This is a genomic window from Sphingomonas sp. SAFR-052 (genome assembly GCF_051965015.1).
GTDB lineage: Bacteria > Pseudomonadota > Alphaproteobacteria > Sphingomonadales > Sphingomonadaceae > Sphingomonas.
This window is the reverse complement of sequence record NZ_JBQCMO010000004.1, coordinates 1-115,343: the sequence shown is the minus strand read 5'-3', so window position 1 is coordinate 115,343 and position 115,343 is coordinate 1. Positions and strand designations below refer to the sequence as shown.

Genomic DNA, 115,343 nt, shown 5'->3' with positions numbered 1-115,343 from the left:
ATTCATATTCCTCCATCGCCCGGACCAGTTCGGTGAGGTTCTCCAGCCGCCCGGCGGCTTCGGCGGTCTTTTCCGCCTGATACATGGCGGTATAGCCGCTTTCGTCCAGCAACTGCCGCGCCAGTTCGGCATGCGGCAGGTCGCGGGCCATGTCGCGCCAGCGCGCAAAATCGCCGACCAGACGCCCCAGCGACTTGCGCGCCGCCCCGGTCAATTCGTCGGTGTCGAGGATGCGTGCGGCGGCGGTCATCAGCGACGAACCGGTCGCACGGGCATAGCGGTGGATGGTCTGCACCGCCTTGTCGCCCAGACCCCGTTTGGGCACGTTGACGATCCGTTCGAAGGCGAGATCGTCGGCCGGCTGGTTGACGACGCGCAGATATGCGAGCGCATCGCGGATTTCGGCGCGTTCGTAGAAGCGGAACCCGCCGACGATCCGGTAGGGCATGCCGATACCGATGAAGCGTTCTTCGAACTCGCGCGTCTGATGCTGTGCCCGGACCAGGATCGCACAATCATCAAGGCTCTTGCCGTCACGCTGCGTGCGTTCGATCATCTCACCGACGCGGCGCGCTTCCTCCGGGCCGTCCCAGACGCCGATGACGCGGACCTTTTCGCCGACATCGCATTCGGTCCACAGCGTCTTGCCCAGCCGACCGCCGTTGTGCGCGATCACGCCCGATGCGGCGCCCAGGATATGCGGGGTCGATCGGTAATTCTGTTCGAGCCGGACGATCTTCGCGCCTGGAAAATCACGTTCGAAGCGCAGGATGTTCTCGACCTGCGCGCCGCGCCACGAATAGATCGATTGGTCGTCGTCGCCGACGCAGCACAGGTTGCGACGCTCCTGCGCCAGCAACCGCAGCCACAGATACTGGACGCTGTTGGTGTCCTGATATTCGTCGACCATGATGTAGCGGAAGCGCTGCTGATACTGGGCCAGCACCTCGCGGTTGCTGCGCAGGATCGTCAGCACGTGGAGCAACAGGTCGCCGAAGTCGCAGGCGTTCACCGCCTTTAATCGGTCCTGATATTGCTGGTACAATTCGCCGCCACGGCCGTTGGCGAAACGCTCGCTCTCCCCGGCATCGACGTCCGCGGGGGTCATCCCCTTGTTCTTCCACCCGTCGATCAGCCCGGCGAGGCTGCGTGCGGGCCAGCGTTTCTCGTCGAGATTGGCGGCGAGGATCAGCTGCTTGAGCAGCCGCAACTGGTCGTCGGTATCGAGGATGGTGAAATTGGATTGCAGCCCGACCAGCTCGGCGTGCCGCCGCAGCATCTTGGCCCCGATCGCGTGGAAGGTGCCCAGCCACGGCATCCCCTCCACCAGATCGCCGACCAGCCGCCCGACGCGCTCACGCATTTCGCGCGCGGCCTTGTTGGTGAAGGTCACCGACAGGATTTCGGAAGGATAGGCCTTGCGCGTGTAGAGGAGATGCGCGAGCCGCGCGGTCAGCGCCGCGGTCTTGCCGGTGCCCGCGCCGGCCAGCACCAAGACGGGGCCGTCGGTAGTCAGCACCGCATCGCGCTGCGGTTCGTTCAACCCGCGCAGATAGGGCGGATCGGCAGGGGTGGGGGACAAGGTTGGGACGCTCGACATCGTCGAACAGGTAGGGAACGAAGCGTAAAGCGACAAGCAAGGAAATTGTTTCGGAACCGTCATCGTCCTGCCATCGATGGTTCGCCGCGTTGCAATAAACCCGCTCTATCAGCGCGTTGCCGGTGGACGGCGGCGCCCGATGCGCGGGCGACCGCTGCTGCGACGGGCAACGAATTCGCAGGAGCTATCGTCATGATCATCCGTATCGTCGCCCTTGCGGCGACCGCCTTCGCATGCCTGTCGTCCGTTGCTTATGCCGAAGTGCGCGAGCCCGTTTCGGTCCGCGTATCCTATGCCGGACTGGACCTGACCAGGGCCGAGGACCGCCGCATCCTCGACGCGCGCATCGATCGCGCGTCGCTGAAGGCCTGCCGTTCGAGCGCATTCGGCCTGCGCCGGATCGCCGACGAGAATCGCTGCCGCGCCGAAATGCACCGCGATGGCGAAGTCCGCGTGGCGCAGTTGCAGCCGGTAACGGTCGCCAGCACCCGGTAAGCAAGCGGGTCGCCGCCCCAATGCGGGGCGGCGATACCGATAGTTGCGTGCTGGCCGACGTACAAGAAATCTTCTTGCGCGTCCGCCGCAAATCGGTAGGCGGGGGCATGACTCACCCGCATCCCATGCGCGCCCATCGTCGCATCCTGATCGCCAGCCTGATCGGCACTTCGGTCGAATTCTACGACTTCTATATCTATGCGACCGCCGCGACGCTGGTCTTCGGATCGCTGTTCTTTCCGTCCGAAAGCGCGTCGGCGCAGTTGATGGCGAGCTATCTGTCGATCGGCCTCGCCTTCATCGCCCGACCGCTCGGCGCGGTGGTGTTCGGCCATTTCGGCGACCGGCTCGGCCGCAAGTCGACGCTGGTCGCATCGTTGATGCTGATGGGCGGATCGACCCTGCTGATCGCGTTCCTGCCGACCTATGCCCAGGTCGGCTGGGTCGCGCCGCTGCTGTTGTGCACACTGCGGTTCGCGCAGGGGCTGGGGCTGGGCGGCGAATGGGGCGGGGCGGCGCTGCTCGCGGTCGAGAATGCGCCGCCGGGCTGGCGCGGGCGGTTCGGCATGGTCCCGCAACTGGGCGCCCCGGTCGGGTTCATCGCCGCCAACGGGCTATTCCTGCTGCTCGGGCTGACCCTGTCCGACGCCGATTTCCTCGCCTGGGGCTGGCGCCTGCCGTTCCTGTTCAGCGTCGCGCTGGTCGGGCTGGGCCTGTGGGTCCGGGTGAAGCTGAGCGAAACCCCTGCCTTCGCCAGCGCGCTGGCACACGAAGCGCCGCCCAGCGTCCCGATCGCCGAACTGGCCGGCAGCCATTTGCGCGCGACGCTGGCCGGGACCTTCGGCGTGATCGCCTGTTTCGCGCTCTATTACATCGCCACGACCTTCGTGCTCGGCTATGGCACCACCACGCTCGGCTATTCGCGTGGCGCATTCTTGCAGACGCAGCTGGTCGCGATCCTGTTCATGGCCGCAGGCATCGCGCTCGCCGGCTGGCTGTCCGACCGGTCGACGCCCGCGCGCGTGCTGGCGGGCGGCTGTGTCGGCGTGGTCGTGGCGGGCGGGCTGCTCGGGCCGATGATCGGCGGCGGATCGCTGTTCGTCATCGGCGCGTGGTTGTCGTTCGCACTGCTGATGATGGGCTTCGTCTATGGGCCGCTCGGCGCATGGCTGCCCGCGCTGTTCCCGGCCCGGGTGCGCTATACCGGCGCGTCGATGGGGTTCAATGTCGGCGGCGTCATCGGTGGCGGCCTGACCCCCAGTATCGCCCAGGCGCTGTCGATCGACCACGGCCTTTGGTCGGTCGGCATGGTCCTGGCCGGGGCAGGGGTCGCCAGCCTGATCGGCCTCGCCATCGTGCCGCGTCGGCAGCCGGTGTCAGCGGTTTCGCACCAGGCTTAACGGTTCGGCCTGCACCGGATCGGGCATCGGCAGGATGCGATCGCGCCCAGCACGTTTCGCGGCATAGACCGCACGGTCGGCGCGTTCGAGCAGGCTGTCGATATCGTCGTCGGGCAGCAGCACGGCCAGCCCGCCGCTGACCGTCACCGCGGGCAGATGCGTGGCGATCGCCGGCAGCGTCGCCCGCACCGACTGCGCGCTAAGCCATGCCCCGCGCAGCGTAGTCCGGTCGAGCAGACCGACAAATTCCTCGCCGCCCAGCCGTGCGATCACCGCCGATCGCGGCAGGCGGTCGACCAGCACCCCGGCAAAGGCGCGCAGGACCGCGTCGCCGGTGGCATGGCCATAGCGGTCGTTGACCTGCTTGAAATGGTCGAGATCGAACAGGATCGCCGCTACCGGAAATCCACGCGCGCGCGCTTCGGCGATCATTACCCGCGCCTGGCGGTTGAAACCGCGGCGATTGGCGATCCCGGTCAGCGGATCGGTCTCCGATTCGGCGATCGACTGCCCCATCGCCGCCTGTACCACCAGCAGCAGCGTCACCAGCCCGACCGCGACGACCAGCACGCCACCGACCGATTGCGACAACAACGCATAGCTGCTGGTCGAATGGGCGATCGGGTCCGATCCCGATCCGAAGGCGGCGGCAAAGAACGGCTTGAGCGCGAAATACAGCGTCAGCAGCGCGAGCGTGATCCCCAGCGCCAGCCAAAGCGGATCGCGCCGCTTCCGCACCGCACCGACCGCGATCGCCGCCGCCATCGCCGACCCGGCGATATAGGGCGATTGGAACAGCAATTCGTGCAGCAACTGGTTGTTGGGACCGTTCCATATCGCGGTACGGACCAGCGTCCCGCCGACGACCAGCAGCGTGAACGCCCTCCATGGCCGCCGCCGCCCGGCCATCGACGCCAGCCCGATCAGCAGCATCGCCAGGCTCAGGAGGAAGGATCCGTAGCTCAGGATCATGAAGGGGATCGTGAACGGCGTCGAGCGCACCCCCAGTTCGCTGATCGGCATCAGCCCGCCGAACAGATAAGTTACCGCGAACCAGCTGGCATAGCGCTGTTCGGGGTAGGACAGGCGAATGATCCCAAAGGTTACCGCGAACAATCCCGCCACGACGGCATTCACGATTAAGGCGTAAATCGCGCTGTCCATTCGCCTCGACTCCCCCCGGTGTCCGGCTGCGGCCTATCGAACATTCGCCGCCAAAAGGTTAATCCGTCAGTTTTCCGGTGCCATATCAAGCCGAAGCAGCGTGATCTTCGCCTTGCCATAGACCCGTTCGGCATCGACCGCGAAGCGCGGCAGGTCGATCGCCTCGGCCTTGGCGGTCTCGATGCTGACCCAGGTCGCCGGGCCGATCCAGCCGAGTCGCGCCAGCTTGTCCGCCGCGACCGCACCGGCGCCGCTGCCATAGGGCGGGTCCATCATGACGACGTCGAGCGGGCGGGGCGCCGGCCCCAGCGCCAGCACCGACGTCGCGCGCACATCGCTGCCCGCCGCGTCCAGCTTGGTCAGGTTGGCGCGCAGCGCATCGAGCGCCGCCCGGTCCTGTTCGACGAACAGGCAGGTCGCGGCGCCGCGCGACAGCGCCTCGATCCCCAACGCCCCCGACCCGGCGAACAGATCGGCGACCGCCAGTTCGTCGAAGCTGCCGACCCGGCTGGCCAGCATCGAAAACAGCGCCTCGCGCGTACGGTCGGCGGTCGGGCGTGTCGCGTCCCCCTTCGGCGCGACGATCGGCCGCCCGCGCCACATGCCCGAAATGACCCGCATCAGCGCTTGCCCCCGCCCGGACGGCCACCCTTGGGCTTGCCCTTGGCCGGCCGGTTCGATGGCGCGGCCTTGGCCCAGCCGGTCGGCTTGCGCTTCGGCCGGTCGACGAAGCTCGCCCGGTCGGCATCGGCCGCCTGTTCGCGCGTCATCCGCTTTTCGACCGGACCACGCGGCCCCTCGCTGCGCTCGACGCGCGGCTTGCGGGCGACCCCGTCATAGCCCGGCCGGTCGGCATGCGCGGCGGCGCGGCGGGTGCGGGCATTGTCGGGGCGGTCGCCATAGGCACGCCGGTCGCCAAGGCCCGGTTGCCGCCGTTCGGCCGGCGTCTGCCCCGCCTGCGTCAGCGGATCGAAGCCCTCGCGCCGATCGACCGGCCGTTCGGTGGCATGGGTGCGCGGGCCGACCCGGCGCGCGTCGGGCTTTTGCGGTCGATCGCCGAAGCTGGCACGTTCCGGCCGCGCGCCGAAGCTGCGCCGCTCGCCATCTCCCTGCGGCCGACCCGGACCGTCCTGATCGGGGCGGCGGCCGCTGAAGCCCGAACGCTGTCCGTCGCGCTCGACGCGCGGGCGCCGCTCGTCGAACCGCCCACTCGCCACCGGCTCGGGACGCGGCAGCGGCGTTGCCCGCCGCCACGCCTTCAGCGCCGCCGGATCGGCTCCCTCGGGGGCCGGCTTGCTGGTCGGCTTGTTGCTCAGCGTCTTGCGGAACGCGACCAGTTCGTGCTGCTTGATCTCGTCGACCTCACCCTCGGGCAGGTCCTCGAGATGGAAGGGGCCATAGCGCGTGCGGATCAGGCGCGACACCTTCAGCCCCAGATGTTCGAGGACCCGGCGAACCTCGCGGTTCTTGCCCTCGGTCAGCGTCATCTCGATCCAGGTATTGGTGCCGGTGCGCCGTTCGAGATTGGCGTTGATCGGCCCATAGCGCACGCCCTCGATCTCGATGCCCATCATCAATTCTTCGAGCGTCTGCTGGCTGATCTCGCCATAGGCGCGCGCGCGATAGGTCCGCTCGACCCCGGTCGCGGGCAGTTCCAGACGGCGCTTGAACTCGCCGTCGGTGGTCATCAGCAACAGGCCTTCGGTATTCAGGTCGAGCCGCCCGACCGGGATCAGCCGCGGCACTCCCTTGGGCAGCCGGTCGTAGATCGTCGGACGCCCGGCGCCGTCGCGCTCGGCGGTCAGCGTGCCGGCGGGCTTGTGGAAACGGAACAGCCGGGTCGGCTCGGGTGCCGCGACCGGGGCGCCATCGACGGTCACCCCCTTCAGATTGGGCAGGATCGTCGCCGGCGTTTCGAGGACGACCCCGTCCAGCGAGACGCGTCCGGCGGCGATCATGCGTTCGATGTCGCGGCGCGACGCGACGCCGGCACGCGCCAGCAACTTGGCGATTCGCTGGCCTTCGCGGGGGGAATCGGTCGTGGTTTCGGGTGGGGTAACGATGGTCAGGGTTTCCGTTTGCGGCGATGTGACGAAAGTTTCAGCCGAAGCGGTTCCTTCGTCGCCTTCGCGAGTTTGTGCGTTCGTATAAGCTGTATGCATCCCGGTGGAAAGCGAGTGGGGCAATGTTGTTCGGGCGCAAGAAGCGGCACATCAACCGGATCCTGGTCGTCGAGGACGAGCCGTTGGTCGCGTTCGACACCGAACATTTCCTCGGCGCATCGGGTTTTGAAATCGCGGAGACGGTCGATACCGTAGCCGGCGCGCTGGCCGTGCTCGATTCCGGGCGCGAGCTCGATCTGGTGCTGGTCGACATCAACCTGTCCGACGGCAACGGGCTGGACGTCGCCCGATCGGCGCACGAACGCGGCATGCCCGTGCTGCTGGTCACCGGCGCCTGCCCGCAGGAGGCACAGGTGTTCGCCGCCGGCTGCCTCAGCAAACCCTATCCGCAAAAGGATCTGCTGAGCGCGATCGATGCGATCGACGCGGTGATCGGCGGCGCGAAACTGCCTCGACGGCTGCCCAGCGGCTTCAACCTGTTCCGCACGGCGGCGTAACGCCCGCTACCCTTCCCCATACCGTTCGGTTCGAGTAGTGATCGAGCGAAGTCGAGAGCGCGTATCGAGAACGGGGTGCCGCTGGACAGGCGGTCTCGACGGACGCTTCTCGACTTCGCTCGAAGCTGCTCGAACCGAACGGAAGAGGGTCGGGATTGGAAGTGCGTAGGGAAGAGGGCAGCCCCACCACCTTGCCGCCACCGCCAACCCCTTCTACGGTCCCGCCCCTTCCGGGAGGGATATGCATGACCGAAGCCGCGCCCAAGGGGCTGGCGCTGATCCGTATGGGGCTGGGCAATCGCAAGACGGCGGCGATGTTCGCGTTCGGCCTTGCCGCCGGACTGCCCTTCACGCTGCTGCTCGGCACGCTCAACGCATGGCTGGCCGAGGCGAAGATCAATCTCGCGACCATCGGGCTGTTGTCGTGGATCGGGCTGATCGCGGCGTTCAAGTTCCTGTGGTCGCCGGTCGTCGACCGGCTGCGCCTGCCGCTGCTCGAACGGTTCGGGCGACGCAAATCGTGGCTGCTGCTGTGTCAGGCGGTATTGGTCGCGACCTTCCTGACGCTGTCGGTCAGCGATCCGGCGACCGCGATCGGCTGGTTCGCGCTGGTCGCGGTGATCGGCGCGTTCGCCGCCGCAACGCAGGATACGGTGATCGATGCATGGCGGATCGACGTCGCCGACGACCGCGCGACGCTCGGCATCCTGTCGTCGATCTACCAGCTCGGTTACCGGATCGCGACGCTGATCGGCGGGGCATTGGCGCTGGTGCTGGCCGATGCGATCACCTGGCCGCTGGTCTATGCGGTCATGGGCGTCTTCATGGCCGTGTTGCTGGTCGCGACCTTGTTCGCACCCGACACGCCGCGCCCGCCGGCCGAACGCGCAGTCGGCGGCGCGGTGGGTCCGAGCACGCGCGACAAGCGCACCGGCCTCATCATCGTCGGGCTGTGCTGGGGCTGGGCGATCGTCACGATCGGCGCGTTCATGGTTCGTGTCCTGAACGTCGCCCCCGGCGAAACCCCGCCCAGCGTCGGCGACTTCACCCGGCTGACCGGGCCGTGGATCATTGTCGTCACCGTCGTCGTGCCAGCCCTGGTCGCGGCGTGGCTCAACCGCCAGGCGCAACTGGCGGAATGGCTCGGCTGGGACCGGGAGCGGGCGCCGACGCCCGGCTTCATCGAACACGGCTACCGTGCACTGATCCTGCCGCTGTCCGAACTGGTCGGACGGCTGGGCTTTGGCGCGGTTATCGTGCTCGGGCTGATCCTCAGCTACCGGCTATGCGATTCGATCTGGGGGCCGTTCGCCTATCCATTCTACCTCGAGGAACTGGGGTACACGAACGCCGAAGTCGCCTTTGCGTCCAAGATTTTCGGCGTCGCCATGACCATCGTCGGCGTGTCGCTGGGCGGCATCCTGTTCGCGGTGCTGGGGCGGATGCCGACGCTGCTGATCGGCGCAATCGTCGCGGCGGCCAGCAACCTGCTCTATGCCGATCTGGCGTCGGGATCGCCGGTGATCGACGCGGTGTCGGGCGCGACCGGACTGCTCAACCTCGGCGTCGATGCGCGGATGATGCGGCTGATGGTCGCGATCTCGGGCGAGAATATCGCGGGCGGTTTGGCCGGGGCGGCGTTCGTCGCCTATCTCTCCTCGATCGCCAGCAAGGAACATAGCGCGGTCCAATATGCGCTGCTGTCGTCGCTGACGCTGCTGGTCGGCTCGCTCGGCCGCGCGGGGCTTGGCGAGGCGGTCGAACAGATGGGCTATGCGCCGGTGTTCCGCTTCACAGCTGCTCTGGGGCTCGTGGCAGTGGGGTTCGTTCTGCTCGAATGGGTGCGGTGGAAGCGCGAAGTGAAGAAGGGCTGATACACGTGTCGCCGCGTGAACCCACCCCCTAAACCGGCACCTCGTCATTCGCCGACAGCACGGTCCCCGCAAGATACAGCGACCCCGCGATCAACACCGCCTCCGGCTCCGACCGCGCCAGCAAATCGAGCGCCGCCGCCGGATCGGTCGCGACATCGGCGGTCAGCCCCAGCGCCCGCGCCTGCCGCGCCAGTTCGGCCGGCGGATGGTGCGCATGGCCTGGCACCGGCACCGCAACGACATGGTCGACCACCCCGGCCAGATGCCGCAACACCGCCCCGGCATCCTTGTTGGCCAGCATCCCCAGCACCAGCGCCGACCGTTCGCCACGGCTGATCCGCGGCCAGCCGCACGCCACCTCGATCGCAGCGGATTCGTTGTGCGCCCCGTCCAGCCACACGCCATGGCGCGGATCGATCCGTCCGGTCAGCGGCCCGCCACCCCGGAGTCGCTGCATCCGCGCCGGCCAGCGCGCGGTGGCAGCGGCGGTGCGGATCGCCGCATCCGACACCGCCACCGCCGACTGATGCCGCAGCATCGCCGCCGCCAGCGCCAGATTGTCGCGCTGATGCACACCCGCCAGCGCCGGTTCGGGCAGGTCGAGCGTCCCCATCGCATCGCGATACCGCCCGTCGACCGCATCCCATGCCGACCCCCGAGCGATCAACGTCGCCCCCGCCGCATCGACCGTCGCCTCGACCCGCGCGGCGATCTCGGGTGGATAGGCGAGGGTGACGACCGGCACGCCGGCCTTGGCGATCCCGGCCTTCTCCGCCGCGATCCCGACCAGCGACGATCCCAGAAACGCCTCGTGATCGATGCCCAGCGCGGCAATACCGCAGGCGACCGGCGCGGGAAGGACATTGGTCGCGTCCAGCCGTCCGCCCAAGCCGACCTCGATCACGCACGCATCGGCCGGCGTCCGGGCAAAGGCGAGGAAGGCGGCGGCGGTCGTGATCTCGAAGAAGCTCGCCCCGATCCCGTCGGCGGCATCGAGCACTTCGCCCAGCAACGCCGCCAGCGCCGGATCGTCGATCAGCGTTCCCGCCAGCCGGATGCGTTCGTTGAACCGCACCAGATGCGGGCTGGCGTAGACATGCGCGCGGAGGCCCGCCGCCTCGATCGCCGCGCGCAGATAGGCGCAGGTCGACCCCTTGCCATTGGTCCCGGCGACATGGAACACCGGCGGCAGATGGCGATGCGGATCGCCCAGGCGCGCCAGCAGCCGGGTGATCCGGTCGAGCCCGAGAATGTCGGCGCCGGGCGACAGCAAGGTCAGCCGGTCGAGTTGCGCCTGCACGGCGGGATCGGTCGAAATAGCGAAATCAGGCAACCCAAATCCTCCCCGCTACGCGGGGAGGGGGACCATGCGCAGCATGGTGGAGGGGGGGTAGCCACCTCCACAACGGTTGCGTTTCGCCGCCATCCCCCTCCACCACCGCTACGCGGCGGTCCCCCTCCCCGCGTAGCGGGGAGGAGTTTGAACTTACGCCGCTTCCTTGCGCCCCAGAAACTCGATCAACTGCGCCAGCTCGGCCGGCAAATCGCGCCGATGCGTCACGCGGTCGATCAGCCCATGGTCGCGATAATATTCGGACGTCTGGAAATCGTCGGGCAGCTTCTCGCGGATCGTGCTCTCGATCACGCGCCGCCCGGTGAACGCCAGCGTCGCCTTCGGCTCGGCGATCTGCACGTCGCCCAGCATCGCATAGGCCGCCATCACCCCGCCCGACGTCGGATCGGTCAGCACCACCAGATAGGGCAGGCCGGCATCGTGCAGCATCTCGATCGCGACGGTCGTGCGCGGCATCTGCATCAGGCTGAGGATACCCTCCTGCATCCGCGCGCCGCCGCTCGCCGTAAACACGATGTACGGCACCCCGCGCGCGATCGCCGCCTCGACCCCGGCGATGAACGCCTCGCCAACGAACTGGCCCATCGATCCGCCCATGAACGCGAAATTCTGGACCCCGATCACGCAACCCCGCCCGGCGATCGTGCCATAGGCATTCTGGAATGCATCCTGTTCGCCGGTATCGGTCCGTGCCGCCTTAAGCCGGTCGACATAGCGTTTGCTGTCGCGGAACTTCAGCGGGTCTTCGGCGACCTTGGGATTGGGCAGGATCTCGACGCTGCCGTCATCGAACAGCTGCTGGAACCGCTCCTTCGGCCCGATGCGGCCATGATGGTCGCATTGCGGACAGACGTGCAGATTCTCTTCCCACTCCTTGTTGAAGATCATCTGCCCGCACCCCTTGCACTTGTGCCAGAGGTGATCGGGCGTTTCCTTGCGCGCGACGAAGGGCAGGGCGTTGCGGACGCGGTTGAGCCAGCTCATGCGGGTTCCTTGCTCGCCGTCGCGATCGCAGTGGCGAGGCTTTCGATATAGGATTGGACGGGGGCGGCAGCGCGCTGCCCATGTTGCGCGACGATCTCGACGATCGCCGATCCGACCACGACACCATCGGCGACGCGGGCGATCTTCGCCGCCTGTTCGGGGGTACGCACGCCGAAGCCTACCGCGATCGGCAGGTCGGTCGCGGCTTTCAGCCGGGCGACAGCGTCGTCGATGGACGCTTGTACTGCCTGTTGCTTGCCCGTGATCCCGGCAACAGAGACATAGTAAAGAAAGCCGCCGGCCCCCGCCAGCACGCTCGGCAGCCGCGCAGCATCGGTGGTCGGCGTGGCCAGCCGGATCGCGGCGACGCCGTGCTCGCGCAGTTGCTCACCCAGGCTGTTGTCTTCCTCGGGCGGAATGTCGACGCAGATCACGCCATCGACCCCGGCTGCCGCCGCGGCTTGCGCGAACCAGTCGGCCCCGCGCCGGACCATCGGATTGGCATAGCCCATCAGTACCAGCGGCACGTCCGGGTGGCGCTCACGAAAGCCGGCCGCGATGCGCAGCACGTCGGCGGTCCGCGTCCCGGCCGCCAGCGAGCGGATGTTCGCCGACTGGATCGCCGGACCATCGGCCATCGGGTCGGTGAACGGCATGCCGAGCTCGATCACGTCCGCCCCCCCCGCGACCAGTGCGTCGAGGATGGCAGGCGTGGCTTGCGGGCTGGGATCGCCGGCGGTGACGAAGCACACCAGCGCCGGGCGGCCCTTGCCGAAAGCGGCAGCGAGGCGGGCGGTCAAAGCCCTCTCCCCTTCAGGGGAGAGGGTTGGGAGAGGGGATTGTTCACAACGTCTTCCAACTGTCTCAACACGCCTTCGAGATTATGCATCACATCGGCATTGGTGAATCGCACTACCCGATAGCCGGCTTGCGTCAAATAGGCGGTGCGTTCGGCGTCATACGCTGCGGTGTCGCCGTGGAGATGCCCATCGACCTCGATCACCAGCCTCGGCACGTTACTGGCAAAGTCGGCAATAAACGGCCCGATCACCTTCTGCCGCCGAAACTTGACGCCGCCGAACCGCTCGGCCCGCAACGCGAACCACAGCTTCTGCTCGGCCGGGGTAGGGGCCTTGCGCGCCGCCTTAGCACGTTCCGTCAAACGAGCGTCGCGCACGGCCCCTCTCCCAACCCTCTCCCCTCAAGGGGAGAGGGCTTCTGCTTCAAATATCCACCCCCAGCGCGCTCGCCACCGTAAAGATATCCTTGTCCCCACGCCCACACAGGTTGGCGAGAATGATCTGATCCGACCGCATCGTCTTCGCCCGCCGGGCAACCGCCGCAATCGCATGCGCGGGCTCCAGCGCAGGAATGATCCCCTCGGTCCGGCACAGCATCTGGAACGCGTCCAGCGCATCGACATCGGTCGCGCTGTCATATTCGACGCGCCCGATATCGCGCAGCCACGCATGTTCCGGCCCGATCCCTGGATAGTCGAGCCCGGCCGAGATCGAATGCCCCTCGGCGATCTGCCCGTCCTCGTCCTGCAACAGATAGGTCTTGTTGCCATGCAGGATGCCCGGAAACCCACCCGCAAGCGAAGCGGCATGGTCCTTGTCCAGCCCATGCCCCGCCGCCTCGACACCCAGCATCGCCACGTCCGGATCGTCGAGGAACGGATGGAACAGCCCGATCGCGTTCGACCCGCCCCCGATCGCCGCGACCAGCAGGTCGGGCAGACGGCCGGTCCGCTCCAGCATCTGCGCGCGCGCCTCGCGGCCGATGATGCTCTGAAAATCGCGGACCAGTTCCGGGTACGGATGCGGCCCGGCGGCGGTGCCGATGATGTAGAAGGTGTCGTGGACGTTCGCGACCCAGTCGCGTAAGCCTTCGTTCATCGCATCCGACAGCGTCGCCGCACCGCTGGTCACCGGCCGCACTTCGGCGCCGAGCAGCTTCATGCGGAACACGTTCGGCTGCTGCCGCTCGACGTCCTTGGCACCCATATAGATGACGCAGGGCAAGCCGAAGCGCGCGCAGACGGCGGCGGTCGCCACACCATGCTGACCCGCACCGGTTTCTGCGATGATCCGGGTCTTGCCCATGCGGATCGCCAGCAGGATCTGGCCGATGCAGTTATTGATCTTGTGCGCGCCGGTATGATTCAGTTCGTCGCGCTTGAACCAGACCTGCGCCCCCATGCCCGGTTCGGCCGACGCCCGCAGCGTCTCCGACAGCCGTTCGGCATGATAGAGCGGGCTCGGCCGACCGACATAATGCGTCATCAAATCGTCGAACTGCGCGGCAAAGGCGGGATCGGCCTTCGCCGCCTTATATTCACGGTCGAGGTCGAGGATCAGCGGCATCAGCGTCTCGGCGACATAACGGCCGCCAAAGGCACCGAAATGACCACGATCGTCGGGCTGGGCGCGATAGCTGTTGGGAGCGTTCATGGGGTCGCTCGTTACGCCCGCCGCGCCGCGCTGTCGAGGGAGTCGAGGACCGGCGTTCGACCCTCTCCCCTTGATAGGGGAGAGGGATACCGAAGCTTGCCAGCATGCTGGCTAGCGCAGGTTGGGAGAGGGGAAGAGCGAGCCGAAGGTTCGCGTCGCTGGCGCTGGACACCCGGAACCTTTTTGCCCCACGAAACCGCGCTACCCGGCGTCCGCCACCGCCCGCCCGAACGCGGCGATCCGGGCGGCGTCCTTGACCCCCGGCGCGCTTTCCACGCCCGACGACACGTCGACCAGCGGTGCGCGCGTCGCCCGGATCGCCTCCGCGACGTTGCCGGCGTCGAGTCCGCCCGACAGCGCCCAGGGCAGCGGATGGACGAACCCGTCGAGCAGTCCCCAGTCGAACCGCAGCCCCATGCCCCCGGGCAGCGCCGCGCCCGGCGGGGTCTTGGCATCGTACAGCACCCGGTCGGCGGCTCCGACCAGCTTGCGCGCGGCGTCGAGATCGGCCCGCGTCTTGACTGCGACCGCGCCCCACACTTCCCGGCCGGTCCGCGCCCGGATCGCGGCAATGCGTTCGGGCGCGGTCTTGTGCAACTGGATCGCGTCCAGCCGCGCAGCCGCCATTGCCGCATCGATCAGCGCATCGTCGGGATCGACGAACACGCCGACCTTTGCCACCCGTCCCGGCACCTGCCGCGCCAGCCCCGCCGCCGCATCGAACGCCAGATTGCGGGGGGAGGGGGCGAAGAACACGAACCCGACATGGCTCGCCCCCGCGGACAGCGCGGCGGCCAGCGTATCGGGCGTCGACAGGCCACAGATTTTGATGAGCGTCATGGGTCGCGGCTTAGCGGGCGATCGGCCGTGGCGATAGGCTATGCGTTCCCCCTAATGTCGCGCTGGAGGACCCGCCGCCTTTCCCGTACAGCGCCGCCATGCATTTCGACCTGATCCAGTCGCTCGGCCTGTGCGGCGACGCCGCGACCCCCAATGACGACCGCGCCGGGGTGCGGGCACGCCATGCATGGGTGATCGATGGCGCGACCGATTTGTCGCCGCCGGGACTGGTCGGCGCGCAGGGCGGGGCGGCATGGCTGGCCGCGACCGCCGACGCCGCCTTTGCCATGGTCGAGGGGGCGGACCTTCGCGACACCTGCCACCGCGTGTTCGCCATGGTCGAGGCTGCCTATGTCCGACAACGGCAGCGCGAACCGCAGGGTCCGTGGGAATTGCCGCGGGCGTCCTTCGCTGCGGTCCAGCTGGTCGATGCCGGTCTCGACGTGGCATGGGCGAGCGATTGTTCGATCCTCCACGCCTTTGCCGGTGGCGTCGCGTGGCGGACCCCCGAACCCAGTCGCGCCCGCGAAAGCGCACAGGCGGCGGCACTCGGTCCCGGCACCGGCGCGGTCAAGCTCCGCAGCGCGGCAGTGCTGGACGATCGTCGCGCCGCCCGCGCCCGTTCCGGGCAGCGCGTGCTGGGCATCGACGCCGCCGACAGCGCCGCCGTGATGACCACCGCCCGTTTCGACGTCGCGGTCGGCGACGAACTGCTGCTGATGACCGATGGCTTCGTGGCGCTGGTCGATTCCTATGGCGTGCATGACGCCAACAGCCTGTTCGATGCGGCGCGGACCGGCGGCCTGGCGATGCTCGGTGTACAACTCCGCGCGATCGAACGCGACGACGCCGCCTGCCTGCGCTTCGCCCGGTTCAAGGTCAGCGACGACGCGACCGCCCTGTGGGTGCGCGTCGGCGGCTGATCGATTTCCTACACCAGCGCGCGGTGTCAGGAGTCGGCCAGGCCGATCAGCGGCCCCGCTTTTTGAATAGTCCGATCCTATCCAATCGCTCTCGGCCCGATGCCTGGCGCCAGGAGCCGTACGCCCGGACTTGCAACCTTCCGCCGTCGAAGGTTACACTGCCGCCGTGTCAAGTATCTGTAATATCACGCTTTATAGCAACCGCCGTACCGCCCCGACAGCTCGATCCGTGTCAACTTCGTCAACTTCCACGCGCCGCGGGCAAAGCCCGCGTCGTCGGTCGGCGCTGGGGCGCCGCCGGCCGGACGTGCCTTCGGGCGCGGTGCAGCTTCGCTGCGCCTTGCCCGGCGCGTCTAAAGTGTCGCTTCGATCGCGCGTGCCGCCTGATCGGGATTTTCCGCCTGCGTGATCGGCCGCCCGATCACCAGCACCGACGCCCCGCCGTCCAGCGCCGCTCGCGGGGTTACCACCCGCTTCTGGTCGCCGACCGGACCGTCCGCCGGCCGCACGCCCGGCACCACGAAAAAGCCCTGCGGCCATGCCTTCTTCGCGGCCGCCACTTCGGCGCCCGAACATACGACGCCGTCTATCCCGGCGCTCTTCGCCAGTTCGGTCAGCCGCACCACCTGCTCATGCGGATCGGGGGCGAGGCCGATCGACGACAGGTCGTGCGCGTCGAGGCTGGTCAGCATCGTCACCGCGACCACCTTGGTCCCGACCGGCGCCGCCGCCTTCGCATCCTCCAGCATCGCCTGCCCACCGGCGGCGTGCACGGTCAGGATCGCCGGGTCGAGCGGCCCCAGCGCCTGGATCGCCTTCGCCACCGTGTTCGGAATGTCGTGGAACTTCAGGTCGAGGAAGATCGGCAGCCCCAGATCGGCCATCGTCCGCACGCCCGCCCGGCCATTGGCCATGAAGAATTCGAGGCCGAGCTTCAACCCGCCGACATGGCCGCGGACCGCCTGCGCCAGCGCCTTGGCCCGCTCCAGATCGGGCGTATCGATCGCGACATAGATGGGCGAACGGCTCACAGCGTGGCTCCCGGCGTGGTGGTGGGCATCGGATCGGTCGCGATGGTCGGCGCCACCTCCGCCCGGTGCAGATCGGCCAGCGTCCGGTCGGTCGCCGCGATCCGCTGCCGCAACCGCCAGCGGGTCAGGTGCAGCGCGACGAAGGTCGGCAGGAACCCGGCCAGAAAGGTGACGATCAGCAGCAGCGGCAGGTTCACATCGGCATAGAGCGTGCCCCACAGCTTCAGCGGCACCATCGTCATGTTGTTGAGCGCAAAGGCGACCATCACCCCCACCAGCAATGCCCAGAACAGGGTTTTCAGGAACTGCATCGCTGTGCCGGCCTTCGTCGTTGTCGTCTGCCCTTCCTTACGCCCGTCATAGCGGCTTTTCCAATAGGCGACGGCTCAGCCGATCTCGGCGCGCAGTTCGTCGAACAGCGGTTGGATCGCCTGCAACCGCGGCTGCTCCTCGTCGAGGATGGCGAGGAACGCGGCGCGCTTGTGCCGGGTGATCCAGCCGGGGGGCAGGCGGACCTCGGACGGGAGGGTCGACACGGCGATGTCGATCATCCGCTCGGCGCCGTGCAGCCGCCCCCACAAATAGTCGTTCTCACGGTAGGACCGGCTGAAGAACGCGCCGAAATTGTTGAAACGAATGCCCTTCAGCGTCGCCTCGGCACCGCCCGGGCGGATCGACGGCGCGTCGTCGGGCGCGATCCGGTCGACCCGCACCGGATCGAACTCGTCCAGTCCTTCTCCGCCCAGCAGCGGCAGCGTAGCGATGTCGAAGAACGGAAAGCCGAGATAGGCGAGCAGGATCGGTCGCCGTATCTCGCGCGGGGCGGCGGCCAGCGCCTCCGACATCCGCGCGTCGGTCTGCGCGTCCAGCGTGGTCAGGTCCATCGCCTTCGCCATCGCCGCCAGCAGCGCCGCCGGGTCGGCGCGCTTGTCCTCCGCCAACACCCGCACCTCGGCGAAATGATCGGCATTCTCGCACGCCAGATAGGGCGTCAGGCTGGCGAAGATCGCCTCGCGCACCGGGGCCAGCGCCGCCGCATCCTGTTCCGGTTCCATCGCCGACACCGTCCGCACCAGCAGCCGCAAGCGCCGGATGCGAAAGGCAAGGTCGTGCGCGCGCAGGAAATCGATCGCCTCCGCCGAGGCGCCGTCGCCGTCGAACCGGCCGGCACCGCTCTCCGCCACGATCCGCGCAAATCCTGTCCGCAGCCGCCGGACACGGTCGGGCGAGGGGTCCTCGGCCAGTGTCGCGACCCGTTCGGCCAGCCGGTCGAGCACCTGATCGACCTTCAGCAGGCCGTAGGCGGCATGGCCGTAGCCAGCACGCTTCGCTGCCTGGACCTGCGCCCGCTGTCGCCATCCTACCAGTCGCGCCGGCGTCGGCCAGTCGAGGAACAGGGTATAGCCGAACAGCTGCTCGACCTCCGCCTCCACGCCGCCGCGCAACTGCTCGACGATCGCCAGCATCCGCTCGATCCGTTCGGACCGGCGCTGGATCGCGTCGAGATTGTCGCGGATCGGCTGTTTGCGCGGCAGTTCGGACAGCGCGCCCAATATCGTCTGAAAGAACCCCGGCGGGCCCTTACCACCCGTCCCGATGCCGAACTTGTGGTTGGGCGCGGGGTCCAGGTAGACGAAGCGCCGGTCGATCTGCCGCCGCGCGGGGCGTTCGCGCAGCGCATCGATGGCGGGGGCGAAGGGGGCGTTGGCCAGCACCGATCCGTCGATTAGCGTCGCCTGCTCCGCCATGCCCACCGCCGACTGGCGCGGCAGCACGCGGCGGAGAAACGCATCGCGCCCCGGCCACTCGACCGCCCGATCGGCCAGCGCCGCGTCCAACTCGCCGACCCGGAACGGCGGAAACGCGCCCGGAAAGCTCGACGTCGCCCGCGCCGCGAACACCAGTTCGGCGGCATCGGCCAGCCGGTCGCCGCCATGATCGTGAAAGCCGATGACGAGCCGGTGCTCGGTCTCGACCACTTCCGGCGGCGAATTGAGCCGCAACACTTCGGGATGCCCCGCGAAATCGGTGACGGTCACGAACAGGTCGAGCGGCTGGCCCGGCGGCAACAGCCTTGGCCCCGCGGGTGCCACGGCCATCGCGGCAAAGGCGTCGAGCAGCATGTCGACCATCGCCCGCCCGCCAAACGGCGGCTCGAACCAGCGCGCCCGGACGAACCGGTCGAGCTTGGCGCGCAGTTCGTCGCGCGCGGCGATATCGACGCTCGACGCATCCTCACCCTCGCGGCCCAGCGCCATCCACGCGATCGGCCGCGCCCAGGGCCGCGACAGCGCGCTCGACGGCGCCTGGGCCGGATCGATCAGCGCCTCGATATCCGCCCCGTCGAGCCACAAATCGGTCAGCGGATCGAGCGACTGGCCGGTCGACACCGCCTGCGCCAGGAACACGCCGTTGATTCCGCCGGCACTCGCCCCGGCAACGATATCGACCAGCACGCGCAGCCGGATGCCGCTAAGTGCCGCCAGTTCGGTCAGCATCGCCTGATACACGCCGGCACTGCCCGTCAGCGCCTCGCCCTCGTCCTGCACCGCGCGGCTGGCCCGCGCGATGTGCCAGATTTCCTTGACCAGCCCGTGCATATAGACGGCTAGGCTGATCCCCCCGTAACAGACCAGCGCCAGCCGCAGCTCGCGTTCGTGCAGCGGGGGCGGGGCGTCGCTCATGCCGGGGCGAGCGTCGCCCAGATCGGCAGATGGTCCGACGCCTTGCGCGCCGCCGCGCTGTGATGGACCCCGGCATCGACGATCGTCAGTTCGCTCGACACCATGATCCGGTCGAGCCGCCCGACCGGATGGCGCGCATGGAAGCTGGGGCCAGTATCTGCAAAGCAATGCGTTCGCCCGAAATCACGCAGGCACCCCGACCGCGGCGTCCATTCGTTCAGGTCGCCCATCAACACGCTCGGCAATGGCGGGGTACAGCCATCGACCTCGCTCAAGATCGCATGTGCCTGTTTGCGCCGCCACAGGCCCGACAGGTCGAGATGCATGCCGACCACGCGCAGCGTTACGCCGTTGGTGGTCACGTCGGCGCGCACCGCCCCGCGCGGTTCCAGCGCCGGGATTTCGATCCGCCGCTGCCCGCTGACGCTCGCTTCCTTGCGCACCAGCAGGGCATTGCCGTGCCAGCCCATCGACTTGGCCCGGATCGCCAGCGGCACCGCGACCCATGGGCTATGCTCGTCGAGGAGATGCGCCGGGATCACGCCGGCCCGCTCGCCCAGCCGACGATCGCATTCCTGCAAGGCGATGATGTCGGCATCGATCTCGCGCAGCACCTCCAGCGTCCGCTCGGGCATCCGGCGGCGATCGGTGCCGATCGCCTTGCGCATATTGTAGCTGGCAACTTTTATCATCGCTCGGCACTCAACGTCGGGGTACCGTATTTCGTTTCGCAGCCGTTCAGCGTGGCAGCTGGATCGTCGCGTTCAGCCCGCCGCCGTCGCGATTGGCGAGCGCGATCTCACCGCCCGCATCGCGAACGATCGCGCGGGCCAGCGCCAGCCCCAGCCCGATTCCGCCGGTATCGCGGTTGCGCGAGGTTTCCAGCCGGGTGAACGGATCGAACACCGCCTCCATCTGATCGGCGGGAATGCCAGGACCCCGATCGGCGACGACGATCGCCACCGCCTGCGCACCCGTCTCCACCCGCACCTCGGCGGCCCCGGCATATTTGATCGCATTCTCGATCAGGTTGCGCACCGCCCGCCGCATCAGATTGGGGCGCAGGTGCAGCGGCACGCGCGCCGCCTCGACGAAGTCGACGTCGTGGCCGAGGTCGCGGAAATCCTCGACCACCGCATCGACCAGCGCCGCGACGTCGACATCGGTCGCCGCCTCGCTCGGCCGGCCCAGCCGCGCCAGCGACAGGATATCGTCGAGCGTCGCGTTCATCTCGTCGATCGTTTCCGCCATGCGCGCACGGTCGGTATCGTCCTCGACCGATTCGATCCGGACGCGGAGTGCCGCCAGCGGGGTGCGCAGGTCGTGGCCGATCGCGCCCAGCATCCGGTCCTTTTCATCGACCATCGCATTCACCCGCCGACCCAGATCGATGAAGGCGGAAATGAGCAGCCGCACGTCCTGCGGCCCCGATGGTTCGATCGCGGGCAGGGGGCGGGCCGGATGGAATTCGCGCGCCGCCACCGCCAGCCGCCGCAGCGGCTTGGCGATCCGCCGCCCGATCCACAGCACCGGCAGCAGCACGATGACATAGAGGATGAAGGTCTGCGCCAGCAGCTGCCACAGCAACCCGCGCTCGGCCATCGGCCACGGCGTATGCGATACCAGCCAGCCGCGCCCGGGCAGTTCGACCGCCGCGTCGAGCACCGCGCCCATCCGCCGCAGTCGCTCGGCGCGCGGACCGCCGATACCCCGCTCACGGATCTCGGCCTCGTCGATCGGGCGAATCCGCGCCGCGATCCTGCCGGGCCGGATGCCCGCCTCGGCAAAGCCGCTGCGGATCGCCGCCTCGACATCGTGTTCGGTCTCCCCTTGAAGTGCCGGCGCGCGATCGGTCAGCAAGCGGACGCCGCGCATCCGGTCGCGCACCTGTGCCGGGCGCGGCGCGGTGGTCCGCTCCGCCGCATCGATCAGGCGGGTAACCGCGGGCAGGGTGATCTCGGCGAGACGAAACGCCCGCCGCTCGCGCAGCAGCAAAGCGAAGTTCAGCGCCTGCGCGACGAACAGCGCGACTGCGACCAGCAGCGCGATCTGGCCGGGCAGGCTGGTCGGCCACAACCGCCTCATAGGCGGGTCACCTCCGCCGCCAGCGTATAGCCACCGCCCCAGACGGTCTTGATGATCTCCGGGTTGCGGACGTCGGTCTCGATCTTCTTGCGCAGCCGGCTGACCTGGTTGTCGATCGCCCGGTCGAATGCGGCGGCCTCGCGCCCTTGGGTCAGGTCGAGCAACTGGTCGCGGGTCAGCACCTGGCGCGGGCGCGTCACCAGCGCGTGGAGCAAATTATATTCGCCGGTCGACAGCGGCACCGACACGCCCTCGCGATCGACCAGCGCGCGCTCCCCGGTCTTTAATACCCAGCCGGCAAAGGCGAAGGACCCCGCCTCCGGCGCATGTTGCCGCACCGCGCCGCCCGCGGTCCGTCGCAGCACGACCTTGACCCGCGCCGCCAGCTCGCGCGGAGAGAAGGGCTTCACGACATAATCGTCGGCGCCCATTTCCAGCCCGACGATGCGGTCGGTTTCCTCGGCACGCGCGGTCAGCAGTATGACCGGCGTCTCGCTCGTCTCGCGGATATGGCGGCACAGCGACAGCCCGTCCTCGCCCGGCATCATGATGTCGAGGATGGCGAGGTCGATGGCATAGGCGTTCAGCCGCGCCCGCGCCCCCTCGGCATCGCCCGCCTGGGTCACGCGGAAGCCCTGTTTCGTCAGATATTGGGCAAGCGGTTCGCGGATCGATCGTTCGTCGTCGACCAGCAGCAAATGCGGGATATCGGCCATGTCGGACATGCTAGGCGGACAAGCTCCAGAAAGGAAAGGCCGGACGGCAGGCAGCGTGACCCGCCGTCCGGTCCGGATCAGCCGCCGGTGCGCGGCGCGTGGCGCTGCATCCGCTTCTCGCGCGCCATGAAGCGTTCGGCCGGGTCGATCTGCCCGTCCTTGTTCGCATCCATCCGGTCGAACCGGGCCAGCGCGCGCGCCTGAAACGCGGCGCGGGTGACGGTGCCGCCCTGCGGGGCCCGCCGGCTCATCCGCTGTTCCCGCCACTGGCGGCGTTCGGCGGCATCGACCTTGCCGTCGCGATTTACGTCCTGCCGATCGAACCCGGCAGCGGCCATCGCGCGGAACTCGCCACGGGTGATGACGCCGTCGCGGTTGGCATCGGCACGTTCGAGCATCCGGCCACCGCCGCGACGGCGCGGCCCGTCTTCACCGGCGGAGCCCGCCTGTGCGGTGCGTTCGGCGGCGCTGATCTTGCCGTCGCGATCGGTGTCGAGCGCGTCGAAACGCTGGTCGGCACGCGCCATCGCATCGGCGCGGGTGACGACCCGGTCGGGCCCCGGCGGCGGGGTCTGTGCAGCCAGCGCAACACCGGGCAGGGCGATGGTGGCGAGAGAGGCGGCGACGATCAGCGATCGCATGACGAACCTTTCGGAAAGGGGGAGCACCCCGGTTGTTGATGCTCCCCGTCTATCGCCGACTTGTCCCCGACCTGTGTCGTCCTAAGCGTTAATTGTCGCAGTTTGTCGCAGCAGCTTCAGCGCGCAGCGGGCGTGCCGAACAGGACGCGGCGCTGTTCCTCGCTCATCGGCTGGTTCCCGCTGCTGACCGCCTTGCCCTTCTCATACGCCGTGATGGTCGCCGGCCGCGCGGCGATCGTCTCGAACCAGCGCTTCAGGTTCGGAAAATCCTCGAGCTTCTGCCCCTGCGCCTCGTGCGGCACGATCCATGGATAGGCGGCCATGTCCGCGATCGAATAGTCGCCGGCGACGAATGCCCGGTCGGCCAGCCGCTTGTCGAGTACGCCGTACAGCCGCGCGGTCTCGCGGATATAGCGGTCCTGCGCATAGGGTATCTTCTCGGGCGCATAGATGTTGAAATGATGGTTCTGTCCGGCCATCGGCCCCAAGCCGCCCATCTGCCACATCAGCCACTGGATCGCGTCATATCGTCCCGGCAGGTCGGCGGGCAGGAACCGCCCGGTCTTCTCCGCCAGATACAGCAAGATCGCGCCCGATTCGAACACCGACACCGGCGCGCCACCGCCCGCCGGTTCGTGATCGACGATCGCCGGCATCCGGTTGTTGGGCGCGATCGCTAGGAATTCCGGCCGGAATTGCTCGCCCTTCCCGATATCGACCGGGTGGATGGTATAGGGCAGCCCCGCTTCCTCAAGGAATAGCGTGATCTTGTGGCCGTTGGGTGTCGGCCAGTAGTGCAGATCGATCATGAAGCAGGCTCCGATTGGTTCGCGCCGCAAATGGGGGCGGGGCCGAGGGACGCCAAGGTGGCGCCCAGTCTCACTTCGCGAACAACGCCAGCGGCACGGCGTCGGCCATTGCCTGATATCCCGCCATCGACGGGTGCAGGTGATCGCCCGAATCATACGCGGGCAGCAGCCGGTCGGGCCGTACCGGATCGCGGACGATGCGGTCGAAATCGATCACCGCATCGAAATTTCCCGGCGTGCGGATCCAGGTGTTCACCGCCTGCCGCGACGCCTCCGCCGCAGCATCGGGATGATAATAGTCGTTGCCGATGAACGGCATCACCGTGCCGCCGATCACCTTCAGGCCCTTGGCCCGCGCGCGGGCGACGATCTGCGCATAGCCGGCGATCATCCGGTCAACATGCGCGCGGCGCTCCTCGGCCGTTGCCGGCTTCTCGCGGGCAAGGCCGCCCAGATCGTTGATCCCTTCGAGCAGGATCAGATAGCGTGCGCCCGGCTGGCTCAGCACGTCGCTGTCGAAGCGGGCGAGCGCATTGGGACCGAGGCATTCGACCAGCAGGCAGTTGCCGCCGATGCCATGGTTCAGCACCGCCACGTCGCGCGTCGCGCGGTTCGTTGCCAACCGTCTGGCGAGGCCGTCGGTCCAGCGCTGGTTGCGGCCGTCCTTCACCCCGAACCCGTCGGTGATCGAGTCGCCGAGCGCGACGATCGCGCGCGCCGCCGGTGCCGCATCCACCTCGACACCCGCGATCTGGAACCAGCGCTCAACCGGCACCGCATCGGCAAAGGCCGCATCCGACAACCGGTCACCCTTTGCGATCCAGCTGCGAGTCCGCGCGCCCGGATGACCGGTCTGTTGCTGCGGCAGCTCGGCGAACCGAGTGCTGATCGCCAGATCGGTGAGCGCACTGACCGGCAACGCGACCGGATCGGACCAGTAATCCGCCCCCGCCGGAATCTCGACCATCGCCCTGCCGCCGAAGCTCAGCGGCCGATCGCTGCCTGGCTTGATAGAGGCGGCAGCCGAGCCGGTCGCCAGCGCGACGCTCGCCCCGGCTATGCGCAGCGGCGTCGCCCCGAACCGGTTGGAGAAGCGCACCCGCAGCGCCCGGCCGCCGATCGTCACCCGCACGACCTGCCGCAGTGTCGCGTCGCGCGCTTGCGCATCGGTCAGCACCTGTTCGGCATTCGGCTTGATCGGCGACGTCGTCCAGCCCGCAACCCAGGGCCCCGCCTGTGCCGGCACCGCGATCGTCGCCAGCATGGCAGCAGCGCTCAGCAGGATGCGCATATATTCTCTCCAAAAATATTCGAGCGAATCGTCGTTCTCGGTACCGCTACCACTACCACATCCATCGTGGTGGTTGTTTCCCCCGACGCATATTGATTTGGTCCTGCAAGAAAACTAACTCAGGTGAACGAGTAAATCGTAGCGTATCAATGGCTTGCTATCGATTGCTGGGCATGTCCGGCTAACCTGGATCACATTCGGGAGAACGGAGTATGACGTTGCAGCACCGGGAAGGCGCGAACCAGGCCGACTCCCAACACCCGATGGTATCGTCGGCCGATTTTGCCCGAAAATTCGGACAGCTGCGACAGATGCAAGACGATCAGGCGATCTTCGTCACCCACCACGGTCGGGCCACTCACGTCCTGACGACGGTGCGTCACTATACCGCGCTCAAGGAAGCGAACGGCGCCGACCGGGCCGAGACCATCGCCACGACCAGCCTGCACGAACTAGCCAACTGCCTGAGCATCGGCGTGCTGCTGATCGATTACGACCTGCGCATCGTCGCTGCGAACCGCGTCGCGCATGTCCAGCTCGACTGGCATGATGGCGACCTGATCGGGCGCAAGGTGTTCGACGCGCTGCCGGTGCTGCGCCGGTCGCTGATCGAGACCTATGTATTGCGAGCAGTTGCGAGCAAGGAGCCCTATTCCGCTGAAATACCATCCTTGTTTCGTGAAGGAACCTGGGTCCGTGCGGAGATCCACCCCTTCGCGCAATATGTGACGGTGCTGTTCCACGACATTACCGACGATATGAAGATTCACCGCCTGGCCGACGCGCGCAAGTCGCTGCGCGAGGCGATCGCGGTGCATGACGGTATCGGCTATGTCTGTCTGAACACCCGCGGTCATATCGACCAGGCCGAACCGACCTTTTGCGACATCATCCATCTGCCCGAGGAGCGGTTGCGCCATGTGGCAATGGCCGACCTGATCCCGGTCGGGCAGCGGGTGGCGTTTCGCGAAGCACTCGACCGGGTGCTGACCGGCGAGGGCGCGCGCACGATCGACAGTGCGATCCTGTCGAACGAGGGGCGGGCGGTCCCCGTGCGCATCACCATCGCCGAACTGCGCGGGACCTATGGCAATGAAGGCGCGATCGTCCTGCTGACCCGGCAGTAGCGTTCACCGCACCAGCATCGGCGTGCCGCACCGAACGCCATCGACCCGCACGTCTGCCTCGCCCAAATGCACGCCGGCTAGCGCGCTGACCTGTCCGACGACTTGGTCGAGCGCGGGGGCGGCCAGCGTCAGCGTGTTGCCGAGCGTGGTGGTCAGCAACCCGCCCGACACGCCGATGCCGAGCACGTTGGCGCGGATATCCACGTTGCGCAACAGGCTGCTGGCGATGCCCGCAGCGATGTCGTCGGTTGCGACCGTTTTGACGACATCGCCATCGATCTCGGCGCGGGAGAAACTCACCCGCTGCGCTTGCATGCTACCCAGCTTGATATCGGCGAACCCGGTCAGCGTGGCGAGCGGCAGGGTCACCATCCGCGCCGGCCGCAGCACCGTCGCCTGCTGGAAATTACCGAGCAGCGCCGGGTCGAGATCGGCGATGGCCGCGCGGCCGAGCGACGGTGTCACGTCCAGCCCGACGATGGCATTGGCCGGCCCGCCCACGCACGCGATCGACGCCAGCCGCGCCTCCGCCTCGGCCAGTTCGACATAAACCGGCACCCGCACCGATCCCAGGCTGAGCGGGGCGTTGAGCAGCGCGATATCGATCCACATCCGCATCTGTGCGCTGCGCACGACCGCGCGACCCGCCTGTCCGACCGACAGCCACGGGCTATGCGCCGGGCGCTCGCCGATCTGCAGCCATAGGCGCGTCCGGCCGATGCCGGTAATGCCCAGATCGATATCGCTCTGTATCTGCCGATTGCCGGTCCCGACCTGCAACGCTTCGCGCAGGATCGCATAGGCATCGGCGCGGATGGGTCGCTGCGGATCGGCGGTGGTCCGGTCCGACAGCGGACCCAGGTCGACGATCGATTCCAGCCGGACGCTGCGCCCCGGGAGCTTGGTCGACAGGGTCCGCAGCGTAGCCGCGGTACTGCCGTTCGACGTCGCCCCCGCCATCGCCGCCACCAGTTGCGGCAGGGTGATATCGCTGGTTAGCACCTCGCCGAACGTCGCGGCGCGGACCCCCGCCGCGGTGCGCAGCAGTTCGACGGTCTTGAGCAGGTCGACTTGGCCCGACACCAGCGCATGATAATCCATCACCGACAGCGACAATTCGCTCCCCGCCAATTGCGACAGGAGCGCTCCCGGCAGCCCGCCCTGAACCGATGCCAGCCGCGTCCCGATCGAGAAGGCCGCCAGATCGATCCGCGCCGCCGTCGCCTTCGCCGCGATCGTCACCTGCTGCGTTCCGAACATCTGCGCGAAGAAGGGGTGTAGCTGGCTCTCGACCGTGACCTGCGCGGCGTTGCCGGATGCGGCCCCGGCGACGAAGCGTGCGTCGACCCCGACCGACTGGTCGCGATCGAAGCGGCCGGGGGTCAGCGTGACCAGTCGGGTGCCGTTGTCGGGTGCCAGCGCGATCGCCGCCTGCGCGCGTGTCGTGGCATTGGCCGGGTCGCCCGCCGCTGCCAGTGCCGCGGCGTCCGCCACCCCCTGCAACCGGCGCTTTTCGAGGAACATCGACGCGGTATCGATGCCGATTACGGCAGTGCCGGTCAGCATCGCCATGCCGCCGGCGACGATCATCGCCACATTGCCCTCGCGCCGCCGGGCAAGCGTTCGCAGGCAGCGCATCGCGATCACAGCCCGTTCAACACGACGCTGGCCTGTCGGCGGATCATCGTGCTGCTCGCCGGCAGGATCGGCAGCTTCATCAGTGGGTTGGCCGATCCGTCATAGGCGACGTTCAACGTCAGCCGCCGCCCGTCATCCTCGACCTGCATCCCGACATCGGACTGCGCAATACCGTAATTGCCCGCCAGAACCGATCGCGCCGCGTCGCTCGCCAACGCTGCCCGTTCCGGCGCGTTCAGCCCCGCCAGTGCCGCGCGCGCGCCTTCGTTCGCGCTCTCCTGCACGACATGCGAAATCGCCAGCCAGCACCCGCCGCTCAATATGCCGAACAGGAACATCAGCAGGATCGGCAGCGTCAGCGCCAGTTCGACGACCGCCAGCCCACGACGATCGCCGACGAAGTGCTTACAGGCACGTCGGCCGCCCGTCGATGCGCCGTTACCAGAACCGGAATTCCTAGCCTCGTGATCCATGTTGCAACCTCCGCCCCCGCAACATACCCCGCCTCAGTCAACTGCCAGTTCGTAGCATGATCGTATACCATATGAAAATTATGTAATGATTATAGTGGTTTGGTGAGGAGAATTCGGCGTGATGCAAATCGATTGTGTCGTGGTCGCGTACGAGAAGAAATCCGTACGGCTGGATCGCTGGCACATGTTCGAAAAATCGGATTTTACGCGGGACATCGTAAGTGCTGCCGCCGTAGCATATGGCGCGTGCCGTTGACGGGCCGGCGCATTTGCCCGGCAGTCCGCGGAGGGTCCGGCTTGCCCGAACGGGAGCGACCGGTTACGCGCAACACTGACCCGCGCGCTGCGACGTGCGCTCATCCCAGACGTGAACGAGTATCGAACGTGACTGCTGTCTCTCGCGCGACCGATTCCAGGCTGTGGTGGCTGGGGGACCGGATGGCGGTCCTGGTGCTCGGCCTCATCGCCGGCTTCGTGGTCGGCCTGTCCTTTGCCGGGGGCGGACACATAGCGCTGCCCGACATGCCGGCGCCAACCGCCTCGCCGACGCCGCAGGTCGCGCCCGGCGCTTCCTTGACCGGCAATGACGTGGCAACGCCCGCCCCGCCGCCGCCCGCCACTGCACGAACCGTCGACGGTCCGCTCGACCCACGGGTAATCGACCGGATGCGGCAGGGCGGCGTGTTGCGCGTGGGCGTGTTCGGCGACAGCTTCGGCAACGGTATCTGGGACGCGCTCTACCGGCAACTGCCGAAGGATGACGGCTTCGAAGTTCTGAAGTTCGCCAAGGAAGCCACTGGTTTCACCCGCTATCGCACCCTCGATCTCGAACAGCGCGCGCTGGAGCAGCTACGGCAGCAGCCGGTCGACGCGGTCGTCATCAGCTTCGGCGCGAACGACAATCAGGCGGTGTTTGCCGACGGTCATCTCCATCCGTTGATGAGCGACGGCTGGAAACGGGTGATCGGCGAGCGCATCGACAAGTTCGTGGCGGCGGTCCGCTCGACTGGCGCGGTCGTCTATTGGGTCGGCCTGCCGGTGATGCGCGACCCGCAACTCGATGCCGACATGCAGGCGATGGACGCGTTTTACGAAGACCATATGCGCCGCCTCGGCGTGCCGTTCGTCGACTCGCGGCCGCTGACGCTGGATGCGGAGGGCAAGTACAACGCCTATCTGCCCGACTTGAAGACCGGCAAGCCGGTGCTGCTGCGCACCGGCGACGGGCTGCACATGATCGGGGTCGGCTATCAGCGGCTGACCAACGGCGTCGCCGCCGATCTACGCCGCTATGCCGATCGCGCGCGACAGGCGGCGGGCCGTCCCGCACCAGCGGAAGAGGCGCGCTGATGTCGGCACTGATGGCGATCGCGCTGGCGCAGGCGGCGGCATCGACCTGCTATGGCGCGCTGTGCAATGCCGACCGCATCCGCCCGTTCCTCGAAAAGCTCGCGACCGCGCGCAGCAGCCCGGCGCCGGTCCGCATCCTCCAGATCGGCGACAGCCACACCGCCGGCGACCAGATCACCGGCAGCTGGCGGACGCTGTTGCAGGCGCGCTATGGCCGGGCGGGGCGGGGGACGCTTGCCCCCGGACGCCCCTATGCCGGTTACCTGACCCGCGACGTCACCGCGACCCAGTCGCCGGGGTGGAGCGTCAACGGCATCTTCGGATCGGCCTATCAATCGGCCAGCAGCGTGCGGATGGGCCTCAGCGCCTATAGCCTGACCAGCTACACCCCCGGCGCGGCGGTGACGCTCGGCGCCGATGGCGGCCGGACCTTCGACCGGCTGACCGTCTGTGCGCTCACCGGGCCGGGGGCGGGGACGGTGCAGTTGAGCATCGGCGCGGCGGTGGTCGAATGGCCGCTGGCGGCGCTGGAGACCGGCAGCCGCTGCCGCACGCTCGATGCCGGGGGGGAGGCGTCGATCGCCTCGGCCACGGTCGTGCGTGGTCCGGTGACGCTGACGTCGTGGAGCACCGAACGCAGCCTCGGCGGCGGGGTGATCCTGTCGAACCTCGGCACGGTCGGCGCGCAGTTCACCCATTTCGACCGGACCGACGACCGCGTCGTCGCGACCGAACTCGCTGCCTATCGCCCCGACCTGATCGTCGTCGCGTTCGGCACCAACGAAGCCTTTCGCCCCGGATTTTCCGCCGCCGCCTATGAAGCGACGCTGCGCGCCGACCTGACCCGGTTGCGGCGGCTGGCGCCCGGTGTGCCGATGCTGCTGTTCGGTGCGCCCGACTCCGCGACCCGCACCCCCAGCTTGCAGGCCGGGGAAAGCGGCGCCAGCCTGCCCTGCGCATCCTCGGCGCCGTGGCGCCCGACCGCGGCGCTCGCGTCGGTTCAGGCGATCCAGCGGCGACAGGCGAGGGCGTTCGGTATCGCCTATTGGGACTGGGCACAGGCGATGGGCGGGCGCTGCGTCGCCGATGGCTGGACGCAGGGGACGCCCCCGCGGATGCGCGGCGACCATGTCCATTTCACCAGTACGGGCGGTGCCGAGATCGCCCGGCTGCTGCAGGCCGATATCGACCTTGCCATGACCAGCCTGCTCGCACCGACCGTCCCTCTGCCGACGGTCCGCTAGATGCTGTTCCCCACGCTCAGCTTCGGGCTGTTCTTCCTTGTCGTCTATGCGATCACCTGGTCGCTCGGCCGGTCGAACGAATGGCGCAAGATCGCGCTGCTGCTGGCCAGCTGGTTCTTTTACGGTGCGTGGGATGCGCGGTTCGTCGCGCTGCTGTTCGTCTCGGCCTTCGTCAACTGGGCGCTGGCGGCGGCGATCGTGCGCAGCGACGTGCCGAGGGGGCGGATGCTGGTAACGCTCGGCATCGCCGCGAATCTCGGCGTGCTCGGCTATTTCAAATATGCCGGCTTCTTCCTCGAACAGGTCGCGGCATTGTTGCAGCCGCTGGGCTTCGGCCGCGACCTGCCGTTGCTACAGGTCGTGCTGCCGGTCGGCGTGTCGTTCTTCACCTTCCAAGCGATCTCCTACCTTGTCGATGTCCATCGCCGCCGCCTGCCCGCCGCCAGCCTGCTCGACCTGACGCTGCTCATGTCCTTCTTCCCGCATCTGGTCGCCGGGCCGATCGTGCGCGGGGCGGACCTGTTGCCGCAGTTCCGGCGGGTGCCGACCATCGATCGCGGTACCGCTGCCGCCGCGCTGCTGCTGATTCTGTGGGGCCTGTTCAAGAAGGCGGTGATTGCGTCGCAACTGGCCGGGGCGCTGGTCGATCCGGCATTCTTCGATCCGGCCAGCCGATCGAGCTTCGACCTGCTGATCGGCGCCTATGGCTATGCGGTACAGATCTATTGCGACTTCTCCGCCTACTCGGACATGGCGATCGGGCTGGCGGCGTTGCTCGGCTACACCTTCCCGCGCAATTTCGATCAGCCGTACCGGGCCGCCTCGCTCCAGGATTTCTGGCGGCGCTGGCATATCAGCCTGTCGAGCTGGCTGCGCGACTATCTCTACATTCCCTTGGGCGGCAGTCGGAAGGGGCCGGTGCGCACCTATCTGAACCTGTTCCTGACGATGCTGCTCGGCGGGCTGTGGCATGGTGCCAGCTGGAGCTTCGTGATCTGGGGCGCGCTGCACGGCGGCTGGCTGGCGATCGAGCGTTTCTGGACGTGCCACCGCCCGACCGGCTGGCGAGCGGCTCCGCGCTGGCTCGGCATCCTTGTCACGTTTCACATCGTCGTCCTCGGCTGGATCTTCTTCCGCGCGCAGGGCGAGGGGGAAGCGTTCGCCTATCTCGGACAGCTGTTCGCCGGGGACTGGCGCAACACGCTGGTGACGCCGCTGTCGCTGGGGCTGGTCGCGCTGGGGCTGGCGATCCATGCCATGCCCGTCGGTATCCTGCCCGGCATCGCGACCTGCGTGCGCACCCATGCCGCACCGCTTATCGGGCTGGCGCTGGGCGTGCTGATCCTGATCGTCGACGCGATGCGGCCCGAGGGGGTCGCGCCGTTCATCTATTACCAGTTCTGAGGGTAAGCGCATGATGACGACCGGGGCCGAACAGGGGGAAATCGTCGAGGTCGGATCGCCGGTGCTGGTGCCGGCCGATCCGGTCGACACGGTGCGGCCGTGGCGCTGGATGACCGGCACGATCGCGACGGCGACGCTGTTCCTCAGCGTATTCAACGCGCACGCGATCGGTGCATGGTTCGACGAATTGCCGCCGTCGCCAATCACCGAGCCGCTGCGCGCGCCGATCGCGTCCTGGGTCGCGCTGACCGCCGGGCTGGGCTTCGACGCCCCGCGCGCGGCGGTCCGCAGGCGCTGGGAAGCGGCGCAGGCGGCACGATTTGGTACCGAACGGCCAGGCGAAGACGGCAGCGCGCGCTAGAAACGGCAACGCCCGCGCGAGCCTTGCTCAGCGCGGGCGTTGCGGGACGCGAACCTGCCGACAGTCGGTTCAGCGATAGAAGGTGTGGTCCGCGATCTGGGTGACTCGGGTGCGCTTCGGCATCGACGCCCCGGCCGAATGGAAGAACAGCGCGCCCGGCGCGACTTCTTCGCCCTTGCCGCTCAGCGTGCGCTTGGCGATGTCGACGGCGGTGTCCCAGCGGCCGTTGTTGCGGGGCGGGTCATAGGCATCGACGTTGAAGAACTGGCCGCGCTGCTTGACTACGCCACAGGCACTGTCGGCGAAGCGGCCACTGTTCATGCGGGCGCGGATGACCTGCGCCACGGCGACCTGCCCGCGATGCGGCTGGTTGCCGGCTTCGTGGACCACGACCTTGGCGACGCATTCGACTTCGCGCTTGTCGAGGCTGGCGGTATCGGTGTCGGAAAGGGCCGGTTCGGCCTCGGGAAGGGCCTGCACCACCGGGGCGGGCGCGGCGAAGGTAACGGGAGCGGCGGAACCGAGAGCTGGCGTCGATTGCGGGGCAATCTGTGGTTCGGGATCCGTGTTCATCGCGACATGGGCGCTCGCGACGCCGCTGACTGCGGTCAGGCTCCACAAAACCAATACGGACCAGCGCTTGTTCATTCCCACTCACTGCAATTGCGCAAGGGTGCCCGCCATCGGCCGCAGAAACGCGGACAAATAGAGCGGCCGTCGGGAACCCCCACGTCTCGCCGTCCGTTTTCCGCTGCTTGCAAGCGCGGATCACCGGACCGGCTGAACTCGATCCGGCTCATCGCTTCGGCGCGGCAAACTGTCAACGCAACCGCCGTTCATCGGCGACGAACCGTTCGACACATCCGATCAATCCATGCCCGAAACGACAATTCGGGCGAGTGTTAATCGATTTAAACCATGATCGCCGTCGCCGGATTGTCGCGAATCGCCGCTACGATCGCCGGGTGCCGGTATCAAGGTCGCGATGTGCGCGTTAGGGTGTCGATGATGCTGCCGCCCGCCACCCCACGACCGATGCCGCGCCGGATGCGGCTGGTGCGACTGGGCTGGATCGCGCTTGGCTGGCTGTTCGTCGGATTGGGCGTGATCGGCGCGTTGCTGCCGGTGATGCCGACGACGATTTTCCTGATCCTCGCCGCTGCCTGCTTCGCGCGCGGCTCACCACGGCTGGAGCGCTGGCTGCTCGATCATCCCCGGTTCGGCCCGACGCTCACCGCGTGGCGCCGAGACGGTGCGATCGGGCGCCGGGCCAAGGCGATGGCGTTGAGCGGCATCGCCTTCGGATATGGCATGTTCCTGATCGGTGCCCGGCCGGGGTTGGCGCTGGCCGCGCTGGTGGCGGTGCTGATGTCCGCCTGCGCCGCCTATATCCTCACCCGGCCGGTGCCGTTCGACTGCTGAGGATCAGACCTTGGCGCCCGACGAACCCTGTTCCGCGTACAGCGTCGCATAGCGGCGGGTGACGACCGGCAGCGATTCGTCGATCCACTGCGCCATCGCCTGTTCCTCGCTCAGCGACTGCTGGAGCAGCGGCGTGGCCGATGCGAAGCCGCCATCCTCCGCCATGGTCAGCAGCGACTTGTATGCCGCGATCTCGAAATGTTCGAAGGCATAGTTGGCGAAGCTGTTCTTGACGATTTCGTCGCCCGCGACGCTATGGCCGAGCGCCGCCATCCCGCCCGATAGGCTCAGGCCCAGATCCTTCAGCGTCGATCCGCTGGTGTCGAACCCAGCGAGGATTTCGTCGAGCCGGGCGATCTGGTCGTTGGTCTCGTCGATATGAAGCCGCAGCCGATCCGCGACCTCGGGATAGTTCACGATCCGCTCGACCTGCGGCGTCATGATCGACAGCGCCTGTTTCTCGACCGCGTGGGCATTGGTCAGGCCGGTGACGAATAGTTCGCGAAGGATGTCCTGCTGGATTGCCATGTCGCTAAGCTCCTCGGGCTGGGGTCCGCACGTGGTGCATGCCACGCGTTGCGATCCGACCGGCTGTTCCTGCCGGACCGTCCCCCTGCCAACCGATGAGCCGGCGATTGGTCGCCCTAATCGATCACGTTATTTCAATGACTTGGATCAAGTCCGATGGCATCGTGCTCGTCGTCGAGAGCGCCGATAGGCTTACCTGCAACTCGTCGTTGCGGAACGGCTTGGTGAGCCGCGGGACGTCGGAAACGATCCCTTCCTCCTCGGCATAGCCCGATACGATCAGCACCGGCAGCGTCGGATGGCTGGCCTTCAGCATCCGCGCCAGCTGCGCGCCGCTGATGCCCGGCATCAGATGGTCGGTGACGACGATATCGGGGGTCAGCCCTTCGCGCATCATGCGCAACGCGTCCTCGGCCGATACCGCCTCGACCACACGGTATTGCAGGTCGGTCAGCATGTGCGCGGTGCTCATCCGCACCAGTTCTTCGTCGTCGATCAGCAACACGGTGCCGATCCGCCCCGGCATCGCCAGCGCATCGGGCTGGGGTTCGGCGTCGCAGATCGTCAGCGCGCTGACCGGCAGCCACAGGCTGACCACCGTGCCGTGGCCGGGGATGCTGTCGATCGTCAGCCCGCCACCCAGCTGCGCGGTCAGGCCATGGACCATTGACAGGCCAAGGCCGGTGCCCTTGCCGACGCCCTTGGTTGAAAAGAACGGCTCGATCGCGCGGCGGCGCGTTTCCTCGTCCATGCCGAAGCCACTGTCGCCGACGCTCAGGCGGACATAGTCGCCCGGTGGGATGCCGGCGATATGGGTCGACAACACGCTTTCCTGCCGCGCCGTGATCGTCAACGTGCCGCCGTCGGGCATCGCGTCGCGCGCATTCACCGCTAGGTTGAGGAGCGCCATTTCCAGCTGGTTCAGATCGGCCCGCGCCGGGGGCAGGTCGGCCAGGTCGACGCGCATCGCGATCTTCGGGCCCAGCGTCGATCCGATCAGCCCTGTCATGCTGTCGATCACCCGCGCCACGTCGACCGCGGTCGGTTGCAACGGTTGCCGCCGGGCAAAGGCGAGCAGCCGCTGTACCAGCGTCTTGGCCCGCTCCGCCGATTGCAGCGCGCCGCCGATCAGCCGCCGTTCGCGATCAGTGCCAACCCCCTTGCGCACCAGCATGTCGAGCGAGCCGATGATTGGGGTCAGCAGATTGTTGAAATCATGCGCCACGCCGCCGGTCAGGCTGCCCATCGCCTCCATCTTCTGGCTCTGACGCAATGCGTCGCGCGCCACCTCCAGATCGGCCTCGCGGGCCTTGGCATCGCTCAGGTCGCGACCGACCGCTACGAAATTCCGTCCGTCGGCTTCGGGTGCCACGGTCCATTCGATATGTTTCCAGTCGCCTTCGCGGGTGACGATGCGGTTTTCGAACCGGGTCGGCTGGCGGGTCTGGGCCATGCCGTCGATCGCCGCCAGTGTGTGCGGCTCGTCCTCGGGGTGCATGAAGCTGGCATAGCCGCGCGACAGCAGTTCGGCTTCGCTCCAGCCCAGGATCTTGGTCCATGCCGGGCTGACCGCCGACATCATGCCGGCATAATCGGCGCGCGCCAGCATGTCCTGCGACAGGTTCCACAGCCGGTCGCGCTCGGCGGAGCGGATCGCCACCTGTTCCTCCAGCGTCTCGTTCAGCCGGCGCAGGCCCTCTTCGGCGCGGGCGCGTTCGACCGCGCTCTTCACGCGCTCGCCGACTTCGCGGATCAGGTTCTCCTCGGCCTGCGTCCATGTCCGCGGTGTTCCCGACTGCACGGCGAGTACCCCGACCCGGTCCGTTTCATCGAACAGCAGGACGTCGACGAACGCCGCGACACAGCGTTCGGCCAGTCCCGCCCGGGTCTCTTCGTTCAAATCCATGTTGTTGGGGATGTCGCCGCATACTACCGGCTGCCCGCTGCGATAGGCCGCTAGCAGGCCGGGGCCGAAGGCGGCGAGCGAATGGACGCCGGCGATGGAGGGGACTCCGCGACAATGATCGCGTTCGACGACCATCATACCTTCATTGCTGATCTCGGCGTAAAATACCCGTGACGCGCCCAGCCATTCGGCGATACGTTCGGACGCTACGGTCGTGATCTCCGCCCGCGTCGTCAGCGGACGCAGTGCATCGGACAGCGACAGCAGGAACTGGCTGTGCCGCACGCTCGCGAACCGTTCGGTCGTATCGGCGAGGATGCAAATGACGCCCGCCGGCACGCCGTCCTCGTCGAGCACCGGCGAATAGTCGAGGTCCATCCACACCTGTTCGGGGCGGCCGCTGCGTGCCAGCGTCAGTTCCTGATCGCGGTAGCGCAGCGTGCCCCCGGCCAGGACCACCTGCATCACATGGTCGTTGAACGCGGCGACCTCCGGCCATCCCTGGCGGACGTTCGATCCGAGCAGGTGCGGGTGGCGGGCATCGGCAAACACCGAATAGGCGTCGTTGTAGAGCATGACGCCCTCCGCGCCCCACAACAGCACGATCGGCACCGGCGAGCGAAGCGCGAGCGCCAACGCCGTGCGCAAGCTCTGCGGCCAGTGCTCGATCGGCCCGAGCGGAGTCTGTGTCCAATCGTGCCGGGCGATCATGGCGGCACAATCGCCGCCTCCGGCAAGGAAGCCTGGCACGGTGTACGGGGTTGGCGCCGACAAAACGGTGATATGCGACATGCGAATGATTATATCCCGACCCGGGCGCGACCCAGCGGATGCATGGGGGAGGCGGCCTAGAATGAGAATGTTCTTATCACGAATATGATCCGGGTTAAATTCTCATTCAAAGGTTTTAGGCGCGCCGCATCGCAATGCGGGACAGTCGTCGTTCCGGGGCCGCAACATGGGTTGTTATCATATCGGATTTGCGCGTAATCCGCTGATTCGGAAAAGGAGCGTACGTGCAACAGGAACTGCCAAGGTCGCTCGTCGAGTATCTACGGCAATCGCGTGTAGCGTTGGCGCTGGCCTCCGCGCATGACGACAATCACCTGCTGCTGGTGAACGACCCGTTTTCGGCGCTGACCGGCTATACCGCGGAGGACGTGGTCGGCCGCAACTGTCGCCTATTGCAGCGCGAAGCACCGAACGTGCAGCCGCGCGCCCGGCTGCGCGAATTCCTGGCCCAGCCCGAACAGACCAATGTCCGAACGCCGATCGTCAATTTCCGCAAGGACGGCACGCCCTTCGTCAACCTGCTGTATATGTCGCGGCTGCGCGCGATCGGCGGGCAGGTCGACTATATCTTCGCCTCGCAATTCGATGTCAGCCGTTCGCAGCCCGAGATGCTGGCGGACTATGACGGACAGCTGCGCGCGACGCTCGGCCGGCTGGTCCCGATCGCGGGCGATGCCGGGATCGTCGTCGAAGGTACGCTTCTGACGATCGCCAACAGTGCCGCGATCGTGGCACAGGCAAAGATGATGCTCGCCGATCTGGAGTCTGCCCCCGGTGCATGATGTGACGACGTCGCGGAGCAACGCAGCGCCGCAGACGGCTGCGGTGCCGATCGTCGGCATCGGCGCCTCGGCCGGCGGGCTGGAGGCGCTGCGCGAGATGCTTGCCCCGGCGACGCTGCCGACCGGCCTCGCCTTCGTCGTGGTTCAACATCTCGATCCCAATCACGAAAGCATGCTGGCCCAGCTCCTCGACCGCAACACCGTGCTGGAAGTGCTGCAAAGCGCCGGCGGCGAGCGGATCGAGGCCGACACCGTTTATATCATCCCGCCCGGGCGCGGACTGGCGGTGCGCGACGGGGTGCTCGAGCTGACGGAGTTCCAGCAGCCGCGGGGCCTGCGCCGTCCGATCGACGATTTCTTCCTGTCGCTGGCCAGCGACCAGCAATCGAACGCCGCCTGCGTCATCCTGTCGGGCACCGGCGCCGACGGCACCACCGGGCTGCGCGCGATCAAGGAGAATGGCGGGGTTTGCGTCGCACAACAGCCTGAAAGCGCGCGCTATGACGGCATGCCACTGTCAGCGGTCGGCACTGGCATGACTGATTTCGTGCGGCCGCCGGGCGAGATCCTCGAATGCCTGCAAGGCTTCTTCGAACGCCGACGCACCGATCCGGACGAGCATGAGGCCGATATCGTCGCCGATCATGTCGACGAACTGTGCCGTGTGCTGCGTTCGGCGATCGGTCACGATTTTTCGGGGTATAAGCGCTCGACCTTCGTCCGGCGCGTCGAGCGACGGATGCATGTGCTCGGCATCGATACCGGGCGCGCCTATCTGTCGCGGGTGCGCAGCGATGCGGGCGAGTGCGAAGCGCTGTTCCGCGACCTGCTCATCAACGTCACCCGTTTCTTCCGCGATCCCGAGGCGTTCGAGCAGTTGCGCGTCCGCGTCGTCGAACCGCTAATGGCGCAGCGTCCGACCGACGAGGATCTGCGCGTCTGGGTGCCCGGCTGTTCGAGCGGCGAAGAGGCGTACACCATCGCGATGCTGTTCGCCGAGGCGGCGCGCAAGACCGGCCAGCCGCTGGCGGTGCAGATCTTCGCGACCGATATCGACGAACAGATGCTCGCCATCGCGCGCGAGGGCAGCTATCCAACCTCGGCGCTGGTCGACCTGCCGCCGGCGCTGCGTGAACGCTATACCGTGCCGCATACCGACCGGTTTTCGATCAACGCGACAATCCGCGACATGATCCGCTTTTCCAGCCACAGCTTGGTCAAGGATCCGCCCTTTTCGCGCATCGACCTGGTGTCGTGCCGCAACCTACTCATCTATTTCGACGACCGGTTGCAGCAATCGGTGGTACCGCTGTTCCACTTCGCCCTGCGCGAGGGCGGCTATCTGTTCCTCGGCCCGTCGGAAAGCGTCGGACGCTTCGAACATCTGTTCCAGCCGGTCGACCAGCAGGCGCGCCTGTTCGCGCGTTCGGCCGGCGCGACCAGCTATCCGATCGATCTGCCGGCCAACAACCACCCGCCGGTCGTCCGGCGCGAGCGCGGCGACCGCACCGACAGCCGGTCGCTGGCGGGGGAGGCGACCGCAATCCGGCGGATGGTCGAACGCTATGCCCCGCCCAGCCTGATCGTCGATCAGGACGGCGGCATCGTGTCTGCCTATGGCAAGCTCGGCCGCTATTTCGAATTTCCGGTGACCCGCACCGGCGGCAGCAGCGCGGTCAATCTGGCGCGGCCGGGCCTGCGCACCGTGATCGGCCCGCTGCTGCGCCAGGCCCGTGACGAACGGCGGCGGACGATCGCGCGCGACGTGATCGTGGAGACCGATTACGGCAACCAGCCGATCGAGGTGATCTGCGATCCCTTGGGTGACGGCACCTTGCTGTTCGTGTTCCGCGAGACCGGCCCGTTCCGCCCCGCCGATGACGGCGAGATGCGCGACCTGGAGGCCGGGCACGACCATATGGAGGCGCTGGAGGACGATCTGCGCCTGACCCGCCACCGGCTGCGTTCTGCGATCGAGGAACTGGAGACCGCGAACGAGGAGCTCAAAAGCTCCAACGAAGAAATGATGTCGATGAACGAGGAGCTTCAATCGACCAACGAGGAGTTGTCGACCGTCAATGACGAGTTGAAGAGCAAGGTCGATCAGCTGACCGTCGCCAATTCCGACCTACGCAATTTCTACGAATCGACCGAACTGGCCGTCGTCGTGCTCGATGCCGACATGAAGGTGCGCAGCTATACCGATGCGGCGACGACGATCTTCCCGCTCAAGCCTGCCGATCGCGGTCGGCCGCTGACCGACGTCGCCAGCCGGTTGCAGGGCACCGACCATCTCGACGATGCTCGTGCGGTCATGGGCGGCGCGGCGCCGCGTCAGCGGCGGGTCCGCACGCTCGATGGCCAGCGGATCTTTTCGATGCGTGCCTTGCCCTATCGCAAGCAGAGCGGCGACGTCGATGGTGCGACGCTGGTGCTGACTGATATCACCGAGGCGCTCGACCTCGAACGGCAGCTGGCGGCCGAGCGCGAGCGGCTCGACATCGCGATCAAGGCGGCGGGCATCGGCGTATGGGAATATGCGCCCGAGACCGGCGAACTGGTACTCGATCCGGTCGAGCGCGAACTCTTTTCGCTGCAGGAGCAGGATGCGGCCAAGATCGGCGCGTTGCTCGACCGCATCGATCCCACCGACCGGAGTAATGTCGAAGCGGCACTGCGCAGCGCGGTCGAACGCAGCGGTGATTTCGAAGCGACGTTCCGCGTGCACCGCCCCGATGGCCAAGCGCGCTGGATCAAGGGGCTCGGGCGGATCGTCGCGGGGAGTACACCCAAGCGGCTGGTCGGAGTGTCGATCGACGTGACCCCCGAATATGCCGTTGCCGAAACGCGCGAACTGATGCTGCGCGAAATGAACCACCGCGTGAAAAACCTGTTCGCGGTGATCGCCGGCATGATTACCATCGCGTCGCGCAGCCATAGCGACGTGTCGGGCTTCGCCGACGATATCCGCCGCCGCATCGCCGCGCTGGGCGCGGCCCATTCGCTGGCTTCCCCGGCCGGCCAACCACAGGCGGTGGGGCTCGACGATATCGTCGAAACCACGCTTGCACCCTATCGCGATCACGCACGGATCGAAATCGATGGTCCGGTCGTTGCACTCAACCAAAACTGCCTGTCGCCGCTGGCGCTCGTTCTCCACGAATGGGCAACAAACTCGGTGAAATATGGGGCGCTGGGCAGCAACGGCGAACGTGGCCTGCGCGTCCGGTGGCAGGCCGGGGACGGGGGAATAGAACTGACATGGACCGAGGAAGCGGACGGAATTCAGCAGCCGGCATCCGGCAAGCGCGGCTTCGGTTCGGTGCTGGTCGAAACCAGCGTGCGGCAGTTGCGCGGCACGATGCACAATGTCGTCGAGGACGGGGTATTCCGGCTGGAAATCCGGCTGCCGACCGCCGTGCTGCTGCATGACTGATCCGGTGCTGCTCGTCGAGGACGAGCTGTTCATCGCGCTGGACGTACAGGCGACGATCGAGGCGGCAGGCTTCGTGGTCGAGGGACCGTGCATGACGCTGGTCGAGGCGCAGGAGGCGGTCGACCGCTACAATGCCGCCTTTGCCGCCGCCGTGCTCGACGTACGGCTGGCCGACGGCAATGTGTTCGAGGCGGCCGACCGGCTGCATGCCGCGGGCGTACCGCTGATCTTCCATTCGGGCCATGCCGACGACGCCGATCTCCGCCGGCGCTATCCGCAGGCGATGGTCTGTCCGAAACCCAGTGCGCCCGACACGCTAGCATCGGCGATCCGCCGTGCGGCGATGCGCGACGCCGACCCGTCGCGTCGCGCGGCGAACGGCTGACCATCCCGAACCGGGACGGTCGACCCCGCCATCAGTCTTACTCGGCCCAGAGCGAGCGGATCAACCGGCCGTTCTCCGTATCCCAGCTTTGGGCGCGGTTGCCGATGCTCTCGCCGCGGAACAGATAGCCGCTCGACCAGCGCGGACCCCAGCCCCATGCCGCCCCGCCGACCACCTCGGGCGTGTTGCGGAAGAAGGCAACGATGTCGTCGACCATTGCCTTGCAGCTCGGCGGTACCGCCTTGGCCCGGCCGAACGCGAACTCGCCAACATAGAGCCGCATGCCGAGCTTGCGCGCCGCCTTCACCGAATTGCCAAGCGGTCCGGTCGGGGGATAGGGGCGGCATTCGGGCGTCGCCCCTGATCCGCCTTTGTTGAAATAGCGATGCGGCGAAAGCCAGGTGCGCTTCAACGGATCGAGATCGGCGAGGGTGAAGATGCCCGCGCGGTTCAGGCTGCACAGCGCGCTCTCGCACGCCTTTTTCGGATGCTCACCGCGATCGGCTCGGCCGAAGCCCGACCAGCCACGCCATTCGAGGATCAGCTGGTTGTCGACCCCGGCCGTGCGCAGCGCATGGATCAGATCGCGCGCGTCCGGCCCCCAACTGGCCCAGGTCCCGCCCTTCGGCTCGTTCTGCAGGTCGAACGCGACCAGCGGCTGGCCCCGATAGCGACGCCCCATCCGCAACCAGAAGTCGCGAATATCCGGATCGCCGATATTACCATAGCCGTGTTCGTCGATGACCATCAGCATCCCGCGCGCCGTCCCGCGCCGAATGAGCGCATCGAGCGCGGCGAGCTTGTCGGGTGTCTGCAGCCGGGCGCGCTTGACGGGCAGGCGGATGCTCTTCGCCCCCGCATCGGCGTAGAAGTCGATGTCCTGCGGCTTGATGGACAGCTCGTCCTTGAACTCCATCCCGCTGACATTCACCCCCCACCAGCGGCCCTTCTCAAGGAATGCATGGCTGTCCCTACGCGGCGCGGCGGCGGCCGGGACGGCCGTTACGGCCAGCGCGAGGAGGAGCGGGGCAAGCTTCATGGTCCGGTTCCTTGGCCAGGGACGGTTCCTACTTCACGGCGAAACGCCGCAGTCCGGTGAGCGTCACCACCTTCGCCAGCCCGATCGCATCGAAAAGGTCGATCAGCGCGACGCGCGTCGGTTGCAGGATCAGGCCGACCGCGAGCGCGAGACCGCCGCCGAATGCGAGTCCGAGAATGGACGTAAGGGCATCGGACAACTGTAGTTGACGCGAAACCAGCAATGCAGCCCCGGCACCGATCGCAGCGACGATGCCGAGCACCATTCCGGGAATGCCGGCACGCAACTGATCGCGCGTACCCACCGGCCCCTTGCGGCCCGATGCGAACACGCGGGCGAATGCCATCAGGATCGATGCCGCGCTGAAGGCGGCGACCGCTCCCAGGATACCGAACTGCACTCCGATCAGGATCACGACGATCCGCACGACCATGTCGACGATGCCCAGGGTCCGCAATTCGTCCGACCGGTTCTGCGACACGAACAGGTCGCCCGCCGCGTAGGCGAAGGCGACCGCCGCCAAAGAAGGCGCCAGAAGCGTGAGCGCCATGCCGGCATCGTGCCAGCGGTCGCCCAGCAACGTCCGCACCAACGGCACGGCGACGATGCACAACGCCGCCGATCCGGGCATGAGGAAGGTGGATAGCCGCCGGACGAGGCCCAGATAGGCGACACGATATTCCTCGGGATGCGGTCGCATCCGGGCGAGGAAGGGTAGGGTCGCCTGGGCGATTGGTTGAACGATATTCAACGACGGTATCTGGAACAGTGCCTGCGCACGGTTGAACTGACCCAGCGGGGCGGCGCCCAGCACCCGACCGATGATGATGGGCGCGGCGTTGTTCGCGGCGAACTGTGCCAGCGAATAGATCGAGGTATTCGCCCCAAAGGACAGAAGCTCGCGCAGATTGTCGGGCTTGGCCGGACGATCCGGCTTCCATCGATTGCTGCTGACATACATGATCGAGGCGCAGATCATTTGCGCGGCGTTGCCGAACACGATCGCCCATACGTTTCGATACAGATAGGCCAGCACGAGCGTGGTCAGGAACCCGGTGAAGAGCGCCGCCGCTTCGATGGTGGCGAGGCGTGCGAATTCCAGATTGCGCGACAGCATTGCCTTGTATTGCGACGCGATTCCGCTGAACAGGAACCCGACCAGCGAGACCAGGATGGTCCAGACGATGATCGGCTGGCGGTAGAATTCGGCGATCCACGGCGATGCGATTGCGATCGCGGTCGTCAGCAGCACGGTCGTCGTCGAATTGAACCAGAAGACGAAGCTCATTTCGGCCTGGCTGATGCTGCCCTTGCGCATCAGGGCGTTGGTCATGCCGAAGTCACGCAGCGTCACCGCAAGCGCGAGCATGATCATCGACATGTTCGCCAAACCATAGTCGCGGGGCGACACCAGCCGGGCGATGGTGAAGGTCGACGTCAGCGAAATGATCAGCGTGAACGCGCGACCTGCCAGCAAGGCCTTCGGACCGACCTGCGCCCGGCGCTTTGCTTCAGCGATATCCACCTGTCTGTCTCACTCTCATCGTAATCTTGCGGGGCGTTCGCGCAGGTCTACCCGCGCCCGGATGCGTCAGCGGTTCAGGATTCGCTTGAGATAGCGTACCGGCCCGTGCGCGCGGATCAGTTGCGCGCTGAGCGTCAGCTTTTCGAACCGATTGGTCGTGTGGAAACGGCGGATACCCAGCATCGTCGTTTCCAGATCGCGCCAGACCTGTTTCGACATCCGCTTGCCATGGCGGTTCAGGAAAAACCCGATGCCGTTCGCCCGTCGCAGCGACGGCGTGGCAATACGATCCCCCGGATGAAAGCGCCATTCCGCCAACGGTTCGGGGTCGACGGCATAGCCCACCCCGGCGTCGAGCAGGCGCACGAAAAAATCCCAGTCGTTGAAGACGGTGACCGCAGGATCGAACCCGCCGACCCGGAAATAGGCGTCACGATCGATCACGAAGTTGCTGCCGGTCATCGACCCGTTCTGCAACAGCGCGGTGGCCGGGGTCAGGTCGGTCAGTTGCGAGCGCGCCTTGACCGAATGTTCGTCCTCATGATGCAGAAGCCCCGCAATGATGAGGCCGACCCGCTTGTGCTCGCCCAGTTCGACCAGTCGTTCGAGGAAGGGGGGATGCCAGAGATCATCGTCGTCGAGAAAGCCGATCCACTTGCCGGTCGCCGCCTCGGCCCCCTTGTTCCGCGAATGGCAGACGCCGCCCGATTCGTTCCGAATATACCGCACTGCAAAAGGAAGCCGCGCGTCGGCTTCTTCCACGACGGAGCGGGTCGCCGGGTCGTTCGCATCGTCGACGACGAGCAGTTCGACGGGTTGCAACGTTTGCGCCGCAACACTTGCGATCGATTCGCGCAAGAGATGGGAACGCAAGTGCGTAGGTATAACGACGGAGACGGCGTGCATGGTTTTCCGCCTACCCTACCATGATGTTTGGCGAAAGAGCCTTGCCGCGCGGAACCACAATAGTGTCGCGACCGGTTCGATGATATCGGGCCTTTCAAGCCTATCGAACCATGCGGTTTGCCGGTACCACAGTATCGTACGAACCGGCTTGGCATTCGGCCGCACATACGCCATGCGTTCGCATGTGCAGCATGGCGGTCGATTGCGGTGCGCCAAATGCGCGGTTGGCCGGGAAGCATGTCGTCGAAGGGGGCGTTCGTTGGTGAATGCGGTTGCAACGGACGAAAGGCGCGCCCGTCGCCTCGCGCCTGGACGGTCGACCATCGGCTTCATCGCGGCGAATCTGCTACCGTCATTCGTCAGCCTGGGAAAAACCGTTTGATGCGTATCGCCTTCTTCCTCGCCGCCTATCCGGTGCTTTCGGAAACCTTCGTGATCCGGCAGATCCGCGGGATGATCGACCTCGGCCATGACGTGACCGTCGTGACCGGCAACTACCATCCCGACGTGGCGGACCCGTTGGCGGGGAAGGTCCGGTTGCGCGCGATCCGCACTGCCCGCGATCCGCATCGCTCGATCCCGTCGCGGATCGCGCACGGCGCGGCGGCGCTGCTCGGCAGCAGGTTCCGCGGCACGCTGCTGCGCGCGTTTCGGGCGGCGAAGGGCGGCTACAAGGCGCCGCTCGCCGATCTGGCAGGTACGATCGGCCGGCATCTCGGCAGCTATGACGCGATCATCGCCCATTTCGGCCCGCCCGGCGTACGTGCCGAATTCCTGCGCTCGGCCGGGGTCATCGACGGGCCGATCGCGACGATTTTCCACGGGCTGGACATTACCGAAATCGCGCTCATCAAACAGATGAAGCCTTTCTACCAGCAACTGTTCGCGCGGACCGAACGGCTGCTGCCGATCAGCAATCTGTGGCGCGAACGGCTGATGGGTTGGGGTGCCGAAGACCGGAAGATCACCGTGCTGCGCATGGGCGTCGATATCGACGAGGGCGTCGTGCCGGCGTTCGATGCGCCGATCCAGTCGCCGCTGCGGGTACTCAGCGTCGCGCGGCTGGTCGAGAAGAAGGGCATTGCCTATGCGATCGATGGCGTCGCCACGGCGAGGGCCGATATCCGCTATCAGGTAATTGGTACCGGGCCGCTCGAACAGGAATTGCACGCGGCGGCGGCGCCCTCGGGGGATGCGATCGCGTTCCTCGGGCCGCAGCCGCACAGCCGGGTGTTCGCCGAACTGGAACAGTCGGACGTGTTCCTGCTTCCCTCGGTCACTGCCGCCAATGGCGATATGGAGGGGATCCCGGTATCGCTGATGGAGGCGATGGCGAACGGCGTCCTGGTCCTCGCCACCCGCCACAGCGGCATCCCCGAACTGATCGAGGACGGGGTGTGCGGGCTGCTGGTCGACGAGCGCGACGGTGACGGCATCGCCGCGACGCTCGACCGGATCGCGGCGGGCGACGTCGATGTGGCGGCCCTGCGCCGCGCCGCGTTCGACAAGGTCGTGCGCGAATATAATAATCGCATTCTCGACCGGCAGCTCGAAACGGTGGTCGCGCGGATGAAGGCGGGACGCTGACTCAGGCGGGGGCGAAGTTCAGCGCGCACCCGTCGAGAAACCCGCCGATGTTCCGCGCGGCATAGAAGTCCATGTCGTCGCGCGGCGGCTCGCTGACCGGCGGGAAGGCACCATAGCCGGCGAGCAGGCAATGCCACGACAGATTGCCGAAATGGCTGCGCTGACCCTGTCGCGCCAGTTCCTTGGCCACGTCGCCGCGCCGGAACCAGCGGTCGAGGATGTGGAGCAGCGGGTCGGACAGCGCCTCGTTCGCGGCGTTGGCGCGCCAATAATCGCTGTCGGTGCGGGTGTTCAGCTTGTAATGCGCGACGATGTAATCGCGCACCCCGTCCATCCGATCGGCCGCCACGGCGTTGAACGCGGCGCGGTGCCGGTCGGTGCAACCGCCCTCGCGATAATGGCGGATGAACTGTTCGACGGTGCCGAGCACCAGATGCAGCGCGGTCGCCTCGAGCGGTTCGATGAACCCTTGCGACAGGCCGACCGCGACGCAGTTTCGCTCCCAATGCCGCGCGACCTGCCCGACGCGAAAGGTGAGGTGGCGCGCCTCGACCGCGTCACCGACTGCCAAGGTCCGGCGCAACTCGGCTTCGGCGGCGTCGGGCGACTGGAAATCGCGGGCATAGACATAGCCGTTGCCGAAGCGGTGCTGCAGCGGGATCGACCAGCACCAGCCGTTCGACAGCGCGGTGGCGACGGTCTCGACCGGTGGGCGACCCACCATCTCGGTCGGCAGGACGACGGCGGCGTCGTTGAACAGATTGTCCTTGAAGCTGTCGAACGGCACGCCCAGCGTCCGTTCGATCAGCAGGCCGTTGAACCCGCTGCAATCGAGAAAGATGTCGCCAGCGATCGCTTCGCCCCGGTCGGTGACCAGCGCGGCGATATCGCCATTCTCGGCGCGCCGCACCTCGGTCACTTTGGCCGGACGGTGGACGACGCCGCGCGCCACCGCCAGTTCGCGCAGATACTGACCGAGCAGCCCGGCATCGAAATGATAGCCATATTCGATGCGGAACGGGAAGTTCTGCGGCGCGACCGGCGCCAGACCTTTGGCCGACAGCAGACCGTTCAGCAGGAAATCGTCGGGCCGCACCGGCACGTCATGGCCCAGCCGTCGGTTGCGGCAGTTGAGGACGAACGCGTCCTCGGTATGGACGTCGATCTGTGTCGTGAACGGGTGGCGATAGTCGCGCCACGGCGCGGCGGGACTCCAGTCGACGAAGCGGATGCCCGCCTTGTAGGTCGCGCCACAGCGCGGCATCCATTCGGCCTCGTCCGCGCCGATGATCTCGAAGAAGCGTTTGAGCGACGGCGTCGATCCTTCGCCGACGCCGATCGTGCCGATCTCGGGTGATTCGACGACGGTGACGCTCGTGCCGCCCCATGCGCGTTCGAGCAGGTGGGCGGTGATCCACCCTGCCGTCCCGCCACCCAAGATGACGAAGCGCGGGGTCACGCCGCCCCGCCGAACCCGCGCAGCCAGCGGTCGTGCGTCGGCATGTTCGGCACCGGCTCGCGCTTCATCGCCGCCAGCTGCCGCAGCTGTTCGGCCAGTTCGCCATCGCTCGGCCCGTCGGCCAGCGGATGATAGTCGCCCGGCTCGATCCCTTGCCCCATCAGCACCTGCACCCACGACGGTTCCATGAAGATATCGAGCGGGTCCTGCGTCAGCGTGCCGGTCGCACGGAACAGCGCGATCTTGTTGGCCAGCCGGTCGGGCAGGGTCATGGTGCGGACATGGCGCCAGAAGTCGGAATCGTCACGGCTGGTCGCATGGTAATGGAGAATGATGAAGTCGCGCACCGTTTCGAACTCGATCCGCGACTGGCGATTATATTCGGCGGTCTGTCGCGCATCGAAACCCGCATGGGGAAACAGATGCAACAGCCGGACGATCGCCGACTGGATCAGATAGATGCTGGTCGATTCGAGCGGTTCGAGGAACCCGCTCGACAGGCCGATCGCAACGATATTGTGGTCCCATTGCCGCCGGGCGCGGCCGGTGCGGAACGGGATGATGCGGGGTTCGGCGAGTACTTCGCCGTCGAGATTGCCGAGCAGCAGGTCCGCCGCCTGATCGTCGCTCAGATGCCGGCTGCTATAGACCAGTCCGTTGCCGACCCGGTGCTGTAGCGGAATGCGCCATTGCCACCCGGCACTGCGCGCGGTCGACCGGGTATAGGGCGGCGTGTCGTCATGGCGCGCGGTCGGCACCGCCATCGCCCGATCGCACGGCAGCCAATGGCCCCAATCCTCATAGCCGACGTTCAAATGCCGCTGGATCAGCAACCCGCGCGCGCCGGAACAGTCGATGAAGAGGTCGCCCGAAACCTCGCGCCCGCCGCGCAGGGTCAGCGACGTAACATGGCCGCTCTCCCCATCGCGCGCGACCTGTTCGACCAGCCCCTCGATCCGTTCGACGCCGCGTGCTTCGCTGTAACGGCGCAGATACTGGCCATAGAGCGCTGAATCGAAATGATAGGCGTAGGGCAGGTGCCAGAGCGGGTCGTCGACCTGGATCTTGGCGAACTTGCCCTCGCGCGCGCACAGATAATTGAGGTCGTAGTCCCAATAGTCGCCGGCGATCCCGGCACGCTTCGCCCGGTTCCAATAATGGTGGAACGAGCAGAAGGCGGTGTTGCGTCCCGCCGCGCCGAAGCTGTGGTAATAGGATTGGCCGATCGCGCCCCAGTCGTCGAAACGGATGGCGAGCTTGATCGTCGCGCGCGTCTCGCGCAGGAACTCGGCCTCGTCAATGCCCAGCACCGCGTTGACGTGCTGGATCGGCGGGATGGTCGCCTCGCCAACGCCGATGATACCGATCTCGTCGGACTCAATCAGTACGATCTGGACCTGCGGGCCGATGACCTTCGCGATCAGCGCCGCCGCCATCCAGCCCGCCGTCCCGCCACCGACGATGACGACCCTGTTGATCGCAGCGGCCATGCGCGTCTCCCTTTCGTGCCGGCACGACCTATCCCCGCCGGGCGATGCCGGCGAGGATAATGTCATGCTCCGCCCTTAAAAGATGGCGTAGGTCAGGTTCGCCATGAAGTTGCGGCCGAACTGTTCGTTGCGCAGGAACAGTCCGGTCTGCGAGTCGCGATAGGTGTCGCGTTCGTTGGTCAGGTTCATCGCCTGCAGCGAGATGCGCAGTCCTTCGAGATAGCGGATGCCCGATCCGGCGAAGTCGTACCCGATCTGCGCATCGATCAGCGTCTGTCCGGCACGGTTGAGCGGGGCGATGGTGTTGCTGCCGCCGCGATCCTCCGACAGCCAGCTCGACCGGTTGTTCGCAGAGACACGGGCCGAGAAGCCGTATTTCTCGAAATAGGCCGTGCCCTGGAACACCCGGGCCGACAGGCCGGGAATGTCGCTGCCATTGTCTAGTTGCCCGTCGGTCAGCGCCGCCGATCCGGTCAGGCCGAACCCGTCGAGCGCGCCGGTCAGCAGACGCAGCGGGACCGATGCCTGAAGCTCGACGCCCTTCACGTCACCCTTCAGCCCGCCGGTATAGGTCGTGTCCACGCCGAGGAAGGTGGCGGGGGTGAAGACCGTCTGGCCATCGCTGCTGACCGCGCGGTGATAACCGGGGATGTAGAACTCGGTATAGTCGCGGATCGTGCTGTTCTGGACGTTCCAGTTCACCAGCTTCTTGTAGAAGGCCGATGCCGAGACGAAGCCGTCGCTGGCGAAATAATATTCGTAGCTCAGATCGGCCTGATTGGCCTCGTACGGGCGCAGCCGCGCGTTGCCGCCGGTCGACAGCCACGGCCCGCGTTCGGGATCGGTGCTGGTCACTTCGGCGACGTTGTTGCGGAATTTCACCGACGATCCGGGGTTCAGGAAGTCGATGCGCGGCCGGCTGACGACCTTCGACGCTGCGAAGCGGACGGTATGGCCGTCGCCCAGGTCGAAATTGACGTTCATGCTCGGCAGGATGCGGGTGTATTTCGCCCCATCGGAGATCGGCGTCGCCTGCACGCGCAGGTTCGATCCGATCAGCGAGGTGAAGCCGGTGCCGCGCTGGTCGGTAATCAGGCCCTGCACGCCGATATTGCCGAACAGCCGCGCAAAGCTGGTCTGGACCTCGAAATCGGCCTTGATCGACGGCTGCCAGACCTTTTCGCGGATCGAATAGGTATCGCCCAGACGATCGGGTTCGAGCGACCCCGCATCCCAGCGGCGATAGAAGCTGCTGTTGATGAGGCCGAGCGCGTCATAGGCGACGACGTTGCCGAGCCCCGCCCAGGTCAGGTCGGCGACGCCGCGCCGGGCATCCTCCGGGATCGGACCGTCCGAGGGATAGGTCTCGGCGGTCAGGAAGAAGCCCTGGTTGGTCTTCGACTTTTCATGGTCGGAATAGCGCAGCGCGACGTTGATCGATTTCAGGAAGCTGTCATCGAAGCGATAGGTCGCCTCAATCCGCGCCGCGTTCAGATACTCGTCGAAGAGCGCCGAGTTGACGAAGCCGTCCTGCGCCTGCGCGAAGCCGATGCCGGCGGCACGCGCGGCCGGGGTGTCGAGTTCGGTGATCGGCGCAAGGCTGCCGCCCCACGATTGCGGCCCGGCCAGCTTCACCGCCGCGTAATTGTCGAACGACTGGCTGTTGTTCGCGAACATCAGCCCGCGATCGGTATAGGTCCATTCACGGATCGTGTTCGGCCCCTGCGTCCGCAGACCGGCGCGGCCGAGCCCCGAATAGCTCTCGCCACGGGTATCGTTCTTGCTGCTGGTCGAACGCGACACGTCGAGCTTCAGGTCGAGATTGTCGGTCGCGGCATACTCGAAATTGCCGCCCAGCACGAACAACTCGCCCTGCTTGTCGAGCGGATCGCTGCGCAGCACCGAATTATAGCCGGTGGTGCGAGCCGAGGTGACCAGATCGCCATCGGCACTCAGCACGCCGCTGCCGTTCGCGGCGACCGGCAGCTGTTCGATGAAGCCGCGCGAGATGCCGGTGTCGGCGAAATCGATGTAGAGCGCGTCGACCGTCGCGGTGAACTTGTCATCCGGGCGCCACTGCACCACGCCGGCCACCGTGTTGCGCTTCAGCACGCGCGAACGCGCCGCCGCTTCGTACCCCGACACGACCTGCTTGCCGGCATTGGGGCCGGACGTGATCGCCCCGTCGTCATAGCCCCAGACGCTGGAGAACTCGTTCTGCACCGGCGACGAGGTGGTCGCGGCGGTCAGCGCGACGCCGATCGTGTCGTTGGCGAACTTGTCGCTGTACGACAAGGCGAAGCGATAGCCGCGGTTGCTGAAATCGGGATTGCGCGACGGCTGGCCATTCTGTTCGAAACTGCCATTCGCGATCAGCGCGCGCTTGCGCTCCAGCGGGCGGACGGTGCGGATGTCGACCGTGCCGCCGACGCCCATCGCGGTCAGCGCGGCATCGGGGGTCTTGTAGACGACGGCGGCGCTGACGATTTCGGCCGGATAGAGGTCATATTCGACGCCGCGATTGTCGCCGATGCCGATCAGCTCACGCCCGTTCAGCGTCGTGCCGACGAAATCCTCGCGGAAACCACGGACCGAAATGCCGCTGATGCGCCCCGAGCGGCGCTCGCCCGCCAGACCGGCGAGACGGCCCAGCGAGTCGGCGACGCTCGACTGCGGCAGCTTGCCGATGTCTTCGGCCGAGACCGCTTCGACGACCGAGCTGTTGTTGCGCTTGAGCGACTGTGCACGTTCGAGGCTGGCGCGCAGGCCGGTGACGACGATGTCTTCGGACGGGGCTTCCTCGGTCGCGGGCGCGGTGTCGCTCTGGTCGCCGACCGGGGGCTGCGTCACCGGGGCGGCGGGGTCGACGGGCGGGACGACGGTCGTGCCCGCGGTCTGCGCAAGCGCCGGCATGGCGATCAGCGCGAGGGCGGCGGTGGAGCAGGCGAGCATGTGCCGTGAGTTCATCGAAATTCCCCTCCTGAAATCATTCTTTTGCGGTCTTGTGCCGTCAGCGACTTCCCGCGTTACCGATCGGATATGCAATACCGCAATCGTTTGCAAGTGTCGGTTTACGCATACGTATTCGTGATCTTTGACGGTTGTTGCAAACCGGTCACAAACAAAAGCGCGATTGCAGCAATCGATTGCATCTATTAGACTTACGGCAACGAGGAGAGGAACTGCTATGCGCAATAGCATGTACATTGCGGCGTTGTTTGCCGCCGCCGTTCTGCCTATGGCGGGAGCCGCCGCACAGGATCGGTCGACCACACCCGTCGCAACCACCCCGGCCGCCGAGCCGTGGTGGAAGCACGCGACGATCTACGAAATCTATCCGCGCAGTTTCCAGGACAGCAATGGCGACGGGATCGGCGACCTGCGCGGCATCACGTCGCGGCTCGACTATCTCCAGTCGCTCGGGCCCGACGCGATCTGGATCACGCCGTTCTTCAAATCGCCCAACGCCGATTTCGGCTATGACGTGTCGGATTACACCGCGATCGACCCGCAATATGGAACCATGGCCGATTGGGACCAGCTGGTCGCCGAGGCCCGCAAGCGCGGCATCCGCGTGCTGGTCGACTTGGTCGTCAACCACAGTTCGGCCGAACATGCGTGGTTCAAGGAATCGCGCAGCTCGCGCACCAATGCCAAGGCCGACTGGTATGTCTGGCGCGACGGCACGCCCGACAAGCCGCCGACCAACTGGAAATCGATCTTCGGCGGGCCCAGCTGGACGTGGGATCCGACGCGCAAGCAATGGTATTACCACATCTTCCTGTCGCAGCAGCCCGACCTGAACTGGGCCAATCCGCAGCTGAAGGAAGCGATGTTCGACGTCGTGCGCTTCTGGCTCGACCATGGCGCATCGGGCTTCCGCCTCGACGCCACGCCCTATCTGTTCGAGGACAGCAACTGGCCGCAGGATCCGAACCCCGACGCCGATCCGGTCTGGCTGAAGCCGTATAACGCACAGCTGCCCGGCACCAATCAGGTGCTGCGCGAGATGCGCAAGGTCGTCGATTCCTATCCGGGCAACCCGATCCTGCTGGGCGAATCCTCGACCCGCTCGATCGAACAGCTCCGCGCGGTCTATGGCAAGGACAAGGACGAGATCCACCTGCCTATGAACTTCCTCGTGGGCAACATCACCAAGCTGGACGCGGCCGAACTGAAACGCCGCTATGACGAGGCGGCGACCAAGCTCGATGGGCTGACCCCGGTCGAATTCTTCAGCAACCACGACCAGTCGCGCCAGTGGAGCGAGTTCGGCGACGGTGTGAACAACGATCGCATCGCCAAGCTGTCCGCAGCGCTGACCCTGCTCAACCCCGGTGTCGCCCTGCTATATTATGGCGAGGAAATCGGCATGGGCGACGCCGACAAGGCGACGTTGGCGCAGGCGCCGATCGGCCCCAAACGCCCACGCACCGACGATCGCGACCGCGCGCGCACGCCGATGCAGTGGAGCACGGCGCCGCAGGCGGGCTTCACCACCGGCGCCCCGTGGCTGCCGGTCGCGCAGGGGTATCGCACCCACAATGTCGCGGCGGAGGAGCGCGATCCCCATTCGCTGCTCAACTGGTATCGCAGCCTCACCAAACTGCGCCGGACCGATCCGACCTTCCGCACCGGCCGCTACGTCCCGCTCGACAGCGGCGACCCGGCGGTCTTCGCCTTCGCCCGCGCCAATCCGGACGGCAGCGGCGCGCTGGTACTGACCAACATCAGCGGCACCGCGCGCACCGCCGCCCCGACCGGCTGGACCGGCGGCACGCCACAATTCGGCGAACGCATCTGTGCGTCGGGCGCGCGGCAGGGTGGCATGGCGCTCGCCCCATGGGACAGCTGCATCGTTCGCTTCCGCATCGGCCGATAAGGGGACGGCGCGGCGGGTCGGCCGGACCGTCTGCGGATGTGGATCGTTAAAGGGCGATGGCGACCCTTCCCGATACCACATCGCAGGCGAGACCCGACTGGCGCCCGCGCCGCTTGCTCGTCACCCGTGCGTCGATGGCGTTCGCCCATGGCCGCGCCATCGCCGAGCGCGCTGCCGGGCAGGGGGTGGAGGTCGTGCTGCTGCCCGGCGACCGGCTCGCGCTCGACCTGCCCGACGATCCGCGGCGCGCCTATGCGCTAGCGAAGGCGACGCTGGCGGTGGTCGTCGCGCCGCCGTCCAAGCGCAAGCTGCAACCGATCGCGCCCAGTGCCGACTGGCGCGTCGACCTGGCCGAGGGGTGCCCGGCGCATTGCGGCTATTGCTATCTCGCCGGCTCGCTCGAAGGGCCGCCGATCACCCGCGTCTATGCCAATCTCGACGAGATACTGGACGGATTGCCCGCCTATCTGGGGCAGGGCAGCGTCACCTCGCGCAATCGCGACCGCATGGGGGAGGGGACGACGTTCGAGGCGTCTTGCTACACCGATCCGCTGGCACTCGAACCGATCACCGGCGCGCTGTCGGCGACGATCGCATGGTTCGGGCGGTGGGACGCGCCGGTGCAGTTGCGCTTCACGACCAAGTTCGCCGGGGTCGAACCGTTGCTGACCCTCGATCATCAGCGCCGCACCCGGATGCGCGCGTCGATCAACCCGCGCGCCTTCGCCCGGTTCGAAGGGGGCACCGATCCCGTCGCCACGCGGCTGGCGGCGCTCGCGCGGATGGCGGCGGCGGGCTATCCGGTCGGGCTGACCATCGCCCCGATCATCGCGGCGGAGGGTTGGCGCGACGCCTATGGATCGCTGATCGCCGATGCCGCGGCGGCGCTGGGTGTGGTGCCGGGGCTCGACCTGACGATCGAGCTCATCACTCATCGCTTCACGGCGGGGTCGAAGGCGGTGCTCGACAGCTGGTATCCCGGATCGTCGCTCGACATGGGGTCGGCGAACCGGACGACCAAGCGCACCAAGTTCGGTAGCGAGAAACAGGTCTATGACGCGGCGACGATGCGCGCGTTGCGCGACTTCTTCGCCGAACGGATCGCGGCGCTGCTGCCGCAGGCGCGGGTCCTCTACTGGACATGACCGTCTTCTTCACCGCCGACACCCATTTCGGCGACCACCGCACGATCAATATCCACAAGCGGTCCTTCGCCAGCGTCGCCGACATGGATGCGGTGCTGATCGAACGCTGGAACGCGACGGTCGCGCCGGAGGACATTGTCTGGCATCTGGGGGATGTCGCGCGCCGCCCCGCCGACGTGCCTGCGCTGCTTGCCCGGCTGCACGGCACCAAACACCTGCTGCGTGGCAACAATGATCCCGACGCGACGCTGGCCGCGCCTGGTTGGGCGAGCACGGGGGACTATGCCGAACTCGACCTCGACGGCCACCGCCTCGTGCTCTGCCACTATCCGTTCCGCAGTTGGAACGGGCAGCACAAGCGCGCGATCAACCTGCACGGTCACAGCCATGGCCGGCTGAAACCGATGCCGCGCCAGTTCGAAGTCGGCGTCGACGTCCATGGTTTCGCCCCGGTCCGGCTCGACACGCTGCTGGGGTAGAGTGGGTCGGTTTCAGGTCGTGCTCGCAACGCCGGACGCTTCTGCTGCACCGCAATATAGTCGCGAGACCTTTAAGTAGCGGCATATAATCGAAGCAAAACCACAAGCATATCCGCTTGACTCATATCAAATGGTAACGTTACCGTGACTCACATCGGAGAATAGCCGGTTGGTTCGCCTTGTCGGCGGACTGTCGAATGGCGCCGACGGCAGGGGAGAGGAGGCGGAACCCGATGGGGACGTAATGGCTGAACGGCCTTCGCCGACGCATGCGGCGGTCCCGCAGTCCATGACATCGTCGGAATATAGTTCGGGTGCGGTTCGATGATGAACCGGCCGCCGCCCAGTGCTGCACGAAAAGACAGGGTCGCCAACGACCAGGGAACAGGGAGTAGGATGATGAAGAAGCTCAACAACGGTCGCGTCGCTTCGCTGCGGATCGGCGTCGCACCGATCGCGGTCGCGCTCGCCTGTCTGCTGCCCTCAGTCGCGCAGGCGCAACTGCCGCCTGTCGAAGCACAGGACGACACCGCGACGGCCGACCCCGCGTCCGACGAAGATGCGCCCGATATCGTCGTTACCGGATCGCGCATCACCACCAGCGGCTTCACCGCGCCGACCCCGACCACCGTCCTCGACGAAACCGCCATCGCCGCCAATGCGCAGCCGAACATCTTCAATACGATTGCGCAGCTGCCCTCGTTGCAGGGATCGACCGGCACCAGCGTCAACACCTTCAGCACGTCGAGTGGCGCACAGGGGCTCAGCTCCTTCTCGCTGCGCGGCGTCGGCGCGATCCGCACGCTGACCCTGCTCGACGGACAGCGCGTCGTCGGTGCGAACGTGACCGGCGTTCCCGATGTCAGCCAGTTCCCGCAACTGCTCATAAAGCGCGTCGACATCGTCAATGGCGGTGCATCGGCCTCCTATGGATCGGACGCGGTCGGCGGCGTCGTCAACTTCATCACCGATACCCGGTTCAAGGGGGTGAAGGGCAATCTTCAGGGCAGCATCACCGACTATGGCGACAACGAACAGGTGCTGGTCCAGCTGGCGGCGGGCACCAGCTTCCTTGAGGATCGTCTGCATCTGGTCGCCAGCACCGAATATGCCCGTGACGAGGGTGTCGGCGGTGGTGAATTCGGCATCGGCCTCGCCGGCGGGCGCGACTGGTTCAAGCAGACGACTTTGGTCAATCGCAACGTCACCAATGACGGGTCGCCGCAATATGTGCTGCGCGATTTCGCCCAGTCGACGACCTTCACCAAATATGGCCTGATCACCGCCGGACCGTTGCAGGGCATCGCCTTCGATCAATCGGGCCGCCCGTTCCAGTTCCAATACGGGTCGAACGGGGTGCCGTCGCGCGATGCATCCGGCACCGTGATCGGCTGTTTCTCGGGCTTCTGTCAGGGCGGCGACCTGTCGGGCAATGTCGATGCCGGGCGCTCGCTGCTGTCGGGGCTGGAACGGCTCAACAGCTATGGCCGGTTGGGTTTCGATTTCGCGCCGAACAACGAAATCTACCTGACCGCCAACATCGCGCGGGTGCGGACGAACAATCAGCCGGTCAATGGCCAGAACCGCCCGAACCTGACCATCCAGTGCGCCAATCCCTATGTCCCGGCATCGGTGCAGGCGGCATGCGCGACCGCGGGCATCACCAATTTCCGCTTCGGCACCAGCAACGCCGCGCTCGGCAATACGCAGGTCCATACCGATCGCCGCCAATACCGCTTCGTGCTGGGGACGAAGGGGCGGACCCCGGTGCTCGGCACCGACTGGAACTACGACATCTATGCCGAACACGGCACCAACCGGACGAAGATCGACGTCGACAACATCCTGCTGTCGAACCGCTTCAACCAGGCGATCAACGCGACCACGCTCAATGGCGCGATCGTCTGCGCCGATGCGACCGCGCGGGCGAGCGGCTGCCAGCCGCTGAACGTCTTCGGCGGCAATCCCTCCGAGGCGGCGTTGCGCTACATCATGCCGGCCAACGGCCCGCGCCAGCGCACCCGCCAGTCGCAGGACGTGGTCAGCCTGAACTTCTCGGGCTCGCCGCTGCAATCCTGGGCCGGGCCGGTATCGGTCGCGTTCGGCGGCGAATTCCGCCACGAATTCTACCGCGTCACCGCCGATCCCTATGGCGCGGGCATCGCCGCTTCGCCGTACGATGCGACCTATCCGTTCGACCCGGTGCTGCTATCCACCGGCAACAACTGGTATGCCGGCAATTACAAGAACGGCACCGGCGCCTACAGCGTCAAGGAAGCGTTTGCCGAAGTCGACGTGCCGCTCTTGAACGGCGATGCGACCGGCCGCGCCAGCATCAATGCCGCGGCGCGTATCACCGACTACAGCACGTCGGGCACCGTCTGGGCATGGAAGGTCGGCGGCACCTGGGACCTGCCGATCGACGGCCTGCGCCTGCGCGGGGTGACGTCGCGCGACGTGCGGGCGCCCAACCTGTCGGAACTGTTCGCGGCACCGGTCACCACGACGCTGCCCAACTTCCTCGACCCGTTCCGCAACGTCAACGTGCTGGCGATCCAGAACACGATCGGCAACACTAGCCTGACGCCCGAGATAGCGCGCAACACCACCGCCGGCATCGCCTTTTCGGGGTCGAGCTGGCTGCCCGGCGTCAGCCTGTCGGTCGACTATTACAAGATCAGGATCACCGACGTCATCTCCAGCCTCGGCGCGGCCGATATCGTCGACCTGTGCTTCCGCGGCATCCTTCCCGAGACGTGCAGCGCGTTCAACCTGAACAACGCGTCCGGGCCGAACTTCATCAACGTACAGGCATTCAACCTTGCGTCGATCGACACTGACGGCTTCGATATCGAGGCGAGCTATCGCTGGCAGCGCCCGCTCGGCCTGCCCGGACAGCTGACGCTGCGCGCGCTCGCCACCCATATCCGCAAGTTCGTGACCGATACCGGGCTGACCGGCACCATCCCCAACGACACGGCGGGGGTGAATATCGGCAACACGCCCGACTGGAAATGGCTGGCGGTGCAGAGCTATGAGACCGACAGCTTCTCGCTGCTGGTGCAGGAACGCTGGTTCAGTGACGGCGTGCTCGGCAACCAATATGTCCGCTGCGACGCCGGTAGCTGCCCGGTATCGACGTTGACGCGCCCAACCATCGACCAGAATTTCGTGCCCGGCGCCTTCTACATGGATATCGGCGGCACCTACAATCTGTCCGAAGGCGTGACAGCCTATGCCAAGGTCGACAATCTGTTCAACCGCGATCCGGCCAAGTCGCCCTTCTTCGTCAACCCGGCACTCTACGACGTGCTCGGCCGCACCTATCGCGCAGGGGTGCGCTTCTCCTTCTGAGGCAGCGTTGGTCCGGACGGCGGCACGGCCGTCCGGATCCTATAACCGCTTGCTCTCGATCGTCAGTCGATCGTCCTTGCAGAAGCCGCAGGCGGGGCCGGTGAAATAACCGGCCGCCTTGCCATCGCCCTTCAGTTTCCAGTCGAGCCATCTGGTGACGACGGTGGCGGCGACGCCGCCATGCGGCTGCATATAGGTGCCGCCATGCCCGACCGGCACGTTGACCAGCGCGGCGGGGATATGGTCGATCCGGCGGTAATCGTCGGTGCCGTTGCCGTACGCGATGTCGGTCGTACCGCCCAGAACGTACAGCACCGATCCGTGCAGCGTGTTCAGCAGCTTCTTGTCCGACACCACGCCCGCGATCGGGTTGGCGCCCTCGGGAAAGAAGCCGCTGTTCATCACGACCGCGGTGGTAACCCGCGGGTCCTGCGCCGCCGACAACGCCTGCAACCCGCCGCAGCTGAAGCCCGACACCGCGATCCGGTCGGTCGCGATCCGCCCGGCGAACGGGCTGGCGGCGCGGCCATTCTCGCGCTGTGCCCAGTCGATCGCATCGGTCAGCGCCTTGGTCTCGGTCGGCGCCGCCATCCGTCCCGCAGGCGCAGCGGGCTTGGGTGCGGCGGGGCGGGGGATCGTGCCCGATGCGATCACCAGATACCCATGCGACGCGATCTCGAGCAGATGGTTGCGCGAACTGGTCCCGTCGGCGCTGCACGCGCCATTGCCGAAGACATAGATGGGCAACGCCCCGCGCCGGACCTTGCGCAGATCGGCCGGACGATAGACGACATGATCGGGCAGGTCGGCGCGTTCCTCGAACAGCGCGGGGTAGGGGCCAGAGCCGCGTTCTTCCGGTGCATCGGCGGTCATCGCCGTCAGTGCCACGCCCGCCATCGCCGCCACAGCCGCCCGTCGAATCGCCCGCATGCCCACTCTCCCCTCGATCGTTGCCGACAGCCTGTCACGGCGGGCGAAGCCGCGCAATGTCAGGCGCTTGGCGGCGCCGTCGACTCGCGTTCGATCAGGTCATGGTCCAGCACCCGCAGCCGTTCGTCGGCCGGCAGCGCGCTACCGGCGCGCATCTCGCGGATCAGCAGCTGCAACGCCTCGGCCGCAAGCTGCTGCACCGGCTGGCGGATCGTCGTCAGCGGCGGCCACAGCGTCACCGCCGCCGTGCTGTCGTCGAAGCCGGTGACGGTCAAGTCGGCAGGGACGTCGAGATGGCGGCGATGCGCGACCGACACCACCGCCGCCGCCATGTCGTCGTTGCTGGCGAAGACCGCGGTTGGGCGCTCGTCGGCACCCAGCAACGCCTCCCCCGCGATCAGGCCGGAAGCATAGCTGAAATCGCCCTGCACGATCGTCGCCACGACGTCCCCCGCCTCGGCGACCGCCGATCGGAACCCGTCGAGCCGGGCGATACTTGCGTGCTGGTCCGGATTGCCGACGACGAAGCCGATCCGGCGATGCCCCATCGCGATCAGATGCCGGGTCATGTCGCGCGCTGCGCCGCGATCGTCGATCCCGACCGAGATCGCATCCGTCGCGACCGCGCCGACCAGCGCGACCGGCACCGCCGCATCGTGCAGCAACTTCCGCAGCCCGTGCGCTTCGCCCAGCGGCGGGGCGAGGATTACGCCGCCGATTCCGGAGGCAAGCAGGCGCTCGACCGCATCGGCCGACGGCGCGCCGCCCGCCTGTCCCTTCAGCAGGATCAGTTGTGCCGCGCGGTTCGACGCCTCCTCGAACACGCCGGCCAGGAAATCGCCCATGAACGCCGCGCTGGGGTTGGAATAGATCACGCCGATGCGGATCTCTTTCAACGTCACCAGGCTGCGCGCCATCAGGTTCGGCGTATAGTTCAGCTCGCGGATCGCATCGTTGACGATCGCGCGCGTTTCCTCGCGCACGCCGGTATCGCCGTTGATGACCCGCGACACCGACATCGGCGAGACCCCGGCATATTTCGCGACATCGATGATCGTGACGCTGCGACGTCGGCGGGTGGGTTGGGTCAATCGTCTCTCGGGCAGCGAATTGCATAGGGCGATGGCCGGCCGCGACAGCCCCTGCCGGATGCACGATCGGCCATCGTCCCATCGTATCGGCGAGGGCCTGCGTCGGGCAAGCGCCGATATCGGACTTGCATTCCCAGTCGCACAGCGCCTACCACCCGATGGTAACGTTACCGGGAGGGGTAATTTGGCGCGATTCAAATCGGTGCGCTGGACGATCATCGCGCTCTTCGTCGGGGCGATGGTCATCAACTACCTGACCCGCAGCATCCTCGGCGTCGCGGCCCCCGCGATCATGACCGAACAGGGGATTTCGTCCCAGCAATATTCGTGGATCACCGGCGCGTTCCAGTTCGGGATCATGTTTCAGCCGGTCGCCGGCTATCTGCTCGACCTGATCGGGCTGAAGGTCGGCTTCACCCTGTTCGTCGCGGTCTGGTCGCTCATCACCATGGGGCATGGCCTCGTGACCGGCTGGTTCGGTTTTGCCGCGCTGCGCGGCGCGCTGGGGCTGGTCGAGGGGTCGGCACAGCCGGCGGGGATGAAGGTCGTCGCCGAATGGTTTCCCGCGCGCGAACGCGGGGTGGCCGGCGGCATCTATCAGATCGGTGCCTCGTTCGGTGCGGTGCTGGCGCCGGTGCTCGTTGCCTGGGCGGTGTTCAACTATAGCTGGCGGGCGGCCTTCTTCGTCGCCGGCGGCCTCGGCCTGCTCTGGGTCGTGGCATGGCTCGCCTGGTATGCGCCGCCGCGCCGTCACCGGGCGCTGTCGGTCGAGGAACGTGACCTGATCCTCGGTGGGCAGGAACCGGAACTGGCGCAGCAGCGCCGCCGCCCGCCGCTTGGGCAACTACTGCGCCGGCGCAATCTGTGGACGATCGCCGCCGCGCGCTTCCTCGCCGATCCCGTCTGGGGCATGCTGTCGCTGTGGATGCCGCTCTATCTGGTACAGGTTCGCCAGTTCGACCTGACCCAGATCGCGATGTTCGCATGGCTGCCCTTCCTCGCCGCCGATCTCGGCTGCCTGTTCGGGCCGGCGGTGGTCGCGTGGCTGCAACGGCGCGGCGTCGACCTGATCGATGCACGCCGCTGGGCGTTCACCATCGGCGCATTGCTGATGACCGGCATGATGTTCGTCGGCACGGTCGGCAGTCCGCTCGCGGCCGTCGCGCTGCTCTGTCTCGGCGGCTTCGCGCACCAGACGCTGTCGGTGACCGTCATCACCATGACGTCGGACCTGTTCCCGCAGGATCAGGTGGCGACCGCCACCGGCGTGTCGGGTACCGCCGCCAATCTCGGCGTGCTGATCTTCACGCTGGTGCTCGGCTCGCTGGTCGACAGCGTCGGCTATCAGCCCTTCTTCATCCTGCTCGGGCTGCTCGATCTGGTCGGTGCCGCGCTGCTCTGGACCCTGATACGAAAGTCCGTATGACCATCGGCAATCCCATCCTGCGCGGGTTCAATCCCGATCCGTCGATCGTTCGCGTCGGCGCCGATTATTATATCGCCACCTCGACCTTCGAATGGTTTCCGGGGGTCCAGATCCATCATTCGCGCGATTTTGCCAACTGGCGGCTGGTGTCGCGGCCGCTCCGCCGTCCGACCCAGCTCGACCTGCGCGGCAATCCCGATTCCTGCGGCGTCTGGGCACCCGACCTCAGTTTCGCTGATGGCCGGTTCCACCTGATCTATACCGACGTCAAACGCTATGGCCGCACCACCGTCGACGGGGCGCGCGGCGCGTCGCTGCGCGATTTCCATAATTACTGGGTGTGGAGCGACCGGATCGACGGCGACTGGTCCGATCCGGTGCACCTCAACAGCAGTGGCTTCGATCCCGCGCTATTCCATGACGATGACGGGCGCAGCTGGCTGCTCAACATGCTGTGGGACCATCGCCCCGATCGCAAGCGCTTCGCCGGGATCGTCGTGCAGCAAATGGACCTTACCACCGGACAACTGCTCGGCGAACGCCGCACGATCTTCGAAGGGACCCCGCTCGGCTTTACCGAAGGACCGCATCTCTACAAGCGCGACGGCTGGTATCACCTGCTCGTCGCCGAAGGTGGCACCGAACGCAATCATGCGGTGGTCATGGCCCGCTCGCGCGACCTCTTCGGCCCCTATGAAGCCCATCCCGACGGCCCGGTGCTGACCGCGCGCGGCCGGCCCGACCTGCCGTTGCAACGCGCCGGCCATGGCGATCTGGTCGACACGCCGAACGGAGAGACATGGCTCGCCTATCTGTGCGGCCGTCCGCTGCCTGACAGCGACCGCTGCGTGCTCGGCCGCGAGACCGCGATCCAGCCGATGACATGGGGCGACGACGGCTGGCTGCGACCCGCGCTGCCACGGGCCGAGGTGCCGGGGCCGGCGATCGCGCCGCATGCGACCGATACCGTCGACATCTTCGACGGTCCCGACCTGCCCGAACCCTTTCAGTGGCTGCGCACCCCTTACCCCGACCGGCTATTCAGCCTGACCGCACGGCCCGGCCATCTCCGCCTGTTCGGACGCGAGACGATCGGCAGCCATTTCGAACAATCGCTGGTCGCACGTCGGCAGCAATCCTGGTGCTACACCGCCACGACCGAAGTCGACTTCACCCCCCACGACTTTCAGCAGGCCGCCGGGCTGATCTGCTATTACAATTCGACCAAATATCATTTCCTGCACCTCACCGCCGATGACGCCGGACGGCGCCAGTTGCAGGTGCTGTCGGTCGAACCGGTCGGGGAGGGGCGCAGCAGCGCGTCTGCCCCGGTCGCTGTACCCGAAGGCCCGATCGAACTGTGTGCCGAGGTCGATCGCGAACGGCTGCGCTTCGCCTTCCGTGCGCAGGGGCAGGACGATTGGCGATGGCTGGACGGCGAGTTCGATGCCAGCCTCCTGTCGGACGAAGCGACCATTACCGGCCTGCCCAACTTCACCGGCACCTTTGTCGGCATGGCGTGTCAGGACATGTCGGGGCGGGGGACGCCCGCCGATTTCCGCTACTTCGCCTATCGGGAGCACGAACCACAGCCCGCATCCTGATCCGCCCAGCACCCCTCGTTTTTGCCGCCCCGCTGCCCTATCATCGCGCGGTCCGCTCCCAGCCGTTCGAGAAGCCGTGGCCCGCAAGCAAGCGCTGAAGGTGTTCCGTACCCCGATCGGGTTCCACGACGCCTATGTCGCCGCTCCCAGTCAGAAGGCGGCGCTGGCGGCATGGGGCAGCAGCGCCGACCTGTTCGCGCGTGGCGTCGCCGAACGGGTCACCGACGAAGCATTGATGCGCGAACCGCTGGCATCGCCGGGGACGATCGTGCGGCGCCTGCGCGAAGGCGATGCCGACGCCCTTGCCGAAGGTGACACGCCCAAGCGGAAGAAGCCGGCCGGCAAAACGAAGGCCAAGCCACCGGCAAAGCGGCGCCCCGACCCCGGTCCGCGCCCGTCACGCGCCGCTTTGGCCGCTGCCGAGGAGGCGCTGGATCAACTTCGGTCGCAGCAGGCGCGCGAGGAAGCCGATCTGCGCGAGCGGGAAAAGGCGATCGAACGCGAACGGCGCGACCTCGACCGGTCGCACCAACGCGATCTTGCCGCGGCAGAAGCGGCGGTGGAGAAGGCCCGCCGCGACCATGCGTCGGCGCTCGACCGCTGGCTCGCACGGCAGGAGTGATCGGATACGATAGCCGCTTGTGTCGCCCGGCCCCCTTGCACAACCGTGCGAATAGAATATGTACCGTCCGTTATGGAAAAGACGTCGACTGTTGCCGCCAAGGGTAGACCCAGGGAATTTTGCGTCGACAATGCGCTGGCGGCGGCGCTCGGCGTGTTCTGGTCGAAGGGGTATGAGGGCGCTTCGATGAGCGACCTGACCGAGGCGATGGGCATCACCAAGCCCAGCCTCTACGCCGCCTTCGGCAACAAGGAAGCGTTGTTTCACAAGGCGCTCGACCTCTACGAGAACGAAAAGCTCGAATATACCCGCGAAGCGCTGAAACAGCCGACCGCGCGGGCTGTCGCCGAACATTTCATGCGCGGCGCGATCGATGCGCAGATGAGCAGCTGCGATCCCAAGGGCTGTCTGGGCGTCATCAGCGCGACTGCGTGTGGCGCGGAGGCAGCCTCGATCAAGGCCGATGTGATCCAGCGCCGCGCCTCGTCGCAGGCGGCGCTGGTCGAACGCTTCGAACAGGCGAAGCGCGATGGCGACCTGCCCGATCATGTCGATATTTCGGGCCTTACCAGCTACTTGTATGCGATTCTTCAGGGGATGGCAGTGCAGGCTGGATCGGGTGCGACCCGCGCCGAACTGGAGCGCGTGGTCGAGACCAGCCTGATGATGTGGCCGGGGCGGTAGAATATTTCTACCGACCGGTACAAAAGGCGTTGACGAACCGGATCGCCGTTAATATACCAGTCAGTATAGAAGAGGGCATCGCAACGGTGCTCCGGCTCTCGCAAGGACGCCGCTATGCTCGAACCTGACTGTCGCACGGTCATCGCCCTGTAATTCGGCGGTACGTGCAACCTTCGTAACCTTTGCCGCAGAACGCGCTCCGCCTGGACCTTGATGGTTCGGGCGCCGGCGACCTGCGTCCCCGCACCAGCGCCTCGGCTCCGAAAGGGGGGCTTTGGCGGTCGCCCCCGCGCGTCCGCTGCTGCGTGCCTCTGCCTGTTTGGGAGGATTTCTCATGGCTTATGTCGATTTCTCCGGCGACACGCTGTTCGCCACCCCCGCCGCCGCCGCCCCCGTCGTAGAGGCCGCCGAACCCGCCCCGACCGGGCTCAGCGCGCTCGAATGGTCGGTGGTGGCGCTGGCCCAGCGCGACCGGATGGCGTCGCTGCGCGAACCGTCGCCCTTGTCGATCGCGCTCGGCCGGGTGTTCGGCACCCGCCGCCGCGACCCCAATCTCGCCGACCCGAAGCTGGAGGCGCTACGCCGCATGGCGGTGCTCAGCTGGCATCGCGGCTTCGCGGTCCCGGTTCATGAACTCGCCGCCTTCTTCGCCGCCGGTTTCAACACCGATCAATATGAAACGATGCTCGCCAGCATCAGCGCGGCACAGGCGTCGCGAAAGGCCCGCGCATGAACATGCTCTCCGCCATCCACAAGTCCGACGCGGTCGACGCGCCGGCCGCTTCCCATCGCTCGCGCTGGCGACGCGCCGGCTGGGTCGCGGTGCCGGTCCTCGCGCTGGGCGCCGCCTGGGGCCTGTTGCAGCAGGACACGCCGGCCGTCGCGGCAATGCCGACCCCGACCGTCGAGGTCGCTGCACCGCTCATCCGCAACGTGACCGAATGGGACGATTTCGTCGGCCGGTTCGAAGCATCGAAATCGGTCGAGGTGCGTCCCCGCGTCTCGGGCGCGATCACCGGCGTGCACTTCACCGACGGCGCGATCGTGCGCAAGGGGCAGTTGCTCTTCACCATCGACCCGCGCCCCTTCGCCGCCGCCCTTGCCGAAGCGCGCGCCAGCGTCGCGGGGGCCGCCAGCGACTTGGCGCTCGCCCGCGCCAATCTGGACCGCGCCAACCGGCTGGCCGCCGACGATGCGGTATCGAAAAGCGATCTCGACCAGCTCGCCGCCCGCGTCCGCGCGGCGCAGTCCGCGCTGGTCGCGGCACAGGCACGAGTGCAGGCCCGCGCGCTCGACATGGAATTCACCCAGGTCCGCGCCCCGATCGCCGGCCGCATCTCCGACCGGCGAATCGATGCCGGCAATCTGGTCGCGGCGGGCGAACCCAACGGCACGCTGCTGACCACGATCAACGCGCTCGACCCGATCTATTTCGCGTTCGACGCCTCTGAAGGACTGTTCCTGAAATCGAAGCGCGCCGGGGCCGAAGGCGCGGCGGTCGAGGTCCGGTTGCAGGACGAGGCGGCGTATAGCCGCACCGGCCGGCTCGACTTTACCGACAACGGTCTCGACCCACGATCGGGGACGGTGCGCGGGCGGGCGGTGCTCGCCAATCCCGACCTGTTCCTGACGCCCGGCATGTTCGGCAACATGCGCCTCGCCAATGCCGGCACGATGCGCGCGCTGCTGGTTCCCGACGCCGCGATCCAGACCGATCAGGCGCGCAAGACCGTCCTGACCGTCGCCGGCGACGGCACCGTTGCCGCGAAGCCGGTGACGCTCGGCCCGGTCGTCGACGGCCTGCGGATCGTGAAATCCGGCCTGTCGGACCGCGACCGGATCATCATCAGCGGCACGCAGATGGCGATGCCGGGCGCTAAGGTGCAGGTCCGCCCCGCGACCATCACCGCCACCCGCGCCACCGCCGCTCCAAAGCCAGCAGCGACGATCGGCGAGGCGACCTTCGCTGGCAACTGACCGCGATCAACGGGGAAGCCCGTTCGTCCGCACCCCCTGAATTCCGACACCCTCTGACCACGCCCGTCGGGCGAGGAGGCACCCATGCGCCTGTCGCGCTTCTTCATCACGCGCCCGATCTTTGCCGGCGTCATCGCGGTCGTTATCACGATCGTCGGCGGCCTCGCCTATTTCGGGCTCCCCGTCTCGCAATATCCCAACATCGTGCCGCCGACGGTCACGGTCGCCGCGACCTATCCGGGTGCCGCGGCGGAGACGGTCGCCGAAACCGTCGCCGCCCCGATCGAGCAGGAGATCAATGGCGTCGACGGGATGCTGTACCAGTCGTCGCAATCGACCGGCGACGGGCGGGTGACGATCACCGTCACCTTCAAGCCCGGCACCGACCTCGACGCCGCGCAGGTGCTGGTCCAGAACCGCGTCGCGATCGCGACCCCGCGCCTGCCGCAGGAGGTGCAGCGCCTCGGCATCGTTACTAAGAAGACGACCCCGGACTTTCTAATGGTCGTCAATCTGGTGTCGCCCGACCGTTCGCTCGACACGCAATATCTCTCCAACTACGCACTGACGCAGGTCAAGGACCGGCTCGCCCGCATTGAGGGAGTGGGCGACGTCCAGCTCTTCGGCGCGCGCGACTATGCGATGCGGGTGTGGATCGACCCCGGCCGTGCCGCCGCGCTGAACCTGACCGCGGGCGACATCGTTCAGGCGCTGCGGGCGCAGAACGTACAAGTCGCCGCCGGCACGCTCGGCCAGCCGCCCTATAATCAGGGCAATGCCTTTCAGTTGAACGTCGAGACGCAGGGTCGCCTGACCGAGCCGCAGCAATTCGCCGATGTCGTGATCCGCACCGACGCCGATGGCCGGCAGGTCCGCGTGCGCGACGTGGCACGCGTCGAACTGGGCGCGGCCGATTATTCGACCAACACCTATCTGTCGGGCGAACCGACCGTGCTGCTGGGTGTCTTCCAGCGCCCCGGATCGAACGCGCTGGCCGCGGCGGAGGCGATCACCGCCGAGATGGACACGCTGCAAAAGACCTTCCCCAAGGGGCTGGAATACCGCGTCATCTACAACCCGACCGAATTCATCGCCCAGTCGATCGACGAAGTGATGAAGACGCTGGGCGAGGCGATCGTGCTGGTCGTGCTGGTCATCATCGTGTTCCTGCAACGCTGGCGCGCGGCGATCATCCCGGTCGTGGCGATCCCGGTATCGCTGATCGGCACCTTCGCGGTGCTGCTGCTGGTCGGTTATTCGCTGAACAACCTGTCGCTGTTCGGGCTGGTGCTGGCGATCGGGATCGTCGTCGACGACGCGATCGTGGTGGTCGAGAATGTAGAACGCAATCTGGCCCGCGGTATGATCCCGCTACAGGCAGCCTTCACGTCGATGGACGAGGTGGCCGGCGCGCTGGTCGCGATCGTCGCGGTGCTGTGCGCGGTGTTCATCCCGACGCTGTTCATGAACGGCATCTCGGGCGCCTTCTATCAGCAGTTCGCCGCGACCATCTCGACCGCGACGATCATCTCGCTGATCGTGTCGCTGACCCTGTCGCCGGCGCTCGCCGCGCTGCTGCTGAAGGGTCATGCCGAGGACGCGCCAGTAAACTCGCGCTTCATGCGCATGCTGCGGCGGGCCGGCGACGGCTTCAATCGCGGGTTCGAGGCGATGAGCGAGCGCTACAGCCGGATGACGCACGCGCTGGTGACCCGGCCGAAGCGGGTGATGGTCGCCTATGCCGGGCTGATCGGAGCGACCGTCGCGATGCTGTGGACGACGCCGACCGGCTTCATCCCGCAACAGGATCAGGGCTATTTCCTGACCATCATCCAGTTGCCCTCCGGATCTTCGGTCGAACGCACCGACGCGGTGATGCGCAAGGTCGCCAGCCGTATCCTCCCGCTCGACGGGGTGAAGGGCGCGGTGATGCTCGCCGGCTTCGACGGCCCGTCGCAGACGCTCGCGCCCAATGCCGCCGCCGCCTATATCCCGCTCAAGGACTTCAAGGATCGCAAGGGCCTGCACGTCAGCCAGATCATGGCCGAAGCGCAGAAGGCGACCGCCGACATCACCGAAGCGCGGCTGATGATCGTGCCGCCGCCGGTCATTCAGGGCATCGGCGCCGCCGGTGGTTTCCGGATGATGGTGCAGGACAAGGGCGGCCACGGCTATCAGGCGCTGGGCAAGGAAGCCTATGCCCTGATCGCCAAGGCCAATCAGGCACCCGGCCTCGCCGGCGCCTATACCTTCTTCGACACCGCCACGCCGCGTGTCTTCGCCGATATCGACCGGGCGAAATCCGACCTGCTCGGCGTGCCGCCGGAACGCGTGTTCGAGGCGCTGAACGTCTATCTCGGCTCGGCCTTCGTCAACGATTTCAACCTGCTCGGCCGCACCTATCGCGTCACGGCGCAGGCCGACGCACCGTTCCGCGCGACCGAGAGCGATATCGCCAACCTCAAGACGCGCTCGAACGCCGGCGGCATGGTGCCGATCGGATCGCTGGCGACGTTCGAGGACAAGACCGGCCCGTACCGTGTCGTGCGCTACAACATGTTCCCGGCGGTCGAATTGGACGGGAACACCGCGCCTGGCTTCTCCTCGGGCCAGTCGCTCCTGACGATGGAGAAGCTGGCGGACGAGACGCTGCCCGCCGGCTACAGCACCGAATGGACCGATATCGCCTTCCAGCAGCAGCTGGCCGGCAATACTGCCGCGGTCGTCTTCGCACTGGCCGTCGTGTTCGTCTTCCTCGTGCTGGCGGCGCAATATGAAAGCCTCGTGCTGCCGCTGTCGATCATCATGATCGTGCCGATGTGCCTGTTGGCGGCGATGATCGGCGTCAATCTGCGCGGCATGGACAACAACGTCCTGACCCAGATCGGTCTGGTCGTCCTGATCGCACTGGCCGCCAAGAACGCGATCCTCGTCGTTGAGTTCGCACGACAGGCGGAGGCGGAGGACGGGCTGTCGCCGATCGAGGCGGCGGTGCGCGCGGCGGGCGACCGGTTGCGCCCGATCCTGATGACCAGCTTCGCCTTCGTGCTGGGCGCGGTGCCGCTGCTGGTGGCGACCGGGGCAGGGGCCGAGTTGCGGCAGGCGCTGGGAACCGCGGTGTTCTTCGGCATGCTGGGCGTCACCGGCTTTGGGCTGGTCTTTACCCCCACCTTCTATGTCGTCTGCCGCGCGCTGGGCGATCGGTTGCGGTTCCGCCGGCCGCAGCCTGACGCAACGCTCCAGCCCGCCGAATAAGGGAGCCAGATCATGGTCCGCATCCTCCTCGCCTCCGCCGCCACGCTGGCGCTCGCCGCCTGCACGGTCGGTCCCGACTATCGCGCTCCGGTCACGCCATCGGCCGCCGCCGGCCCGTTCGTCGCCGCCGGTCCGGCGGTGAACACGACCGCGGCAGCCGATGATCGCTGGTGGCAACTCTATCGCGACCCGGTGCTCGACGGGCTGATCGCCGACGCGCTGGCGGCCAATACCGACATCCGCGTCGCCGTCGCGCGGCTCGCCGCCGCCCGCGCATCGCTGCGCGAGGTGCGCGGCGACCGCCAGCCACAGGGGACGGCGGGGGCCAGCGCGACCTATGGCCGGCTGTCGGCGATCCAGCGTCCCCCCGGCCTCGACCGCGAGAACTGGACCGTCGATACCGGTCTCGACGTCGCCTATGAGGTCGACCTGTTCGGGCGCATCGGCCGCACTGTCGAGGCGGCGCGTGGCGAGGTTGGCGCGGCTGAGGCCGACGCCGACAGCGTTCGCGTCGCGGTGGTCGCCGATACCACCCGCGCCTATGCCGACGCTGCCGCTGCCGCCGAACGACTGGCGGTGGCGGAACGCATCGTCGCGCTGATCGACCGGTCGCTCAGGGTAACGCAGGGGCGGGCGCGGGTCGGGTTGACCACCGGACTCGATACCGCACGGATCGCCGCGCTGCGCAACCAGCGACAGGCGGATATCCCCGCCATTGCCGCCGAGCGGCAGGCGGCACTGTTCCGTCTCGCCACGCTGACCGGGCGGACCCCGGCCGAACTGCCCACGATCGCGTCGGAACGCAGCGCGACGCTGCGACTGGCGCAACCGATCCCGGTCGGCGACGGCGCGGCGCTGCTGGCACGGCGACCCGATGTCCGCGCCGCCGAACGCCGTCTGGCGGCGGCGACCGCGCGGATCGGGGTGGCGACCGCCGATCTTTATCCGCGGATCAGTCTCGGCGGATCGATCGGATCGACCGGCACGGGGCTTGGCAATGTGTTCGGTGCGGGGCCGCTCAACTGGCTGCTCGGTCCGCTGCTCAGCTGGAACGTCAATCCGGCCAAGGCGCGCGCCCGGATCGCCGGGGCGGAGGCGAACAGTCAGGCGGCCCTCGCGACGTTCGACGGCGTGGTGCTTACCGCGCTGGGCGAGACCGAGACGGCCCTGTCGAACTATGCCCGCGCGCTCGACCGCCGCACCGCGCTACAGGCGGCGCGCGATCAGGCGGCGGTCGCCGCGCGCATCACCCGTGCCCAGCAGCGCGAGGGGCAGATCGACAGCCTCGCGCAACTGGATGCCGAACGCACCTTCGCCGATACCGAAGCAGCACTGGCGCTGGCCGACGCGCAGATCGCCGATGCGCAGATCGACCTGTTCCGCAGCCTCGGCGGCAGCTGGACCAGCAGTTAAGAGGATCAACCCGCGCGTGGCGAGGTGAGCCTTAGCAGCCGCCCGTCGCTGCCGTCCTCCAGCAGCCACAGCGCGCCGTCCGGCCCGGCCATGACCGCGCGGATGCGCGCGCCCATGTCCCAACGTTCCGCCTCGCGCGCGGTCGTGCCGTCGAACGCGATCCGCACCAGTGCCGTTGCGGCCAGTCCGCCGACGAATGCCGAGCCGCGCCACTGCGGGAACATGTTGCCGTTGTAGAAGGCGAGGCCCGCCGGCGCGATCACCGGTGTCCAGTAGAGCGCCGGCTCGCGGAATTTGGCGTTCCCGGCGGGCGATGCGATCGGCGTGTCGTCGTAATTCTTGCCATAGGACACGACCGGCCAGCCATAATTGCCGCCCGCTTCGATCAGGTTCAATTCGTCGCCGCCCTGCGGTCCCATCTCGGTTTCCCACAACCGCCCCTGCGCGTCGAAGGCGAGGCCATAGGGATTGCGATGCCCGGTCGACCAGGTTTCGGCCGGCGTCAGATTGGGTGCCGGCATCTCGGTCTTGCGCACCGCCGCCTTCGCTGCCGCGCCGGTATTTTCGGGCGGATCGATGATGCCGATCACGGTCGCGCCGGTCTTGCCCGCCTGCGGATTGCCGGGGGCGGGCTTGCCGTCGAGCGTCAGGCGCAGGATTTTGCCCAGCGCCTGATCGGGGTCCTGCGCCGGCGTGAAGCGCTGCCGCTCGCCCGAGGTCAGGAACAGGTAGCGGCCGTCGGGCGAGAAGGCGATATAGCCGCCGAACTGCCCGCCGGCACCGCGCGGCAATTGCCGCCACAGCACCTGCACGTCGCGCAACGCCGGCTGCGAACCGTTCAGATCGAGCGTGCCGCGCGCCAGCGCCAGCCCGTCGCCCCCTTCGCCCGGTTCGGAATAGGTCAGGTAGACGTGCCGGGTCTGCGCGAAATCGGGGGAGGTCGCCACGAACAACAGCCCGCCTTGCCCCTCGAAATGCACCTTGGGCACGCCCGAGACTGCCGTCTTGGTGCCTGACGCGGCGACCAGCCACAGCCCGCCGGGCTTCTCGGTCACTAACATCCGCTGGTCGGGCAGGAAGGCCAGCGCCCATGGATTGTCGAAGGTTGCGATGGTCGCGGTCTTGAACGGCTTGGTCTTGGCCGGCGTCGCCGTGCCGTAATTGACGGGCGCCGCTGCCTCCGGCGCGGTCGCGTTCTGCGCCGGCTGGGACGTGCCGCAACCAGGCAGCAAGAACAGGGTGCCGAGACTTAGCAGGGGAAATCGCAACACGGATCGCCTTTCGGACAGGAGTTCGCGACAGACCGCGACCACATCACAAGGGCGATACGATCCCTTCGAAGTCAATGGCCTGGGTCGTGATCCAAATCATCGCCGTACGCAATTACCGCTTGCGGCCGTCAGCTTTTTTGTAGGAGTAAACAATCGGTTCGGCAAGAGGTTCGCGCGGAAGCGGCCCATGGATCGAGCGACAACCAATGGAGGAGAGGCGCATGATCCGTTTTCCCGAACTGGCGGCGCTGGCCGCCGCGTTGCTGCCGGGAACGGCCGCAGTGGCACAGACGCGGCCCGCCGCCGCTGCGGCACCGGCGGCGGTTCGCGAAGTGTCGGTCACGGTCGATGCGCGCAAATCGCTGGGGCCGTTGCCGCCGGCGTGGCGCTTCTTCGGTGCCGACGAACCCAATTACGCGACGATGAAGGATGGGCGGAAGCTGCTGGTCGAACTGGGCGAACTGAAACCGGGCGAGGTGTTCTTCCGCGCGCACAATCTGCTCAGCACCGGCGACGGCACCGCCGCATTCAAATGGGGCAGCACCAACGCCTATACCGAGGGTCCGGACAGCAAGCCGGTCTATGACTGGACGATCGTCGACAACATCATCGACACCTATCTGGCGCGCGGCGTCCGCCCCTACCTCCAGATCGGCTTCATGCCCGAAGCATTGTCGACCGCGCCCAAGGGGACGCCCTACCAGCATAGCTGGCGCCCGGGCTTCGATTACCGGCTGATCGCCACCGGCTGGACCTATCCGCCGAGCAGCTACGAAAAATGGGCCGAACTGGTCTATCAATGGACCAGGCATAATGTCGAACGCTATGGTGCGGACGAGGTGAACCGTTGGTATTTCGAAGTCTGGAACGAGCCGGATTCGAAATTCTACTGGCAGGCATCGCCCGAGGACTTCAACAAGTTGCATGATTTCGCGATCGACGCGGTGCGCCGCGCGCTGCCGACCGCGAAGGTCGGCGGTCCCGACGTCGCGGTCGCCGGCGACTTCATGGACGGCTTCATGCGCCATGTCGCGTCGGGCAAAAATTACGTGACCGGCCAGACCGGCACGCCGACCGACTTCTTGTCCTTCCATGCGAAAGGCGCGCCGAGCTTCGTCGACGGCCATGTCCGCATGGGGCTGTCGACGCATCTGCGCAACGTCGACCGCGGCTTCACCCGCGTCGCCGGCTTCCCCGCGCTCGCCGCAAAGCCGATCGTGATCGGCGAGAGCGATCCCGAAGGCTGCGCGGCTTGTCCGGGGCCGCAAAACGCCTACCGCAACGGCACCATGTATTCGAGCTACACCGCCGCCAGCTTCGCGCGCATCTGGGATCTGGCGGCACGGCGGAAGGTCAATCTGGACGGCATCCTGTCCTGGTCGTTCGAGTTCGAGGACCAGCCATGGTTCGCCGGGTACCGCCAGCTATCGACCAACGGCGTCGATCTGCCGGTGCTCAACGTCTTCCGCATGTTCGCGAAACTGGGTCCCGAACGCATCGCCGCGACCAGCAGCGCGCAGCTGCCGCTCGACACGATCGTCCGCGACGGGGTGCGCGGCGACGCCGATATCGGCGCGCTGGCAACGCGGACGCCCGACGGCCGGGTCGCGGTGCTGTTGTGGCATTATCACGACGACGACGTCGCCGGGCCGGTCGCGCAAGTGAAGCTCGATCTCGCCGGGATGAAGGCCGGATCGGCGACGCTATGGCGCGTCGATGGCGACCATGCGAACGCCTTCACCGCATGGCAGCGCGTGGGATCGCCGCAGTCGCCCAACGAAAAACAATATGCCGAACTGGAGGCGGCATCGGCGATGCAGCCGGAAACGGTGAGCGCCACCGGCGGCCGGTCCTTCATCATCGCCCTGCCACGGCAGGGGGTCGCGCTGCTCACCCTCGACCGCCGCTGACCCCATCGCCTGTTCAAATCCGGCAGTGCGACGTTATGGTGCACCGCACGTTGGACGTATCGGATGGAACGGGCGGGAGCGACGATGGAATGACGGCAACGACGGCAGAAGGCCGGGAAAAGGCGCGCCGCTGGTGGTCGATATGGGTCGTCGGAGGGGTGGATCATGACGCGGTCCTGCGCCAGATCGCCGAGGATTCGGGGTGGTCGGGGCGCTATGCGTTCCTGATCGTCGTGTCGGCGGCGATTTCGCTGCTGGGGCTGTTGATGCCGTCGGTCGCGGTGCTGATCGGGGCGATGCTGTTGTCGCCGCTGATGATGCCGATCATCGGCCTCGGGTTCGGCATCGCAACGCTCGACACGCGCGAGATCCGGCGCGCGGCGATCGCGCTGGTCGCGGGCGCGGCGATCGCGGTCGCGCTGTCGGTGGTGCTGGTCAGCCTGTCGCCGATCCAAACGATCACCAGCGAGATTGCCGGCCGCACCCGGCCTACGCTGTTCGACCTGCTCGTCGCGCTGCTGTCGGCGGTCGCCGGCGCCTATGCGCTGATCCGCGGGCGGGGCGGCACGGTCGTCGGCGTCGCCATCGCCATCGCGCTGATGCCGCCGCTGGCGGTGGTCGGATTCGGCATCGCCACGCTGAACTGGACCGTGTTTTCGGGATCGCTGCTGTTGTTCCTGACCAACGCGATCACCATCGCGCTGACCGCCGCGCTGGTCGCACGCGTCTATGGCTTCGGCAGCCATTTGTCGCCGCAGCATACCGGATGGCAGCTGATGCTGTTCGTCGTGGCATTGGGCGTGCTGTCGGTGCCGCTCGGCACCGGCCTGCGCCAGATCGCGTTCGAGGCGGTCGCCCAGCGGCAGGTGCGCGATACGATCCGCGACCGCTTTCCCGACGCTTCGCGGCTGGGACAGCTCGATATAGACTATGCCGCGACGCCGATCCGGGTCCGTGCGGTCGTGCTGACGCCGACGCTCGATCCGGAGGCGGATCGCGTGCTCGTCGCCGACCTGCAGAACCGGCTCGGCCGCAGGATCGACCTGCATGTCGACCAGTTGCGCGTCGATCCGGGTGCCGGCGGCGTCGAGGCGGCACAGATCGCGCGCGCCGCGGTCACTACGCCCGATCCCGACCGCGAACAGCAGCGTGCGCTCGCCGATCTCGCGCTGATCGCCGGAAACGATGGCTCGCGAGCCGAAGCCGATCCGGCCACTCGGACGCTGCGGGCCACCGCCGCGCCGCTGCCGGGGCTCGGCATGGCCGGATACCGTGCGCTGGAGGCACGGGCGCAGCGGACGCTGACCGCATGGCAGGTCCAGCTTTCCCCGCCGGCCGATGCGCCGCTGCCGGCCATCCCTATCGATGCCGGCGTCATCGACAGCGGTGCGCTCGACGCGGCGGCATGGGGATCGGCGCGGCTGGGGCGCGCAATTGCGGTCGATGGCGGCACCGCCGGCCAGCGCCGCGCCGTGGCCGCAGGGATCGTCGCCCGCGGCGGCACGGCAGCCGCAGGCAGCGCGGGGGGCACGCTCCGCCTCGGGTGGGCGGCGGCGACCTGACCGGCCGCCGCGCCATCGTTAGAGGAACGCCCGCCCGCCGGTGACCGGGATGGTCGCGCCGGTGATATAGCTCGCCTCGTCGCTGGCCAGCAGGACATAAGGCGGGGCGAGTTCGGCGGGCTGCGCTGCGCGGCCGAGCGGCGTGTTCTCGCCGAACGACTTGACCGCCTTCTCGGGCATGGTCGACGGGATCAGCGGCGTCCATACCGGCCCCGGCGCCACCGCATTCACCCGGATCTTGCGATCGGCGAGCAGCTGGGCGAGACCGGAGGTAAAGTTGTTGATCGCGCCCTTGGTCGTCGCATAGGCGAGCAGTTGCGGGCTGGGGTCCTGCGCGTTGATCGACGTCGTGTTGATGATCGACGCCCCTTCGCCCATATGCGCGACCGCCGCCTTCGACAGGTAGAACATCGCATGGATGTTGGTGGCGAAGGTCTGCTGCCATTCCTCGTCGGGAATGTCCTCGATCTTGTCGAACGTCCGCTGGTGCGCGGCGTTGTTGACCAGCACGTCGATCCGGCCGAATGCTTCGGCGGCCTTCGCGATCACGTCGCGGCAATGCGCCGGATCGGACAGGTCGCCGGCGACCAGCACCGCCTGCCGCCCCTCGGCCTCGACCAGCTTGCGCGTCGCCTCGGCATCATCATGTTCGTCGAGGTAGGAGATCAGCACGTCCGCACCTTCGCGGGCAAAGGCGATCGCGACCGCACGGCCGATGCCGCTGTCGCCGCCGGTGATGATCGTCTTCTTGCCCGCCAAGCGGCCCGATCCCTGGTAACTGTCCTCGCCATGGTCGGGACGCGGGTCCATCGCCTCGGTCCGGCCGGGGATCGACTGCTGCTGCTCGGGATAGGGCGGGGTGGGGTGGTCGGTCATGCGTTACGCTCCACGATAGAACCCGGCTGCGACGGGCAGCACGGTCATCGCAACGGCCAACGGGTCGCCGGCAGGCGCGTTCCGTCGAAAGCACCGGACTGTAACTTGCGTAAATTCTTTCACCCGATCGTCAGCCCGACGAAGATCGCACCGGTCCGCCGCCCGTCCTGCGCGGTTTCGAACGCCTCGTTGATGCGCTCAAGCGGGAAGCGGTGGGTGATGAGCTCCTGAGTCCGTAGCTTGCCGCGCGTGAGCAGGTCGAGCACCGTTGCCTGTTCGGAATACAGGTCGTGAAACGCGAAGCTGGCGCTGGGGATCAGCGTGATTTCCGACATCTGGATACGCTGCCATTCCAGCGCGATGCTGGTCTCGCCCGCGTCGAAGCCGCCGACGATCACCACCTTGCCGCCGCGCCGCACCAGCCGCGTGGCGAGCGGCAGCGTATCGGGCATCGATTCCCCGCCCGCGCATTCGAACACGATATCGGCGCCGCGCCCATTGGTCATCGCGCGGATCGCCGCCACCGGGTCTTCGTGGTCCGATTGGACGACGCGATCGGCGCCCAGTCGCTCGGCAAGTTCGAGCGCATGCGGCACGGTATCGATGATGAGCACCTCCGCCCCGCTCGCCTTCGCCAGCATCAACTGGCCCAGCCCGATCGGCCCGGCGCCGATGATCGCGACCCGCGCGTTGATCGTCAGGCCGGAGAGATGCTGCGCGTGCAGCCCCACCGCATAGGTGTCGAGCAGCGTGGCATCGTCATAGCCGATCTGGTCGGGCAGCTTGTGGAACTTGTGCTGCGGGCCGACTACCAGCTCGGCATAGGCGCGCCACACGCTTGCCCGCCGGGTCGGGTACAGGTCGGGACAGCGATTATATTGCTGCACCCGGCACCATTCGCAGCTCCCGCAGCCGAGCACCGATTCGATCAGCACCCGGTCGCCGACCGCGACGCGGGTGACGTCCGCGCCGATCTCGACCACTTCGCCGGCCAGTTCATGGCCCATGATGCAGCAATGCAGTTCCTCCTCCGCCTTCTCCCAGTGGCGCAGGTCGGTGCCGCAGATGCCCGCCATCCGCACCCGCGCCTTGACCCAGTCGGCGGCGGGCAGGTCGGGGGCGTCGACCTCGGCGATCTCGAAGCGGCCATCGGCGGTCTTCAGCGCGGCTTTCATGCATAGGCTCCCAGAAAGGCGGCACCGGGCACATCGGCGCGGGCAAGGATGCGGTCGTCGTCGATCGGCACCAGCGTGACCCCGCCCGTTTTCTCGTGCGCGACCAGCAGGCGATCGCCGTCCAACGCCACGAACCGCGGCGATACGCCGCCGCTCGGCCGGTCATCGATCGCCCGGACCGATCCATCCGCTGTGATCTCGAAGCGCGCGACGCTGTCATGGCCGCGATTGGTGACGTAGAGGCGATCGCCGTCGCGCAGGATCGCCCCGGCGAGATTGTCCGCACCCGCCGGCACCGTCGACACGGTCTGGCGCGCGACCAGCATCCCGTCCACCTGCCGGTCGAGCACGGTCAATGTCGAGGCGAGTTCGCTCACCAGATACAGCACCGGCAGCTTGGGGTGAAAGGCGATCTGCCGCGGACCGCTGCCCGCCGGCGCGCGATAGGCGATGCGCGGCGTGCCCAGCTGTCCCGCCTCCGGTGCGAACGTCAGGATACAGTCGCTGCCGAGGTCGGTGACGTACAGGTCGCCCGCCGGCCCAAAGCCGACCCAATGCGCATGCGGCCCCGCCTGCCGATCCGCGACCGGACCGTGCCCGTCATGGCGGTAGCGATCGGGTACACCGCTTGGCAGGCCATGGTCGTCGATTGCGAACAGCGCGATCGTCCCGTCGCCGTAATTCGCGACCGCCAGCAGCGTGGCCGCAGCGTCCAGCGCCAGATGACAGGGCGCATCGCCGCCCGACGCGAAGCATGCGACCTGTCGCCAGCCGGTTGCTGCATCGAGCACGACGACCGTGCCCGCGACCTCGTCGACCAGATACCAGTAATTGCCCCGCCGGACCCCGGCGGACACATTTTGCGCCGGGGCGACCACCCGCTCGACCCGCAGCCGGTCATGGGCACTGCGCAGCAGATACAGCCCCACCGCACCGGCATCGGCATAGCCGCCGGCGATCCATAGATGTTCGTCGTTCATCGTTCGACAAAACCAACGAGCGTCCTGATGGTCGCGAACAAATGCCGGATATTTCAGTTACATGGATCAGGGTTCGCGCAGACGGCACGAACCCGTTCCGCCACCCGGGCGTTGCCCGATCGCGATGCGCCTGCACCCCCAATCCGATCTGACCCTGGCGGACCGCGAACGCGGCCTGCGGCTGCTGGTGATCGAGGCCGCCTTTTCGGGCGGCGCGGCGGCGCTGACCAGCGGCGTGATCCTGACCGCGTTCGCGCTGCATCTGGGTGCGTCGAACGTGATGGTCGGGCTGCTCGCGGCGACCCCGTTCCTGGCGCAGTTGCTGCAACTGCCGGCGATCCAGCTGGTCGAGCGCTGGCGCCGGCGCAAGGCGATCGCGGTATTCTCGAGCATCATCGGCCGCCTGATGCTGCTGGTCATGGCGCTGCTCGCCTTTTCGGGCGGCACGCCCGCGCTGCTGACGTTCCTTGCCGCGCAGATGGTGCTGTGCGGGCTGGGCGCGATCGGCGGCTGCGCTTGGAATGCATGGATGCGTGATCTGGCGCCCGAGGACCGGCTGGGTGACGTCTTCGCCCGGCGGACGATCTGGCTGACCGCGATCAGCCTCGTGCTGGGTCTGGCGGCGGCGCTGGCGCTCGACTGGACCGCCGCGGGATCGACCGCGCGCGACATGGTGTTCGCGGCGATGTTCGTCGCGGGCTGCGTCACCGGCCTCATCAGCGCGCGGCTGGTGGCAATGATGCCCGAACCGCTGATGCCGCCCGCCGATGGGCCGATCGACCTGCGCGCGCTGCTCCGCGCCCCCTTGCGCGACCGTAATTTCAGCCGGCTGCTGGTGTTCGTCGCCAGCTGGCAATTCGCCATCAACCTCGCCACGCCGTTCTTCACGGTCTTCATCGTCCGCCAGCTGCATTTCAACGTCAGCTTCGTGCTGTTGCTCAGCGTCGTCAGCCAGATCGCCAACATCCTCGCGCTGCGCCTCTGGGGCCGGCTGAGTGACCGCTTCGCCAATAAATCGGTGCTCGCGGTCTGCGCGCCCGCCTATATCCTCGCCATCGTCGCGATGATCGGCGCGTCGCAGTTCGGCGACCGGACGCTGGTCAAGCTGTGGCTGGTCGCGCTGCATCTGGTGATGGGCGCGACGATCGCCGGGGTGACGCTCGCCAGCACCAATATCGCGCTGAAACTGTCGCCCAAGGGGTCGGCGACCGCCTACGTCGCGACCAATGCGATGACGACCGCGATCGCCGCCGGGCTGGCCCCGATCCTCGGCGGGCTGCTCGCGCAATTTTTCGCCGCGCGCCAGTTCGAACTGGTCGCGCGGTGGAGCGGCCCGAACGGCGTCTGGACGCTGCCGATCGTGCTGACCGCCTGGGACTTCTATTTCCTGCTCGCCGGATTGATCGGCATCTACGCCATCCACCGCCTGTCGCTGGTCAAGGAACGCGGCGCGATCGAACGGCGTGAGATGGTCGGACAGGTGCTGAACGAGACGCGGCGGTCGATCCGCAACATCTCCTCGGTCGCTGGCCTGCGCGCCGCGACCGACCTGCCCGGCGCATTGCTGCGCGACGCCCGGTTGCGCGTCCGCCTGCGCCGCGCACAACCGGCGCACCGGCAACGAATGTCCTAGCGCAGGTTAGCAAGTCGCTGTTTTCAGGCAAGTTTCAGGAACTGCCCCGGCGGCGCCGGCATTGTCGCGGCATTACGAAGCCGCTGCGGGAGAAGGATGATGCACCAGATGGCGACTGCCGAAGCCCCGGCCGTCAGCCCCCATTTGCTGGCGCTGCGCGACCTGTTGCGCGAGCGGTCGAAGCCGCTGGCCCAATTCGATGTCGGCGAACTGGGCGTCGCGCTCTACGCCGGCACCGATTCCGTCTTTGCGGTCGTCCGGCGCGAACGGGCCGGCGGGCTGGCGGTCCGCGCCGCCTATGTCGCCGCGCCGTTCACCTGCGAACTGCTGGACCCGACCGCGGGCGAGGCCGCCCGGCTACGCCTCACCAGTGCGATTGGCGAGCATATCCTGTCGTTCCGCGCCGATCGCGACGCGCTCGAACGGCTGCGGATCGTCACCGTCTTTACGCCCGCGCGTGCGATCGTCCTGCCGTTCAGCCCGCGCGACCTCTACCCCTTGGGGCAAGACGACGATCCATTGCGCGCCAAGGGCAATGTCGAGGCGTCGCAGCGCGGCCTCAACACCGGCCTGCTCTACTTCCGGATCGACGAGCCCGGCTTCGGCAACGTCCTCTATGTCCAGAACCTGACCGCCGCCAATTCCTATTACCGCGCGACCGGCACCACCCCGCGCGAAAGCCTCGGCGGCGCGTGGCCCGAAATCGGCTATGCCCTGCCGATCCCCTCGGCCAAGGCCGATCCGGCCGACGTGTCGCTGCCGCCGGGCGAGACGGTGACGCTGTCGGATACGATCCTGGTATTCCGCCACGAAGCGCCGCCGCACGAGCGGGAATCGGCGCGCCAGTTCGTGCAGATGCTGGCCGCGGTCTATGAAGTGCTCGACCTGCCGCCGGTCGCCTATCGCGACTGGGCCGACCGCGCCGAACGTGCCGCCCATGATCTGGCGACCGCACCCGAAGCGACGATCCGCCATTACGGGCATCGCTACGTCCATCCCTATACCGCCGCCGAATATCCCGACATCATGGTGCAGATGTCGGTCATCACCGCGCTTCACCAATGGGGCACATGGCGCGGCGATCCGCATCCGCTGGAACAGGAACTGAAGGCGGGGCTGCGCAAATTCTACGACGCCGATCTCGGGACGCTGCGCCGCTATCTGCCCAATGTCGGCAAGGACAAGGACGCCGATGCCGTCGACAGCTGGTATCTCTACCACCCGCTGCTGAACCTCGGCATCCTCGCCTTGGGCGGCGACCGGCAGGCGCGCGGGCTGTTTCTCGATTCGATCGGCTATGCGGTAAAGACCGCGCGCCATTTCGACTATCGCTGGCCGATCCAGTACAAGGTCACCGACTTCACGGTCATTACCGAGGAGGCGGAGGTCGACGGGCGCGGCCAGACCGATGTCGGCGGCATCTATGCCTGGGTCATGTTGCAGGCATTCGAACTGACCGACGACAAGACCTATCTGGACGAGGCGCGCGCGGCTATCGACGCGGCTATCGGCCTGCGCTTCAACATCAATTACCAGGCGAACCTGACCGCCTGGGGTGCCGCCGCCTGTATGCGGTTGTGGCGGATCACCAATCGCGACGTCTATCGCGAGCAGAGCTATGTCTATCTCGCCAGCTTCCTCCACAACGCCCTGTTGTGGGACAGCCAGATCGGCCATGCCGCGCATTACGAGACGTTCCTCGCGGTCACCTGTCTGCAGGACGCGCCATATATGGCGATGTACGAATGTTTCGACAGCTTCGTCGCCTTCGAACAATATCTGAACGATGGCGGCCCCGATCTCGAACCCGGCGCCCGGATGCTGATCGCCGAATATTGCCGCTACGTCCTGTCGCGCGCCTGGTATTATTATCCCGACGCGCTGCCCGACGATGCGATCGCCACCGAACAGCGCGAGGCGAACGGCCATATCGACCGCGCCCTGTCGTTCCCGCTCGAGGACCTCTATCCCGACGGGCAGCCGGCGGGACAGGTCGGACAGGAAGTCTATGGCGCGGGCGCGGCGTTCATCTTCGCCTCACGCGCGCTCCACCATGTCGAAGGGGCACCGTTCCGCCTCTATTGCGACCTGTTGCTGCGTGCGGTCGAGCGGATCGGCGACCGCGCGCTGTCGATCCAGCTCGATGGCGGCGAGACGCGGACCGCCAATCTCCGCCTCGTCCGGCTGAAACGCCGCCGCCTGACCGATAGCAGCCTCGTCACCGCCAATGGCGACCCGATCGAGGCCGAAGCGACTAGCCCCGACCGCATCGACTATCGCGTGCCGGCGAGTGGCCGCCTGATCCTCACCTGGGAATGACCATGACCGACCTTGTGAACAAGCGTATCCTCGTCACCGGCGGCACCAGCGGCATCGGCCGCGCGACGCTCACCGCGCTCGCCGCGGCCGGTGCGCGGGTCGTTACCTGCGGCCGGCACGGCGATACACTGGACGCGGCGGTGGAGGCGGCGGGGGGCGACGTCACCGGCATCGCGCTCGACGTCGCGACGGGGGAGGGCGTCGACGCGCTGTTCGCGGCGGTCGACGACCGGCTCGGCGGGATCGACATGCTGGTCGCCTGCGCCGCGCTCGGCGCCGATCCGATCTTCGAGATGGACGATCCCGACTGGCGCTACGTCCTCGACGTCAATCTTGCCGCCTATCTCGCCTGCGCCAAACGCGCGATCGCCCGGATGGAGGCGGCTGGCGGCGGGCACCTGCTGTTCGTCGGATCGATCAGTACCGAGATCAAGGCGGTCGGCGAAAGCGTCTATGCCGCGACTAAGGCGGGTATACAGGCATTTGCCGAGACGCTCCGCAAGGAAATCGCCGACCGCAATATCAAGGTCAGCGTCATCCAGCCCGGATCGGTCGATACCGAAATGCAGCAGTGCAGCCCGGCGGAAAAACGGGCCGCGATCGACGCCGGCGAGATGCTCGATCCCGCCGAAATCGCCGAGGCGATCCTGTTCGTCCTCACCCGTTCCGCCAAATGCGACATCGTCAACCTGCGGATCGAACCGCTGTTGCAGAAGACAAGCTGAACCGCTCGACCACGGTCGGACCGGGTAACCGATCGTCAAGGCGGGGTTGCTACAGCCATTGCCATGTTCGCTTCCCTTTCTGCCCGCGTCGCCGCCATGGGCGTGGTCGTCGTCGTGGCGTTGATTTCGCTGGCCGGGCTTCTGGCGGATGCCTCCAACCGGACCGATGAGAGCTTCCGTCGCGTCATGCATTCGGCGGCGGTCATCGAGACGATGGAAACGGCGCTCGACGAACTGCACGCGGCGGAGTCGGGCCAGCGCGGTTACATTCTCACCCATAATCTGGCCTACGCCCGCTCGTTCGACCAGCGCGTCGGTGCCGCCTCGCGCGATGTCGCGCGCGTCGTGCAGCTGACCGCCGACAACCCGTTGCAGCAGACGCGCGCGCGGGAAATCGCGCGACTGATGGCCGAACGCATCGCCGTGCTGGCCGTCCCACTCCGCCTGGGGCGCAGCGGCAGGTTCGACGAAGCGACCGCGATCATCGCGAGCGGACGCGGTCTCGATCTGATGGAGGCGCTGACCTTGCGCGCGCGCGGCTTCCTTGCCGAAGAGCGTGTGTTGCAGACGACGCGGAACAACGCCGCCGATCGCCGGCTCGCTGCGGGCAAATGGATCGCGCTGATCGGTGCCGCATCGGTGGTGGCGCTGGTCATCATCGGCTTCTGGCTGCTGGTCCGCGCCATCCGCCGCCCGCTCGATTTGATGATGGCGGCGATGACGGAACTAGGTATTGCCGAGCGGCGTGCCCGGCTTCCTGCCGAGATGGGGTCGCGCGAATTCACGCGGCTGGCGCGCGGCTACAACGCGATGGTCGAACGCCTCGACGATGCGTTGGCCGAACAGACGGAGAGCGAACGGCGCCTCCGCCTCGCCAATGACGAACTGCACGGCAATAGCGAGACGTTGCGCCAACGCGGCGAAGTCATCGAACTGCTCGGCGGCATGGCCCACCGGATGCAGGCGGCGCGGACCGACGATGAACTGGCGTCGATCATCCAGGTGTTCGTGCCGCGCGTGCTGCCTGCACTGCCGGGCGCGCTCTATGCGCACAACAACTCGCGCAACATGCTGGTCCCCATTGCCGAATGGGGCGGCCTGCACATTGGTCGCGACGGATTCGCGCCGGATCAGTGCTGGGCGTTGCGCCGCGGCCGCAGCCACTATGTCACCGAAAAGCACGGCGACATCGTCTGTGCCCATGCCGACACCGACGAACTCTACCACTGCGAGCCGCTGCTTGCGGGCGGGGAGGTGATCGGCGTGCTCTACCTGCGCGGCCGGCTCGAGGAGGAGAGCCGTTTCCGGCTGACCGTCCTGGTCGAGAATATCGCATCGGCGCTGGTCAATCACCGCCTTCAGCGCTCGTTGCGCGAACAGACGATCCGCGACCCGCTGACCGGGCTGTTCAACCGGCGCTACATGGAAGAGGCGCTGACGCTGGAGATCGCGCGTGCATCGCGATCGGGAGCACCGCTCAGCCTGGTCATGTGCGACGTCGACCATTTCAAGCGGTTCAACGACGATTTCGGGCACGATGCCGGCGACGTCGTCCTGAAGGCTGTGGCGGCCGAGATGCGGGGGCGGTTCCGCGACGGCGACGTCATCTGCCGCTTCGGTGGCGAGGAATTCACGATCATCGCCCCCGGCACGACCGCCGAGGCGTTGGTGAACCGGGTGGAGATGGTACGCAAGGCGATCGCCGAACAGGTCGTGCGGCACCATGGCAAGACGCTGGGTTCGACCAGCATGTCGTTCGGCATCGCCAGTTGGACGAACGACATGGCCCGTGACGGATCGACATTGATCCAGGCCGCCGACGCCGCGCTGTATCAGGCGAAACGCGGCGGTCGGAACCAGGTCCTGGTCAGCCTCGCCGCGTAAGCGGGGGCGGGGGGCCAGCCGTCCGCCGCCCCGCGTCAACCGCAGCGGACCTACAGTCCGGTCGTGCCGCAGCAACGGATGAAGGCGCGGGAGGACTCGTTCGAGGGCCGCCATGCCGACGCGCTAGTAAAGCTAGAGGGTCTATGCTCCGCAAAGCGTACGAACGCGTCTGTTCGGTGCAGGGCGTGCAGCAGATCTTCGAACGGGCGCGCACGATGCTGGACTCGGCGAAGGAGATTGTGCTGATCGATACGTTCCCCGAAATCCACGACCTGCTGTGATAGAAGGTCGAAGCGGTGCGGGCACGCGGCGTGACCGTCATCGCCTGTCGTCCGGGGGACGCCGGACCCGACATGCCGCTCAACCGGGAGGTGGCTGAACTGGTATCGTCGGCGGCATCTTCCACAGCGCCGTTGCCGCTGACATCGTGCTGGTGGCGTCGCGCGCAGATGCGTCGGACCCGTTGCGCAACCTGTCGCTGCAGGGCTCGACACCGCCGGGGCTGAAGGCGCTGCTGAAAGAATGAGAACGCTGACCTGGGTGTGACGGCGGAACTTCCGACGTTTCTCGCGGCGCAGCGTTCTGAATCGATCCGCATCGGAACGCTGCCGGACAGCGTCCCGATGCGGATCTCGTCGTCATTGAAGCATCAGAAGCTGAAATTCGCCCCCGCGCTGAACGCCCGGCCGACCAGACCGGCATAGTGCCAGCTGCTCAGATAGTTGGGATTGCTGGTATAGGCGCCCGCGGCGAGCGGTGCTCGCGCGTTGGTCACGTTCTGGACGTTGACGAAGAAGCGGAACTGGTCGTTCACCTGCATCGCCGCGTTCAGGTCGGCATAGACGAATTTCCGGATGTAGCAGAATTTCGCGGCATCGGCCGGCGAGGCGATCGGCGCCAGCGTGCCGCTGCACGACAGATCGCTCTTCTGATCGGCGGCGACCTGCTTGATCCGGCCGACATAATAGGCGGTCGCGGTCAGCGAGAATGCACCGATTTCGATCGAATTCTGCCAGTTGCCACGGATGTCCGGCGTGCCGCCACCCGACGACAGCTGGTAGGGGCCGAGCGTACCGGCATATTTCTGCACCACGCCCTCGGGCGTCACCAGATCGAGCTGCAACACCCGCGTCACGTCGAGCCGGCTGATGAGCCGGACCCGGTCGCCAAGCGGAATATTGGCGTTCGCCTGCACGTCGATTCCCGAGCTGACCTGATAGTTCGCGTTGACATAGGGCACGTCGAACACGAGCAGGCGCGGCAGCGCGTTGGGGTTGTCGGGATCGGGCGCGTCGATGACGTTGCAGCGATAGCCATTGCCCACCGCCGCAAGTGCGGCGCAGGCGGCGGTCACGTTTGTCTGTCCGTAATAGGCTGCGATAGCCTCGGCGCGCTTTGGCCCGGTGACGATCAGGTCCGACTTCTTGATGTTGAAATAGTCGACCGTCACGTTGAACCAGCGGACGGGTTTGAAGATCGCGCCTACCGTGAAGCTGCGCGACACTTCGGGCAGGATGTTGGCGTCGCCGGTCGCCCCGCTGCCGATATTGTACGTGCCGTAGTAAGCGGGATTGCCGGGGTGCGCGTTGATGAAGCTTTGCGGCGGGGTGAAGGACGAGAATCCTGCATAGCTGCTGGCGGGGTTGTTTTCGGCGAAGGTCGGTGCGCGGAAACCCTGCGAATAGGTCGCCCGCAGCGAGAATTGGTCGATCGGCATGAACTTCATGCCGACCTTGGGCGAGAAGCGGCTGTAGCCGAGCGAATATCGGTCGTAGCGGCCCGACACGTTGAGGTCGAATTCGCGGAAGAACGGCGCGTCGATTTCGAAGAAGCCGGCGGTCACGGTCTGCCGCCCCTGTGCCGACGATGTGTTCAGCCCGTAATAGGCGAGGTCGGCATTCTGGTTGCGGTTCATCAGCGTTTCACGGCGTATCTGGAACCCGCCGCCGACGTTCAGATCGCCCCCGCCAAGCGGCATCACCGTCTTCAGCAGCGATCCGCCGATCGTTGCGACCGTCGAATAGGACGGGGTGGTGCGTTCCGGCGATACCTGGTCGCGCACCGCCATGCTGTTCAGCTGCGGATTGACGAAATTATAGGCGCCGGTGTTGATCGCGCTCAACAGGCCCTGGATGTTGACGAAGCCGCGCTGGGTGACGCTGAAATTATCGCGGGCATAGACCCCGTTCAGGCGGAATTTGAACCCGTTGCCCAGATCGCCGGAAATGCCCCCGGTCGTGCGGAACACGTCGACATAACGGTGGCTGCCCGCCGGAATATCACCGAACGAATAGAAGATGCGCGCAGCCCCTTGCCCCGGATCGTTGGCAAAGGCGGCGGCATAGGGATTGTTCGGGTTCAAGCGGCGATCGGCCGCCGTCGCGCAATTGACGCCGGTCGAACAGACATAGACCGGCAGGACGATGCCCGGGCTGCTGGAGGCGAGCGCCGCCGATCCGCCGAAGGGCTGGGTCTGGCGGATGCCGGCCGGCGCGCCCTTGATATCCACTTCGGAGTGCGAATAGCTGGCGCTGGCGAATGCCTCGAACGCGTCGCTCAGTCGCACGTTCAGGCGCGCGGTGGTCGAATAGCGTTCCTGCCGCGGCTGGATGATCGAATATTCGTCGGGCAGGTTGTGGGCGCAGCCGGTGCCACGCGCCGCCGCCGTGTTCACCGTGAACGTGCCATAGGGGCAGGAACCGGGGTTGAGCAGCTGATACTGGTTGGTCAGCGGCGTGCCGATCTGGCCGGACAGCGGGTTGTTGAGATCGCTCTGCCGGACGCGGGTGACGACCGCCTCGGGATTCTGCGCGGTGATCGTGTCGTCGTTGCGATTGCGGTCGAGCAGGCCGCTCGGCCGCAGGTCCAGCGTGTTGAACGGGTAACCGCGCGCATGGTTGGTGATGAAGGCGTCGTAGGTATATTCGCCGTTCACGTAGAAGTTGAAGCCCTGCGACTTGTAATCGCCATAGCCGGCGGTCATCGTCGCCCGGTAGCGACCGCCATCGCCATATTCGGTCGTGCCGCCCTGGACCGATCCCTCGACCCCCTGCACGTTCCGGCGGCTGATGAGGTTGACGACGCCGCCGATCGCATCGGCGCCATAGGTCGACGACGCGCCGTCCTTCAGCACCTCGACCCGGTCGATGGTGCTGAACGGGATCGAATTCAGGTCGACATAGGCGTTGTGCCCGTCGTCGTTCAGCGGGAAGTTCGCCGAGCGCAGCCCGTCGATCAGCACGACCGTCGACGAGACGCCCAGGCCGCGCAGCGAGACCGCGGCACCGCCGGCCGAGAAACCGTTGCGGAAGCCGGTCGAGATCGACCCGGCACTGTCGGCGGAGACCGAACGGATCGCGTCCTGAACGGTCGTGATGTTCGCACGCTCGAGCGTTTCCGACGTCAGCACGGTCACCGGCGAGATCGAGCTGGCGTTCGAATCGCGGAACAGCGTGCCGGTGACCACGATCACCGCGGGCTGGCCGTCAGCGGCGGCGGTCGCCGGCGTCGCAGCCGACTGCGCGGGTGCCGCTTCGGCTACCGCATCGGGCTGCGAAGTCGGTTCGGTGGTGACGGGCGTCTGCACCGCGTCCTGTGCATGGGCCGGAAACGCGGTCGCGGTCAGCAAGGCAGCAGTCGAGATCCCGCAACGCAGGGCGGTAAACGCCGAAGTAAACAGATGCACCGGAAATATTTCCCCAAATGACGTGACGGATTGGACCGTCCATCCCCCAAATGTCGTTCGCGACGACACGCCGGTCCTGTTATGGGGAAGCCGTTACCGATGAATTAAGCGAGTAACGAATTGTCGCCGCTGCCTTCTCCGGACTGTAGGCCCGATCGGCGCATCGACCCGCCAGGGCGCGGTTCAGGCGCGATGACCGCTCATCACATCGCCCGCATCGGCCGCGAACCGCCGGTTCCAGAAGAACGCCGCCCCCGAAATCCCCGACACGACGAGGAACGCCGCCGAGAACGCCGCCAGCCTCGGCTCGCCCCCGCCGCCGACCAGCATGCCGACCTCGAGCACCATCGCCGCGGTACAGATGCCGAGCGACAGCATCAGCTGCTGGAAGGTCGCATAGAAGCTGGTCGCCGCGCTCATCTCCTCGTCGTCGACCTCGGCATAGGCGATGGCGTTATAGCCGGTGAACTGGAACGAGGTGAAGAAGCCCGACAGCGCCAGCACGCCGACGATCGCCCAGACCGGCCAGTCGGGACGGAACAAGGCGCAGGTCGCATAGCCGAGGCTGCTGACCAGCCCCGATACGATCAGGCTGCGACGAAAGCCGAACCGGCGCAGCACGCGCGGCGCCAGCGCCTTCATCGCCAGCGCGCCGATCGCCGTCGCCATGGTGATCGTGCCGGTCGCCGCCGCGGACAGGCCGAACCCGATCTGGAACATCAGCGGCAGCAGGAACGGCTGCGCCCCTTGCGTGATCCGGGTCAGCGACCCGCCGATCACCGACAGGCGGAACGTCGGCACCCGCATCAGCCGCAGGTCGAGGATCGGGTCGGTGGTCCGCCGCGCATGGCGGACATAGGCGATGCCGGCAATCAGCCCGACCGCGACCAGCGCCAGCGCGACCCGGCCGGTCCCCGGACGGCTGGCAAGTTCGAACCCGAACAACAGGCAACCGAGCGCGATCCCCGACAGCACGAACCCGCCGGCATCGAATCGCTGCGGCCCGTCGCCCCGCACATCGGGGATCAGCGTCAGCGCACCGACGATGCCGGCAATGCCGATCGGGATGTTCAGGTAGAAGATCCAGCGCCAGTCGAGCCACGTTACGATCAATCCGCCGAGCGGCGGCCCGAGGATCGGCCCGACCAGGGCCGGCATCACCAGCCATGACAGCGCCTGCACCATGTCGCGCCGGTCGACGCTGCGCAGCAGCACCAGTCGACCGACCGGCACCATCATCGCGCCCCCGATCCCCTGTACGAACCGCGCAGCGACCAGCAACGGCAGCGACGCCGCCTGTGCGCACAGGATCGACCCGATCAGGAACACCCCGATCGCCCCGCAGAAGATCGTCCGCGACCCGAACCGGTCGGCCAGCGTCCCGCTTGCCGGAATGAACAGCGCCAGCGACAGCAGATAGCTGGTCAGCGCGAGGCTGAGATTGGTGGCCGGCACGCCCAGATCGCGCGCCATCGTCGGCAGCGCGACGGTCAGGACCGTGCCGTCGAGCTGCTGCATGAACAGGGCGGAGGCGACGACCAGCGCGATGACGCGGTAGCCGCGCGCGGTCGCCGCAGGGGCATCGGCGTCGGCGACCACGCCGCTGGCCGGCGGCAAACCGTCGCCCGCATCCGCGGTCGTCGTCGCCAATCTACGCCGTCGCCACCCCATGCCGTTCCATTCGTTGCTGCACTGCACCCGCCAACGCATCAGAACGCGATTTGCGCCCGCCCGATCAGGCTGCGGCCATGGTCGTCGACGATGCCGCCCGCCGCCGGATTGGCCAGCGTCCAGTCGATGGCGTTGAGTTGCAGCCGGACGAAATTGTTGAGGTACCAGTTGATGCCGAAGGTGAGCGCGGTCCCGCGCCCGGCGGTTGGATTGTCGCTGTAATCCAGTTCCTCGTACCGCGTGGCCAGTTCCACCGCGCCGCTGCCGCCGCCGGTGAACGGGCGCAGCACCTTTGGCCGACTCCACACCCCGCCGCGCGTCAGATAGGGCGGGGTCTCGCCGGTCAGGAACCATCCGCCCTGCACCGCCCATGCATTCTGGTTGGTGACGTCGCCCGCGCGGTTCTCCAGCCGTCGCGACCCCGCCTCGGCATAGGCCCAGAGCGAATGGTGGAAGGTGCCGAGTTCGACGCCATAGCCATCGCCCGACACCGGATCGGCAAAGGTCCCCGGTGCGATCCGCAGATTGTCGTTGTAGAAGCCGCCGACGGCGATGCTGCGCGTCGGGCGACGGACATCCTCGGCCAGCCGCCCGTGAAAGCCCCACAGCCCCAGATGCACCAGCCAGTCGTCGGTGCGCACCGGGTTCCAGTGCGCCCGTGCGCCGATGGTCAGCCCGTCGCCCGCCGTGCCGGGATTGGCGATGTCGTCGCCCGACACCTGCACCCCGACATGCCAGCCCTTGCCATAGATGCGCGCGGCGGCGCCCAGCCCGAAAAAGCCGCGCGCGGGAATGATGCCCGCCCCGACGACGTTGCGTTCGAGGAACGGGACCGCGATCGTGCCGCTCGACCCGTCCAGCCCGCGATCGTTCAGCCGGTTGCCGAGCGCGAACTCCGCCTGCTGCCCGAGAAACCCGGTGGTCCAGGCGAGATAGGCCGATTTGATCGCCACCTCGTTATCGGCGAAATCGCCTTCGAGCAGATAGGACAGATGCTTGCCGAACGTCCCCTCGATGCCAAGGCGCAGCGACCGTGCCTGCGTCGCGGTCACGTTGCGGCTGGCGACGTCGCTGCCGGTGGTCGTGCCCATGTCGATCAGAATGCGGCCGCGCGGGCGGAAACTGAGCGCGCCATCGGCGCTGACGAATTCGGGCGTGCCCTTCGACCAGTCGACATGCGCATTCTCGCGCTGCGCCCGTTCGACCCGCGCCATGCGCGCCTCCAGCGACGGCGGATGCGCGTCGGACGGCAGCGACTGGCCGAGCGGGGCGGGGGTGCGGACTGTAGGACCGGTCTGCGCGGTCTGTGCGGTTTGGGCTGGCGTCGGATCGGCCGCAGGGGCGGCGGCGTTCTCGACCGCGGCCAGCCGCGCTTCGAGGCGTTCGATGCGGGCGGCCTGTTCGCGGACCAGCCGGGTCAGGGTTGCGACATCGGCATCCTGCGCCGCGGCGGGTGCGGCGATCAACAGGCTCGTGGCCAACAGGCTGGCACGAAACATGGGATTTCTCCGAATGGGGGAAGCGCGGCAGCCGTGCCGCTCGCGGCGGACCGTCGTTCCCGCGAAGGGGGGCGAAAGTCCGCTTCACCGTATCCCGGAAATCTTCCGTACCCCCGCGAAGGCGGGGGTCCAGAGCCAAGCAGAACAGAGGTTTGCGGATGTGGCCCTGGATCCCCGCCTTCGCGGGGATACGGCGAAGCGGACTTTCGCAAAGGTCTCGCCTTCGCCGGAATGGCAACGGTTGGTGGGGATCGGCGCGCGGTGGTGAAACTGCCGTACCGACATACCCCGGCATCCGCCGGGGCATGTCCGCCCGATCACCCCGCCTTGCGCCGCGCCCGGGCACTGCCGATCAGCAGTGCCAGCAGCGACAGGATCGCGGCGGCGGCGCACCATGCGCCGGGGATCGCCTTGTCGCCGGTCGCCCCGATCAACGCGGTGCTGATCGCCGGGGTGAACCCGCCGAAGATCGCGGTGGCGAGGCTGTAGGCGAGGCTGAAGCCGACGGTGCGGACATGCGCCGGGATGACTTCGGTCAGATAGACGATGAAGGCACCATTATAGGTCGCATAGATCGCCGCGAGCAGCAGTTCGACCGCGAGCAACCGCCCGAAGCTGGGTGAGGCGACCAGCCAGCTCATCAGCGGATAGGCGAGCGCCGCACCCAGCACCGTCGCGGTGATGAGCAGCGGACGACGCCCGACTCGGTCCGACAACGCTCCCATCGCCGGCAGCAGCACGAAGTTGGTGATGCCGACGCACGCGGTGACGAACAGGCTCTCGCCGGGGCTCAGCGACAGCACCTTGCTGCCGAAGGTCGGGGTATAGGCGGTGATCATGTAGAAGAAGACGGTCGTCATCACCGCCATCAGCGTCCCCTGCAGCACGACGCCCCAGTTGCCGCCGATGGTGCGGATGATGTGGCCGAGTTGCGGATGTTCCTTGCGGTTCAGGAACGCTTCGGTCTCTTCCATGTGGCGACGGATGACGAACAGGAACGGGATCATCACGCAACCGATGATGAACGGGATGCGCCAGCCCCATGCCTGCATCGTGTCGGGCGACAGGTTGGTCGACACCAGCAGCCCGATGAGTGCGGCGAACACCACCGCCGCCTGCTGGCTGGCCGATTGCCACGACGTGAAGAAGCCCTTGCGGTTGGGCGGGGCGATCTCGTTCAGATAGACCGACACCCCACCGACCTCGACACCCGCCGACAGGCCCTGCACCAGCCGGCCGACCAGGATGATGATCGGCGCGGCGAGGCCGATCTGTTCGTAGGTCGGCGTGACCGCGATCGCGAGCGTGCCGAGCGCCATCAGCCCCAGCGTCAGCAGCAGTCCCTGCCGCCGCCCGTGCCGGTCGATATAGGCACCCAGCACCAGCGCACCGACCGGCCGCATCAGGAAGCCCGCGCCGAAGGTCATTAGCGTCAGCATCAGCGACGCGAACTCGCTGCCGGTCGGGAAGAACGCCTTCGCGATGTAGGTGGCGTAATAGCCGAACACCATGAAGTCGAACATTTCGAGGAAGTTGCCGCTGGCGACGATGAAGATCGACTTGAACGCCGACTTCTTGGCGGCGGCCGAAACCGGCGGCGTCGGCGCTGCCGCGTCGGCGGGGAAGGGGATGGTCTGCGTCATGGTGTCACCTTTGCGACGACCGGTTCGAGGCCGCTGTCGCGGATCTGCCGGTGGGCTTTGGGGGAGGCGAGATAGGCGATCAGCGCGCGTGCTTCGGCCTGACGCGGCGAATAGGCGACGACACCGGCCGAGAAGGGCGTGACCTTCTGCAACGTGTCGGGCAGCAGGCCGACGATGCGGATGCCCTTGACGGGCTTGAGTTCGCTCAGCTGCTGGAACCCGATTTCGGCTTGGCCCTCGGCGACGATCTTGCCGACCGGGGTGGCGGGGATCATCCGGCCTTTCGGGCGGACCTGATCGGCGATGCCCAGCCGGTCGAGCATTGCCGACTGGATGTACACGCCCGATGCGCTGTCCGACCACGCGACCGACTTTGCGGTCAGCAGCGTCGATCGCAGCGCGTCGGGCGTGGCGATGTTCGGGGTGGGCGCGCCCGCCTTCACCGCAACCGCGATCTTGGACAGGCCCAGATCGATGACCGTGCCGGGGGTCACGACCTTCTGTTCGGCCAGCTTGTCGAGCCCGCTGCGCGCCAGGATGACGACATCGGCGGCTTCGTGGCGGGCGAGGCGGTTGGGGATCGCCTGGGGCGTGTCGCCCATCGATGGCCCGTGTTTGGTGACGATATGGACGCCGGTATCGCGTTCATATTGCTTGGCCAGCGCCTCGAACGCGGCGGTGAACCCGCCCGAGGTGATGACGTGAAGCTCGCGCGGGCGGCGCTGCGCGGTGGCATCGCCGGTCTGGAAGCCGATGAGCGCTGCGAGCCCCAGAAACAGCGCGGTGCGCCGTGACAGGACGGCCATCGGTCTGGATAATGGATCGTGCATGAACACCTCTCGTTCGTCCCGCTCTTCGGCGGATTCCCGTGGCGGCAAAGGCTTGAGCCGGCGTGCCGTATGCGACACTAAGCAGCACCGGCGGCCTTTCGATCAAATGCAATGATCGGGCTGCTTTATGCGTGTGACGTATAAATAGTTGCGGAAGGACGGTCGTTACGCGTAACCTTCGTCACCTTTGGGTGCAGATGCTGCTGGGGATCGCTGCCGGTACGCTGATCGGCGTCTGGCTGCCCGATCTCGGCCGTGCGCTGGGCCCGCTCGGCATCGCCTTCGTAAAGGCGATGCGGATGATGGTGCCGCCGGTCCTGTTCTGCACGATCGTCGAAGGGATCGTGCGCCACGGCGCGGCGCGCGATACCGGCGCAACCGTCTTGCGCAGCCTGTTGATATTCCTGGCGATCACCGTCGCAGCCCTCGGACTGGGGCTCGGTGTCGCATTGGCGCTCCGCCCCGGCAACGGGCTGACGCTCGCCCCCGACGCCGCGACGCTCGACCTCGTCGCGCAACAGGTCCGGGGAGCGTCGATCGCCGGGCCGGGCGATTTCCTGCTCCATATCGTCCCCGAAACGCTGTTCTCCGCCTTCACCGCCGGCGACGTCCTGCCGGTCCTGTTCGTCGCCGCGCTGGTCGGCTTCGGCCTGCTGCGCATCGGCGAGGCGGGCGCCCCGATCGTGCGCGGCATCGAGGCGCTGACCCGGCTGCAGTTCGCGATCTTCGGCTTCCTGATCCGGGCGGCACCGCTCGGCGCCTTCGGGGCGATCGCCTATACCGTGGGCACCTACGGCATTGCGTTCATCGGATCGCTCGGCCTGCTGGTCGCGACGCTGGCGCTGGCGTGCGGCCTGTTGGTCGCGGGGTTGCTGCTGGCGGTACGGCTGGCGACTGGGATCGGTCCCGGCGGGCTGTGGCGCCTGTTCCGCGACGAAATCCTGATCGTCCTCGGCACTTCCTCGACCGAGGTCGTGCTGCCGCGCCTGATCGAAAAGCTGGAGGCGATGGGCTGTCCGCGCGGCATCGTCGGGCTGACCGTACCGCTCGGCTATTCGCTCAACCTCGCCGGCACCGCTGTCTATCTGATCGTCGCGACGCTGTTCCTTGCCGAAGCGGTGGACGTCACGCTCGCGCCCCAGCGCATTCTCACCTATCTCGCCGTGATGCTGGTCACGTCGAAAGCGGCGGCGGGCGTCACGGGCAGCGGCTTTTCGGCGCTGTTGCTCACCCTGTCGCTCTTGCCCGACGTGCCGGTCGGGGCGGCGGCGCTGCTGATCGCGATCGACCGGTTCCTGTCCGAAATCCGCGCCTTGACCAGCGGCACCGCCAATGTCGCCGCATCGCTGCTGGTCGCGCGGTGGAGCGGCATCCGCCCGGCGCTACCGCCCCCACGCCGCCGCGAGTAGCGCCATCAGCCGCGTCGCGGTCGGCGACAGCGTGGCCGATGCGCGTCGCAGCACGCCGATCGTCCGCACGACCTCCGCCCCGGCGAGCGGCCGCCACACCAGATCGCGCGCGTCCGGCCCCTCGCAGGCGAGGCGTGGCAGCACCGATGGCCCAAGTCCCGCCTGCACCAGCGCCAGCGCCGAGGTCAGCCGCGTCACTTCGTAGAACCAGCGCAGCTCGATCCCGGCGCGCGCCAGCCCGGCATCCAGCGCGGTGCGGTTGCCGCTCCCCATATGCACCGTCACCAGCCGCATGCCCGCAAGATCGGCCCAGCCCGGTGCGGGCATCTCGGCCAGCGGATCGTCGCGTCGGCAGACCAGGCCATAGGGGTCGTCGGTCAACGGCTCGAACAGCAGATCGGCATCCGACAGCACCGGCAGGGTGATGGCGAACTCCGCCTCGCCGGTCCGCACCGCCTCGGCACATTCGGTCGCCGACAGGTCGAGCACCCGCACCCGGACGTTGCGATATTCGCGCCCGAACTGTTCCAGCACATCGGGCAGGAAGCGCACGGTGGCGCTGGGGATGCTGGCGACGGTCAGCCGGCCGGCACGCCGTTCGCCCAGCGCCATCATGCCCATCAGCGAACTGTCGATCTCCTCGATCAGCCGGCGCAGCAGCGGAACGATCTCCTGCCCCGCAGGCGTCAGCCGCACGCTCCGGGTGGTCCGCTCCAGCAGCGGCGTACCGACCATCGCCTCCAGCTTCTGTACCCGGCGACTGAGCGCGGGCTGCGACAGATGGAGTTGCTCTGCCGCGCGCAGGAAGCTCTTGCCCTCCGCCACTGCGATCAGCGCCCGCAGGTCGAGCAGCTCGCAATTCAGTGGTGACATTCGACCCCCATATGGCCGTGGCTTGATCGGAAACGCCGGCGCGGTCCTGCACCGCGCCGGTGTGGCGCCCCGTACACCATAACCGAACGATCGGGTATCGGCGACCGGACGGAATGCCGAACGGCCACCCGCTCGGGTATGCCGAACCTTGCTGCCCCGTTTGAATTCACAGGAACAGACAAGAATCCGAAAAGCGACCGATGCAAACAGTCCCGGCTTTGCGCGGGTGCAGCTGAACGGCATGGAAGTGCTCGGCAACGTCGACTTGCCGCAGGACAGCCGCGGCCAGACCACCCGCGACCGCGCATTCGATTTCAACCTGTTCGCCGCCGAACTGTTCAGCCGGGTCGATGTGCGCAAGTCGTACAGCGCCGACCAGCCCGAAGGCGGACTGGCGGGTACCGTCGGGCTGTTCAGCGCCCGCCCGTTCGACAACAAGAGCTTTCGCGCTGCGATCGGCGGGCAGCTCGCCACCAACAGCCTAACCCGAGACGTGCAACCGCGCGTTACCGCGCTCATCTCGCTGAACTGGGGCGATATCGGCATCCTGCTGTCGGGCGCGTACAGCCGCCGCCAGACGCGTGAGGAAGGGTTCGACACCTATCGCTGGCGCCTGAACAACGCGACCGGCAGCAACATCTCGAAACTGTCGAGCGCGAATCAGGCGCGGCCGGACCGGCGGCCAGGTCGAGCACGACGACCGGTTCCCGCCCCGGCCCGGCGGCGATCGACAGTGCCGACCGCACCACCGCCGCTACCCGTTCCGATCGTCCGCCCTATGCCATGTGGACGCAGTAGCTGCGCCTGCATCGTTACATTGGAATGGCGGTCACGATGGAGCCAATGCCGTACCAAACGAACGCCAAAATCACGTCGGATGAAATTATACGATCCTAATTGACGGTCTGTGGAAATTTCGTTCTAACCTTCGACGGGGCGGGTGCAGGGGGCTCGAGCGCCGACACGGCAAGACGCGTCGAGCCGGTTCGGCAATCGCAGAACGCCAGTCACCCGATCGGTACGGTAAGGGGGAATGCGCAGTCATGGTGTATCGTTCACGCAAGAAGTTGTTGGCCGTTGCGTTGATGGGCGCGACCGCGATGTCCGCGCCTGCTCTGGCCCAGACCACCAACACCGATGCGGTCGTGCCGACGCCGACCGTGCCGACGCCGGCCAATCCGTCGCAGGTAACGCCGGAACAGGCTCCCGAAGTCGAGCAGGCAACGGCCGAGGGCGGCGAGATCGTCGTCACCGGCTTCCGGCAGAGCTACGCGAACGCGATCGCCGCGAAACGTAATCAGGTCGCGATCACCGACGGCATCTCCTCGGACGGTCTCGGACGCTTTCCCGATCTCAACGTCGGGGAGGCGCTGCAGCGGGTGCCCGGCGTCCAGATCAACCGCGAGGCGGAGGGTCGCAACGCGACGATCAACCTTCGCGGCCTGCCCGGCGAATATGCGCGGCTGACGCTGAACGGCGTCGCCTTCGCCGAACCGATCCTGAACGATGCGGCGCCGCTCGGCGCGTTCAATTCCGACATCTTCAGCGGCATCGTCGTCGACAAATCGCCCCTCGCCAATGCGCAGAGCGGCGGCCTGTCGGGCAATGTCGACCTGCAGATCGCGCCGGCGCTCGGCCGCAAGGACGGCGGCTTCGCCAAGCTCGCCTACGAACATAACGAACTGGGCAGCCGTGGCAGCCCGGCGGCGACGCTCGGCTACAACTATCATGTGAACGATGACTTCGCGGTGTTCGGCGTGCTGGCCTATAAGCGCGAAAATTTTCGCCGCGATTCGATCCTGTTCAACAGCTATACCGCCTTCACGCCGGCGCAGGCACAGGCCAATATCTCTACGCTGGGCAGCTATTACGCCGCGTCGTCCGCCTGCCCGTCCTGTACCGGCACGACGACGACCCGGGGTGCGCTCTACAATTCGCAGCTTCGCCAATATACGCGGTTGAACGAAGGCAATCTCTTCACCGGAGCCGCCGGCGCCGAATATCGCGTCGATCCCGAAACGAAGATCGGCGTCACCGGATTCTACTCCGACCGTAATCTGCCGAAGACGCGGCAATATCTGCTGATTACGTCGAACAACAACGCCAGCATCCTGCGCCCCAACGCCAACCCGATCGCGCTCGACGACGGTCGCTACGTCGTCGACGATTTCAGCTTCAGCAATGCCGACATCGTGTCGTCGAGCCGCGATTACGCGCAGCACCAGAAGACCTGGGGCGTGAACGCCAATGCCGAATGGAAGAATGACGACTGGCGCGCCAACGTCATCGGCACGGTATCGAACGCATCGAACAGTTCGATCGAAGCGGGCCTCGATTTCATCACGTTGCAGACTGCCGCCGGCAACGGGGTCAACGGATCGATCCGGACCGGCAGCGGCAAGATCGAGAATTACGCGCAGGTCCTAGCACCCGATCCGGTGGTCACGACCCGCGGCATCTCGACCGGCGTCTGGGGCGGAACGTCGTTCCCCGCCGCCTATTTCGACAGTGCCGATCCGGCCCGGCGAACGAACCGCTTCAAACTGCAAGGGTCGCTTGGTTATGCCCGCAACCGGCTGCTCGCGACGCAGGCCGATCTCGAGCGCCAGTTCGAAGGGCCGCTGACCGGTATTCAGGGCGGCGTGCGGTTCGAAAGCAACCGGTTCACGTCGGAGGGGTATCGCATCCTCGGCTTCGGCCTGCCCATCGCGAACGTCACTCCTGATTTCCTGCAACAGGCTGGGTTCGCCGACGATTTCTTCGGCGGCAAGGGCGGTTCGCCGACCAGCAACTGGCAGATCATCGATCTCGACCTCGCGCTGGCGAAGCTGCGGCCGGTCGCCGTGTATCCCAACGGCACCTTGTCGCCCAACGGCTACAACATCAACTATGCCGACAATGCGTATCAGCTGAACAATTTCGTCAATCAGAACAATCTCTGGGTCGTCTATGGTCAGGCGAAATACGAGTTCGAGTTGGGCGGCATCACCGTACGCGGCAACGCCGGTCTGCGCTACGAGCGGACCAAGAATACGATCGACGCTCTGGCCCGCGTGTCGCTGACCAACGTCATCGGTACGCCGTCCGACTTCCGCACCCAGCAGTTCGAGCAGAATTACGGCAAGCTGCTGCCCTCGTTCATTGCGGTTGCCGATATCACCGACAAACTCGTGCTACGTGCGGCGGCCTATCGCACCTATGTCCGCCCGCAGCCGCGGCAATTCTCGCCCAGCACGATCGTCAGCGCGCCGGTCAACGGGGTCTATGCCGTCAATCTCGGCAACCCCGACCTGAAACCGTACGACGCGACCTCATTCGATCTGTCGGCCGAATGGTATAACCGCCCCAACAGCCTAATTTCGCTCGCCGGGTTCCAGAAGCGGATCACCGGCCTGATCGCGACTATCACCGATCCGGCGCAGCTATGCCCGACGGACTCGCCCGAATTGGGGCTGGGGACGCTGACGGTGAACGGCGACCGCTGCGAAAGCAGCCAGACCTATACGCAGGGCGGCATCACCCAACCGTTCCTCGTCGCGGCATCGGGGTTCGTGAACCAGACCAACCCGATCACGGTGCGCGGCGTCGAATTCAACCTGCAACAGTCGCTCGCCTTCCTGCCGGGCATGCTGCGCAACCTCGGTGGCGGCTTCAACTATGCCTACACCACCATCAGCGGCAAGACGGTGACCGGTGCCGACGCGACGCTGCCCGGCGTGTCGAAGCACAACGTCAACGTGATCGGCTATTACGAAACGCCCGATTACGGACTGCGCCTCGTCTACAATCTTCGCAGCAATTACGACCTCGCTTCGGCAGGGTCGTTCACCGGGGCGGCGCGACAGGTGCGGACGCGCGGTCAGCTCGACCTGTCGGCATCGTACAACATCAGTTCGGCGCTGACCCTGTCGCTCGACGCCTACAACCTGACCAACGCGATCCGCGTGGAGTATGAGAACCAGCAGAACCTGCCGCGTCGTGCCGATTATGACGGGCGGACCTATACCGCGACGCTGCGCGCGACGTTCTGACGCGGGCTATCGCGCATCGGAACACCGGCCTGCCGTCCGGCGGGCCGGTCTTTCCGTACGATGTCGCGAAGCGGACGGCCGGTGCATTCCCGGTGAGGAGAGCGTGATGGATCGGCGCCACTTCCTGATCGGGACCACCGCCGCTGCGGTGACGGCCCGCCCGCTCGCGGCAGCCGCGCCGAAGAAGGACGAGGCCAGCCTTGCGGTCGTCACGACCGCCGCCGATCAACAGGCTTTGGCGATCCTCGCGACGCCGCCCCCCGCCGACCTGACGCCGCGCGCTACGCTTCGCCGGATGCGGCGGTTGCTGACCCCCTTCGTCTGGGCGCGATCGATCCATCATCACGGTGCGGCGCTGGTCGCCCCGGTCGCGCAATTGCTCGACACCGTCGAACGCGCGCAGCATGCCGACGGCACGTTCAGCATCGGCAACCGCCATTCGCCCCCCGACACCGCCTTCCTGATCGAAGACATGGCGGCGATGATCGAACTGTTGCGGACCGATCGTCACGCGACCAGCGCGCCGATCGCCGCGCGGCTGAAGGCGATAATGCGCAGGGCCGGGCCGGCACTCGCGACCGGCGGCATCCATACCCCGAACCATCGTTGGGAGGTGAGCGCAGCGATCGCGCGGATCGACGCGATCGACCCGCATCCCGCCTATCGCGCCCGGCTCGACGACTGGCTGGCGGAGGGGATCGATGTCGATGCCGATGGCATCTATTCCGAGCGCAGCCCGGTCTATGCGTCGGAGGTCACCAATCCGTCGCTGCTGATCCTTGCGCAATTGCCCGGCCTGTCGGGGCTCCGCGACATGGTGCGCCGCAATCTGGAAACGATCCTCGTCCTTGCCGAACCGGCGGGGGGAGAGGTCGAGAACGTCCTGTCGCGGCGGCAGGATCAGGATCAGCGCCGCACTACCCTATGGCCCTTCTACACCCAGTTCCGCGAGATGGCGCTGCGGACCGGCGATGCCCGCTTCGCCGGCGCCGTCCGTTGGATCGAGTTGAAGGAGGCGACGAAACTCGGCGACGCGCTGACCGACCTGATCGAACGGCCCGAGCTCGCCTATTCGTTGCCCGCCGCACGGCCGCCCTTCGTCGACGGGTCCCGGCTGTTCGCACCGGTCGGGCTGGTCCGGCAACGGTGCGGCGCCATGACCGCATCGCTCTACGCCGGCAGTGACTGGTATGCCGATGGCAAGCCGTCGCCCTTCTACAACCGCATCGGTTCGGGCCTCGCGACGAACCCGACGCTGTTGCGGCTGTGGAAGAACGATCTGGTGGTCGAAGGGGTGCGGCTGATCCCCGATTTCTTCGGCATGGGCCATTTCCGCCCAGCGACGATCGCGCTCGATCCCGACGGGACGGTGCGGATGGCGGGCGAACTGGCCGTCCCCTATTACCAGCCGCTGCCGCGTGTGTACCGCCGGGCCGATGGCGCGTATCCGTTGACGGCATCGACCGATCACCGTTTCAGCAGCGCGCTCGATTTCGAACGCCGCCCGGTCAGCGTGCGCCGGCTGGGAATCGCGATCCGCATCGTGCCCGACGCCGCCGGCTATCGCCTGCTGATCGAAACCGATGGCGAGGCCGATGTCAGCATCACGATCGAGATCACCCTGCGATCGGGCGGCGTGCTGGAGGGGGCGTGTCCGCTCGGCGACGGCAGTTTCCACCTGATCGATGGACAGGTCAGCTACCGCGTCGGACGGGACCGGTTGCTGATCGGTCCCGGCGCCGGTGCGGGCCCGGTCAAGGCGACGTCGGGCGACAATTACACTTGGGCCAACGGCCAATCGCAACTGCCCGGTACCCGCCTGTACGTGACCGGCCACTCGCCGTTCCGCCACGAACTGCGACTCGCCTTCGCCTGACCGGTAACCGACGCCATCGCCCGCTGATCGACAACCTCGTCCGCATCATAGACCAGACCGGCTCCCCTGATCTGCAACATAACTTCTACTAAAGCGAGGTGTGCAGGATCTGCTTCATTCGGCTGCGCTGGCGCGTTTTCGCGCTCATGGTCGGTCGCGTGAAGCCGCGAATGCGCAATTGATGACCAGCGCCTGCGCTAGGCACATCGATGCCGACAGCGACCGGAATGTGCGGACCTCCGTTTCATGGACCAGCAGGACGGTGTCGGCGGGCTTGGCGACCGGACTGACCGGGCTGTCGCTGATCGCCAGCACCTTGCCATGGCGCGCGCGTGCCGCCTCGACGATCGCCACCGTTTCTTCGGCATGGGGTTCGTAGCTGACGGCGATCAGCAGGTCGCGGCGGGTCATCCCCTCGACCTGTGCCTGTGCCAACCCGGCAATCCCGTCAATGAAGACGACCCGCTTGCCGGTCTGCAGCAGCGAATAGGCGAGATAGGAGGCGACGGGAAAGGAACGGCGCAATCCCATGACGAACACGGTATCGGCCTTGTCGATCAGGTCCACCGCCGCCCGCATGTCCGCCGCATTGACCGTTTCGAGCAGATGTTCGAGCGCGAGCTGGTTGCTCTCGACGAACTCGGCCAGGAGATCGGCGGGTTTGGCGCCGTCGGCACTGATCGTCTCGCCGAGTTGGCGTAGCCGTTCCGAATAGCCGAGCGCCGCGCTGGTGCTGAACAATCCGTCACGGAACAGGCGCTGCATCTGCGTCGCGCCGTCGAAGCCGAAGCCTTTGGCGAACCGGACGATCGACGACGGCTGCACCCCGCACCGCGCGGCGAGGACGGCCAGCGTGTCGAGCGCGACGTCGTTCGGCTGGTCGAGAATGTAGCGGGCGATCTGCTGCAATCGCTTACTCAGCCCTTCGTACCGCCGGACGATTTCCGAACGAAGTTCGTCGGCGGTGGTGGGTGGTCCTTCGGGCATGTCGCCGATCCTGCTGACGTAATAGGAATATCGCTACATTGCCATGCGCGCAACCGCACCGATATGACGCCAGATATCGACATGAACCGGATGTTTCACCCGGATCTCAGATAGAAGATTTGTTCGATCGGGCGGGCATGCACGACATCGCATCGATCGACGGCGCCCGGTTCAGACCTTCAGCAGCCAGCCACGCCGGTCGAGCCACCAGCCGAACGCCCAGCACACCAGCGTATAGGCAATGGCGCAGGCGAGCGATCCGAACGCGCCGGGCAGCACCGGCTGGAACAGGGCGATCCCGATCCAGTCGTACAGCCCGCCATAGGGCGGTACGCGCACGAGTTGCAGCGTCATGACCAGCAATTCGGAAAAGATGTAGATGGCGAGCGGGTTGCGGCCGAGGATGGTCAGGAACCGTCGCCCGGTCGTGACCCCGCGCAGTTCGATCGCCCAGACGAACGCGGCGAGCAGCACGATGTCGCAACCGATGGTCAGCAGCGCGAAGGGACTGGTCCACAGCCGCTTGCCGATCGGAAACCATGGCGACCACAGCAGCGCGAGCGCAATCACCCCGGCCCCGGCGAGCGCGATCCGTAGCACGACCGCAGGCGCCTCGCCGGAACGCTGGACCCAGCGGCCGATCAGGAAACCGGCCAGGACGTTGACCGTCGCGGGCAGGGTGCCGAGCAGTCCCTCGGGATCGAAGCCGTCCGTCTTGCGATAGAGGTGGTCGCGCCCGAACAGCGTCAGGTCGATGGTCGTGCCGATATTGCCCAGCGGGGTATAGGCTTCGCCCGCCGGGCTGAACGCCAGCAATATGCCCCAATAGCCGATCAGCAATGCCGCACAGATGCCGATCACCGCCCGCACGCTGCAATAGCGGGCGATCGGCGCGGCAATCAGGTAGCACTGGGCGATGCGTTGCAGGATGCCCGGAATGCGGGCATCGGCCAGCGCCTTCGCGACATAGCCGCCCTCGGCATCGACCGACACGAACGGATACCAGAACATTACGAAGCCGAGCAGGAAGATCAGCGCGGCCCGCTTCGCCACCCGCGCGAAAAATTTGCGGGCGGGCAGGTCGGGGCGCAGCGCGAAACTCATCGCATTGCCGACCGCGAACAGGAAGGTCGGAAAGACCAGATCGGCAAGCGTGAAGCCGAACCACGGCGCGTGACTCAACTGTGCGAAAGGGGCCGCCCCGGCGCCGGCGGTGTTGACGACGATCATCAGGAAGATCGTCGCGCCGCGAAACATGTCGAGCGAGACGAAGCGTTGCCGGCCGACCCCGGTCATTCCGCGTCGGCCAGCGTCAGTACCGTGCGCGCCTGGGCGATTACGTCGTGCGGGCGAATGCGTCGATAGCGTTTGGTGTCCTTCACCCAATTCTGTTCCCAGTCGCGGATATCGCGCCGGACCGCCGCGTCGTCGAACGGCGTGTCGGCGACTGCGGCGGCGCGGCGTTCGCGCAGGAAATGCTGCCAGCGCGGCAGGTAGAAATCGGCGACCAGTCCCGCCCATGCCTTTGACGCATAATCGGCCAGATTGCCCTCGCCGCCCCATATCGTCACCTGCGCCTTCGCATCGGTGACGAAGGCGCGTTCGTCCGCTGGCGATCGGGCATAGGTACGCGCCATGTCGATCCAGCTCGACAGCGTCTCCTGCTGGTTGCCGAGCAGCAGGTCGATGGCGCGGGCGAGCGGTTCGATCCCTGCCGCCGCGCGGTCGCCGCCCGCGACGTCGCCCGCCGCATAGGCGAGCAGCGCCCGCTGCACGCGTTCGTCGAGGCGCAACAGCGCGTAATGGCGGGTGACGTCGACCACGTCATAGCGGTAGAGCGCTTCCCCGCGCAGTCGTGGCGCTTGCTCCAGCAGGCCGGCGATCCCCGCCCGCAACGCCGTCCGATCGCCCGGGGGGGCGGGCCATGCGGTCGCGGTGGCCGTCGGCCGCTTGAAGAACAGATAGGCCCCGGCCTGCTTCTCCCACCAGCGCGGGGTCCAATAGCGGGTGGTATAGGCGCCCGCGACGATCTTCGCCCATGCCGCGTCGAGCGCGGGCGTCGCCGTGCCGTAGCGGGCGGCGAGATGGCGGTGCAGCCAGTCGGCGGTGGACGTGCCACCGCGATCCCATGCCAGATCATAGGCATTGGCATAGACCAGCGAATTGCTGTGCAATCCTTCGGGAAACATGCCGAACCCGGTCAGCCGCCCCTTGTCCGGCGCGGCGGCGAGTGCCGTCAGATCGTTGCGGTAGAAGTCGAGGTCGCCATAGACCGGATTGCTGCCGCCATAATTATGGACATAGCCATAGACCCAGTTCTTGCCGCCGAACGCTTTCGTATCGCGCCAGATTCCGGGATAGCGATCATTGCCGATGTCCAGCACCAGCATGCGCCGATCCGGTACCTTCGACAGGAAGGCCGCAATCGCCTCCGGGGTCCAGAAATGCTTATCCGCGCCGAACAGCCAGCCCTGCATCACCCATGTCGCGCCCGGTGCCGCATCGGCGATCGAGCGGTACAGGCGTTCGCCATAGGCGGCTAGACGCGCGACCCGCACGGCCGGTGGCAGGGCGGCCGCCCGCGCGGCGGCGGTGTTGGCGATGCTGTCGCCATAGGTCGCGGTCGCGGTGTCGCTGCCGTCCTCGGCGATCGGCGGGACCATTTCGTTGAACGCGTCGGCGAGATAGAACTGCCCGGCACCATATTCGCGGGTGTAGAGGTCGATGAACCGCTTCGCCAGCACCGCGAACAGCGGGTCGGACGGGTCGAGCCAATAGGTGGCGTTAAATCCTTCCCAGGCGCGCATCTTGTAGATTCGCGCCTTCGGGTGTGCGTCGGCGAACGCCTTTGGCACATAGCCGGCGAAGGCGGGCAGCACCGGCGTCATGCCCAGCGCCCGCATCCGCGACAGGATGCGCCGTTGCAGCGCGTGTTTGTCGTCGATCCAGTTGGGCGACAACGGGCTGCGATACCCCTCGATATTGCCCATGCGCTGCCATGGCAGGAACGCCGGACCGGACAGCGATGCGACGATCGCCGCGTCCGACAGTCCGGTTTCGCGCCACAGCGCGCGCCAGATATATTCCTGCCCTTCCAGCGCCAGCGGCATGTCGACGCCTTGCGCCGCCATCCAGTCGATCTCGCGCTCCCACCGTGCCCAGTCCCAGAAGGGTGTCGTGTAGCCGTAGGTGCAGGTGTTGAGGTACACCCGGTGGGCAAAGGGCGACGTCACGCGCCCGCCGGTCATGCCGGGCAGATGGGCGGGCAGGGCGATGCGATCACCCTCCCAGCTGAGCGAAGCTGCCCCCGCCGCGTTCCAATAGCTATAGGCTCCGCGTACCAGCGCCACGGTCGACGTCCCATCGATCCGCGCCCGTCCGCCGGCAGCGGCGATGGTATAGCTTGGCTCCGCAGCGGGCAGGATGCGCAGGTCGAGGCGTTCCGGCGCGAGCCGCAGCCGGGCAAGCGTCGCTCGCGCTGCCGCGATGCCGGTCGGTTCGGGCTGCATCGCCGGGGTCGGCGCAACTGGTTGCGCATGCACCGACGACGTGAAACCCGCCAACGCCAATGCGCCTGCAATCAGCAACATTCGTGGTAACGCCATCGACCTGTCCGTCCTTCCCGCCGCAAGGGCTGCATGCCGTTCGCGCCGGAGCCCATCCGCGCAGCGGACCGGTTGCGCCGGGCGATGATACGTAATTTCTTATACGAACCGGTTTGGAAAATGCATGCCATTTCGATGCGTCGGAGGCGACGCCTGACCCCGTGTCGCGGTCGGAACCCGATCCGGCAAAGCCGGAACAGGACCGATGCCACTTCCACGCAGTTGGCCGGGAAGGCGGCACGCGCATGCTGGTCGACGAACCCGTTCACTTTGAACCGTCGCTCGGACTGTCTGCCTACGGTGGCCGCTCAGAACAAGCGGAGCCACTGCTCGGTGCGAACGGCTCCTTCGGTGTCGCCACGCGACGGCGGCTTACGCGCGCACTTTGCCGTCCAGCTTCAGTTCCTTCACCAACGCGTCGAAATGCGCGAGCGCCTTGGCGTTGGGGCCGGGATAGGGACCCTCGATCACCTGGTCGCCGATGAAGCCCATATCGGCCTTCCCTTCGGGCAGGCTGTAGAAACCGAGCACGAACAGGTTGCGTAGCCGGTCCATAAACGCGACCGGCTTTGCCAGGGCGGGGGCCGGCGCAGCGATGGTCAGCGCGTCGAGCAGCAGACTACGCCGCGCCGCGCTGAGCTTGACGAACGACGCGCCGTGCAACGCCCGGCTCTGTGCATCGAGCCAGATAAGGCCGGCGAGGACGGTCGCCCGATCGTCCTGCTGGCGGGGGTAGGGCGCGCTGATCCATTCGTCGATAAAGGCACCGACGCCCAGCTTGCCCGCACCCGGCGACACCGCATCGGCGGGCAGGATCATGTCGCCCAGCATATCGATTGCCGCGCGCTGCGACGGGGTGAGGGTCAGCGGCCATGGCACTTTGGGATCGGTCAGGTCGGGGTCGCGGCCATAGCCCTTGGTCGCCGGCAACGGGGCGACCTGTGCCGGCCAGTCGACCACGTCGAACGGCGGTAACTCTGCGGCGTCAGTCACAACCCTGCCGAACGCGGGCGTCCAGGACGCGAGCGACAGGGCGGTCGCGGCGGTGAACCATTGCAGCGTCGTGCGGCGGTCGAGGGTCATGCGAGCGCTCCCGACTTGAGGCGCGTGGCCAGCCGTTCCGACGCGCGTAGCGCAAGCGCGAGGATCGTCAGCGTCGGGTTCTTGTGCGGTCCGGATGCGAAGGTCGCACCGTCCATCAGCACGACGTTGTCGACGTCCCATGTCTGGCCATAACCATCGGTCACCGACGATCGCGGGTCCGCGCCCATGCGTGCGGTGCCGAGTTCGTGGATGATCTCGCCGCCCGCAGTCATGATCTTTTCCGGTGGCAGGTCGGGGTCGAGGATCGTGCCGTTCAGCCGACGGAACACCGAATGCGCGGTGCGGCGGCCGTGCGCGACCTGGTTGACCTCGTGCTGCGACCATTTGAACGCGAAGCGCAGCACCGGAATGCCGAACCGGTCCTTCACGGTTGGATCGATCTCGCAGAAACTGTCCTTGTTGGGGATCATCTCCCCGCGCAGCACCAGCGCGATGGTCGCGCCGGATCGTTCGCGTACCGCCTGTTTCAGGGTCGAACCCCATGTCCGCGGCAGTGCCGTTTCGGGCGGGATGCCGAAGCGGCCGCCGATCTCGAAATGATATCCGCGCGCGAAGTCCAGTTCGCCGCGCTTCTGCTGTTCGTACAGCCAGAACGGAATGTAGATGTGCTGCCCGCCGATCCCGTCCTCATTATAGCGCGGACGGTTCGCCAGCCCCGGTATGTATGCGCGGAACGACGCGCCGGTGGAATCGGTCAGGTTGCGCCCCAGTTCGCCCGACGAATTGGCGAGGCCCCGGCCTGCCTGCCCCGAATTGAGCAGCAGGCGGGTCGTCTCACCCGTACCGGCGGCCAGCACGACCGCCCGTGCCGTCACCCGGTGGCGCATGCCGGTCTTGCGATCGACATATTCGACGCCGGCGGCGCGGGTGCCCGACCCCATCATCACCCGCGATACCATTGCATCGGTCACCACCCGCAGCCTGCCGGTCGCCTTGGCCATCGGCAGCAGCGAGGTCGTCGTCTGGAACATCGCGCCGATGGTGCAGCCACGGGTACACGGCGTCGCGTTGAAGCAGGCGCTGCGCGGCGCGACCGGATCGGGCATGTCGCGCGTCAGGACGGCGCTATGCGCCGCGCGGACCGGAATGCCGAGGCTTTCGGCAGCGGCGGTAATCAGCATTTCCGGCACGCGTGGCTTGGGCGGCGGCATCAGGCAGTCGGCGGGTGAATCTGGATGGTTTTCCAGCCCGATCGGCCCGCCATTGACGCCGATTATCCGCTCGACCCGGTCATAAAAGGGGGCGACATCGTCATAGCCAATCGGCCAGTCGACGCCCAATCCGTCGCGCGAAAACGGTTTGAAGTCATAGGGGCCGAAGCGCGGCACGTGCCGGCCCCAATGGTTGGTCCGGCCGCCCAGCATTCGCGGGCGATACCAGCGAAAGTCGGTGCCTTCCTGCATGGTGTACGGTTCGCCATCGACCTGCCAGCCGCCGTCGACGGTCGCATCGAAATATCCGAACGGCTTGTCGGGTGTGCCCGTCCCGCGTAGCGGCGCGTCGCTTTCGGGGGCGAACATATTCACCTCGGCCTGCGGATCGTAGCTCCGTCCGGCCTCCAGCATCAGGCAGCGCAAGCCCGATCTGGTCAGGCTGTATGCCGCCATGCCGCCCGCCGCGCCCGACCCGACGATGACGACGTCGATCGCGGCGTCCGCCGCTGCGCTCACTTGCCTGCCCCTGTGGCTGAGGGCCCGATCCGGCGCAGCTTGATGTTGCGGAAAGCGACCGGCTCGCCATGGTCCTGCAGGCCGATGACCCCGCTCGCAAAGGTGCCGAAGCGCGGCATTTTGGCGAATTTCGAACCTGCGACTCGCTTGCGCCATGCATCGTCGCCGTAGGAAACGTCGGCAGTCAGCGTGCCGTTCAGCCATTGGCGTATGCGACCGCGCTCCACCAGCAGCCGCGCGTGGTTCCAGCTTCCTGCCGGTCGCGCCACGCCCGCGGATGGTACGGTCATGTCGTACAGCGCGCCGGCGCGGTGCGTCGGTATCTTGCCGTCGGGATGTCCCGCATCGTCCAGGACCTGCATCTCCAGCCCACTCTGATATAGCAGCGGCGCGTCGGGCATCCTGCGCGCGAGGTACAGGATGCCGCTGTTGCCGCCCCGTTCCACCTTCCAATCGAGCGTCAGTTCGAACGCGCCGAACATGTCGGCGGTCACCAGATCGGTGCCGCTCATCTGTCCGTCGGCCTTCGTCAGCAGCAGCGTCCCGTCGCGTACCACCCATGTCCGCGCCGGCGGTTTTCCATCGAACGATCGCCACCCCGAGAGGTCGCGTCCGTTGAACAAAAGTATCCACCCCTCCGTACGTTCCTGGGCCGTCAGGACGTTGGCGCGTTCCGGGGGACGCTGCCCTATGGTTGGCGATGCGATCAGCATAAGGGCGGCGCCGATGCCGAATGCCATGCGCATGGTGGTTCTCCTATGGTATCGCCGTGCTCATACGCCGCCGTTGCCCAAGGCTTACCGACTCTGCGGTGGTTTACAAGGAACCCGTGAGCGGCCCCGGCGACTGTCTGGGCCAAAGCGTAGTTGGAGCTTAAGCCGACGCCGCCGACCGATGGCTCCATGCCGGCTTTGGCGAGGCGTTCGAGCGCTTCTCCAATCCAACGCGCCGCCACCGGACGCTGGGCTACGTCAGCTCATGGACTTCAAGCGGCGGGCGCAGGTAGCTTAACCTCGTGTCTGCGAAACCGATCGCAGCTTAGATGGTCCGGTCGATGCCGTGGCGCTGACCCCGCGCACCATCATCGTATGCCGCTGTGCCAACTCCAGATGCGCACGAAGGGCACATTCACTGGTCGCCGATCGCGCGCAATCGAGTTCCTGCTGCGCCCGCCTGAGATGATAGTCACGGTTGGGACAAATCATATCCGCCTCCCGGTCCCACGTCGAACAGTCTCGCCGTCAGCGGCAATCTCCCGCAATCGAACCGGGCCACTTCGCTAGCAATGAATTGCCGGTCGAAAGCGACCGCCGGAAAACCGCCTCTACCCTCGATAGGAACTGCCTTTGCCGATCGGTCGCTGACATACGGAGGATCCCTAGGTAGCATCAACGGGTGCCAGGATCTTCCGCGATGGCAGGCGTGATCCCGGCGGCGAGCGCGATCTGCAGCAGTTCGCTCAGGCTGCGGACGTCCAGACGATGCATGACCTGTGCGCGATGCAACTCGACGGTGCGCGGGCTGATCCCCAGCTTCTGGGCGATGACCTTGTTGGTCCCGCCGTCTACCAGGCCCACCAGCACCTCGCGCTCCCGCGGAGTCAGGCGCGCAATGCGGGCGCCGGCACTCTCAGCACGTGTGGCAGGTCGCAACGTACCATGGCATTCCATCATCGCGTTCCCGAGCGCGATGTGGAAGGCATCGTCATCCGTCACGGCAACATAATCTACGGCACCCGCTTTCATCGCCGCAACCGCGTCCACTGCCGGTCTGTTCGGCGCATCGAGAATGATCGTCGGCAGCGCAATCGAGCGCGCCTTCAGTTCACGCGGGACGGAGAGGCCGTCCTCCTTCGCCTTGCGCAGGTCGACCAGCACGCAACCCGGGGCAAGGACCGCGGCGATGTCGAGCAGAGCCGAGGCGCTTGCGAACGTGCGCGCGCGATAGCCGAGCCCGCGTGCCAGACCAGCGAGCTTACGGACCTCCTCCGCCCTCGCGCCGACGATATAGGCCTGCCGGACGTCCTCGCGTGTCAGATCCTCGACGATTCCACCGATCCGGGTGATCGCGCCGGCATCGTCCGGTATGGGAAAACCGGTATCGCGAAGCCAACGTAGCGCGCCATCGGCTGGTCGCGTGATCCGGTACTCGAACTGTACGACCTCGCCGGCTTTGACGGCGGCGAGAGCATGTTCGACTTGCAATCGGTCCTCGGGATGCACGTCCTGTATCCATTCGGTCAGGTCGGTGGCCCCTTCCGCGCAAGGGATTCCCCAGATGCGCTCATACGCCGCGCTGCGATAGATGATCGTGTTGGAGACAGGATCTCCGATCCAGATCAGGTTGCTGCTGTGGGCGGCGAAGCCGCGGAACTGTGCTTCGCTCGCGCGGATCGCTGCCTCGACCATGCGCCTTTCGGTCATGTCGATCGCTGCGCCCACGAAGCCCGTGGCTCGTCCATTCTGGAAGGTGGTCTGGCCGGAAGTGGCGATGTGCCGCGTGACACCGTCATCCCGCCCGATCACACGATATTCGATCGCATAATGGCCGTCACCGGTCGGATCGACGCATGCCGCGATCGCGCTACGTACGCGCTGAAGATCGTCGGGATGAATGCCGGCCTCATACACGTCGTTGTCGACCAACGCATCGGGGGGCAGGCCCCACATCGCGCGTAGTCGATCGTCCCAGTCGAGCGCGCCGGTGGCCGGGTCCCAGGAATAGATGCCAAGGCCGACCAGCTCGGTCGCCGCACGTAACCGCGCCTCGCTCGTACGCAACGCTTCTTCGATCGCCCTGCGCTCGCTGGTATCGCGCGACACGCCGATGACGTGTTCGATGGTCCCGTCCTCGCTGCGCACGGGACCCCATCGGTACGAGAAATAGGCGGCGTGTCCGGACGGCGTGTCGTAGAAGACCTCGTCCTCGACGGTTACCCCTTCGGCAAAGATCCGGTCGATATGGCCGTTCAGAAGGTTCGCCAGATCGGGCGGGTAGTCCAGATCGGCAAAGCTGCGTCCGATCATTTCGTCAGCGGTCAACCCGAAGAGCGCCAGCATCGCAGGATTGGCATAGGCGAAACGCCGCTCCCGGTCGAAGGCATACACGAAGTCGGGGATCGCCGAGAGGTTCGTTTCGAGGAAATGTAACCGACGCGCCAGTTCGCTATCGCCACCATCGTTCGCAAGGCGCCTGGGTGCAGTGGGTCGTGGAGTTCGTCTGGTCACGGCCCATTCTCCCTGCCGAATTACCCATGCGATCCGGCCGCCGAGCCTGCGGAATGTCCCTTAGGGATCGCCCGCATATTTTGCGGACGATATAAGGGCTTAGGTCGCCTTGCCTAATCAAGGAGACCGGCATGAAAGCCCTAGGCGGCGTGGACGAATTTGAGCCAGTATCTGGCGGTGGCAAGGTGGACCATGCCCAGGAAGCTGCTGGCCAGCTG

At 66.8% G+C, this 115,343-nt stretch carries 87 protein-coding genes (1 of these 87 running past the window's edge); 38 read left to right on the top strand and 49 right to left on the bottom strand.

The genetic code is table 11. The annotated features are described in order from the left end of the window. Positions 1-1,600, bottom strand: partial view of an ATP-dependent helicase gene (locus ACTHQV_RS08320; RefSeq protein WP_440489538.1) — the 5' portion only. It extends 689 nt beyond the left edge of the window; 1,600 of the gene's 2,289 nt are visible here — the first part of the coding sequence; its start codon is at positions 1,598-1,600; its stop codon lies off the left edge, out of view. Between the two features lie 192 nt (positions 1,601-1,792). Between ACTHQV_RS08320 and ACTHQV_RS08315 the strand changes: the two genes are divergently transcribed. Both ACTHQV_RS08315 and ACTHQV_RS08310 read left to right on the top strand, forming a co-directional pair. After that, complete coding sequence (locus ACTHQV_RS08315) at positions 1,793-2,095, top strand: UrcA family protein (protein ID WP_440489536.1); 303 nt, start codon at positions 1,793-1,795, stop codon at positions 2,093-2,095. 125 nt (positions 2,096-2,220) lie between these two features. Then, the gene (locus ACTHQV_RS08310) at positions 2,221-3,495 is read left to right on the top strand and encodes an MFS transporter (protein ID WP_440489535.1); all 1,275 of its coding nucleotides are present in this window, start codon (positions 2,221-2,223) and stop codon (positions 3,493-3,495) included. On the opposite strand, the gene ACTHQV_RS08305 is transcribed toward ACTHQV_RS08310, so the two are convergent. The 3 genes from ACTHQV_RS08305 to ACTHQV_RS08295 form a co-directional block, all read right to left on the bottom strand. Continuing rightward, complete coding sequence (locus ACTHQV_RS08305; protein ID WP_440489533.1) at positions 3,472-4,659, bottom strand: diguanylate cyclase domain-containing protein; 1,188 nt, start codon at positions 4,657-4,659, stop codon at positions 3,472-3,474. The two genes, ACTHQV_RS08310 and ACTHQV_RS08305, sit on opposite strands and share 24 nt — an antisense overlap. 66 nt (positions 4,660-4,725) lie before the next feature. After that, positions 4,726-5,280 (bottom strand): 16S rRNA (guanine(966)-N(2))-methyltransferase RsmD, encoded by a 555-nt coding sequence (rsmD, locus tag ACTHQV_RS08300; protein WP_440489531.1) that lies wholly within the window; start codon positions 5,278-5,280, stop codon positions 4,726-4,728. Continuing rightward, a complete protein-coding gene (locus tag ACTHQV_RS08295; protein WP_440489939.1) occupies positions 5,280-6,671 on the bottom strand; it encodes a pseudouridine synthase in 1,392 nt (463 codons plus the stop codon). The genes rsmD and ACTHQV_RS08295 overlap by 1 nt, the downstream gene beginning before the upstream one ends. Positions 6,672-6,844: 173 nt before the next feature. On the opposite strand from ACTHQV_RS08295, the gene ACTHQV_RS08290 reads away from it, so the two are divergent. Together ACTHQV_RS08290 and ACTHQV_RS08285 are read left to right on the top strand one after the other, a co-directional pair. Continuing rightward, a complete protein-coding gene (locus ACTHQV_RS08290; protein ID WP_440489530.1) occupies positions 6,845-7,279 on the top strand; it encodes a response regulator in 435 nt (144 codons plus the stop codon). A 245-nt stretch (positions 7,280-7,524) separates the two neighbouring features. Further along, positions 7,525-9,153 carry an AmpG family muropeptide MFS transporter gene (locus ACTHQV_RS08285; protein WP_440489528.1) on the top strand — a complete coding sequence of 543 codons (1,629 nt, stop codon included), beginning with the start codon at positions 7,525-7,527 and terminating at the stop codon, positions 9,151-9,153. A 28-nt stretch (positions 9,154-9,181) separates the two neighbouring features. Here the strand turns inward: ACTHQV_RS08285 and ACTHQV_RS08280 are convergent, their stop codons facing one another. From ACTHQV_RS08280 to ACTHQV_RS08255, 6 genes are all read right to left on the bottom strand, one after another. Further along, the gene (locus tag ACTHQV_RS08280) at positions 9,182-10,486 is read right to left on the bottom strand and encodes a bifunctional folylpolyglutamate synthase/dihydrofolate synthase (protein ID WP_440489526.1); all 1,305 of its coding nucleotides are present in this window, start codon (positions 10,484-10,486) and stop codon (positions 9,182-9,184) included. Positions 10,487-10,639: 153 nt separating this feature from the next. Further along, entirely contained in the window at positions 10,640-11,491 is an 852-nt protein-coding gene (accD, locus tag ACTHQV_RS08275; protein WP_440489525.1) for an acetyl-CoA carboxylase, carboxyltransferase subunit beta, read from the bottom strand. After that, the gene (trpA, locus tag ACTHQV_RS08270) at positions 11,488-12,291 is read right to left on the bottom strand and encodes a tryptophan synthase subunit alpha (RefSeq protein ID WP_440489523.1); all 804 of its coding nucleotides are present in this window, start codon (positions 12,289-12,291) and stop codon (positions 11,488-11,490) included. The genes accD and trpA overlap by 4 nt, the downstream gene beginning before the upstream one ends. Next, positions 12,288-12,668 carry an endonuclease domain-containing protein gene (locus ACTHQV_RS08265; RefSeq protein ID WP_440489521.1) on the bottom strand — a complete coding sequence of 127 codons (381 nt, stop codon included), beginning with the start codon at positions 12,666-12,668 and terminating at the stop codon, positions 12,288-12,290. The genes trpA and ACTHQV_RS08265 overlap by 4 nt, the downstream gene beginning before the upstream one ends. 46 nt (positions 12,669-12,714) lie before the next feature. Beyond that, positions 12,715-13,944, bottom strand: coding sequence for a tryptophan synthase subunit beta (gene trpB, locus ACTHQV_RS08260; protein WP_440489519.1), 1,230 nt, complete (start codon positions 13,942-13,944; stop codon positions 12,715-12,717). 201 nt (positions 13,945-14,145) lie between these two features. Continuing rightward, complete coding sequence (locus tag ACTHQV_RS08255; RefSeq protein WP_440489517.1) at positions 14,146-14,784, bottom strand: phosphoribosylanthranilate isomerase; 639 nt, start codon at positions 14,782-14,784, stop codon at positions 14,146-14,148. A gap of 98 nt (positions 14,785-14,882) precedes the next feature. On the opposite strand from ACTHQV_RS08255, the gene ACTHQV_RS08250 reads away from it, so the two are divergent. Beyond that, positions 14,883-15,707 (top strand): hypothetical protein, encoded by an 825-nt coding sequence (locus tag ACTHQV_RS08250; protein ID WP_440489516.1) that lies wholly within the window; start codon positions 14,883-14,885, stop codon positions 15,705-15,707. A 353-nt stretch (positions 15,708-16,060) separates the two neighbouring features. Here ACTHQV_RS08250 and pyrF read toward each other — a convergent pair whose 3' ends face one another. From pyrF to ACTHQV_RS08205, 9 genes are all read right to left on the bottom strand, one after another. Further along, complete coding sequence (pyrF, locus tag ACTHQV_RS08245) at positions 16,061-16,738, bottom strand: orotidine-5'-phosphate decarboxylase (RefSeq protein ID WP_440489515.1); 678 nt, start codon at positions 16,736-16,738, stop codon at positions 16,061-16,063. Then, complete coding sequence (locus tag ACTHQV_RS08240) at positions 16,735-17,049, bottom strand: LapA family protein (protein WP_440489514.1); 315 nt, start codon at positions 17,047-17,049, stop codon at positions 16,735-16,737. Before ACTHQV_RS08240 ends, pyrF begins: the two co-directional genes overlap by 4 nt. Before the next feature lie 75 nt (positions 17,050-17,124). Beyond that, positions 17,125-19,422, bottom strand: coding sequence for a patatin-like protein (locus ACTHQV_RS08235; protein ID WP_440489513.1), 2,298 nt, complete (start codon positions 19,420-19,422; stop codon positions 17,125-17,127). Next, positions 19,419-20,114, bottom strand: coding sequence for an endonuclease/exonuclease/phosphatase family protein (locus tag ACTHQV_RS08230; RefSeq protein ID WP_440489511.1), 696 nt, complete (start codon positions 20,112-20,114; stop codon positions 19,419-19,421). Before ACTHQV_RS08230 ends, ACTHQV_RS08235 begins: the two co-directional genes overlap by 4 nt. Before the next feature lie 46 nt (positions 20,115-20,160). After that, entirely contained in the window at positions 20,161-21,507 is a 1,347-nt protein-coding gene (locus ACTHQV_RS08225) for a sensor histidine kinase (RefSeq protein WP_440489510.1), read from the bottom strand. Next, positions 21,504-22,223 (bottom strand): response regulator, encoded by a 720-nt coding sequence (locus ACTHQV_RS08220; protein ID WP_440489509.1) that lies wholly within the window; start codon positions 22,221-22,223, stop codon positions 21,504-21,506. The genes ACTHQV_RS08225 and ACTHQV_RS08220 overlap by 4 nt, the downstream gene beginning before the upstream one ends. 77 nt (positions 22,224-22,300) lie before the next feature. Beyond that, a complete protein-coding gene (locus tag ACTHQV_RS08215) occupies positions 22,301-22,864 on the bottom strand; it encodes an EF-hand domain-containing protein (RefSeq protein WP_440489507.1) in 564 nt (187 codons plus the stop codon). Between the two features lie 116 nt (positions 22,865-22,980). Further along, on the bottom strand, positions 22,981-23,673 hold the full coding sequence (locus ACTHQV_RS08210; RefSeq protein WP_440489505.1) for a glutathione binding-like protein: 693 nt from the start codon (positions 23,671-23,673) through the stop codon (positions 22,981-22,983). A 70-nt stretch (positions 23,674-23,743) separates the two neighbouring features. After that, the gene (locus ACTHQV_RS08205) at positions 23,744-24,964 is read right to left on the bottom strand and encodes an SGNH/GDSL hydrolase family protein (RefSeq protein ID WP_440489503.1); all 1,221 of its coding nucleotides are present in this window, start codon (positions 24,962-24,964) and stop codon (positions 23,744-23,746) included. A gap of 311 nt (positions 24,965-25,275) precedes the next feature. Between ACTHQV_RS08205 and ACTHQV_RS08200 the strand changes: the two genes are divergently transcribed. Further along, on the top strand, positions 25,276-26,091 hold the full coding sequence (locus ACTHQV_RS08200; RefSeq protein ID WP_440489501.1) for a PAS domain-containing protein: 816 nt from the start codon (positions 25,276-25,278) through the stop codon (positions 26,089-26,091). Positions 26,092-26,094: 3 nt separating this feature from the next. Here ACTHQV_RS08200 and ACTHQV_RS08195 read toward each other — a convergent pair whose 3' ends face one another. Then, on the bottom strand, positions 26,095-27,729 hold the full coding sequence (locus ACTHQV_RS08195) for a TadG family pilus assembly protein (protein ID WP_440489500.1): 1,635 nt from the start codon (positions 27,727-27,729) through the stop codon (positions 26,095-26,097). 5 nt (positions 27,730-27,734) lie between these two features. Next, positions 27,735-28,202: a TadE/TadG family type IV pilus assembly protein gene (locus ACTHQV_RS08190; protein ID WP_440489498.1), complete on the bottom strand. Its 468-nt coding sequence runs from the start codon at positions 28,200-28,202 to the stop codon at positions 27,735-27,737. A gap of 384 nt (positions 28,203-28,586) precedes the next feature. On the opposite strand from ACTHQV_RS08190, the gene ACTHQV_RS08185 reads away from it, so the two are divergent. From ACTHQV_RS08185 to ACTHQV_RS08170, 4 genes are read left to right on the top strand one after another with little or no spacing between them, the layout of a single operon-like run. Beyond that, positions 28,587-29,552: an SGNH/GDSL hydrolase family protein gene (locus tag ACTHQV_RS08185; protein ID WP_440489496.1), complete on the top strand. Its 966-nt coding sequence runs from the start codon at positions 28,587-28,589 to the stop codon at positions 29,550-29,552. Further along, positions 29,552-30,796: a GDSL-type esterase/lipase family protein gene (locus tag ACTHQV_RS08180; RefSeq protein WP_440489495.1), complete on the top strand. Its 1,245-nt coding sequence runs from the start codon at positions 29,552-29,554 to the stop codon at positions 30,794-30,796. Before ACTHQV_RS08185 ends, ACTHQV_RS08180 begins: the two co-directional genes overlap by 1 nt. Further along, on the top strand, positions 30,797-32,200 hold the full coding sequence (locus ACTHQV_RS08175; RefSeq protein WP_440489494.1) for an MBOAT family O-acyltransferase: 1,404 nt from the start codon (positions 30,797-30,799) through the stop codon (positions 32,198-32,200). A gap of 10 nt (positions 32,201-32,210) precedes the next feature. After that, complete coding sequence (locus ACTHQV_RS08170; RefSeq protein ID WP_440489493.1) at positions 32,211-32,561, top strand: hypothetical protein; 351 nt, start codon at positions 32,211-32,213, stop codon at positions 32,559-32,561. A gap of 69 nt (positions 32,562-32,630) precedes the next feature. Here the strand turns inward: ACTHQV_RS08170 and ACTHQV_RS08165 are convergent, their stop codons facing one another. Next, positions 32,631-33,134 (bottom strand): cell wall hydrolase, encoded by a 504-nt coding sequence (locus tag ACTHQV_RS08165; RefSeq protein ID WP_440489492.1) that lies wholly within the window; start codon positions 33,132-33,134, stop codon positions 32,631-32,633. Between the two features lie 432 nt (positions 33,135-33,566). Between ACTHQV_RS08165 and ACTHQV_RS08160 the strand changes: the two genes are divergently transcribed. Further along, positions 33,567-33,983 carry a YbaN family protein gene (locus ACTHQV_RS08160; protein ID WP_440489491.1) on the top strand — a complete coding sequence of 139 codons (417 nt, stop codon included), beginning with the start codon at positions 33,567-33,569 and terminating at the stop codon, positions 33,981-33,983. Positions 33,984-33,986: 3 nt separating this feature from the next. Here ACTHQV_RS08160 and ACTHQV_RS08155 read toward each other — a convergent pair whose 3' ends face one another. Both ACTHQV_RS08155 and ACTHQV_RS08150 read right to left on the bottom strand, forming a co-directional pair. After that, positions 33,987-34,511, bottom strand: coding sequence for a ferritin-like domain-containing protein (locus ACTHQV_RS08155; RefSeq protein WP_440489490.1), 525 nt, complete (start codon positions 34,509-34,511; stop codon positions 33,987-33,989). 124 nt (positions 34,512-34,635) lie between these two features. Then, positions 34,636-37,128 (bottom strand): ATP-binding protein, encoded by a 2,493-nt coding sequence (locus tag ACTHQV_RS08150; protein ID WP_440489488.1) that lies wholly within the window; start codon positions 37,126-37,128, stop codon positions 34,636-34,638. A gap of 362 nt (positions 37,129-37,490) precedes the next feature. Between ACTHQV_RS08150 and ACTHQV_RS08145 the strand changes: the two genes are divergently transcribed. From ACTHQV_RS08145 to ACTHQV_RS08135, 3 genes are read left to right on the top strand one after another with little or no spacing between them, the layout of a single operon-like run. After that, complete coding sequence (locus ACTHQV_RS08145; RefSeq protein ID WP_440489486.1) at positions 37,491-37,991, top strand: PAS domain-containing protein; 501 nt, start codon at positions 37,491-37,493, stop codon at positions 37,989-37,991. Position 37,992: 1 nt separating this feature from the next. Beyond that, positions 37,993-41,427, top strand: a complete 3,435-nt coding sequence (locus ACTHQV_RS08140; RefSeq protein WP_440489485.1) for a CheR family methyltransferase — start codon at positions 37,993-37,995, stop codon at positions 41,425-41,427. Continuing rightward, on the top strand, positions 41,420-41,812 hold the full coding sequence (locus ACTHQV_RS08135; protein WP_440489484.1) for a response regulator: 393 nt from the start codon (positions 41,420-41,422) through the stop codon (positions 41,810-41,812). The genes ACTHQV_RS08140 and ACTHQV_RS08135 overlap by 8 nt, the downstream gene beginning before the upstream one ends. Positions 41,813-41,849: 37 nt before the next feature. On the opposite strand, the gene ACTHQV_RS08130 is transcribed toward ACTHQV_RS08135, so the two are convergent. The 3 genes from ACTHQV_RS08130 to ACTHQV_RS08120 all read right to left on the bottom strand — a co-directional run bounded on the left by ACTHQV_RS08130 (position 41,850) and on the right by ACTHQV_RS08120 (position 45,282). Next, complete coding sequence (locus ACTHQV_RS08130; protein ID WP_440489482.1) at positions 41,850-42,851, bottom strand: glycoside hydrolase family 5 protein; 1,002 nt, start codon at positions 42,849-42,851, stop codon at positions 41,850-41,852. A gap of 28 nt (positions 42,852-42,879) precedes the next feature. Further along, entirely contained in the window at positions 42,880-44,376 is a 1,497-nt protein-coding gene (locus ACTHQV_RS08125) for a lipopolysaccharide biosynthesis protein (protein WP_440489481.1), read from the bottom strand. A gap of 66 nt (positions 44,377-44,442) precedes the next feature. Beyond that, complete coding sequence (locus ACTHQV_RS08120) at positions 44,443-45,282, bottom strand: glycosyltransferase family 2 protein (RefSeq protein WP_440489480.1); 840 nt, start codon at positions 45,280-45,282, stop codon at positions 44,443-44,445. 381 nt (positions 45,283-45,663) lie between these two features. Between ACTHQV_RS08120 and ACTHQV_RS08115 the strand changes: the two genes are divergently transcribed. Continuing rightward, entirely contained in the window at positions 45,664-46,869 is a 1,206-nt protein-coding gene (locus ACTHQV_RS08115; RefSeq protein ID WP_440489479.1) for a glycosyltransferase, read from the top strand. Between the two features lies 1 nt (position 46,870). Here ACTHQV_RS08115 and ACTHQV_RS08110 read toward each other — a convergent pair whose 3' ends face one another. From ACTHQV_RS08110 to ACTHQV_RS08100, 3 genes are all read right to left on the bottom strand, one after another. After that, positions 46,871-48,328 carry a tryptophan halogenase family protein gene (locus ACTHQV_RS08110; RefSeq protein WP_440489478.1) on the bottom strand — a complete coding sequence of 486 codons (1,458 nt, stop codon included), beginning with the start codon at positions 48,326-48,328 and terminating at the stop codon, positions 46,871-46,873. Beyond that, complete coding sequence (locus ACTHQV_RS08105; RefSeq protein ID WP_440489477.1) at positions 48,325-49,818, bottom strand: tryptophan halogenase family protein; 1,494 nt, start codon at positions 49,816-49,818, stop codon at positions 48,325-48,327. Before ACTHQV_RS08105 ends, ACTHQV_RS08110 begins: the two co-directional genes overlap by 4 nt. A gap of 75 nt (positions 49,819-49,893) precedes the next feature. Continuing rightward, entirely contained in the window at positions 49,894-52,785 is a 2,892-nt protein-coding gene (locus ACTHQV_RS08100; RefSeq protein WP_440489476.1) for a TonB-dependent receptor, read from the bottom strand. A 220-nt stretch (positions 52,786-53,005) separates the two neighbouring features. On the opposite strand from ACTHQV_RS08100, the gene ACTHQV_RS08095 reads away from it, so the two are divergent. From ACTHQV_RS08095 to ACTHQV_RS08080, 4 genes are all read left to right on the top strand, one after another. After that, entirely contained in the window at positions 53,006-54,700 is a 1,695-nt protein-coding gene (locus ACTHQV_RS08095; protein WP_440489475.1) for an alpha-glucosidase, read from the top strand. A gap of 56 nt (positions 54,701-54,756) precedes the next feature. After that, positions 54,757-55,845, top strand: coding sequence for an SPL family radical SAM protein (locus ACTHQV_RS08090; RefSeq protein ID WP_440489473.1), 1,089 nt, complete (start codon positions 54,757-54,759; stop codon positions 55,843-55,845). Then, entirely contained in the window at positions 55,842-56,324 is a 483-nt protein-coding gene (locus ACTHQV_RS08085; protein ID WP_440489472.1) for a metallophosphoesterase family protein, read from the top strand. The genes ACTHQV_RS08090 and ACTHQV_RS08085 overlap by 4 nt, the downstream gene beginning before the upstream one ends. A 396-nt stretch (positions 56,325-56,720) precedes the next feature. Beyond that, entirely contained in the window at positions 56,721-59,678 is a 2,958-nt protein-coding gene (locus tag ACTHQV_RS08080; protein ID WP_440489470.1) for a TonB-dependent receptor plug domain-containing protein, read from the top strand. A gap of 39 nt (positions 59,679-59,717) precedes the next feature. Here ACTHQV_RS08080 and ACTHQV_RS08075 read toward each other — a convergent pair whose 3' ends face one another. After that, the gene (locus ACTHQV_RS08075; protein WP_440489469.1) at positions 59,718-60,608 is read right to left on the bottom strand and encodes a hypothetical protein; all 891 of its coding nucleotides are present in this window, start codon (positions 60,606-60,608) and stop codon (positions 59,718-59,720) included. Between the two features lie 59 nt (positions 60,609-60,667). After that, on the bottom strand, positions 60,668-61,699 hold the full coding sequence (locus ACTHQV_RS08070; RefSeq protein ID WP_440489468.1) for a LacI family DNA-binding transcriptional regulator: 1,032 nt from the start codon (positions 61,697-61,699) through the stop codon (positions 60,668-60,670). Positions 61,700-61,883: 184 nt separating this feature from the next. On the opposite strand from ACTHQV_RS08070, the gene ACTHQV_RS08065 reads away from it, so the two are divergent. The 8 genes from ACTHQV_RS08065 to ACTHQV_RS08030 all read left to right on the top strand — a co-directional run bounded on the left by ACTHQV_RS08065 (position 61,884) and on the right by ACTHQV_RS08030 (position 72,680). Beyond that, positions 61,884-63,125 carry an MFS transporter gene (locus ACTHQV_RS08065; RefSeq protein WP_440489466.1) on the top strand — a complete coding sequence of 414 codons (1,242 nt, stop codon included), beginning with the start codon at positions 61,884-61,886 and terminating at the stop codon, positions 63,123-63,125. Continuing rightward, a complete protein-coding gene (locus ACTHQV_RS08060) occupies positions 63,122-64,729 on the top strand; it encodes a glycoside hydrolase family 43 protein (protein WP_440489464.1) in 1,608 nt (535 codons plus the stop codon). Before ACTHQV_RS08065 ends, ACTHQV_RS08060 begins: the two co-directional genes overlap by 4 nt. Positions 64,730-64,805: 76 nt before the next feature. Next, complete coding sequence (locus ACTHQV_RS08055) at positions 64,806-65,351, top strand: hypothetical protein (protein WP_440489462.1); 546 nt, start codon at positions 64,806-64,808, stop codon at positions 65,349-65,351. A gap of 72 nt (positions 65,352-65,423) precedes the next feature. Next, positions 65,424-66,035: a TetR/AcrR family transcriptional regulator gene (locus ACTHQV_RS08050; protein ID WP_242116397.1), complete on the top strand. Its 612-nt coding sequence runs from the start codon at positions 65,424-65,426 to the stop codon at positions 66,033-66,035. Positions 66,036-66,369: 334 nt separating this feature from the next. Beyond that, complete coding sequence (locus ACTHQV_RS08045) at positions 66,370-66,768, top strand: hypothetical protein (RefSeq protein WP_440489461.1); 399 nt, start codon at positions 66,370-66,372, stop codon at positions 66,766-66,768. Then, positions 66,765-68,012 carry an efflux RND transporter periplasmic adaptor subunit gene (locus ACTHQV_RS08040; RefSeq protein WP_440489460.1) on the top strand — a complete coding sequence of 416 codons (1,248 nt, stop codon included), beginning with the start codon at positions 66,765-66,767 and terminating at the stop codon, positions 68,010-68,012. The genes ACTHQV_RS08045 and ACTHQV_RS08040 overlap by 4 nt, the downstream gene beginning before the upstream one ends. A gap of 84 nt (positions 68,013-68,096) precedes the next feature. Beyond that, the gene (locus tag ACTHQV_RS08035; RefSeq protein ID WP_440489458.1) at positions 68,097-71,267 is read left to right on the top strand and encodes an efflux RND transporter permease subunit; all 3,171 of its coding nucleotides are present in this window, start codon (positions 68,097-68,099) and stop codon (positions 71,265-71,267) included. Positions 71,268-71,279: 12 nt separating this feature from the next. Continuing rightward, positions 71,280-72,680: an efflux transporter outer membrane subunit gene (locus tag ACTHQV_RS08030; protein WP_440489456.1), complete on the top strand. Its 1,401-nt coding sequence runs from the start codon at positions 71,280-71,282 to the stop codon at positions 72,678-72,680. 5 nt (positions 72,681-72,685) lie between these two features. Here the strand turns inward: ACTHQV_RS08030 and ACTHQV_RS08025 are convergent, their stop codons facing one another. Continuing rightward, the gene (locus ACTHQV_RS08025) at positions 72,686-73,951 is read right to left on the bottom strand and encodes a PQQ-dependent sugar dehydrogenase (protein ID WP_440489455.1); all 1,266 of its coding nucleotides are present in this window, start codon (positions 73,949-73,951) and stop codon (positions 72,686-72,688) included. Between the two features lie 221 nt (positions 73,952-74,172). Between ACTHQV_RS08025 and ACTHQV_RS08020 the strand changes: the two genes are divergently transcribed. Further along, entirely contained in the window at positions 74,173-75,861 is a 1,689-nt protein-coding gene (locus tag ACTHQV_RS08020; protein WP_440489453.1) for a GH39 family glycosyl hydrolase, read from the top strand. A gap of 89 nt (positions 75,862-75,950) precedes the next feature. Next, the gene (locus ACTHQV_RS08015; protein WP_440489452.1) at positions 75,951-77,423 is read left to right on the top strand and encodes a DUF389 domain-containing protein; all 1,473 of its coding nucleotides are present in this window, start codon (positions 75,951-75,953) and stop codon (positions 77,421-77,423) included. Between the two features lie 18 nt (positions 77,424-77,441). Here the strand turns inward: ACTHQV_RS08015 and ACTHQV_RS08010 are convergent, their stop codons facing one another. The 3 genes from ACTHQV_RS08010 to ACTHQV_RS08000 all read right to left on the bottom strand — a co-directional run bounded on the left by ACTHQV_RS08010 (position 77,442) and on the right by ACTHQV_RS08000 (position 80,454). Continuing rightward, positions 77,442-78,299, bottom strand: a complete 858-nt coding sequence (locus ACTHQV_RS08010; RefSeq protein ID WP_440489450.1) for an SDR family oxidoreductase — start codon at positions 78,297-78,299, stop codon at positions 77,442-77,444. 119 nt (positions 78,300-78,418) lie between these two features. Next, complete coding sequence (locus ACTHQV_RS08005; RefSeq protein WP_440489448.1) at positions 78,419-79,474, bottom strand: zinc-dependent alcohol dehydrogenase; 1,056 nt, start codon at positions 79,472-79,474, stop codon at positions 78,419-78,421. Further along, on the bottom strand, positions 79,471-80,454 hold the full coding sequence (locus tag ACTHQV_RS08000; protein ID WP_440489447.1) for a lactonase family protein: 984 nt from the start codon (positions 80,452-80,454) through the stop codon (positions 79,471-79,473). Before ACTHQV_RS08000 ends, ACTHQV_RS08005 begins: the two co-directional genes overlap by 4 nt. A 124-nt stretch (positions 80,455-80,578) precedes the next feature. On the opposite strand from ACTHQV_RS08000, the gene ACTHQV_RS07995 reads away from it, so the two are divergent. From ACTHQV_RS07995 to ACTHQV_RS07975, 5 genes are all read left to right on the top strand, one after another. Next, positions 80,579-82,087, top strand: a complete 1,509-nt coding sequence (locus ACTHQV_RS07995; protein WP_440489445.1) for an MFS transporter — start codon at positions 80,579-80,581, stop codon at positions 82,085-82,087. Between the two features lie 108 nt (positions 82,088-82,195). Beyond that, positions 82,196-84,406, top strand: a complete 2,211-nt coding sequence (locus ACTHQV_RS07990; protein ID WP_440489444.1) for a hypothetical protein — start codon at positions 82,196-82,198, stop codon at positions 84,404-84,406. A gap of 2 nt (positions 84,407-84,408) precedes the next feature. Further along, positions 84,409-85,131, top strand: a complete 723-nt coding sequence (locus ACTHQV_RS07985; RefSeq protein WP_440489442.1) for an SDR family oxidoreductase — start codon at positions 84,409-84,411, stop codon at positions 85,129-85,131. Between the two features lie 63 nt (positions 85,132-85,194). Next, positions 85,195-87,015: a diguanylate cyclase gene (locus ACTHQV_RS07980; protein ID WP_440489440.1), complete on the top strand. Its 1,821-nt coding sequence runs from the start codon at positions 85,195-85,197 to the stop codon at positions 87,013-87,015. Positions 87,016-87,158: 143 nt separating this feature from the next. After that, on the top strand, positions 87,159-87,296 hold the full coding sequence (locus ACTHQV_RS07975) for a hypothetical protein (protein ID WP_440489439.1): 138 nt from the start codon (positions 87,159-87,161) through the stop codon (positions 87,294-87,296). 368 nt (positions 87,297-87,664) lie between these two features. On the opposite strand, the gene ACTHQV_RS07970 is transcribed toward ACTHQV_RS07975, so the two are convergent. The 5 genes from ACTHQV_RS07970 to ACTHQV_RS07950 form a co-directional block, all read right to left on the bottom strand. Further along, positions 87,665-90,643: a TonB-dependent receptor domain-containing protein gene (locus ACTHQV_RS07970; RefSeq protein ID WP_440489437.1), complete on the bottom strand. Its 2,979-nt coding sequence runs from the start codon at positions 90,641-90,643 to the stop codon at positions 87,665-87,667. Positions 90,644-90,883: 240 nt separating this feature from the next. After that, a complete protein-coding gene (locus tag ACTHQV_RS07965; RefSeq protein WP_440489938.1) occupies positions 90,884-92,371 on the bottom strand; it encodes an MFS transporter in 1,488 nt (495 codons plus the stop codon). Between the two features lie 38 nt (positions 92,372-92,409). After that, positions 92,410-93,870: an OprO/OprP family phosphate-selective porin gene (locus ACTHQV_RS07960; protein ID WP_440489435.1), complete on the bottom strand. Its 1,461-nt coding sequence runs from the start codon at positions 93,868-93,870 to the stop codon at positions 92,410-92,412. Positions 93,871-94,187: 317 nt separating this feature from the next. Next, on the bottom strand, positions 94,188-95,513 hold the full coding sequence (locus ACTHQV_RS07955; protein ID WP_440489434.1) for an MFS transporter: 1,326 nt from the start codon (positions 95,511-95,513) through the stop codon (positions 94,188-94,190). Further along, on the bottom strand, positions 95,510-96,319 hold the full coding sequence (locus ACTHQV_RS07950) for a substrate-binding domain-containing protein (RefSeq protein ID WP_440489432.1): 810 nt from the start codon (positions 96,317-96,319) through the stop codon (positions 95,510-95,512). The genes ACTHQV_RS07955 and ACTHQV_RS07950 overlap by 4 nt, the downstream gene beginning before the upstream one ends. A 221-nt stretch (positions 96,320-96,540) precedes the next feature. Here ACTHQV_RS07950 and ACTHQV_RS07945 point away from each other — a divergent pair, with 221 nt between their 5' ends. Next, positions 96,541-97,752 carry a cation:dicarboxylate symporter family transporter gene (locus ACTHQV_RS07945; RefSeq protein ID WP_440489936.1) on the top strand — a complete coding sequence of 404 codons (1,212 nt, stop codon included), beginning with the start codon at positions 96,541-96,543 and terminating at the stop codon, positions 97,750-97,752. Here ACTHQV_RS07945 and ACTHQV_RS07940 read toward each other — a convergent pair. Further along, the gene (locus tag ACTHQV_RS07940; RefSeq protein ID WP_440489431.1) at positions 97,726-98,625 is read right to left on the bottom strand and encodes a LysR family transcriptional regulator; all 900 of its coding nucleotides are present in this window, start codon (positions 98,623-98,625) and stop codon (positions 97,726-97,728) included. The two genes, ACTHQV_RS07945 and ACTHQV_RS07940, sit on opposite strands and share 27 nt — an antisense overlap. Positions 98,626-98,866: 241 nt before the next feature. On the opposite strand from ACTHQV_RS07940, the gene ACTHQV_RS07935 reads away from it, so the two are divergent. From ACTHQV_RS07935 to ACTHQV_RS07925, 3 genes are all read left to right on the top strand, one after another. Beyond that, positions 98,867-99,526: a hypothetical protein gene (locus tag ACTHQV_RS07935; protein ID WP_440489430.1), complete on the top strand. Its 660-nt coding sequence runs from the start codon at positions 98,867-98,869 to the stop codon at positions 99,524-99,526. A gap of 199 nt (positions 99,527-99,725) precedes the next feature. Next, positions 99,726-102,656 (top strand): TonB-dependent receptor, encoded by a 2,931-nt coding sequence (locus ACTHQV_RS07930; protein WP_440489428.1) that lies wholly within the window; start codon positions 99,726-99,728, stop codon positions 102,654-102,656. Positions 102,657-102,762: 106 nt separating this feature from the next. Continuing rightward, positions 102,763-104,532 carry a hypothetical protein gene (locus ACTHQV_RS07925; protein ID WP_440489427.1) on the top strand — a complete coding sequence of 590 codons (1,770 nt, stop codon included), beginning with the start codon at positions 102,763-102,765 and terminating at the stop codon, positions 104,530-104,532. Between the two features lie 144 nt (positions 104,533-104,676). Here ACTHQV_RS07925 and ACTHQV_RS07920 read toward each other — a convergent pair whose 3' ends face one another. From ACTHQV_RS07920 to ACTHQV_RS07890, 7 genes are all read right to left on the bottom strand, one after another. Continuing rightward, positions 104,677-105,519, bottom strand: a complete 843-nt coding sequence (locus ACTHQV_RS07920; protein WP_440489426.1) for a MurR/RpiR family transcriptional regulator — start codon at positions 105,517-105,519, stop codon at positions 104,677-104,679. Between the two features lie 171 nt (positions 105,520-105,690). After that, positions 105,691-106,815: an acyltransferase family protein gene (locus tag ACTHQV_RS07915; RefSeq protein ID WP_440489425.1), complete on the bottom strand. Its 1,125-nt coding sequence runs from the start codon at positions 106,813-106,815 to the stop codon at positions 105,691-105,693. Then, positions 106,812-109,109 (bottom strand): alpha-N-acetylglucosaminidase TIM-barrel domain-containing protein, encoded by a 2,298-nt coding sequence (locus ACTHQV_RS07910; RefSeq protein WP_440489424.1) that lies wholly within the window; start codon positions 109,107-109,109, stop codon positions 106,812-106,814. The genes ACTHQV_RS07915 and ACTHQV_RS07910 overlap by 4 nt, the downstream gene beginning before the upstream one ends. 387 nt (positions 109,110-109,496) lie before the next feature. Beyond that, positions 109,497-110,207, bottom strand: a complete 711-nt coding sequence (locus tag ACTHQV_RS07905) for a gluconate 2-dehydrogenase subunit 3 family protein (protein ID WP_440489422.1) — start codon at positions 110,205-110,207, stop codon at positions 109,497-109,499. Continuing rightward, a complete protein-coding gene (locus tag ACTHQV_RS07900; protein ID WP_440489420.1) occupies positions 110,204-111,898 on the bottom strand; it encodes a GMC family oxidoreductase in 1,695 nt (564 codons plus the stop codon). Before ACTHQV_RS07900 ends, ACTHQV_RS07905 begins: the two co-directional genes overlap by 4 nt. After that, positions 111,895-112,644, bottom strand: a complete 750-nt coding sequence (locus tag ACTHQV_RS07895) for a 3-keto-disaccharide hydrolase (RefSeq protein WP_440489419.1) — start codon at positions 112,642-112,644, stop codon at positions 111,895-111,897. The genes ACTHQV_RS07900 and ACTHQV_RS07895 overlap by 4 nt, the downstream gene beginning before the upstream one ends. Before the next feature lie 642 nt (positions 112,645-113,286). Further along, the gene (locus tag ACTHQV_RS07890) at positions 113,287-115,125 is read right to left on the bottom strand and encodes a PAS domain S-box protein (protein WP_440489417.1); all 1,839 of its coding nucleotides are present in this window, start codon (positions 115,123-115,125) and stop codon (positions 113,287-113,289) included. Positions 115,126-115,343 lie beyond the last annotated feature (218 nt).

What these genes read in the sequence shown, in the direction of transcription:
- ACTHQV_RS08285 (WP_440489528.1), top strand. Translation starts at nt 7,525, where the DNA reads ATGACCGAAGCCGCGCCCAAGGGGCTGGCGCTGATCCGTATGGGGCTG.
- ACTHQV_RS07950 (WP_440489432.1), bottom strand. Translation starts at nt 96,319, where the DNA reads ATGGCCGTCCTGTCACGGCGCACCGCGCTGTTTCTGGGGCTCGCAGCG.
- ACTHQV_RS07905 (WP_440489422.1), bottom strand. Translation starts at nt 110,207, where the DNA reads ATGACCCTCGACCGCCGCACGACGCTGCAATGGTTCACCGCCGCGACC.
- ACTHQV_RS07940 (WP_440489431.1), bottom strand. Translation starts at nt 98,625, where the DNA reads ATGTCACCACTGAATTGCGAGCTGCTCGACCTGCGGGCGCTGATCGCA.
- ACTHQV_RS08100 (WP_440489476.1), bottom strand. Translation starts at nt 52,785, where the DNA reads ATGAACTCACGGCACATGCTCGCCTGCTCCACCGCCGCCCTCGCGCTG.
- ACTHQV_RS08165 (WP_440489492.1), bottom strand. Translation starts at nt 33,134, where the DNA reads ATGAACACGGATCCCGAACCACAGATTGCCCCGCAATCGACGCCAGCT.
- ACTHQV_RS07910 (WP_440489424.1), bottom strand. Translation starts at nt 109,109, where the DNA reads ATGTTGCTGATTGCAGGCGCATTGGCGTTGGCGGGTTTCACGTCGTCG.
- ACTHQV_RS07915 (WP_440489425.1), bottom strand. Translation starts at nt 106,815, where the DNA reads ATGACCGGGGTCGGCCGGCAACGCTTCGTCTCGCTCGACATGTTTCGC.
- ACTHQV_RS08075 (WP_440489469.1), bottom strand. Translation starts at nt 60,608, where the DNA reads ATGCGGGCGATTCGACGGGCGGCTGTGGCGGCGATGGCGGGCGTGGCA.
- ACTHQV_RS08250 (WP_440489516.1), top strand. Translation starts at nt 14,883, where the DNA reads ATGCATTTCGACCTGATCCAGTCGCTCGGCCTGTGCGGCGACGCCGCG.
- ACTHQV_RS07975 (WP_440489439.1), top strand. Translation starts at nt 87,159, where the DNA reads ATGCTCCGCAAAGCGTACGAACGCGTCTGTTCGGTGCAGGGCGTGCAG.
- ACTHQV_RS07985 (WP_440489442.1), top strand. Translation starts at nt 84,409, where the DNA reads ATGACCGACCTTGTGAACAAGCGTATCCTCGTCACCGGCGGCACCAGC.
- ACTHQV_RS07960 (WP_440489435.1), bottom strand. Translation starts at nt 93,870, where the DNA reads ATGTTTCGTGCCAGCCTGTTGGCCACGAGCCTGTTGATCGCCGCACCC.
- ACTHQV_RS08210 (WP_440489505.1), bottom strand. Translation starts at nt 23,673, where the DNA reads ATGATCGATCTGCACTACTGGCCGACACCCAACGGCCACAAGATCACG.
- ACTHQV_RS08305 (WP_440489533.1), bottom strand. Translation starts at nt 4,659, where the DNA reads ATGGACAGCGCGATTTACGCCTTAATCGTGAATGCCGTCGTGGCGGGA.
- ACTHQV_RS07895 (WP_440489419.1), bottom strand. Translation starts at nt 112,644, where the DNA reads ATGCGCATGGCATTCGGCATCGGCGCCGCCCTTATGCTGATCGCATCG.
- ACTHQV_RS08220 (WP_440489509.1), bottom strand. Translation starts at nt 22,223, where the DNA reads ATGGCCGATATCCCGCATTTGCTGCTGGTCGACGACGAACGATCGATC.
- ACTHQV_RS08095 (WP_440489475.1), top strand. Translation starts at nt 53,006, where the DNA reads ATGCGCAATAGCATGTACATTGCGGCGTTGTTTGCCGCCGCCGTTCTG.
- ACTHQV_RS07925 (WP_440489427.1), top strand. Translation starts at nt 102,763, where the DNA reads ATGGATCGGCGCCACTTCCTGATCGGGACCACCGCCGCTGCGGTGACG.
- ACTHQV_RS08045 (WP_440489461.1), top strand. Translation starts at nt 66,370, where the DNA reads ATGGCTTATGTCGATTTCTCCGGCGACACGCTGTTCGCCACCCCCGCC.
- rsmD (WP_440489531.1), bottom strand. Translation starts at nt 5,280, where the DNA reads ATGCGGGTCATTTCGGGCATGTGGCGCGGGCGGCCGATCGTCGCGCCG.
- ACTHQV_RS08205 (WP_440489503.1), bottom strand. Translation starts at nt 24,964, where the DNA reads ATGCGCATCCTGCTGAGCGCTGCTGCCATGCTGGCGACGATCGCGGTG.
- ACTHQV_RS08175 (WP_440489494.1), top strand. Translation starts at nt 30,797, where the DNA reads ATGCTGTTCCCCACGCTCAGCTTCGGGCTGTTCTTCCTTGTCGTCTAT.
- ACTHQV_RS08050 (WP_242116397.1), top strand. Translation starts at nt 65,424, where the DNA reads ATGGAAAAGACGTCGACTGTTGCCGCCAAGGGTAGACCCAGGGAATTT.
- ACTHQV_RS08225 (WP_440489510.1), bottom strand. Translation starts at nt 21,507, where the DNA reads ATGAGGCGGTTGTGGCCGACCAGCCTGCCCGGCCAGATCGCGCTGCTG.
- ACTHQV_RS07935 (WP_440489430.1), top strand. Translation starts at nt 98,867, where the DNA reads ATGGAAGTGCTCGGCAACGTCGACTTGCCGCAGGACAGCCGCGGCCAG.
- ACTHQV_RS08170 (WP_440489493.1), top strand. Translation starts at nt 32,211, where the DNA reads ATGATGACGACCGGGGCCGAACAGGGGGAAATCGTCGAGGTCGGATCG.
- ACTHQV_RS08030 (WP_440489456.1), top strand. Translation starts at nt 71,280, where the DNA reads ATGGTCCGCATCCTCCTCGCCTCCGCCGCCACGCTGGCGCTCGCCGCC.
- trpB (WP_440489519.1), bottom strand. Translation starts at nt 13,944, where the DNA reads ATGAACGCTCCCAACAGCTATCGCGCCCAGCCCGACGATCGTGGTCAT.
- ACTHQV_RS07995 (WP_440489445.1), top strand. Translation starts at nt 80,579, where the DNA reads ATGCGCCTGCACCCCCAATCCGATCTGACCCTGGCGGACCGCGAACGC.
- ACTHQV_RS08195 (WP_440489500.1), bottom strand. Translation starts at nt 27,729, where the DNA reads ATGCGCTGCCTGCGAACGCTTGCCCGGCGGCGCGAGGGCAATGTGGCG.
- ACTHQV_RS08115 (WP_440489479.1), top strand. Translation starts at nt 45,664, where the DNA reads ATGCGTATCGCCTTCTTCCTCGCCGCCTATCCGGTGCTTTCGGAAACC.
- ACTHQV_RS08000 (WP_440489447.1), bottom strand. Translation starts at nt 80,454, where the DNA reads ATGAACGACGAACATCTATGGATCGCCGGCGGCTATGCCGATGCCGGT.
- ACTHQV_RS08035 (WP_440489458.1), top strand. Translation starts at nt 68,097, where the DNA reads ATGCGCCTGTCGCGCTTCTTCATCACGCGCCCGATCTTTGCCGGCGTC.
- ACTHQV_RS08315 (WP_440489536.1), top strand. Translation starts at nt 1,793, where the DNA reads ATGATCATCCGTATCGTCGCCCTTGCGGCGACCGCCTTCGCATGCCTG.
- ACTHQV_RS08310 (WP_440489535.1), top strand. Translation starts at nt 2,221, where the DNA reads ATGCGCGCCCATCGTCGCATCCTGATCGCCAGCCTGATCGGCACTTCG.
- ACTHQV_RS08105 (WP_440489477.1), bottom strand. Translation starts at nt 49,818, where the DNA reads ATGGCCGCTGCGATCAACAGGGTCGTCATCGTCGGTGGCGGGACGGCG.
- accD (WP_440489525.1), bottom strand. Translation starts at nt 11,491, where the DNA reads ATGAGCTGGCTCAACCGCGTCCGCAACGCCCTGCCCTTCGTCGCGCGC.
- ACTHQV_RS08135 (WP_440489484.1), top strand. Translation starts at nt 41,420, where the DNA reads ATGACTGATCCGGTGCTGCTCGTCGAGGACGAGCTGTTCATCGCGCTG.
- ACTHQV_RS07990 (WP_440489444.1), top strand. Translation starts at nt 82,196, where the DNA reads ATGGCGACTGCCGAAGCCCCGGCCGTCAGCCCCCATTTGCTGGCGCTG.
- ACTHQV_RS08015 (WP_440489452.1), top strand. Translation starts at nt 75,951, where the DNA reads ATGACGGCAACGACGGCAGAAGGCCGGGAAAAGGCGCGCCGCTGGTGG.
- ACTHQV_RS08230 (WP_440489511.1), bottom strand. Translation starts at nt 20,114, where the DNA reads ATGATAAAAGTTGCCAGCTACAATATGCGCAAGGCGATCGGCACCGAT.
- ACTHQV_RS07955 (WP_440489434.1), bottom strand. Translation starts at nt 95,513, where the DNA reads ATGACGCAGACCATCCCCTTCCCCGCCGACGCGGCAGCGCCGACGCCG.
- ACTHQV_RS08160 (WP_440489491.1), top strand. Translation starts at nt 33,567, where the DNA reads ATGATGCTGCCGCCCGCCACCCCACGACCGATGCCGCGCCGGATGCGG.
- ACTHQV_RS08080 (WP_440489470.1), top strand. Translation starts at nt 56,721, where the DNA reads ATGATGAAGAAGCTCAACAACGGTCGCGTCGCTTCGCTGCGGATCGGC.
- ACTHQV_RS08150 (WP_440489488.1), bottom strand. Translation starts at nt 37,128, where the DNA reads ATGATCGCCCGGCACGATTGGACACAGACTCCGCTCGGGCCGATCGAG.
- ACTHQV_RS08020 (WP_440489453.1), top strand. Translation starts at nt 74,173, where the DNA reads ATGATCCGTTTTCCCGAACTGGCGGCGCTGGCCGCCGCGTTGCTGCCG.
- ACTHQV_RS07930 (WP_440489428.1), top strand. Translation starts at nt 99,726, where the DNA reads ATGTCCGCGCCTGCTCTGGCCCAGACCACCAACACCGATGCGGTCGTG.
- ACTHQV_RS07980 (WP_440489440.1), top strand. Translation starts at nt 85,195, where the DNA reads ATGTTCGCTTCCCTTTCTGCCCGCGTCGCCGCCATGGGCGTGGTCGTC.
- ACTHQV_RS08255 (WP_440489517.1), bottom strand. Translation starts at nt 14,784, where the DNA reads ATGACGCTCATCAAAATCTGTGGCCTGTCGACGCCCGATACGCTGGCC.
- ACTHQV_RS08005 (WP_440489448.1), bottom strand. Translation starts at nt 79,474, where the DNA reads ATGAAAGCCGCGCTGAAGACCGCCGATGGCCGCTTCGAGATCGCCGAG.
- ACTHQV_RS08120 (WP_440489480.1), bottom strand. Translation starts at nt 45,282, where the DNA reads ATGCACGCCGTCTCCGTCGTTATACCTACGCACTTGCGTTCCCATCTC.
- ACTHQV_RS08240 (WP_440489514.1), bottom strand. Translation starts at nt 17,049, where the DNA reads ATGCAGTTCCTGAAAACCCTGTTCTGGGCATTGCTGGTGGGGGTGATG.
- ACTHQV_RS08215 (WP_440489507.1), bottom strand. Translation starts at nt 22,864, where the DNA reads ATGCGATCGCTGATCGTCGCCGCCTCTCTCGCCACCATCGCCCTGCCC.
- ACTHQV_RS08040 (WP_440489460.1), top strand. Translation starts at nt 66,765, where the DNA reads ATGAACATGCTCTCCGCCATCCACAAGTCCGACGCGGTCGACGCGCCG.
- ACTHQV_RS08085 (WP_440489472.1), top strand. Translation starts at nt 55,842, where the DNA reads ATGACCGTCTTCTTCACCGCCGACACCCATTTCGGCGACCACCGCACG.
- ACTHQV_RS08190 (WP_440489498.1), bottom strand. Translation starts at nt 28,202, where the DNA reads ATGGATCACGAGGCTAGGAATTCCGGTTCTGGTAACGGCGCATCGACG.
- ACTHQV_RS07920 (WP_440489426.1), bottom strand. Translation starts at nt 105,519, where the DNA reads ATGCCCGAAGGACCACCCACCACCGCCGACGAACTTCGTTCGGAAATC.
- ACTHQV_RS08060 (WP_440489464.1), top strand. Translation starts at nt 63,122, where the DNA reads ATGACCATCGGCAATCCCATCCTGCGCGGGTTCAATCCCGATCCGTCG.
- ACTHQV_RS08130 (WP_440489482.1), bottom strand. Translation starts at nt 42,851, where the DNA reads ATGAAGCTTGCCCCGCTCCTCCTCGCGCTGGCCGTAACGGCCGTCCCG.
- ACTHQV_RS07945 (WP_440489936.1), top strand. Translation starts at nt 96,541, where the DNA reads ATGCTGCTGGGGATCGCTGCCGGTACGCTGATCGGCGTCTGGCTGCCC.
- ACTHQV_RS08235 (WP_440489513.1), bottom strand. Translation starts at nt 19,422, where the DNA reads ATGAGCGACGCCCCGCCCCCGCTGCACGAACGCGAGCTGCGGCTGGCG.
- ACTHQV_RS08290 (WP_440489530.1), top strand. Translation starts at nt 6,845, where the DNA reads ATGTTGTTCGGGCGCAAGAAGCGGCACATCAACCGGATCCTGGTCGTC.
- ACTHQV_RS08180 (WP_440489495.1), top strand. Translation starts at nt 29,552, where the DNA reads ATGTCGGCACTGATGGCGATCGCGCTGGCGCAGGCGGCGGCATCGACC.
- ACTHQV_RS08010 (WP_440489450.1), bottom strand. Translation starts at nt 78,299, where the DNA reads ATGACCGACCACCCCACCCCGCCCTATCCCGAGCAGCAGCAGTCGATC.
- ACTHQV_RS07965 (WP_440489938.1), bottom strand. Translation starts at nt 92,371, where the DNA reads ATGGGGTGGCGACGGCGTAGATTGGCGACGACGACCGCGGATGCGGGC.
- ACTHQV_RS08155 (WP_440489490.1), bottom strand. Translation starts at nt 34,511, where the DNA reads ATGGCAATCCAGCAGGACATCCTTCGCGAACTATTCGTCACCGGCCTG.
- ACTHQV_RS08090 (WP_440489473.1), top strand. Translation starts at nt 54,757, where the DNA reads ATGGCGACCCTTCCCGATACCACATCGCAGGCGAGACCCGACTGGCGC.
- ACTHQV_RS08200 (WP_440489501.1), top strand. Translation starts at nt 25,276, where the DNA reads ATGCAAGACGATCAGGCGATCTTCGTCACCCACCACGGTCGGGCCACT.